General features: G+C 61.4%; 104 protein-coding genes and 3 pseudogenes (1 of these 107 only partly in view). 49 read left to right on the forward strand and 58 right to left on the reverse strand.

Features of this window, described 5'->3' with window-relative positions; translation table 11 throughout:
- Positions 1-159 precede the first annotated feature (159 nt).
- The 3 genes from CIT31_RS32465 to CIT31_RS32475 form a co-directional block, all read right to left on the reverse strand.
- Positions 160-1,161 carry a GlxA family transcriptional regulator gene (locus CIT31_RS32465; RefSeq protein WP_095521905.1) on the reverse strand — a complete coding sequence of 334 codons (1,002 nt, stop codon included), beginning with the start codon at positions 1,159-1,161 and terminating at the stop codon, positions 160-162.
- 290 nt (positions 1,162-1,451) lie between these two features.
- Positions 1,452-1,598, reverse strand: coding sequence for a hypothetical protein (locus CIT31_RS32470; RefSeq protein WP_163602974.1), 147 nt, complete (start codon positions 1,596-1,598; stop codon positions 1,452-1,454).
- A gap of 322 nt (positions 1,599-1,920) precedes the next feature.
- On the reverse strand, positions 1,921-2,109 hold the full coding sequence (locus tag CIT31_RS32475) for a hypothetical protein (RefSeq protein ID WP_029351950.1): 189 nt from the start codon (positions 2,107-2,109) through the stop codon (positions 1,921-1,923).
- A gap of 225 nt (positions 2,110-2,334) precedes the next feature.
- Between CIT31_RS32475 and CIT31_RS32480 the strand changes: the two genes are divergently transcribed.
- Positions 2,335-3,234 (forward strand): LysR substrate-binding domain-containing protein, encoded by a 900-nt coding sequence (locus CIT31_RS32480; RefSeq protein ID WP_029351948.1) that lies wholly within the window; start codon positions 2,335-2,337, stop codon positions 3,232-3,234.
- Position 3,235: 1 nt separating this feature from the next.
- Here the strand turns inward: CIT31_RS32480 and CIT31_RS32485 are convergent, their stop codons facing one another.
- The 10 genes from CIT31_RS32485 to CIT31_RS32530 all read right to left on the reverse strand — a co-directional run bounded on the left by CIT31_RS32485 (position 3,236) and on the right by CIT31_RS32530 (position 11,994).
- A complete protein-coding gene (locus tag CIT31_RS32485) occupies positions 3,236-4,219 on the reverse strand; it encodes an alpha/beta hydrolase fold domain-containing protein (protein ID WP_095521906.1) in 984 nt (327 codons plus the stop codon).
- A gap of 263 nt (positions 4,220-4,482) precedes the next feature.
- Positions 4,483-4,668, reverse strand: coding sequence for a hypothetical protein (locus CIT31_RS32490; RefSeq protein WP_029351944.1), 186 nt, complete (start codon positions 4,666-4,668; stop codon positions 4,483-4,485).
- A 186-nt stretch (positions 4,669-4,854) separates the two neighbouring features.
- Positions 4,855-6,984: an ASKHA domain-containing protein gene (locus CIT31_RS32495; RefSeq protein WP_095521907.1), complete on the reverse strand. Its 2,130-nt coding sequence runs from the start codon at positions 6,982-6,984 to the stop codon at positions 4,855-4,857.
- Positions 6,935-7,909: a methyltetrahydrofolate cobalamin methyltransferase gene (locus CIT31_RS32500; protein ID WP_095521908.1), complete on the reverse strand. Its 975-nt coding sequence runs from the start codon at positions 7,907-7,909 to the stop codon at positions 6,935-6,937. Before CIT31_RS32500 ends, CIT31_RS32495 begins: the two co-directional genes overlap by 50 nt.
- A gap of 79 nt (positions 7,910-7,988) precedes the next feature.
- Positions 7,989-9,080: a methylenetetrahydrofolate reductase gene (locus CIT31_RS32505; RefSeq protein WP_029351936.1), complete on the reverse strand. Its 1,092-nt coding sequence runs from the start codon at positions 9,078-9,080 to the stop codon at positions 7,989-7,991.
- On the reverse strand, positions 9,077-9,688 hold the full coding sequence (locus CIT31_RS32510) for a methylenetetrahydrofolate reductase C-terminal domain-containing protein (RefSeq protein ID WP_095521909.1): 612 nt from the start codon (positions 9,686-9,688) through the stop codon (positions 9,077-9,079). The genes CIT31_RS32505 and CIT31_RS32510 overlap by 4 nt, the downstream gene beginning before the upstream one ends.
- The gene (locus CIT31_RS32515; protein WP_095521910.1) at positions 9,681-9,983 is read right to left on the reverse strand and encodes a virulence factor; all 303 of its coding nucleotides are present in this window, start codon (positions 9,981-9,983) and stop codon (positions 9,681-9,683) included. Before CIT31_RS32515 ends, CIT31_RS32510 begins: the two co-directional genes overlap by 8 nt.
- Positions 9,984-10,226: 243 nt before the next feature.
- Positions 10,227-11,138, reverse strand: a complete 912-nt coding sequence (locus tag CIT31_RS32520) for a fatty acid desaturase (RefSeq protein ID WP_245316545.1) — start codon at positions 11,136-11,138, stop codon at positions 10,227-10,229.
- Entirely contained in the window at positions 11,135-11,398 is a 264-nt protein-coding gene (locus CIT31_RS32525; protein ID WP_095521911.1) for a hypothetical protein, read from the reverse strand. The genes CIT31_RS32520 and CIT31_RS32525 overlap by 4 nt, the downstream gene beginning before the upstream one ends.
- A 23-nt stretch (positions 11,399-11,421) precedes the next feature.
- A complete protein-coding gene (locus CIT31_RS32530; protein WP_095521912.1) occupies positions 11,422-11,994 on the reverse strand; it encodes a DUF4893 domain-containing protein in 573 nt (190 codons plus the stop codon).
- Between the two features lie 123 nt (positions 11,995-12,117).
- Here CIT31_RS32530 and CIT31_RS32535 point away from each other — a divergent pair, with 123 nt between their 5' ends.
- Positions 12,118-13,041 (forward strand): NAD-dependent epimerase/dehydratase family protein, encoded by a 924-nt coding sequence (locus CIT31_RS32535; RefSeq protein ID WP_095521913.1) that lies wholly within the window; start codon positions 12,118-12,120, stop codon positions 13,039-13,041.
- 8 nt (positions 13,042-13,049) lie between these two features.
- Here the strand turns inward: CIT31_RS32535 and CIT31_RS32540 are convergent, their stop codons facing one another.
- Complete coding sequence (locus CIT31_RS32540; RefSeq protein ID WP_029351925.1) at positions 13,050-13,679, reverse strand: DUF1638 domain-containing protein; 630 nt, start codon at positions 13,677-13,679, stop codon at positions 13,050-13,052.
- A gap of 64 nt (positions 13,680-13,743) precedes the next feature.
- Between CIT31_RS32540 and CIT31_RS32545 the strand changes: the two genes are divergently transcribed.
- Complete coding sequence (locus tag CIT31_RS32545) at positions 13,744-13,884, forward strand: entericidin A/B family lipoprotein (RefSeq protein ID WP_023798937.1); 141 nt, start codon at positions 13,744-13,746, stop codon at positions 13,882-13,884.
- Positions 13,885-14,149: 265 nt separating this feature from the next.
- Entirely contained in the window at positions 14,150-14,365 is a 216-nt protein-coding gene (locus CIT31_RS32550) for a hypothetical protein (protein WP_095522015.1), read from the forward strand.
- Between the two features lie 307 nt (positions 14,366-14,672).
- On the opposite strand, the gene CIT31_RS32555 is transcribed toward CIT31_RS32550, so the two are convergent.
- The gene (locus CIT31_RS32555; protein ID WP_029351922.1) at positions 14,673-14,891 is read right to left on the reverse strand and encodes a Flp family type IVb pilin; all 219 of its coding nucleotides are present in this window, start codon (positions 14,889-14,891) and stop codon (positions 14,673-14,675) included.
- 96 nt (positions 14,892-14,987) lie between these two features.
- Complete coding sequence (locus CIT31_RS32560) at positions 14,988-15,200, reverse strand: hypothetical protein (RefSeq protein WP_036267303.1); 213 nt, start codon at positions 15,198-15,200, stop codon at positions 14,988-14,990.
- Between the two features lie 73 nt (positions 15,201-15,273).
- Between CIT31_RS32560 and CIT31_RS34015 the strand changes: the two genes are divergently transcribed.
- Positions 15,274-15,462: a hypothetical protein gene (locus CIT31_RS34015; protein ID WP_133116246.1), complete on the forward strand. Its 189-nt coding sequence runs from the start codon at positions 15,274-15,276 to the stop codon at positions 15,460-15,462.
- Between the two features lie 85 nt (positions 15,463-15,547).
- On the forward strand, positions 15,548-15,712 hold the full coding sequence (locus tag CIT31_RS34550; protein ID WP_156768590.1) for a hypothetical protein: 165 nt from the start codon (positions 15,548-15,550) through the stop codon (positions 15,710-15,712).
- Positions 15,713-16,592: 880 nt separating this feature from the next.
- On the opposite strand, the gene CIT31_RS32565 is transcribed toward CIT31_RS34550, so the two are convergent.
- Complete coding sequence (locus tag CIT31_RS32565) at positions 16,593-17,291, reverse strand: corrinoid protein (protein ID WP_008876431.1); 699 nt, start codon at positions 17,289-17,291, stop codon at positions 16,593-16,595.
- Between the two features lie 271 nt (positions 17,292-17,562).
- Here CIT31_RS32565 and CIT31_RS32570 point away from each other — a divergent pair, with 271 nt between their 5' ends.
- The 3 genes from CIT31_RS32570 to CIT31_RS32580 all read left to right on the forward strand — a co-directional run bounded on the left by CIT31_RS32570 (position 17,563) and on the right by CIT31_RS32580 (position 20,523).
- Positions 17,563-19,137 (forward strand): trimethylamine methyltransferase family protein, encoded by a 1,575-nt coding sequence (locus CIT31_RS32570; RefSeq protein ID WP_095521914.1) that lies wholly within the window; start codon positions 17,563-17,565, stop codon positions 19,135-19,137.
- A gap of 190 nt (positions 19,138-19,327) precedes the next feature.
- Positions 19,328-19,600, forward strand: coding sequence for a helix-turn-helix domain-containing protein (locus CIT31_RS32575; RefSeq protein ID WP_095521915.1), 273 nt, complete (start codon positions 19,328-19,330; stop codon positions 19,598-19,600).
- 173 nt (positions 19,601-19,773) lie between these two features.
- The gene (locus CIT31_RS32580; protein ID WP_095521916.1) at positions 19,774-20,523 is read left to right on the forward strand and encodes a hypothetical protein; all 750 of its coding nucleotides are present in this window, start codon (positions 19,774-19,776) and stop codon (positions 20,521-20,523) included.
- A gap of 36 nt (positions 20,524-20,559) precedes the next feature.
- Here the strand turns inward: CIT31_RS32580 and CIT31_RS32585 are convergent, their stop codons facing one another.
- From CIT31_RS32585 to CIT31_RS32600, 4 genes are read right to left on the reverse strand one after another with little or no spacing between them, the layout of a single operon-like run.
- Positions 20,560-20,892: a hypothetical protein gene (locus CIT31_RS32585; RefSeq protein WP_095521917.1), complete on the reverse strand. Its 333-nt coding sequence runs from the start codon at positions 20,890-20,892 to the stop codon at positions 20,560-20,562.
- Positions 20,889-21,245, reverse strand: a complete 357-nt coding sequence (locus CIT31_RS32590; protein ID WP_095521918.1) for a hypothetical protein — start codon at positions 21,243-21,245, stop codon at positions 20,889-20,891. The genes CIT31_RS32585 and CIT31_RS32590 overlap by 4 nt, the downstream gene beginning before the upstream one ends.
- Before the next feature lie 9 nt (positions 21,246-21,254).
- Positions 21,255-22,580 carry a PBSX family phage terminase large subunit gene (locus CIT31_RS32595; RefSeq protein ID WP_095521919.1) on the reverse strand — a complete coding sequence of 442 codons (1,326 nt, stop codon included), beginning with the start codon at positions 22,578-22,580 and terminating at the stop codon, positions 21,255-21,257.
- Positions 22,581-22,594: 14 nt separating this feature from the next.
- The gene (locus CIT31_RS32600; protein ID WP_095521920.1) at positions 22,595-23,215 is read right to left on the reverse strand and encodes a hypothetical protein; all 621 of its coding nucleotides are present in this window, start codon (positions 23,213-23,215) and stop codon (positions 22,595-22,597) included.
- Positions 23,216-23,434: 219 nt separating this feature from the next.
- Here CIT31_RS32600 and CIT31_RS34020 point away from each other — a divergent pair, with 219 nt between their 5' ends.
- The 4 genes from CIT31_RS34020 to CIT31_RS32615 all read left to right on the forward strand — a co-directional run bounded on the left by CIT31_RS34020 (position 23,435) and on the right by CIT31_RS32615 (position 25,035).
- Positions 23,435-23,659 carry a hypothetical protein gene (locus CIT31_RS34020; protein ID WP_133116247.1) on the forward strand — a complete coding sequence of 75 codons (225 nt, stop codon included), beginning with the start codon at positions 23,435-23,437 and terminating at the stop codon, positions 23,657-23,659.
- A gap of 99 nt (positions 23,660-23,758) precedes the next feature.
- Complete coding sequence (locus CIT31_RS32605) at positions 23,759-24,382, forward strand: HK97 family phage prohead protease (protein WP_095521921.1); 624 nt, start codon at positions 23,759-23,761, stop codon at positions 24,380-24,382.
- 15 nt (positions 24,383-24,397) lie between these two features.
- Positions 24,398-24,814, forward strand: coding sequence for a hypothetical protein (locus CIT31_RS32610; protein ID WP_095521922.1), 417 nt, complete (start codon positions 24,398-24,400; stop codon positions 24,812-24,814).
- Positions 24,811-25,035: a hypothetical protein gene (locus CIT31_RS32615; RefSeq protein WP_095521923.1), complete on the forward strand. Its 225-nt coding sequence runs from the start codon at positions 24,811-24,813 to the stop codon at positions 25,033-25,035. Before CIT31_RS32610 ends, CIT31_RS32615 begins: the two co-directional genes overlap by 4 nt.
- A gap of 101 nt (positions 25,036-25,136) precedes the next feature.
- On the opposite strand, the gene CIT31_RS34555 is transcribed toward CIT31_RS32615, so the two are convergent.
- From CIT31_RS34555 to CIT31_RS32635, 4 genes are all read right to left on the reverse strand, one after another.
- Positions 25,137-25,301, reverse strand: coding sequence for a hypothetical protein (locus CIT31_RS34555; RefSeq protein ID WP_165778624.1), 165 nt, complete (start codon positions 25,299-25,301; stop codon positions 25,137-25,139).
- A 67-nt stretch (positions 25,302-25,368) separates the two neighbouring features.
- Positions 25,369-25,752, reverse strand: a complete 384-nt coding sequence (locus CIT31_RS32625; protein WP_095521924.1) for a hypothetical protein — start codon at positions 25,750-25,752, stop codon at positions 25,369-25,371.
- Between the two features lie 53 nt (positions 25,753-25,805).
- A complete protein-coding gene (locus tag CIT31_RS32630) occupies positions 25,806-26,723 on the reverse strand; it encodes a hypothetical protein (protein WP_133116248.1) in 918 nt (305 codons plus the stop codon).
- 62 nt (positions 26,724-26,785) lie between these two features.
- Positions 26,786-27,646 carry an ATP-dependent DNA ligase gene (locus tag CIT31_RS32635; RefSeq protein ID WP_095521926.1) on the reverse strand — a complete coding sequence of 287 codons (861 nt, stop codon included), beginning with the start codon at positions 27,644-27,646 and terminating at the stop codon, positions 26,786-26,788.
- 252 nt (positions 27,647-27,898) lie between these two features.
- Here CIT31_RS32635 and CIT31_RS32640 point away from each other — a divergent pair, with 252 nt between their 5' ends.
- Positions 27,899-28,432, forward strand: a complete 534-nt coding sequence (locus CIT31_RS32640; protein WP_095521927.1) for a hypothetical protein — start codon at positions 27,899-27,901, stop codon at positions 28,430-28,432.
- Here the strand turns inward: CIT31_RS32640 and CIT31_RS32645 are convergent.
- Entirely contained in the window at positions 28,413-29,429 is a 1,017-nt protein-coding gene (locus tag CIT31_RS32645) for a hypothetical protein (RefSeq protein ID WP_095521928.1), read from the reverse strand. The two genes, CIT31_RS32640 and CIT31_RS32645, sit on opposite strands and share 20 nt — an antisense overlap.
- On the reverse strand, positions 29,426-29,998 hold the full coding sequence (locus CIT31_RS32650; protein ID WP_133116249.1) for a hypothetical protein: 573 nt from the start codon (positions 29,996-29,998) through the stop codon (positions 29,426-29,428). The genes CIT31_RS32645 and CIT31_RS32650 overlap by 4 nt, the downstream gene beginning before the upstream one ends.
- Before the next feature lie 960 nt (positions 29,999-30,958).
- On the opposite strand from CIT31_RS32650, the gene CIT31_RS32655 reads away from it, so the two are divergent.
- Together CIT31_RS32655 and CIT31_RS32660 are read left to right on the forward strand one after the other, a co-directional pair.
- Complete coding sequence (locus CIT31_RS32655; RefSeq protein ID WP_133116250.1) at positions 30,959-32,899, forward strand: hypothetical protein; 1,941 nt, start codon at positions 30,959-30,961, stop codon at positions 32,897-32,899.
- 569 nt (positions 32,900-33,468) lie between these two features.
- Positions 33,469-34,434 (forward strand): PIN domain-containing protein, encoded by a 966-nt coding sequence (locus CIT31_RS32660; protein WP_095521931.1) that lies wholly within the window; start codon positions 33,469-33,471, stop codon positions 34,432-34,434.
- Positions 34,435-34,545: 111 nt separating this feature from the next.
- Here the strand turns inward: CIT31_RS32660 and CIT31_RS32665 are convergent, their stop codons facing one another.
- Positions 34,546-35,733: a tyrosine-type recombinase/integrase gene (locus tag CIT31_RS32665; RefSeq protein WP_095521932.1), complete on the reverse strand. Its 1,188-nt coding sequence runs from the start codon at positions 35,731-35,733 to the stop codon at positions 34,546-34,548.
- Between the two features lie 216 nt (positions 35,734-35,949).
- On the opposite strand from CIT31_RS32665, the gene CIT31_RS32670 reads away from it, so the two are divergent.
- From CIT31_RS32670 to CIT31_RS32685, 4 genes and pseudogenes are all read left to right on the forward strand, one after another.
- A complete protein-coding gene (locus CIT31_RS32670; protein ID WP_245316546.1) occupies positions 35,950-36,621 on the forward strand; it encodes a hypothetical protein in 672 nt (223 codons plus the stop codon).
- Between the two features lie 103 nt (positions 36,622-36,724).
- Positions 36,725-37,451: pseudogene (locus CIT31_RS32675) on the forward strand (dienelactone hydrolase family protein).
- Between the two features lie 89 nt (positions 37,452-37,540).
- On the forward strand, positions 37,541-38,101 hold the full coding sequence (locus CIT31_RS32680) for an RNA polymerase sigma factor (protein ID WP_095522016.1): 561 nt from the start codon (positions 37,541-37,543) through the stop codon (positions 38,099-38,101).
- 2 nt (positions 38,102-38,103) lie between these two features.
- Positions 38,104-40,215, forward strand: a complete 2,112-nt coding sequence (locus CIT31_RS32685) for a vWA domain-containing protein (protein WP_095521934.1) — start codon at positions 38,104-38,106, stop codon at positions 40,213-40,215.
- 112 nt (positions 40,216-40,327) lie between these two features.
- On the opposite strand, the gene bmt is transcribed toward CIT31_RS32685, so the two are convergent.
- Together bmt and CIT31_RS32695 are read right to left on the reverse strand one after the other, a co-directional pair.
- On the reverse strand, positions 40,328-41,344 hold the full coding sequence (gene bmt / locus CIT31_RS32690; RefSeq protein WP_095521935.1) for a betaine--homocysteine S-methyltransferase: 1,017 nt from the start codon (positions 41,342-41,344) through the stop codon (positions 40,328-40,330).
- Between the two features lie 89 nt (positions 41,345-41,433).
- Positions 41,434-42,276, reverse strand: coding sequence for a helix-turn-helix domain-containing protein (locus tag CIT31_RS32695; protein WP_095521936.1), 843 nt, complete (start codon positions 42,274-42,276; stop codon positions 41,434-41,436).
- A gap of 237 nt (positions 42,277-42,513) precedes the next feature.
- Here CIT31_RS32695 and CIT31_RS32700 point away from each other — a divergent pair, with 237 nt between their 5' ends.
- Together CIT31_RS32700 and CIT31_RS32705 are read left to right on the forward strand one after the other, a co-directional pair.
- Positions 42,514-43,515, forward strand: coding sequence for a fatty acid desaturase (locus CIT31_RS32700; RefSeq protein WP_425350691.1), 1,002 nt, complete (start codon positions 42,514-42,516; stop codon positions 43,513-43,515).
- Positions 43,516-43,598: 83 nt separating this feature from the next.
- Positions 43,599-44,399, forward strand: coding sequence for a phosphate/phosphite/phosphonate ABC transporter substrate-binding protein (locus CIT31_RS32705; RefSeq protein ID WP_095521937.1), 801 nt, complete (start codon positions 43,599-43,601; stop codon positions 44,397-44,399).
- Positions 44,400-44,405: 6 nt separating this feature from the next.
- On the opposite strand, the gene CIT31_RS32710 is transcribed toward CIT31_RS32705, so the two are convergent.
- The 4 genes from CIT31_RS32710 to CIT31_RS32725 form a co-directional block, all read right to left on the reverse strand.
- The gene (locus CIT31_RS32710) at positions 44,406-45,725 is read right to left on the reverse strand and encodes a M24 family metallopeptidase (protein WP_095521938.1); all 1,320 of its coding nucleotides are present in this window, start codon (positions 45,723-45,725) and stop codon (positions 44,406-44,408) included.
- A 25-nt stretch (positions 45,726-45,750) separates the two neighbouring features.
- Positions 45,751-47,328: an ArnT family glycosyltransferase gene (locus CIT31_RS32715; RefSeq protein WP_133116251.1), complete on the reverse strand. Its 1,578-nt coding sequence runs from the start codon at positions 47,326-47,328 to the stop codon at positions 45,751-45,753.
- A 208-nt stretch (positions 47,329-47,536) separates the two neighbouring features.
- Positions 47,537-50,110 carry a GcvT family protein gene (locus CIT31_RS32720; RefSeq protein ID WP_095521940.1) on the reverse strand — a complete coding sequence of 858 codons (2,574 nt, stop codon included), beginning with the start codon at positions 50,108-50,110 and terminating at the stop codon, positions 47,537-47,539.
- A gap of 178 nt (positions 50,111-50,288) precedes the next feature.
- On the reverse strand, positions 50,289-51,866 hold the full coding sequence (locus tag CIT31_RS32725) for a trimethylamine methyltransferase family protein (RefSeq protein WP_095521941.1): 1,578 nt from the start codon (positions 51,864-51,866) through the stop codon (positions 50,289-50,291).
- 240 nt (positions 51,867-52,106) lie between these two features.
- Here CIT31_RS32725 and CIT31_RS32730 point away from each other — a divergent pair, with 240 nt between their 5' ends.
- The gene (locus tag CIT31_RS32730) at positions 52,107-53,267 is read left to right on the forward strand and encodes an MFS transporter (RefSeq protein WP_095521942.1); all 1,161 of its coding nucleotides are present in this window, start codon (positions 52,107-52,109) and stop codon (positions 53,265-53,267) included.
- On the opposite strand, the gene CIT31_RS32735 is transcribed toward CIT31_RS32730, so the two are convergent.
- Positions 53,264-53,821: a hypothetical protein gene (locus CIT31_RS32735; RefSeq protein ID WP_095521943.1), complete on the reverse strand. Its 558-nt coding sequence runs from the start codon at positions 53,819-53,821 to the stop codon at positions 53,264-53,266. The genes CIT31_RS32730 and CIT31_RS32735 overlap by 4 nt on opposite strands.
- A 155-nt stretch (positions 53,822-53,976) precedes the next feature.
- On the opposite strand from CIT31_RS32735, the gene CIT31_RS32740 reads away from it, so the two are divergent.
- From CIT31_RS32740 to CIT31_RS32750, 3 genes are read left to right on the forward strand one after another with little or no spacing between them, the layout of a single operon-like run.
- A complete protein-coding gene (locus tag CIT31_RS32740) occupies positions 53,977-56,040 on the forward strand; it encodes a prolyl oligopeptidase family serine peptidase (RefSeq protein ID WP_095521944.1) in 2,064 nt (687 codons plus the stop codon).
- 40 nt (positions 56,041-56,080) lie between these two features.
- Positions 56,081-56,194 (forward strand): capsid protein, encoded by a 114-nt coding sequence (locus tag CIT31_RS32745; protein WP_245316547.1) that lies wholly within the window; start codon positions 56,081-56,083, stop codon positions 56,192-56,194.
- Positions 56,195-56,247: 53 nt separating this feature from the next.
- Entirely contained in the window at positions 56,248-57,627 is a 1,380-nt protein-coding gene (locus tag CIT31_RS32750) for an aspartate aminotransferase family protein (protein WP_095521946.1), read from the forward strand.
- A 199-nt stretch (positions 57,628-57,826) separates the two neighbouring features.
- Here the strand turns inward: CIT31_RS32750 and CIT31_RS32755 are convergent, their stop codons facing one another.
- Entirely contained in the window at positions 57,827-58,126 is a 300-nt protein-coding gene (locus tag CIT31_RS32755; protein ID WP_133116252.1) for a hypothetical protein, read from the reverse strand.
- 506 nt (positions 58,127-58,632) lie between these two features.
- Between CIT31_RS32755 and CIT31_RS32760 the strand changes: the two genes are divergently transcribed.
- On the forward strand, positions 58,633-59,508 hold the full coding sequence (locus CIT31_RS32760) for an SMP-30/gluconolactonase/LRE family protein (protein ID WP_133116253.1): 876 nt from the start codon (positions 58,633-58,635) through the stop codon (positions 59,506-59,508).
- Between the two features lie 434 nt (positions 59,509-59,942).
- Here the strand turns inward: CIT31_RS32760 and mmsB are convergent, their stop codons facing one another.
- Entirely contained in the window at positions 59,943-60,827 is an 885-nt protein-coding gene (gene mmsB, locus CIT31_RS32765) for a 3-hydroxyisobutyrate dehydrogenase (protein WP_095521949.1), read from the reverse strand.
- A 21-nt stretch (positions 60,828-60,848) separates the two neighbouring features.
- The gene (locus CIT31_RS32770) at positions 60,849-62,015 is read right to left on the reverse strand and encodes an isobutyryl-CoA dehydrogenase (RefSeq protein ID WP_095521950.1); all 1,167 of its coding nucleotides are present in this window, start codon (positions 62,013-62,015) and stop codon (positions 60,849-60,851) included.
- A gap of 150 nt (positions 62,016-62,165) precedes the next feature.
- Between CIT31_RS32770 and CIT31_RS32775 the strand changes: the two genes are divergently transcribed.
- Positions 62,166-62,780: a dimethylsulfonioproprionate lyase family protein gene (locus CIT31_RS32775; protein WP_095522018.1), complete on the forward strand. Its 615-nt coding sequence runs from the start codon at positions 62,166-62,168 to the stop codon at positions 62,778-62,780.
- The gene (locus CIT31_RS32780; RefSeq protein WP_095521951.1) at positions 62,780-64,249 is read left to right on the forward strand and encodes a cobyric acid synthase; all 1,470 of its coding nucleotides are present in this window, start codon (positions 62,780-62,782) and stop codon (positions 64,247-64,249) included. The genes CIT31_RS32775 and CIT31_RS32780 overlap by 1 nt, the downstream gene beginning before the upstream one ends.
- On the opposite strand, the gene CIT31_RS32785 is transcribed toward CIT31_RS32780, so the two are convergent.
- From CIT31_RS32785 to CIT31_RS32800, 4 genes are all read right to left on the reverse strand, one after another.
- Complete coding sequence (locus CIT31_RS32785; protein WP_095522019.1) at positions 64,246-64,668, reverse strand: VOC family protein; 423 nt, start codon at positions 64,666-64,668, stop codon at positions 64,246-64,248. The genes CIT31_RS32780 and CIT31_RS32785 overlap by 4 nt on opposite strands.
- Positions 64,669-64,785: 117 nt before the next feature.
- Entirely contained in the window at positions 64,786-65,619 is an 834-nt protein-coding gene (locus tag CIT31_RS32790) for a helix-turn-helix domain-containing protein (protein WP_095521952.1), read from the reverse strand.
- Between the two features lie 99 nt (positions 65,620-65,718).
- Positions 65,719-65,889 carry a hypothetical protein gene (locus CIT31_RS32795; protein WP_084831397.1) on the reverse strand — a complete coding sequence of 57 codons (171 nt, stop codon included), beginning with the start codon at positions 65,887-65,889 and terminating at the stop codon, positions 65,719-65,721.
- Positions 65,890-65,941: 52 nt separating this feature from the next.
- On the reverse strand, positions 65,942-66,727 hold the full coding sequence (locus CIT31_RS32800; protein ID WP_095521953.1) for a TSUP family transporter: 786 nt from the start codon (positions 66,725-66,727) through the stop codon (positions 65,942-65,944).
- 205 nt (positions 66,728-66,932) lie between these two features.
- Between CIT31_RS32800 and CIT31_RS32805 the strand changes: the two genes are divergently transcribed.
- Entirely contained in the window at positions 66,933-67,364 is a 432-nt protein-coding gene (locus CIT31_RS32805; RefSeq protein WP_095521954.1) for a TerB family tellurite resistance protein, read from the forward strand.
- A 22-nt stretch (positions 67,365-67,386) separates the two neighbouring features.
- On the opposite strand, the gene CIT31_RS32810 is transcribed toward CIT31_RS32805, so the two are convergent.
- From CIT31_RS32810 to CIT31_RS32830, 5 genes are all read right to left on the reverse strand, one after another.
- Positions 67,387-69,030, reverse strand: a complete 1,644-nt coding sequence (locus tag CIT31_RS32810) for an ABC transporter ATP-binding protein (protein ID WP_095521955.1) — start codon at positions 69,028-69,030, stop codon at positions 67,387-67,389.
- Positions 69,027-69,896 carry an ABC transporter permease gene (locus tag CIT31_RS32815; protein ID WP_095521956.1) on the reverse strand — a complete coding sequence of 290 codons (870 nt, stop codon included), beginning with the start codon at positions 69,894-69,896 and terminating at the stop codon, positions 69,027-69,029. The genes CIT31_RS32810 and CIT31_RS32815 overlap by 4 nt, the downstream gene beginning before the upstream one ends.
- Positions 69,893-70,840: an ABC transporter permease gene (locus CIT31_RS32820; protein ID WP_095521957.1), complete on the reverse strand. Its 948-nt coding sequence runs from the start codon at positions 70,838-70,840 to the stop codon at positions 69,893-69,895. Before CIT31_RS32820 ends, CIT31_RS32815 begins: the two co-directional genes overlap by 4 nt.
- 23 nt (positions 70,841-70,863) lie before the next feature.
- On the reverse strand, positions 70,864-72,345 hold the full coding sequence (locus CIT31_RS32825; protein ID WP_095521958.1) for an ABC transporter substrate-binding protein: 1,482 nt from the start codon (positions 72,343-72,345) through the stop codon (positions 70,864-70,866).
- Between the two features lie 161 nt (positions 72,346-72,506).
- Entirely contained in the window at positions 72,507-73,787 is a 1,281-nt protein-coding gene (locus CIT31_RS32830) for an acetylornithine deacetylase/succinyl-diaminopimelate desuccinylase family protein (RefSeq protein WP_095522020.1), read from the reverse strand.
- 228 nt (positions 73,788-74,015) lie between these two features.
- Between CIT31_RS32830 and CIT31_RS32835 the strand changes: the two genes are divergently transcribed.
- The 4 genes from CIT31_RS32835 to CIT31_RS32850 all read left to right on the forward strand — a co-directional run bounded on the left by CIT31_RS32835 (position 74,016) and on the right by CIT31_RS32850 (position 78,884).
- Entirely contained in the window at positions 74,016-74,444 is a 429-nt protein-coding gene (locus CIT31_RS32835) for a L,D-transpeptidase (protein WP_029351843.1), read from the forward strand.
- A 245-nt stretch (positions 74,445-74,689) separates the two neighbouring features.
- Positions 74,690-75,772 (forward strand): substrate-binding domain-containing protein, encoded by a 1,083-nt coding sequence (locus CIT31_RS32840; RefSeq protein ID WP_095521959.1) that lies wholly within the window; start codon positions 74,690-74,692, stop codon positions 75,770-75,772.
- Between the two features lie 84 nt (positions 75,773-75,856).
- Positions 75,857-78,112, forward strand: coding sequence for an ABC transporter permease (locus CIT31_RS32845; RefSeq protein ID WP_095521960.1), 2,256 nt, complete (start codon positions 75,857-75,859; stop codon positions 78,110-78,112).
- The gene (locus CIT31_RS32850) at positions 78,105-78,884 is read left to right on the forward strand and encodes an ATP-binding cassette domain-containing protein (RefSeq protein WP_095521961.1); all 780 of its coding nucleotides are present in this window, start codon (positions 78,105-78,107) and stop codon (positions 78,882-78,884) included. The genes CIT31_RS32845 and CIT31_RS32850 overlap by 8 nt, the downstream gene beginning before the upstream one ends.
- Positions 78,885-78,969: 85 nt before the next feature.
- Here the strand turns inward: CIT31_RS32850 and CIT31_RS32855 are convergent, their stop codons facing one another.
- From CIT31_RS32855 to CIT31_RS32880, 6 genes are all read right to left on the reverse strand, one after another.
- Positions 78,970-83,580 carry an nSTAND1 domain-containing NTPase gene (locus tag CIT31_RS32855; protein ID WP_165778625.1) on the reverse strand — a complete coding sequence of 1,537 codons (4,611 nt, stop codon included), beginning with the start codon at positions 83,578-83,580 and terminating at the stop codon, positions 78,970-78,972.
- Between the two features lie 533 nt (positions 83,581-84,113).
- Positions 84,114-85,109, reverse strand: a complete 996-nt coding sequence (locus CIT31_RS32860) for a lipid A biosynthesis lauroyl acyltransferase (RefSeq protein WP_095521962.1) — start codon at positions 85,107-85,109, stop codon at positions 84,114-84,116.
- 37 nt (positions 85,110-85,146) lie between these two features.
- Positions 85,147-86,175 (reverse strand): zinc-binding dehydrogenase, encoded by a 1,029-nt coding sequence (locus CIT31_RS32865; RefSeq protein WP_095521963.1) that lies wholly within the window; start codon positions 86,173-86,175, stop codon positions 85,147-85,149.
- Between the two features lie 37 nt (positions 86,176-86,212).
- Positions 86,213-87,484, reverse strand: a complete 1,272-nt coding sequence (locus CIT31_RS32870) for a beta-ketoacyl-ACP synthase (RefSeq protein ID WP_095521964.1) — start codon at positions 87,482-87,484, stop codon at positions 86,213-86,215.
- 16 nt (positions 87,485-87,500) lie between these two features.
- Positions 87,501-88,691, reverse strand: a complete 1,191-nt coding sequence (locus tag CIT31_RS32875; protein WP_095521965.1) for a beta-ketoacyl-ACP synthase — start codon at positions 88,689-88,691, stop codon at positions 87,501-87,503.
- 56 nt (positions 88,692-88,747) lie between these two features.
- On the reverse strand, positions 88,748-89,029 hold the full coding sequence (locus CIT31_RS32880) for an acyl carrier protein (RefSeq protein WP_095486660.1): 282 nt from the start codon (positions 89,027-89,029) through the stop codon (positions 88,748-88,750).
- A 216-nt stretch (positions 89,030-89,245) separates the two neighbouring features.
- Between CIT31_RS32880 and CIT31_RS32885 the strand changes: the two genes are divergently transcribed.
- Together CIT31_RS32885 and CIT31_RS32890 are read left to right on the forward strand one after the other, a co-directional pair.
- A complete protein-coding gene (locus tag CIT31_RS32885; RefSeq protein WP_206072797.1) occupies positions 89,246-89,512 on the forward strand; it encodes a hypothetical protein in 267 nt (88 codons plus the stop codon).
- Entirely contained in the window at positions 89,496-89,948 is a 453-nt protein-coding gene (locus tag CIT31_RS32890) for a hypothetical protein (RefSeq protein WP_095521966.1), read from the forward strand. Before CIT31_RS32885 ends, CIT31_RS32890 begins: the two co-directional genes overlap by 17 nt.
- Positions 89,949-90,745: 797 nt before the next feature.
- On the opposite strand, the gene CIT31_RS32895 is transcribed toward CIT31_RS32890, so the two are convergent.
- Complete coding sequence (locus CIT31_RS32895) at positions 90,746-91,294, reverse strand: histidine phosphatase family protein (RefSeq protein ID WP_095522022.1); 549 nt, start codon at positions 91,292-91,294, stop codon at positions 90,746-90,748.
- A 167-nt stretch (positions 91,295-91,461) separates the two neighbouring features.
- On the opposite strand from CIT31_RS32895, the gene CIT31_RS32900 reads away from it, so the two are divergent.
- The 6 genes and pseudogenes from CIT31_RS32900 (at position 91,462) to CIT31_RS35815 (ending at position 99,828) form a co-directional block, all read left to right on the forward strand.
- Positions 91,462-92,409, forward strand: coding sequence for an AEC family transporter (locus tag CIT31_RS32900; RefSeq protein WP_095521967.1), 948 nt, complete (start codon positions 91,462-91,464; stop codon positions 92,407-92,409).
- A 327-nt stretch (positions 92,410-92,736) separates the two neighbouring features.
- Positions 92,737-94,194, forward strand: a complete 1,458-nt coding sequence (locus tag CIT31_RS32905) for an NAD-dependent succinate-semialdehyde dehydrogenase (protein ID WP_095521968.1) — start codon at positions 92,737-92,739, stop codon at positions 94,192-94,194.
- An 84-nt stretch (positions 94,195-94,278) separates the two neighbouring features.
- Positions 94,279-95,310, forward strand: coding sequence for an aldose epimerase family protein (locus CIT31_RS32910; protein ID WP_095521969.1), 1,032 nt, complete (start codon positions 94,279-94,281; stop codon positions 95,308-95,310).
- A 478-nt stretch (positions 95,311-95,788) separates the two neighbouring features.
- Positions 95,789-96,886: a branched-chain amino acid ABC transporter substrate-binding protein gene (locus CIT31_RS32915; RefSeq protein ID WP_095521970.1), complete on the forward strand. Its 1,098-nt coding sequence runs from the start codon at positions 95,789-95,791 to the stop codon at positions 96,884-96,886.
- Between the two features lie 83 nt (positions 96,887-96,969).
- A pseudogene (locus CIT31_RS32920) lies at positions 96,970-99,437 on the forward strand (adenylate/guanylate cyclase domain-containing protein).
- 16 nt (positions 99,438-99,453) lie between these two features.
- On the forward strand, positions 99,454-99,828 hold the full coding sequence (locus CIT31_RS35815; RefSeq protein ID WP_280950425.1) for an aldose epimerase family protein: 375 nt from the start codon (positions 99,454-99,456) through the stop codon (positions 99,826-99,828).
- Here CIT31_RS35815 and CIT31_RS32930 read toward each other — a convergent pair.
- Positions 99,802-100,098 (reverse strand): hypothetical protein, encoded by a 297-nt coding sequence (locus tag CIT31_RS32930; protein ID WP_133116254.1) that lies wholly within the window; start codon positions 100,096-100,098, stop codon positions 99,802-99,804. The genes CIT31_RS35815 and CIT31_RS32930 overlap by 27 nt on opposite strands.
- Positions 100,099-100,278: 180 nt before the next feature.
- Between CIT31_RS32930 and CIT31_RS36245 the strand changes: the two are divergent.
- The 3 genes and pseudogenes from CIT31_RS36245 to CIT31_RS32940 all read left to right on the forward strand — a co-directional run.
- A pseudogene (locus tag CIT31_RS36245) lies at positions 100,279-100,482 on the forward strand (winged helix-turn-helix domain-containing protein); the annotation flags it as partial.
- A gap of 112 nt (positions 100,483-100,594) precedes the next feature.
- Positions 100,595-100,978 (forward strand): tetratricopeptide repeat protein, encoded by a 384-nt coding sequence (locus CIT31_RS36250; protein WP_425350693.1) that lies wholly within the window; start codon positions 100,595-100,597, stop codon positions 100,976-100,978.
- Positions 100,979-101,544: 566 nt separating this feature from the next.
- Complete coding sequence (locus CIT31_RS32940; protein WP_095522023.1) at positions 101,545-102,333, forward strand: DUF899 domain-containing protein; 789 nt, start codon at positions 101,545-101,547, stop codon at positions 102,331-102,333.
- Between the two features lie 121 nt (positions 102,334-102,454).
- On the opposite strand, the gene CIT31_RS32945 is transcribed toward CIT31_RS32940, so the two are convergent.
- Complete coding sequence (locus CIT31_RS32945) at positions 102,455-104,494, reverse strand: putative bifunctional diguanylate cyclase/phosphodiesterase (RefSeq protein ID WP_425350692.1); 2,040 nt, start codon at positions 104,492-104,494, stop codon at positions 102,455-102,457.
- A 269-nt stretch (positions 104,495-104,763) separates the two neighbouring features.
- Between CIT31_RS32945 and CIT31_RS32950 the strand changes: the two genes are divergently transcribed.
- A complete protein-coding gene (locus CIT31_RS32950; RefSeq protein WP_065007694.1) occupies positions 104,764-105,798 on the forward strand; it encodes a class I SAM-dependent methyltransferase in 1,035 nt (344 codons plus the stop codon).
- Positions 105,799-105,964: 166 nt separating this feature from the next.
- Here the strand turns inward: CIT31_RS32950 and CIT31_RS32955 are convergent, their stop codons facing one another.
- Complete coding sequence (locus CIT31_RS32955) at positions 105,965-106,885, reverse strand: sugar kinase (protein ID WP_095521973.1); 921 nt, start codon at positions 106,883-106,885, stop codon at positions 105,965-105,967.
- A gap of 207 nt (positions 106,886-107,092) precedes the next feature.
- Between CIT31_RS32955 and CIT31_RS32960 the strand changes: the two genes are divergently transcribed.
- Both CIT31_RS32960 and CIT31_RS32965 read left to right on the forward strand, forming a co-directional pair.
- Positions 107,093-107,533, forward strand: a complete 441-nt coding sequence (locus CIT31_RS32960) for a FixH family protein (protein ID WP_095521974.1) — start codon at positions 107,093-107,095, stop codon at positions 107,531-107,533.
- 13 nt (positions 107,534-107,546) lie between these two features.
- The gene (locus tag CIT31_RS32965; protein ID WP_095521975.1) at positions 107,547-108,749 is read left to right on the forward strand and encodes a cytochrome-c peroxidase; all 1,203 of its coding nucleotides are present in this window, start codon (positions 107,547-107,549) and stop codon (positions 108,747-108,749) included.
- A gap of 226 nt (positions 108,750-108,975) precedes the next feature.
- On the opposite strand, the gene CIT31_RS32970 is transcribed toward CIT31_RS32965, so the two are convergent.
- Positions 108,976-109,428, reverse strand: coding sequence for an Lrp/AsnC family transcriptional regulator (locus tag CIT31_RS32970; RefSeq protein ID WP_095522024.1), 453 nt, complete (start codon positions 109,426-109,428; stop codon positions 108,976-108,978).
- Positions 109,429-109,590: 162 nt separating this feature from the next.
- Between CIT31_RS32970 and putA the strand changes: the two genes are divergently transcribed.
- Positions 109,591-112,836 carry the 5' portion of a bifunctional proline dehydrogenase/L-glutamate gamma-semialdehyde dehydrogenase PutA gene (gene putA / locus CIT31_RS32975; protein WP_095521976.1) on the forward strand. Its footprint extends 366 nt past the window's final position, so 3,246 of the gene's 3,612 nt are visible here — the first part of the coding sequence; its start codon is at positions 109,591-109,593; the stop codon falls past the right edge of the window.

Raw genomic sequence — 112,836 nt, forward strand, 5'->3', positions numbered from 1 at the left:
CCAATCCAGCCAGCATCTTGAATCACAAATCAGACCAATCCGGAATCCCTTTCGATTCCGTCAAAGCGTGACCCGCTCTAGAGCACTGGACGTTCTAGACTTGGCGAACACTCCACTCCGGGAGGCAATGGCGTCTACACCATCCAGGTGTTGCCTTTTTTACGCGACCAGCAACTGCTTGCGATCGACGCGCTCCTGCTGCGGCGAGCGCGCATAGAGCTCGCGGTAGCATTTGGAGAAATGCGAGGCGGAGACGAACCCGCAAGCGACCGCCACTTCGACCACCGGCATCGATGATTGGATCAGCAAGTGCCGGGCCCGGTCGAGGCGGATTTCCAGATAGTAGCGGGCAGGGGATCGTCCCATTTCGGTGCGGAACAGGCGCTCTATCTGGCGGCGCGACAAGTCGACATGATCGGCAATCTCGATCAGCGACAGCGGCTCGGACAGGTTTGCTTCCATCAATTCGATGATGGTCAGCACTTTGGAATTCTGCACGCCAAGGCGCGCACGCAGCGGCAGGCGCTGGCGATCGGTCGGGCTGCGTACGCGGTCGGTCAAAACCTGCTCGCAGACCCGGTTGACGAGGTTGTCGTCGAAATCGTCGCCGATCAGCTTCAGCATCATGTCGAGCGCCGCGGTGCCGCCGGCGCAGGTGTAGATGTTCTGGTCAATCTCGAAGAGGTCGGCAAAGACATTGGCCTTCGGGAACGCCTCGGAAAAACCCGGCAGGTTCTCCCAATGAATGGCGCAGCGCTTGTTGGACAACAGGCCGGCGGCGGCCAGTATATGTGCGCCAGTACACAAGCCGCCGATGGCGACGCCGCGGTTGTATTCCTCGCGCAGCCAGGCGAAGGCCGATCTGTTCTGGTAGCGCTCCACATTGATGCCGCTGCAAACGACCGCCATGTTCGGCCGTTCGGGGCCGGACATCTTCTTGCGTTCGTCCTCCAGCGAGGTGTTGACGGCGCATTCGACGCCGTTCGAGGCGCGCACCGGCTTGCCGTCGATGCTGGCGAGCCGCCAACGATAGGCCTCGTAGCCGAGCATCCGGTTGGCCGAGCGCAACGGATCGAGCGCCGTTGCAAAGGCGATCATGGTGAAATCGGGGACCAGGAAGAATACAAACGACCGCCTGATCGAATGATTTACGACGTTCACAGGGTAACCCTCACGCTGCAATGGCGCGAACAGGATGTCGCGATCAGCATAGCGACATCAGGAAAAACCTTTCCTGTCAATTGGCTAGGCGGCGAAAGACAGACTTTATTTGCGACATGGGTCGCAAATGGGCAATCGCTATGCGGCGACGGTCCCAACATGCCGCCGGTTTGAGCAAATATGCGGCATGTGGTCGGCACATACAAAACGCGCCGCCTCGGCAGAACCGAAGCGGCGCTGTGATCAACTTCGAAGCAGCAGCAGATAGCGCCGCTTGCGAGCTTGTCAGATCAGGCGACGAAGCCGAGGCGTGCGGCGGCCACGGCGCCGGTCTGGCCGGGCATGGTGTTGGCAAGGCGCTGGCGCTCGAGCGCGGTCGTCAGGTTCATTTCTCGGCGAGAAAAAAGGCGGGCAAAAAGCTTCATCATCATCTCCATTCGGTTGCTCAGACGGGTCGCCTTCGCTTGATGGAGTGGGGCAGCTCGTTGGCTGGCGCTGATATAGGCTTACGTGAGGGGAAACTAAATCGCAAAAGCGAAGCACTTGATAGGAAAAGCGACACGGAATGCGACAACTTTGGGCATTCCGCCCAATATTTATGATCACTTACAAGGCGTAGTTCGAAATGTGAGCTGCTATGCAACCCGCTCATATGCGCCATGCAGCGGCGACATGGCTTCAAAAAGCATTTGACCGCAAACAAAAAGGCCTGCCGGGCATGATCTGCGCGACAGGCCGTCAGCTTTGAATACACACGATCTATTTTGCTCCGCCAGCCCAGGATCCAACCCCATAGCGAGTGCCGGTCTTGGTGTCGGCGGCTTCAGGCCAGCCGATGTCCTTCTGCAGTTCGATCGGCAGTGAGCGGATGGCGCGTTCAGTCTGGTAGCGGGCGCGAGCCGCGCTGAATTCGGTCGCGATGCGGCCGATGGATGACAGGATGGACATTTTCATTCTCCTTTTGCATTGGGTCGGGAGCTCGCCGATTGCTCGGCATACGAAGCGCGGTTTGTTTCAGCTTCATTTCGTGTCGATTGCAGATCGATGTCGTGGGCGTTCAAGGCCGCTTTCGATACATCTGCCTTCGATGGAGTTGACTATCCCACCAAAGTGATGTTCAATCAAACGAAATGGAATGATAGTTTGCATCAGAAAAATTGAAGGCTGCTTCCCATGAACGCCCCACTCAATCATCCGTTGCCGCTGCTTGATCTCGACGTCTTGCGCACCTTCGTGGCAATCGCCGAGACCGGCAGTTTCACAACCGCGGCCAATGCCGTCTTCCGCACGCCGTCGGCCGTTTCCATGCAGATCAAGAAGCTTGAGGACATTCTCGGCCGCTCCGTGTTTGCGCGCGACGCGCGCTCGGTGACGCTGACCACGGATGGCGAGATGCTGCTCGGCTACGCCCGCCGGCTGTTGTCTATCAACCGCGAGGTGGTGTCGAAATTCATCATCCCCGACATTGTCGGGGTGGTGCGGCTCGGCTCGCCGGACGATTATGGCGAGCGCGTGCTGCCACATGTCTTGAAGCGTTTTGCGCAGTCGCATCCCTCTATCGCAGTCGATGTCACCATCGACCAGAGCAGCAATCTGCGCCGGCGCATGGACGACCGGGCGCTCGACATCACGCTGCTCACCAATTCCTATAAGACCAGCGCGCTCGGCGCCGAAGTGCTGCTCACCGAACCGATCGTCTGGGCCGGCGCCAAGGGCGGCTGCGCGCATCTGCGCGAACCGCTGCCGGTGTCATTGTGGGAAGAGGGCTGTGCCTGGCGGGCCGGGGCGCTCGAAGCGCTCGGCCGCGAAGGCCGCAACTATCGCGTGGCCTATATGAGCGCGCATACGGCCGGCCAGCGCGCTGCAATCATGTCCGACCTCGCGGTAGCGCCGCTGCCGAAATCGTTCCTCGGCAGCGACATGGTCGAGCTTTGCCCGAAGGACGGCATGCCCGATATCGGCACCTACAATCTGGCCATGGTCGTGGCGCCGGACGCCAGCGCGCCGGTGAAGGCGGTCGCCGACCACATCCGTGCGACCTTCGAAGTGTTCAGGGAAACCGGGAAATTTTGATTCAGGACCTCAACGGCGTAGCCAGGTTGTGAGCGGTGACGCCGCGATCTGTCTTTTGCAGTGACAATTTGTCGGCTTTGGCGTGATAGCTCTCGGTTTCGCTGGTCAAAAACGCCACGATGCTATCGCGCGCACGCCGCGCCTCGGGCATGTCGATGAGCGGCCATGCATGGAACATGCCTTGCTCGAGAACAACCTCAATTTCGACACCGGCGGCACGGGCCTTTTGCGCGAAGATCAGGTTGTCCGGGGTCAGCATGTCGCGCGAACCGGTCAGAAGCAGCGTTTTCGGCAACACCGAGAGGTCACCGTAAAGCGGGCTGATGCGCCAGTCGCTGGGATTTATGCCGGCACTGTAGAGCCGGACCGCCTCCAGCCCGCCCGGAATTCCCAGCCACGGATCGTAGCGTTCCGCCTCGAACACTTCGGGGTTGGCGAGCGACACGTCGAGGCCGGGCGAGATCAGCACATGGCGTGACGGCAAGGGCAGGGCGTCTTCCGCGGCCATCATGGTCAGCACCACGGCCATGTTGCCGCCGGCGGAATCGCCCATAAAGACGATGTCCTGCGCTTCCGTCTCATCGAGCATCTGCCGGTAGACCTTGCCGACCATGCCGAACATGGAGTGGAAATCGTGTTCGGGAGCAATCGGGTAGATCGGCACGGTGATGCCGAAGCCCAACCGACGGGCCATATCGCCGATCAACCGCCAATGATACGGCGTGATTTCAAAGACGTAGGCGCCGCCATGCAAGTAGAGGATACGCTTCCGTTCGCCAGCCTTTGGCGCGATTTCATAGACGGGAAAGCCGTCCACGCTGCGCGTCGTGATGTCGAAACGTGATCGGAGCAAGGCAGGCGGCTGATGGTTCTCCGTCTTGCGCGCATAGGCGATCCAGCGCTGCAGGTTTTCCGGACTGGAAAAGGCTTTCTTGCGGCTATACCTGAGGACAAAGGAAACGACGTGGCTTTTGAGGCTGGGCATGCGGACACACGGACTTCGGTTGAGCCGACTAAGAGAACCCCCGCTATCGAAGATCGTGCCTTCGCCCAGAATGTCAAGATTTGCGCTGAGACAACACGGCGGTGTGATCTGGCTGGCAATCAAAGGCCAGCAGCTAGTCATGGCTCGCTGCAATGCTCAGCGCCGGTGCAGCAGTGCGGCGCGCAACCGAGGGTCGCTTGCCGCCGGAGCCGTATGACGGCTCCGGCGCTTGGCCAGCAGCTTGCATTTGTCGGCGAACGTCATCAGCGCGCCGAACCCAGAAGCAGGGCCGAGAAGGTGACCTGCGGGTCTTCGCGCGGCGACACTGGCCAGCCGATGTCCCTCTGAATTTCGGGCGGTAGGCTGTTCAGGGCCCGGACGGACTTGTTCCTGTTGTGCGCATGCTTGATGGCCGTACCAAAGCGGCCGAGGCTTTCGAACATCGACATCTTCATCTCCCTTGGAGTGCTGCGGCGGCTGGAAGTTATTTCCTGCCTGCCGTTCGATGCCGGTTAAATGCGCCGCGCATGTATCTGGTGGATTTCACGAAAACAGCGCCTTGTTTCAGGGCTGATCCGGAAACATTTGCATGCAAACGAGAATGAGGGCGAAGTGCTGCTTTCGCCGGCGGGATATCACCCCCGGCCGCGCCGGGCCGCGTGGCCTTCGCGCGAACGCCGCCGCGGGGCGGCGTCGCCGGCAATGCCGTCTTCGCTGACCGTCTTGCGCGGTGGCAGTTTCACCGCCGCCGAAAGTTTCGGGAACGGGTCGACCTTGTTCGGCAGCGCCATCGCGTAGACGAAGTGCTCCTGGAATTTCGGCTCCAGCGCGGTCTCGATCTTCTCGATCCGGCTCACCGTTTCCTCGATCTCGCGGCGATAGCCGCGGTTCAAAAGTGCCATGCGCGCGCCGGCACCGGCGGCATTGCCGACGGCCGAGACCTTGTCGAGATCGCAGTCGGGGATCAGTCCCAGCACCATGGCGTATTTCGGATCGATGAAGGAGCCGAAGGCGCCGGCGAAGTGGATGCGGTCGACATGATCGGTGTGCTGCTTTTCCATCAACAGCTTGGTGCCGGCATAAAGTGCAGCCTTGGCGAGTTGGATGGCGCGCACGTCGGTCTGGGTGATGGTGATCCTGGGCTCGCCCTCCTTCAGCACGTAAGAGAAGGTGCGGCCATTCGCGGTGACCCGCGGCGAGCGGGCGGAGAGCCCGCCATCGACGACGCCGTCCTCGGAGATGATGCCGGCCAGATACATTTCGGCGACCACCTCGATGATGCCGGAGCCGCAGATGCCGGTGACGCCGGTTGCCTGGACGCTGTCGAGGAAGCCGGGCTCGTCGGACCACAGTTCCGAGCCGATGACGCGGTATTTCGGCTCTAGCGTATCGGGATCGATGCGCACGCGCTCGATGGCGCCGGGCGCGGCGCGCTGGCCGCCGGAGATTTCCGCGCCCTCAAAGGCCGGACCGGTGGGCGAGGAGGCCGCCACGACCCGCTGGCGATTGCCGAGCACGATCTCGGCATTGGTGCCGACATCGACGATCAGCATCATCTCGTCCTGGCGGTGCGGGCCTTCCGACAGCGTCACCGCAGCCGCGTCGGCGCCGACATGGCCGGCGATGCAAGGTAACATGTAGAGCCTGGCACCCTGGTTGAGCTTCAGGCCGATATCCGACGCCTTGATGTGCACGGCGCCCGAGACGGCCAGCGCGAAGGGCGCGCCGCCGAGCTCGGTCGGGTCGATGCCGAGGAACAGATGGTGCATGATCGGATTGCCGACGAAGACGGAATCCAGGATGTCGTTGCGCTGGACGTTGCCTTCCGCACAAACCTTATCGACGAGACCAGAGATCGCCTCGCGCACCGCGACCGTCATGCCTTCGCGACCGTCCGGGTTCATCATCACATAGGAAACGCGGCTCATCAGATCCTCGCCGAAGCGGATCTGCGGGTTCGACGTGCCCGACGAGGCGGCGACGCGGCCCGACAGAAGCGAGACCAGATGCATGGCGATGGTGGTCGAGCCGATATCGCAGGCAAGCCCGTAGGCCTCGTTCTTGAGGCCGGGCCACAAAGAGATGACCCGCGCGGTCTCACTTTCGGCATCCTTGTGGATGGCGGCGGTCGCGGTCCAGTTGCCTTTGCGCAAGATGCCTTGCACCTGCGGCAGCAGATGGACGTCGAAATCGAGGCTCTTGAGTCCCCAGTCCTTCATCAGCGCGATCTTCAGGCGATCGAGATCGCCTAGCGGCTTGTGCATGTCGGGCTCTTCGATCTCGACATAGCACATGTGGATTGCCGAATCGCGGGCGATGACCCTGGTGTCGGCGTCCTTGCGGATGGTCTGCGCGTTGATGACCGTGTCCTGCGGCACGTCGACGACGAGATCGCCGAGGATCTGCGCCGAGCAGGACAGGCGGCGTCGTTCGGGAAGGCCGCGCACGCGTTCGTAGCGCTCCTCCTTGGCACCCTTGGGCGAGATGTGGTCGTTGGAAGAGACGATCTTATGCTTGGCGAAATTGCCTTCCTGCACCTCGACCTGGCAGCGCCCGCAAGTGGCGCGTCCGCCGCACACGCTCTCGACATAGACGCCGAGCTGGCGTGCGGCATCGAGCACCGGCGTGCCGACCGGAAACCGCCCGCGCTTGCCGGACGGCATGAACAGCACGAGCGGATCGGTGATGTTGGCAGGAGAGTTCACGATTGCGCGCTTATCCCCGGGCCATACGGGCTTCACGGCCGCCGCGCCGGCGGCCGCCATTGCCATTGCCTTCACCCGGCGTATTGACTTGCGTGGGCGCCGCGATCGCCTGGCCGCCTTCGGCCGGCTTGTAGTCCTTGTATGTCCTGATCCAGTTGGTGCAGTTCTCGTCGGTGCCGTTCAGCACATTGGCGCCGCGCACAGCTTCCATCTCCTGCGGCCGCACCGGGTTCATGATCGCCGAGGTCATGCCGGCGCCGATCACCATCGGGATGAAGGCGGCGTTGATGCCGTGGCGGTGCGGCAGGCCGAACGAGATGTTGGACAGGCCGCAGGTGGTGTTGACCTTGAGCTCTTCACGCAGCCGGCGCAGGAGGGCAAAGACCTGGCGGCCGGCATCGCCCAGCGCGCCGATCGGCATGACCAGCGGATCGACGACCACGTCATGCGCCGGAATGCCGAAATCGGCGCAGCGCTCGACGATCTTCTTGGCGACGGCGAAGCGCACGTCCGGATCCATCGAAATGCCTGTCTCGTCGTTGGAGATGGCAACCACCGGAACGTTGTATTTCTTGACCAGCGGCAGGATGGCTTCGAGCTTCTCTTCCTCGCCGGTGACGGAATTGACCAGCGGCCTGCCCTTGGCGACCTTGAGCGCCGCCTCGATCGCCGAGGTCACCGAACTGTCGATCGACAGCGGCAGGTCGACCAGGCCCTGCACGATCTCCAGCGTCTGCACCAGCAGCGCTGGTTCGGTTGCGTTGGGGTCGACGGCGGTAACGCCGGCATTGACGTCGAGCATGGTCGCGCCGCAGGCGGCCTGTTCCAGCGCATCCCTGATGACGGTGTCGAAATTACCCGCGATCATTTCAGCGGCGAGCTTCTTGCGCCCGGTCGGATTGATGCGTTCGCCGATCACGCAGAAGGGCTGGTCGAAGCCGATGATGATTTCTCGTGTCGCTGAGGCGACGATCGTCCGGGTCATGAAGTCTCTCCCTCGTGATATAAAGACTTCTTTATATCGTTTCTGATTTCGATCAAGCGAATGGTGACCGTCCGCGCCATCAATGCGCGGTCTTGACCATATCCACTTGGGTTTCGGTGATCTCGTCGTGCAATATGTGGTCGAGCCTGTCGGCGACGAGCTGGTCGTCGCGGCGGATTTCGCGTTTCCAGGGCTGGCGGCCCTTCAGCACGCCCGATTCATCGACGATCTCGGCCACGTATTCCTCCTGACGATAGGCCATCACATGGACGCCGGAGACGCCGGGAATTTCCTTCACCTCGTTGATGATGTCGATGCAGAGCTGCTTGCCTTCCTTCTTCTGGTCCTGGGCGCCTTCCAGCCGCTTGACGATCGAATCGGGGATATGAATGCCCGGCACGTTGGAGCGGATCCATTTGGCCGTCTTGGCCGAGGCCAGCGGCCCGACGCCACACAGGATGAAGCATTTTTCCGTGAAACCGAGATCGCGGACCTGCTGCATGTAGGTGCGGAACATCGGCACGTCGAAGCAGTACTGGCTCTGCACGAATTGCGCGCCGGCGGCGATCTTCTTGCCCAGCCGGTAGGGGCGGAAATCGATCGGCGGCGCGAAAGGGTTGATCGCCGCGCCGAGGAAAAGCTGCGGCGGCGTCGTCAGCTTGCGGCCGGACAAGAACTTGCCGTTGTCGCGCATGATGCGGCAGGTTTCCAGGAGCGACATGCAGTCGAGATCGAACACCGGCTTGGCGCCGGGCTGGTCGCCGGCCTGCACGCCGTCGCCGGTCAGGCACAACATATTGGCGACGCCCATCGCCGCCCCGCCCAGCACGTCGCCCTGGATGGCGATGCGATTCCTGTCGCGGCAGGCGATCTGCATGATCGGGGCATAGCCCATGCGGGTCAGCAGCGCACAGATGCCAACCGACGACATGTGGCAGTTGGCGCCCGACGCGTCGACGGCGTTGATGGCGTCGACCCAGCCGTCGAAGATTTTCGCGCGGTTGTAGACGTCCTCCGGATCGGCGCTGTCGGGCGGGTTGAGTTCGGTGGTCACCGCGAACTCGCCGCGCCTCAGAACGCGCTCAAGCCGGCCGCGCGAGGTGTGGCCGGGCAGGGGATCGAGCGGCAGGTGGATGCCGGCCGGGTTCTCGTCGCGCTGGCGGCCGATCATGCCGATGCCCCGGTGTTCGTGGTATTCTGGGCCGCATTGCGGGCGGCTTCGCGCGCGGCGGCGGCCTGTGCGGTCACTCGCAGCCATGCCGAGGTCTCGCGCAGCGATTGGTCGACCGGCTTCTGCACGTCGAGGATCTTGTCGCCATGCTTCATGTTGCGCGAGCCTTCCCAGGCCTTGACCCAGACGCAGGGCATATCAGGCTCGACCTCGCAATTGCCGTTGGCGCGCACACCGCCGCAAGGGCCATTGCGCAATTGCTTGGGGCAATTCATCGGGCACGACATGCCGGTAGAAGAAAGGATGCACTGGCCGCACATGCGGCAGTCGAACATAAAACCCTTGACGCGTTTTTCGACAAATTTGATCGGACCTTCGACGCGGCCGTAACCGATGCGCTTCCACAGCGGATGGAGGAGCAAAAACATGTCGGAGAACTTGGCGTAGAACCATTCGAGGAGTCGCGAGTGGCGGACGGACCACAGCCTGACCGCGAAGGAGCGCTGCACGCGCCGCTGCGGCGACACGTCGGCCGGCTTGTAGTCGGATTTCGGCGCTGCCTTCTTGACCAGAGTGGCCTGGGTAATCGCCGGGGTCGTTTCAGACATCTTCTTTCCCGCCCGCTTTAACCAGAGCGACCAGCCGTTCGCGGTCGTATTTCGCGTCGATGTCCTGAAGGGCTTTTTCGGCCTCGCCTTCAAGATCATCGCTGACCGGCACGGGGTCGGCCTTGCGCCATTCGGCCAGGTAGTCGTCGGTGCCGCCGGCGCCGGTGCGCATCGCACACATGTCGATCGCCTCGGTGAAACGCAGCGGCAATTCGCGCTTGGCGTTCTGCCGGCCTTTCTTGACGATGACCTGGGCGGGGATGTCGCGCCAGTAGACGACGATCAGATCGGCCATGAATTCCTACTCCCGTAGAGCGCCGTGCGTCCAATCGGAAAGGACGCTCTACTACTTTGGCTCAGTTGCATCGTACTTTTCCGGAGATCGATTCCGATCTTCGGGCGGATGCAGTGGTTCGGAGCATTGCCGGAAGCGCTGTTGGGCTGCTTGTTATGGGACGACGCGCGCGCATTCAAAAGCGACGCAATTGGAGGCCGCAAAAGGAAAGGTGAGAGTTTTCGATATTTGGCTTGGTTTGGATCAGCCGGTGCGACGATCGAAGCTGCCGACAAGCTTCCTGTGGAAGCGGATATAGCCTCGCTCGGTCGTGCGCAGGTGTTCGGCGACGATCTGATGGAAACGCGGCAGGCGGTGAAAGGGAACGGCCGGATAGGAATGGTGCTCGGAGTGGTACGGCATGTTCCACGCCACGAAGCGCACCAGCCGCGTGGTAAAGGTGGTGCGGGTGTTTTCGAGCATGTTGGCGACATGCGGGCAAAGCGCGTGCTCGGCCAACAAATAGGCCCGCAAGAAGGGCTGGCCGACGAGCACCGGCACAATCCAAACCCACAGCAGCAGCGACGACTGCACGGCCAGTGAGATCATCAGCAGCACCGCATAGGCGGTCAGGAATAAGCGTGCTTCCGAAATCACCTTGTCGCGGCCCTTTTCCGGCACGAAGCCGTCGCGGTTCCGGCCGGCCGCGTTGACGACGATCACGCGCGCCATGCTGGTCCAGTAGGGGACGCCGGAGAGATAACGCAGGTACTGGACTATGGTCTCCGGTTTCGGCGCCATCAGTTCGGGGTCGTTGTCCGGATCATGCGTGTGGCGGTGGTGCGCGAAATGGAAATAGCGGAACCAGGCCGGCGGCAGCAGGATCAGGAAGCCTGTCACGGTGGCGACGGTCCGATTGAGCCACGCCGTCCTGAAGGCCGTTTCGTGGATGGTCTCGTGCAACAGCGTGAAGAAGAAGACGATCAGGACCCCCTGCGGCAGCATGAGAATGGGCCAGAACGGAATCCGGGCGGCGATCAGCACGCCCAGCACGACAACCAGGCCGCCGTGAACGGTCAGCCGGACAATGCCGGGCCTGTCCAGTTTGGCGGTGAGGTCGCGACGATCCTCGACCGAAAGGCTGGCGATGATGGTGCGGTGGTCGATTTCGCTCATACCGGCAAGCTTATCGCCGGGGCGCCGTCCGGTAAATCGGCGCTCGGTAACAGACGCAGGTTTTTACGCCGGTCCAGAAATAGAACCAGATCGTCGGATGACCACTGTTTCGCGGGCAGGCCCGGGATATGATATGGCAAGCTTGCCGGCTGCGCATCCCTGACCGCCTCGATGCTATCGGGTGAGAATGCCGCCTGCCGCAGCGCGTAGCTTGAAATCATATCGCCTGCCTCAGGCTTGCCGCGCACCTGCCGCAGCACGCCGCAAGCCAGGGATCGCGCGCTCAGCGCTTGAATTCAAGGATGTCGAGCTTCGATTCGTAATAGGGCGCCGGGAACTCGATGCGCCATTCGTTGGCGCTGTTGCGAAAGGTATAGCCGACCTGATCGCTTTGCGGGCCGCCGCCATAGGGTTTTGCAGGATCGTCGTTGACAGAAAGGGAGCCGAGATAGATCGAGCGCTTTTCGCCGTCGTCGAAGAAACGCCCCTTGGTGCGCTGCGAACCGGTGATTTTTTCCAGCATCCAGCCCGAACCGTCGTCGCTCACCTTGCACTTGAACCAGCCATAGATGACGAGCGGGCTCAGCCCGCCGGCCTTGATCGTAGGGCACTGCCAGTTGCCGGTCAGGTCCTTGTCGGAAAACGAGACCAACGGCTTTGCCAGCAAGGCGTCGAGCTGCTTGACATCGGCGGCGTCGCCAGCCCTGGCTTCGTCAAGGGCTGCCTTGCGCGTCTCGTCATATTTGTCGAGCCGCACCTTGTCGGCGGGCGTGATCAGCTTCTGCACCTCACCATCGGCGAGCGCGGGCAGGGCGAAGCAGCCAACGCCTGCGGCAATCAGGAGGCGAGCGATCATCGGTGCGTTTCCTGGTCGAAAGCTGGAACAGCCTGTTTTCTCGTTTGGCATACAACTTACCCGTTCGCGGTGACATGTCATCCGTGCTTAACAGCGATCAGCTTAAAAATCGTGGTTTCGCCGATGCGGATCTTGCTTACGGGATCGTCAGGGTGGCTGGGCAGCGCGCTAGCGCCGCGCCTGCGGGCTCTTGGCCATGGCGTCATCGGTCTCGATCCGGCCCCGTCGGCGCAAACGCAGGTGATCGGCTCGGTCGCCGACCGTGATCTGGTCATGCGGACGATCAGGGAAAACCGCATCGAGGCGATCATCCACAGCGGCGCGCTGCACAAGCCTGACATCGAACACCAACGTAACGAGGATTTCATCGAGACGAATGTGCGCGGCACGCTCAACCTGCTCGACGCGGCGGTGGTATCAGGCGTTCAGCGCTTCGTCTTCACGTCGACGACCTCGCTGATGATCTCGAAAGCCATACGCGCAGGCTTGACCGGCGGTACGCGCAAGGCCGCCTGGCTGACGGAAGACCTGTCGGCCGAGCCGCGCAACATCTACGGCGTAACCAAGCTTTCGGCCGAGCATCTTTGCCGCCTCTATCACGCCCAGTCCGGACTGCCGGTGATCGTGCTGCGCACTGCGCGGTTCTTTCCTGAGGCAGACGACATGGCGCATGCGATCGAGCAGTCGGACGCCAACACCAAGGCCAATGAGCTGTTGTTCCGCCGGCTGACCGTCGAAGATGCCGCCGAGGCCCATGTCGCGGCGCTGGAGAAGGCGCCACGACTGGGCTTCGACATCTTCATCGTCTCGGCGCCAACGCCGTTCCGGCCCGATGATTGCGAGGCATTGATTGCCGATGCATCGTCCGTCGTCGCGCACTATTTTCCAGAATTTCCGGCGCTCTATGCGCGAAAGGGCTGGACGATGTTTTCCTCGATCGACCGTGTCTACGACGCCTCGCGGGCGCGGGACAGGCTGGGCTTCGTCTGCAAGACAAGCTTTGCCGATGTGATTGCCGCGCTCGCAGCGGACGAAGGGGCCGCCTGATCGAACCGTCAGGCTTGTGCCGCCGCGCTGGCCAGCTCCGTCGTCAGGTCGCCATAGCCGGTCGAGCGGCGCTCATAGGCGAGGCCGAGCATTCTTGCGGCCTTCTCGGCGACCTTGTCGAGTTCCGGGTCGTCGGTCTGGGCGATATAGACCAGCTTCTCGTAATTCCCGAAATAGTCCTTGATCAGCTCCGGATGCCTGTCGAGGCCGAGCGGCTTCATGAAGAAGGCGTCGAACTGCCGGCACAGGAAATCAGTCATGTAGAACGACATCATGTCGTCGTCGGCGACCTTCGCATAGGCATCCATGCCCTGATAGAAGGCAAAGCAATGCGGCCCGGCCATGCGCTCGACCCCATGCTTCTCGCAGACACGGTCAAGCAGGCCGCCGGTGCCGCAATCGGCGTAGCCGACGAAGATGTTACTGTAGCCGTCTGCCTTGGCCTTTTCGATTGCCTTGTCCATGGCTGGCGCGATGCGGTCCGGGTAGAAATGGAATTCCGCCGGCAAACAGGTCAGGTCGAGATGGTCGAGCCCCAGCTGCTCCTTGACGGCCAGAACTTCGCGCGCAATCATCCCGCAGGCGATGACAAGCAGCCTGTCGCGTTGATCGGGTTTTAGCTTTCGCGCAATGCTCATGGAACCAGTTTAACCGATTTTCGTTGCTGTCCCACGAATCTATCTGTTGAGGGAGATACCATTCATGAAACCGCTACGCATTGCTCCGATCGCCATTCTCGCTTGCGCCCTGGCACTTTCGGCCTGCGCCAACACCGTCCGTGGCGTCGGCAGGGACGTCAAATCGACAGCCAACGCGGTTGAGGACACGGTCGAGAACCCCTGATCCGCAGTCTCGCCAAAGCGCATTGCTCTCAAGATAGTTCAAGCGATGCGTATTAAGTCCTTGTAACATCTGGGAACGAGAAACTCGTGCTGCAAGGCGCGGATCGGTTTATGGTCCATTCGCCCAGACGAGGCCGAAGCGCGGAATCGTGTCCGCCTATTGCAATCATTTTCGTTGGGGCGGGCACGAAAAGTTGACTTTTCGAGCGGGGGACATGCCGTTAATCTTTCCCTGTACTCTCAACAACGAAGCTAGGAGCCATAGGATGAAGACCGCTCTCTTAGTTGTCGCCGCTCTGGGCCTTTCGGTGTCCGGCGCCGCAGCGGAATGTGTTGGCCACACTAAAACGACGGCTTCCGTAGATCAGCAAACCAAAGCTGCAAGCGTAGATCACCAGACCAAAGTCGCAAGCGTCGCGAATACGCCGACAACTGCCGAAACGCCGATCCTGAAAAAGGAAGAGGCGAAAGAATCAGAATAGGCGCTTCAACCCGCCCGATCCTACCATAGCACTCTAGCCGCTAGCGCCGGAGGCTGTCATCGCGGCAGCCAGCGAGGTTAAGCCGTCTACTAACGGTGTCGTTCTTTGGCGTGACACTGGATGCCGAAGGCCAGTCGAGTGGCTGGCAGCATGCGCAATGGTTGCGGCCATGCAACTGGCGTTAATGCAACAAACACCTAACAGAGTACAGGCCTGGGTGGCGGTGTCGTACAGAAATTCGTAAAAGGGGGCCGGCGCGACGAACGCCGACCCTTCTCAGGCAGTAAGAGCGCTGGGTTTTAGCGTGTCAGGTTCCGACGCCCGTTCCCTCGTTGCAGGTGCCGAGCGGCGAGGCTTCCAACGCGGCGCACAGGCCGGTAAAACGCCCGGTGACCCAGCCACCAATCGCCAGGATCGCAAGTATCGCTGCTGCGGCAATGATGCCGACAAGGATCGAATATTCGACCATGGCAGCGCCTGAATCGTCTTGGCAAAACTGCCGGGCCGTCGTCATGAGTGTGTCCATGGAGTTCCCCTTTTAGACCCGACGTGTCGACGTCGGTCCAGCAAAATGCGCGGGAGCTAATGCAATAGCATCATTCGAACGAGGGACTAGAGCCGCCTAGAACCCAATTCTGATAAACTGCGGGCAGCCAGTCACCGCATAGCTTGGCGTCGTGAATGTCCCCACGCCCGTGAAATAATGGCAGATGAACCCGTCCGTTGGATCCTTTTCGTCGTGGTAGAGAACTGCGGTCGACGTAATCAGCAACCCGCCAATCGCCCCCGCCGCCAGAACTGTCAGCACCCCCAGAGAGACGACTGCTTTCCGCATTTTTTAGCCCGTGACTCGCCTTCAACGCGTTTGTTGCCGATTGGAGTCCAGACGCGGCCAAGGTCGGCTTTAGGTGGCGCGCGCCAAGCCAACGGCTATTTTAAAGCCGATCCGCCCGCGCCTCATGGCGGGAGTGCAGGTTTTAACCTCACCGATCGAAGCCGACTTCATCACAATGAACGGCGACAATTCCAAAGAGTCAGGGCATGACCGGCGCATCGGAATTCTGCTGGATCGAATAGATGTGTTGGCTGGGAAATAGCACAATTAGGCGCTCCGCGAAGGTAATCGCTGAGGCCGAGTGCGCCGAACGCGCCGCAAAGACGGCAAGATTGAAATCGCTTCGTATGGCAACTCAGGGTGACCTGAAGGTTTCGTTTCCGGAGGAGCTCGATTGCTCGCTGCTTGTCGCGGCACTGACTCAAGGCGAATCATCGGGCCAGCCTTTCAACCGTCTCAATGATGGCTTTGGCAAGGGCTTCGCCTTCATGGACAGGCTCGGAACCGAATAGCACAAACTGCTTCCTCGCTCGGCAACACCCCGGCTGGGCGGGTTTGTTCAATAGTTATGCGAACCAGTTTGAGGGCGGCCCAGGCGCTGCGGATGTTCTCTTGGACTCTATGCTGGCCACCAAGTCACGCAGCGGCTTGTTGCGCTTCTGGGGCCGGTATTTCTCCACCCGCCTGGTTCTCGCGGACCCGCTTTCGCATTGTAGTGGTGATCGCCTCCACGTCACCAATACCCCTATGCCCCGCGCCATGAAATTTGAGTCTGAGCGCGCTAGGGCTTGGTCAAGATGTTGCTAATGTGCGGGACAACGCTCTTCGCACTAGCGGGGCCGGCCCAGCGGCTTGGTTGCGAGGGGGACTGGCAGCTGGAGGCCGCTGGGCCTTGACCACCAGCGAGCTTAAGAGGAGGCGCTGTGCTGGCTGACCAAAACTTGCGCTCAAGGCAACGGAATAGCATCATTCGAACGAACACTGTTCGTCAGTATGTTCCTCATGCCGGACATTGGGGGCGCTCAATCTGCTCAACGGCAGGCCAGCGGACGATGAGCAGCCGCATTTTGCCGCCATGTCGAGAGGCTGACGGAATCTATTGTTCGATCGGCAGCGGCTCATGGTCGAGGAGCAGCACCTCGCAGATTGCCTTGTAGGGCGCCGGCCGGGCGGCGTTGGGGGTCTGACGCACGAATTAGCTGACAGAGGTTGGGACCGTGGGCATGGCGTGATCGCGGAAGTACCGTGCGTCCAATAGCTAGCCGGCCGGCGCCATGCCGACGGCAATGCCTATGCCGATCGAGAAATCCAGTGGCGAGCTTGCCGCCGAGGTCAATCGGACAAAGGCGCCGAGGGCACCGCGCCAGTCCCTCGGGAAATTGGCTAAAAAGCTCAGGCCGACGCGCGGACGTTGTGCTTGCGTTTCATGAAGTCCTTGGCGGTTTCGACCGCCACGGCCGCGTCGCGGCAATACGCGTCGGCGCCGACGGCTTTGCCGAATTCCTCGTTGAGTGGCGCGCCGCCGACCAGCACGACATAGTCGTCGCGGATGCCCTTTTCCTTCATCGTGTCGATGACGACCTTCATATAGGGCATGGTCGTCGTCAGCAGCGCCGACATGCCGATGATATCAGGCTGGTGCTGTTCGATGGCGTCGAGATATTTTTCCACCGCGTTGTTGATGCCGAGGTCGATGACGTCGAAGCCGGCGCCTTCCATCATCATGCCGACGAGGTTCTTGCCAATGTCGTGGATGTCGCCCTTGACGGTGCCGATCACCATCTTGCCCTGCTTCGGTGCGCCGGTGGCGGCGAGCAGCGGACGCAGGATGAACATGCCCGCCTTCATTGCATTGGCGGACAACAGCACTTCCGGCACGAACAGGATGCCGTCGCGAAAATCCTCGCCGACGATGCGCATGCCCTCGACCAGCGCCTCGGTTAGCACCTTGTAGGGCGCCCAGCCGCGCTCGAGCAGGATTTGCGTCCCTTCCTCGATTTCTTCCTTCAGTCCGTCATAAAGGTCGTCGTGCATCTGCTGCACGAGCTCGTCGTCGGAAAGCTCGGAAAGGATGATCTCGTCGTCGGCCATTTTTAATCCAGCTCCTTGCCGCACGGATACAGTTGCGGGGCCCCAATATCACGTCAATACCTAACCCGCTACAGGCTTGCGTCCATAGCTGATTTGCGACTTCCCGCAAAAGGAAAGCGACTGCAAATCTATTGGAATTCTTGTCGATTTTGCGACAGGCGTTGGCGCTGGCGGGCCGTTTCGAATAGGGTGCATGGCTACGATCCGGCCAGAAGCCGCGATATGCGGCCGTAATAATTCAGGCCAGAACAAAAGTCAGGGAAGGACGATCATGAGTGAGAACGCGCCGGTCGACCAGGAAGCGTCAAACCCGCGGCGCGGACGCGCCGCCAGCGGTGGTGCCGCTGCCCGCCGGGCAGCGCGCTCGGGTGGCGGCCCCGGCACCCAGCTCACCTACATCAAGCGCAAGATCAACGTTTATGAGGTGCTGGACGAGGAAGGGCTGGCGCTGATCGAGAAGAACACCGACACGGTACTCGAAGAGATCGGCATCATCTTTCGCGACGACGCCGAGGCGCTGCAGCTGTGGAAAGAGGCCGGCGCCGACGTCAAGGGCGAGCGCGTGCATTTCCCGAAGGGGCTCTGCCGCTCGCTTTTGAAAACCGCGCCATCCGTCTATACCCAGCATGCCCGCAATGCCGAACGTTCGGTGCAGATCGGCGGCAACGCCACCGTCTTCGCGCCGGTCTACGGCCCGCCCTTCGTGCGCGACCTCGATGGCGTCAGGCGCTATGCGACGATCGAGGATTTCCGGAATTTCGTGAAGCTCGCCTATATGGCGCCGTCGATCCATCATTCGGGCGGCACGGTGTGCGAGCCAGTCGACGTGCCGGTCAACAAGCGCCATCTGGACATGATCTACAGCCACATCAAATATTCGGACAAGCCGTTTATGGGCTCGGTCACCGCGCCCGAGCGCGCCGAAGACACGGTGGCGATGGCCAAGATCGTGTTCGGCGACGATTTCGTCGAAAACAACACGGTTCTAACCAGCCTGATCAACGCCAATTCGCCGATGGTGTTCGACGAGACCATGCTGGGTGCGCTGAAAGTCTATTCGCGTCACAACCAGGCCTGCATCGTCACGCCGTTCATTCTCGCCGGCGCAATGAGCCCGGTGACGGTCGCCGGCACGCTGACCCAGGTTCTGGCCGAAGTGCTGGCCGGCGCGTCGTTCACGCAGCTGATCCGGCCGGGCGCGCCGGTGCTGTTCGGCACCTTCGCCTCGTCGATTTCGATGCAGTCGGGCGCGCCGACCTTCGGCACGCCGGAGCCGTCGCTGGTTTCCTATGGCGCGGCGCAGCTCGCCCGCCGGCTCGGCCTGCCGTTCCGCACCGGCGGCTCGCTTTGCGCTTCGAAGATACCGGACGCGCAGGCGGCCTATGAGAGCGCCAACACGCTGAACTCAACGATTCTCGCCGGCACCAATTTCGTGCTGCATTCGGCCGGCTGGCTCGAAGGCGGACTCGCCTCCTGCTACGAAAAATTCATGATGGACATCGACCAGCTCGGCATGACGCAGAAATTCTCCGAAGGCGTCGACCTGTCGGAGAACGGCCAGGCGATGGACGCCATCCGCCAGGTCGGCCCGGGCAGCCACTATCTCGGCTGTGACCACACCCAGGCCAATTTCCAGACCGCCTTCTACCGTTCCAACATTGCCGACAACAATTCGTACGAGCAGTGGCTGGCCGAGGGCGAAAAAACCGCACCGCAGCGCGCCAACGAACTCGCCCGCCGCTGGCTGGAAAGCTACGAGGCGCCGCATCTCGATCAAGGTATCGACGATGGGCTGAAGGAGTTCATCGCCACGAAGAAAGCGTCGATGGCCGACGCCTTCACTTGAAAGGAGCCCGAGTCAGGCGGGGCTAAAGTCGCCAACATCATCCATAAGGAAATGTGGCGGACGGGCCTAAGGGATTGATTTGCCTGCAGAAAATAGTAGGCGCTAACCCCGGTTCCCAGTTGCTTCCCCAGTTTGATCAAACCCCGTGACCACCTTGATCGGAAATACCTAGGTGCCGCATAATCGCGTCATGGAACCGAAGAAACCGAAAAGCCAACTTCCAGAACCAAGGCAGCTCAACATCACCCAGCTAGCCGCATACCTTGGCTATTCCCGCGAGCACGTCAGTCGGAACCTAGGGGCTTGGGGCTTCGAGCGGACGCCGAAGAGTAGCGCCGCCCGACCGAAGTTCCTTGTCGAGGACGCCGACCACTACCTTAAGCACGGAACGGCGAGGCCGCCCATCTTCACGGCACCGAGCGACCACATGCTCAAGCATGGCGAGCCCGAAGGCGGCTGGTAATCACGAATTATATCCAAACGCAATAATAAGGCCGTTTTGCGTGTGGTCGAGTGTGACTTTGTGTGATCTCGTGTGATCGGCTGTGAGCAGGCGTGATCGCCAATCGTGCAATGACTTCAATGGCTTACCTGGCTTATTCAATCCCTGCGCATCACGCGCATGGAGAGTAAGTCATGAGGATAAGACGCAACCGAAACTACCGCGCTGCCAAGAAGGCGAAGCTTCTGTCTGATAAGTGGCGCGAGAAGCTCAGCCCGAAGGTGGCCGAGATCCACCTCCTGCTTGGTCGGGAGTCAAAGGGCAGGGTGGAGATCGGCGAGATCCTGATCGACATCAAAGCGGGGCTGCACGATGGTCAGTGGCTTGAGTGGCTTAAGGAAGAGCTTCGCGTTCTATCTATTCCGACAGTCGAAAACTACATGCGCATAGCCCATTTTTGCGCAGGCAGAGGAATCGTAGATTTTACGAATCTACCACTGTCTTCGCTTATCGATCTATCGCGCAAGCAGAACACGCACGAGCAGATAGAGGCGGCTCTGGCAGAAGCTGAGAAAGGTCCGGTCCCGCACAAACGAATGAAGGAGCTACTTAAGCGACCGAAGCCGAAACCGGAGCCGGAACCTGAGCGTAAGCCGGAACCCGAGCCTGAGCCGAAACCTTCCGGCAAGCCGGTGATGACCAAGGATGACATAGGGGTTCTTCGCGACCTGCTGCGACAACATCTAATGGACAATCCTGACTTGTACGAGAAGGTCATGACCGCAGTAAAGGAACGAGGCGTGCGCCTGCAGCTCGTCGGCAAATCGGGTCCCTTGAACATCCTTGAGATCGATGAACTGCTTGCGCCTTTCGATCCAGCAAGCCCCCCGGTGCCTGATTGGGTGAAAGCTCAGGGGCAGTCGGTGCCTGCGTACGCCGCTTAGCTGACTTATCGCGAGGGGTGGCGGTGCTGCCCCTTGCTAAGCTCGAAGCCGGCCTAGAATCTCGTTGCCCTTCGAGCGCCAATCCCATTTCTTTTCGCCGGTCATTTCGGCATGGACTGCCTTTGCCTCGTCCCCGTGGAGGACAGTTAGGGCCACCATCAGCGCATCTTCGTTGCGGTCGCGACCATCCCGACGCCTGAGGCCAGCCGCAACCCGTTCGGCTTCCTCGCGCTCGCCACGTTCCCACTTCGCAACGACCACCCTAGCCAGGTTGCCGAAGACCCGCTTGTCACGTTGGGCAAGCCACGGGTGCCACGACGATTCGGGTTCGAGGCCCAGTATCCAATTCCGGAAAAGTTCAAACATCATTCCAATCCCAGATAGCGGCGCATGATTAGGTCGGGCCTGACAGGCTCGCCGGTCATCTTGGCTGTGTGTTCTTCGATTGCGGCCAATTCCGCTTTCAGACCTTCAGCGGAAGCAAGCGAGACGTCACCCAAATCCGTGTCCACTTCGACGGCCGAACCATCAACAACCACTCGCTCGATCACGGGCGGCTCTGGCGCTGGAACGAAGCGAAGTTCTTCGGAATTGCCGTCAACGAACTGGCCGGTGCTGCAAACCACAATCGTCACCTCTTGCCCGTCGAACTCGTCCCCTGATAAGCGCTCGGGACAGCCCACTTCTAGGCCATCGGTGTCGACTAGTTTGACTATGGCCATTTATCTACCTCACCATCCCGGTAAGCGCAGGACGCCGATCCCATCGTCCTGCGCGACAAGCTCGCGGCCCATGACCGCATACCGAATGCTGTCCCAACAGTGATCGTGGCCTTTGCGCGGGATCGACAGCCGGTTCCCCTGTCGGTCGACACGCCACTTGTAGTGCTTCGTCTCTTCGATGGTTTCGGTGCAGTCGGGATGGATGAACTTGTTCGGGAAACCGTTGATATGCCGGATGCCGTCGACCACGCCCTTGCCGTCAACGTTCTTGCGGGTCGTATCGATCAGCCAGCCCATAGCTTTCAGATCGTCGGTCGTGCGCTTTTCTGAATTGTCGGAGATGATCGTCAGCGACTTGTCGCCTCCGGTGACGTGCATCAGCAGATCATTGATGCCTTCGACGTCCTCGCCGTACCCAACGGCTTCCTTCTCGATGAAGATCAAGCCGAACTTCTCGTTGACCCACGACTTGGTGGCAACAGTCGGGTCATCGACGTAGCCAAGGTCGAGGCCAACGCAGCAAGTCGCGCCCTCCAGATAGCGCTCTGGCACGGCGGCGACCTTGAAAGCCGTATAGATGCGCTCGCCCTTGTAGATGTCATATCCGCCGCTGTAGACGTGCCGCCACATGGCTTCGTCTTCTTCCTTGAGACGCCAATATTCGTCGGCAGCTGGCGATGCGAAAAAGAGGGGATTGTCGTCCTGGGTCGTCTCAAGCAGCAGTGTGCGCTGCGGCGGGTTCCCGGCTCTGTAAAGCTTCTCAACCGGGTCTTCGGGATCGAGCGGGTTCCACGAGCAAATCAGTTCCGCGCCACGTTCCCGGATGACGCGGACGACGTTCATCAGATCTTTGTGGGCGACGTTCCGGGCCTCATCCAGCCAGAAAATATCGACGCCATCCAGCCCGCGCGTACCTTCGTCGCTGTCGTGCTCAAGGCCTTGGAAGAACGCGAACGAGCCGTTGACCCTGTTCCTGATCTCGTTCTGTACCACCTCGAAGCGGTTCCACAGACCGAGCATTCGGATGGCTTTTACCAGCGCCTGTCTGCTGGTGTGCTTGATCGAAACATGACGCTTTCGCAGGCCGGCGACGACGGTGTAAGCCGCGTCCATTCGCAGGATGATGTAGAGCGCAATCGAGGTCGTCTTTGCCGTGACGCGGCCACCCCAAACGGCCTTATGCGTGAAGCCCGGACGAAAGAGCTGGAGATAGTTTTCCGACAGGACTAGGCGACCGTCCCAGCTTCCACCGCCGCCTGTCGTCTCGCGCAACACCCGTAGCGCCCGGTTCGTCGCCGTCTCGCTCGTGAGGGTATTCCAACCGGCGATGCTCATAGCCCCGTGCCCACTTAGACCACTTTCCCAGACGGCGGCTTACCAATCGGGTTGCCGACCTTATCGGCCGACCGTTTGGCCCCTGCCTGTTCGAGGCGAAGGCCGTTCACCTTTGCGCCCAGCAGGCCGAGCAGCGTCTTGACGAAATGCTCATCGCATTCGCCCTTGGCGTAGGCCTGCAGAACCGTGTCGATTGCTTCGGTCGGCGCGAGTTCGGTCAGCTCCTTGGCTGCGGTGATCGAGTTAGGCACGGCGGCAGGCCCGACAGCGCGCTTGATGATCTCGTTGGCGACATCGAGGCGATCCGCGACCTTTCCGGTGTGGAGAGTTTCCTCGAACACCTCGAACGCCATTCGCAGGGAAGCGGCGGCACGAGCGCGGACATATTTCTTGGCCGATGCAACCGACATGGCGCTGTTCTTCGCGCCGGCATCATTCAGGAAATATTCGTGGCGCTTTTTGAGGAAATCGGCTCGGGCCTGATCCTCGGCCTCGCGCTGAGCCTTGCGCGCGCGGTACTCTTCATCGACCGACAGGTTGCGGATGATGATCTGCCACTTGAATTCCGCCTGCTCGTCGGTGAGTTCGGCGATAGGTTTGATGCCGCGAACGTCAAGGTTTAGTGTAAAAGGCATGGGATATACCCCGTGACCACGTTGATACCGTAACAAATACATGAGGCGCGCAAATAAAACAAGGGATATATACAGTATTCGTGCAGAATGATATTGACACATGATTGTGTCACCTGCGATTGTACGGTGTCCCACCTTGATCGAGGGGCATCCCGTGCCCTTGTGGCGAAGGCCTGATCCGCCGAGGGGTGCCCCTTTGGTGGAGACGAAAGGGACGCAATGAACGCCACACCCGCCATTCCCCTAGACGAGCGATTGAACCCGCCAGACAGCGAGCGCCTGAATCCGCCTGACGTCGGGCGACCGAGCGCTGAAATGCTCCTGACCCTGCCGAAGTTCATCGTCGGCGAGCTCATGTTCGGCGCGCCGGTTCCGATCACCTACTACGTCGAAGAAGACGGCGAACTGAAACTGAACGCCGCGAGCATCAAGGTCGAGCCATGAGCGCCTTCGTAAATCCATTTCTCAAGGCCGAACTTCAAGGCCTCTTGATGCGGTCCCTGACCAATCGCCTCATTGCCCTTACACCACGGCAATGCCGAGTTGGCCTCCAAGTGCGAGCAGATTGAAGCAGGTTTTAGGAACCAACTTGTCGAACTCGACGCGCTTGGCACCCAGCGCAAGTTCACGCGCGGCATGCATGTTGAACTTGCGCAGGACGGCAACGGCATAATCTCCGGCTGGGCCAGTACGCCGGACCGTGACGCCTACGGCCACGAGGTCGTCAACGGGGCCTTTGCCGCAGCCATCACACGCCGCGGGCTGACCGGGCCGAAAGCCATCAAGCTCCTGCTCGATCACGACTGGACCCGGCCAGCCGGTCTGATCACGACGCTCGAATACCGCAGCAAGGGGCTGTGGATTGAGGCGCAGCTTGACCTTGATGTCGGCTACGTCGCCGACAGGTACTCGATCATCCGCAAGCTTAACGGCTTCAATTTCTCCGTCGGCTTCATGCTCGAGGACTACGAGATAAAGACCGACCGGAACAAGCAGGAGTACCTGCAAGTCAACCGCGGCGATCTGTTCGAGGTCAGCGCGGTCTGCTTCCCGGCGAACGAAGAAGCCACGCTCGACCACGTCAAAGGCGTGCCCTTTGACGACGCAGTTTCAAAGCTGCGCGCCCAATTCGCCGAAATGAAACGTACCATCCAACGCCCCCTGTAACAAAGGAACCAAACAATGATCGATGCCAAGAAGACCCTCGAACTCATGGTCAAGGCGGAATGGACCGCCCCACTGTTCAAAGAATCCATCAACTCGGCCATCCACATGGAGAACTCGCTGCGCCCCAAGAATGCGCACGCCCTTTTGACGAGCGAGCAGGCCGATGACTTCTTCAAGACGGGCCGGCTCGATGGCGACTTCGCCGACTGGTTCGAGAAGTGGGCCGGGCGGCGGCAAGGCGGCAATGGCGTGTCCACCACCACGTTCCCGAAACCCGAGCCCATGACAAAGCTCAACATGGTCAGCGCGCCATTGTTGCTGCCCGCCGAAACCGAACTGGCGCAGGACGGCCCAGAGATCAGGCTCAACGATATCACCAACCAGAAGGCGCGGGCCAAGATGCTAGCCGACGCCCGCGACACGGTCAGATGATCAAGCTGCATTTCACGCCGCCGCAGCGCAACCCGGAACGGCCCGCTGACGGCCACCTGATCTCGTCGCCCCTCGACATGAAGACCATGGCGCTCGATGCCACCGCTGGGGCCGATCCCAAATATGCGGCCGGTATCGATCACACGGCGACGGACTGGATGAAGAACGGCTTGCCGGACGAAACCCCCCTGTCCACGCCGACCAAGGACGAAGGTGGGTGAGGCGTGACCTGTCAGGCTTCTACGGGCCCGAGCCGATCCACGAAGGCGAGGCATTGGCGAAGGCGATCATTGAGACGGTCGAGCGTCTTAGCCGTTGATGCTTACCATGAGCGCCAAAGTGCGATGATCGAAAGTGCCAGGGCTACCACTGAGATGCCGATGCCGATGTTGGCGCGCCACTCGTCAGAACGTCTTTGGCGCTTAGCTTCCACACGGTCCCTATGAGCCCTCACCTTCTTCATTGGATCGAAATTCTGATCGCTCATCCAACCCTCCGAACGCGAAATATGGGCTTTGTGCAAGCAAGTGGCGGCGAGTAGCATCCCTGCCTCTTCATCCGTTTGTCTTCTGCCACGCCTTCCAATCCTCGCGCAGATCGGAGTCGTCGGCTATCGCCTCGACCTGATTACGGGCGGCCCGCACGTCTCGCAAGGCTCCGTCAATCTGCTTGGCGACGGCCTGTATTAGCTGCGTCGGATGATCGAGATTTGCATTGCGCAGTTGATAAATCGCCTCGTCAATTTCCAACCGAGGTTCAGATGTCGCGACACGCTCATGCCGTTTGAGATCAGGTGGCATCGGCGTCCGTTCAGGCAACGGGTGCTTGTCGGTAAACACCTTGATCGTTGCGGTCAGCTTGGCCACTTCCGACTTCAACAGCCGCATCTCTCGCACGACTTTGGCGAGGTCATCTTTAATGCTTTCGACGGCGGACATTGGCGATTCTCTCATTCGCCATGTTGTAACACGGGGACACCACTCGCGTGCGATCAGTTGCTCATCATCTTATTCCAGCCACTGGCTAGGCGCGCTTTGTCGTACGCGGCAGCGTCAGAGGTGATTTTCTCGTCCTCTTGCGCAACCTGCTGGAGACCGGCGACCAGCTCGTTATAGTTTTTGAGGGCATTCTGGTCAGCAAATATAATTTGGCCCCTATCATTTATAGATATCTCTCCCATGTCCAAGAGAAGCTTTGTCGCTGACGCGGCAATCTCAAACATGCGCTGATAATTCGCAGCCCTACGCTCCACGAAATTTCGCTCTTCAGCCCGCACTTTGGAAAATCCCATAATGAATGGATCTCGTGACCCTTCAGGCAAGCGGCTCGCTAAAACGACGATTTTTTGCTGCTCGTCGGCCAGCAACACGTCAACCGCAGGCATAACAAGCCGGACTTGTGCCAGCTTGGCGTTGGCCGCTTGATACGAAGCCAATAGTACACTGCGGTCCTTTACTTTCGCAGGCTCTAAAAACCCATCAAGGGCGTGGTCATCAAATTGAGTGAAAAGTTGTCCAATGTTATTGTTCGTCTGGATAGCTACATCTCGGCCGTCGCGGGCTACAGACCCTATCACGGTCTGAGATGTGCTTAACGTCTTCTCAAAGTTCTCCGCGCCACCCGCCTCAAGGTCGCGTTGGAAGTGCCTTGCATCGATATAACCAAATATCCTTGCTTGGTTGGTTAAAACTAGAACAGCAGCCGTCACCAGAAAGAGGACATCGCGGCGGAAATCAATGCGAACGGATTTTGCGAGGAAATAGTAGACTAGGCTGAGCATTAGAAAGATGCCGATTGCCTGGCCGAACACATAGGCCAACCCGCCAGCGGTAGACCCGGTCGTGAAATAGCTTACTGCTGCTATTGTTATGACAAGAACAGCAAGCCCCATCAAATCAGAACGTTTCATCGCGCTCCCCCAAACAGCATATCAGTCGTTGTTGGAGGCGCTCCTGTCAATTCATGGAATCCTTATTCCTCGCGAATGCCCCTAAGCGTCGCATGGCGTAGCTTGGCCTCGCGTTTGAGGGTTTTGACCCTGCCGACAAGGCCCGGTTTGATCCACTCGCCCTCGACCTTGTCGGCGCCCTTTGGTGGTGTACCTTTGCCGGCTTGAACGCGCTGGTACAGGCGTTCGCGCATGGCCTTGGTCAGGGCGATGTTTGCCGAACCGACATAGCGGCGTTCCGCATCGCGCGTGACCATCAACGCCAAGGGCGCCGAACCGGGTTTACGCTGTACCCCTGCAACCTCGTAGTCGTGTTCTTCGTAGCATTTGATCTTAAGCCACGCTTCGGTCTTGCCGCTGCGATAGGCGCTACCCGGACGCTTCGACACCATGCCCTCTAGGCCCAAGCGATCAACCGCCGCGTAGAAGTCTGCGCCACCGCCGACGACATGGTGGCTGTACTGGATCATGCCATCGCCCGCGCCAATCAGTTCGAGCAAATGTTCTCGACGTTCCAACAGCGGTAGGCGTCGCAGATCGACCCCGTTCAGATGCAGCAGGTCGAAGGCGACGAAGATGATCCGACCGGGCGACCATCGCATTGCGCTTCGCAGGGAGCGGAAATCCGACACGCCGGCTTCATTGAGGACAATTGCCTCGCCGTCGATGATCGCCGACTCTGCGAGATCGTTTGCGGCCCCTACGATCTGTTTGTACGTCGATGACCAGTTTATGCCCGTGCTGGTGAACGCCCGCGCTGTGCCGCGCTCGATGGCGACCTGCGTCCGGTAGCCGTCATATTTGACTTCGTGAATCCAGTTCGGCCCCGTGGGAGGCACCTCGACCAATGTCGGCGACATCGGTTTGATGAACCGCAAACTCATTCACGCACCCGCAACACGGCGACTCAATTAGCTTGCGCTGAAATGGTTCCGAAATGACAAAGGGTCGGCGTGACGCGTTTCGCGCGTCGGGGTATGTCGTTGCACGTTGAGGGTGACTGAACGACCTCACGGGTTCCCTCTGGTGAGTACGCGCCCTATCACACGTCGAGGAGACCCCTGACGCGGCTGTCCTTCTTTTAGTGCCTGACTCCGCCCAGCGTTGTCGCTATCGTTGTCCTTGGGGGTGCCGACATGCCTAAGCCTAATACACCATCCGAGTTCTATGAAGCGATCGGCCTCGCAGTTACGCAATGGAGCCGGGTTGAAGATGCCTTCTGTGATCTGTTTTGCCGTCTCGTTCTCTGCGCGATCTCGGGCGGCGGCATAGGGAAACCCACGGGCGAAGGGTACTTTATCCTTGGCAACGTATTCTACTCTTCGACCAACTTTCGCGGACGCATGGATCTTCTAGACCACATGGTTGGGCGTCTCGTTTTGAATGACGCGGCCCTCCTCGCAGAATGGAACGCAATCAAGAACAAGGGTGGTATACTGTACAGCCGACGGAACGTCCTCGCCCATGGCACCGTATGGGCGGGCGAAAAATCAGGTCCCCAAACTATCCGGTATTCGATCTTCGATTCAAAAGCCCGGCAAGAGATGGACTATCAGCGGGTTTGCGCTGCAACCCCGTCATTCTCTCGCTACGCTGAACGGATTACCGAATTTGCGATGGCTGTGAACCGCCACTTAGCGGATCGGCGTGTCATGGGTGACGGGGTTTGACCAAGGTCGCATCGAATGCCCTCAATGCCTTGTCAGCTTCCTCAAGCGCTCGCGCCTTTTCGGCATTCACCTCGGCGCGAGTGAGCTTAGGTATGACCATCCCCGTGTCCACAGCGTAACCGGCCCGCATTTTCTGAACCGCGCCGACAGCTTTGCCGAACGCCTTCGCCACATACCGTTCAGCGTGCTGGTTCTTGTACTCCGCCTTCTTGGGATCGCCCCCGCCCTTGAACTCGATCGCTGCGAGGCCGGTCATGCGGTGCAGTGCCATGAAGATATCAACGTCATACGTGATGACGGCGACGGCCTGCGCAAACGCCATGTCCGCCGCGTGACGACTACCACAGCGACGGTACAGCGCCTGCCCTGCCTCGGGTGTGAAGATGTCGCGCTCGGCCTCGTACCTGCTCGCCGCGTACTTGCGGGCGACGCGAGCCTTGATTTCTTCAAGGCCGCTTAGGTCTGACTGGAAGGTGTACACTGTGGACACGGGCGTCGCATTGGCCACCCATTCGTCGGGCCATTCAAGATCGGCGATCGGTCGCGGGTCAGGAGCATTCCCCGTCATTCGGAAGTATCCGACCGTCGCGAAAATCTCGATGCAACCGAGCAGGCCCTGCACCTTCGTGAACGGCTTGTCCCGCACCTTGAAGATGAAGTGGAAGCCCTTGCCGGACGGCGAGTATTGCCAATAGGTGGTGCGCTTGCAGCGCTCAACGATGTCGGTCACGCGGGCGTAGTTTGGGTGATCGGGCGTGAGCTTATAGAGATCGACGTCGATCCCGATGAAAGGGTGATCCGCCGAGAACACGAAGCCGGCTCCACTATGGACGGTCGGCCAGCCCTTCACGCGGCTCATCGCTTCATCGACGGACAGGTGATTGTCAGGATCGTTGCCGTCCACCTCGTAGCCCTTGAAGTGTCGCGGGATGCCGTCGCGGTGAGTGATCCATGTGCGGATCGCGTACAGCGGCGCGAGGTGCGGCTGGTAGATCATGCGACTGTCAGCGTCCGGCTGCTGCGAACCTGCTTGCGCCAAGCGGTGTATTGATCGCGCAGATCGGTCCGGTAGTACATCAGTTTTGTGAGAACCCAGAGCGCGTCGGCGCGAGATATCCCGGCGTCGATAGCATCTAGAAGGTTGACGCATTCGCCGTTTCGCCAGAGCCGGCCAAGGATACGGTCAACGGCCTGAAAGCGATTGCATGGACGGCCCTGCAGAACAGCCGAGCGCGTCATGCAGCACTCAGCCGCAAACGGTGCTGAGCGTAGTTCGAGAAGCGTCGGGTCAGCAGCGACGGGATGACGTTCTGGTACGTCGGCCCACAAGATGCCTAAATCGTTCCACCGGTTCGGCGTGGAACGGTTCACGGCGCGCTGTATGTCGCGGACCTGATCCGTCGTTCGCTTTTCCTGCTCGGCACGGGAGAGGATCGCCGCGAGTTCGGGCGGGGCCGATGCCGGCAAACCCGGCTCGCCGATCCAGCCGAAATACCTTGTGGGTAGGCTGCTGCCGTATTTCGGCGGCACGGCAAACCATGAAATCGGCAAGCCGGTGAACGGCACGTTCGGCATGTCGCGGAGCATGCGATGACAGACGACAGCCCGCGGAAATGTCTTCGATCCTTGTGGAGCTGTTGCCCTAATGAGAGGAACAAGCCGCGTCCGTGCGAATAGTTTGTTTGGGTTATTGTATAGATGCAGGATTAACGCCTGCGCGAAACTATACTTCTGTCGAAACGTGGTCATTCGCGGGGGCACCTGATGATTAATGCAGTTATCGTATGTCATTACGATTGCAAATGTCAATGTGTTCGCGTATCGTTGCGCGTATAAATTCGACAAACCGAGGTGATAAACAATGACCTGTGTAAGCAAAGAGGTAATACAGTGGATGAAAGCTTCTAGAAACCCTGACGAATTACAGGATCGAGTTCGAACTGTTGCCGGACGATTGCCGTCCGAATGCAAGGTTGAGCTTTGCGAAGCCACCGGCATCCCGATGGCAACGTTAGTCGCGTTCTATACGGGACGGACACGTAGGGCAGGATTGGGCATCCTTAGCGCATGGGTAGGGTGGATGGCTCCTGGGTATCGCGTCGCTATGGTGGAGGGCAGCGACGAGCCAGCAACCTGCGATCCGCGCCCGCCGACCGACACGAAGATGCCGACCGTTCAAATCACTATGGTTGACGGCCATGAGTGCCGGCAGCATAGTCCGCCCATCGCCCTTGTCGGCGATTCCACAATCCTGCGATCTTCGAACCCCTTGGGTGGTCACTCGCGCTGATACCGAACAGCAGCGAGGAACGCCCTGTGATGTCCGACGCAGCCATTAAGCCGTGCCCTAATTGCGGGAACAGGCATCCCGATCCAGCCTTGTTCGAACCAGACCCGAGAATTCCCGGCTTCTGTCGGCCGTTGAAAGCTCCGGCTCCTCCGCCAGCGCCCGAACCCGTGCTCACGCCGCCCGCTGACAGACCGTTAGGACCGGCGACGCCCGATCCCGATGACTGGGACCAGTATGTGACGGGTTTGCCGGCGTGGACGCCACCGCCTGCACCGGAGACCAAGAAGGTTCAGCCGCAGCCGATTGCCGCAATCGAGCAGGCGGCGCGCGAGGCTGCAGAACAGCACGACCCGCTGAAAACCGATGACGCGGTCCACGGTGATGTGGTCAACGGTTTTTCCGTCGAACCGCCTAAGAAGGCGTCAGGCGATGCGCGCTTCGCGATCAAGTACAACCCGAACCGGCACCAGTCGATTGCCGAGCGCATAGAAAAACTGCTTGCCCTAAGTCCCGAAGTGAAAGGTTTTCTCCGTGCCGGAAAGCCAATGCAGATCGGGCGTGTCGCCGACATTCACGACCACGCCAGCTATGAACGAACCGGCACAATCGAACTCAGCGAGCCCATGCTATATCGCGAGATCGAGGTCGGCTTTGTCTTCTTCGTGCTGAAGGAAATCACTGAGGGCAGGGGGGCTGCAAAGCATGTGGTCGGATATGAATGGCAGCAGATGCCGCGTCCACCAAAATCAGTCGCCGAGACGATCATCCAAGAGCGTGTAGGCAAGTGGAATTTCCGGCCGCTGGCTGGGGTTCTTTCTGCTCCATCGGTGAAGCGCGGAACGGATGGCCGCCCGATAAGCGTGACCGCGCCGGGGTATGATCCCGATACCGGTGTCTACTCGGAATTTAGTGCTGCCGAGTTCGTGACAATCGGGGCGATACCCGACGGTGTTGACTTTGCAGCGGCACAAAGCGCGCTGCATGATTTGCGGGAACTGATCGCCCCGACACCGTACTATGATCCCGACGACCCGGAACGGATCGGCGACACGTTCTCGCATTCCGTAGGCATATCGAAGATCATGACGACCACGCTTCGCTCCGGCTTTGGCAACGCCCCGATGCACGCCACCTCGGGCGCAAGCGGCGCAGGAAAGTCCATCGCCGACGGTACAGCGATCATGGTGGCGAACGGTGAGCCGATGTCGCCCATGGACTGGGCGACCCGCGCCGACAAGCAGGAGCTAATCATAGACAGCGCCCTCATAAGTTCGCGCAATATCTGGTCGTTCAACAACGTGAAGCAGGGCGTGAAGATCGGCAATGAGCCAGATCTCAACACAGTGATCACCGAACCGAGCAAGGAGGTTCGGGTATTCTACGCCCAAGGGTTCAAGGGCTGCGCCACAGGACTGGTGACTATTCTTATGAATGGCGTCGGGCTCCAGATCGTCGGCGAGGTCGCCCGGCGGACGCTATTCGCCCACATTCGCCAGCGCCATTCTGGCTCTTGGTATGATCCCCGGGCATTGGCAAAACGGGATCGCCCGAGGTTTGTTCGCGCCTGCCACGTCATCACCCGTGCCTACGCAAATGCCCGGGCTATCAGGAAGGCGTATGAAGCCGGTGAGGCATGGGCGACAGCCGAGCGGCTTGAGCGCTTCGGCGCAGCAGATGCAGCGTGGACACGGGTTGCGATGCTGCGCGGGTATGAAGGTTTTGGCGGTTGGGTGATAATGGTTCGAGAACCTATCGTCTGGCTCGGAATGCCGGACCCGTGCGAGACAACTTTCCGCCTTCGAACAGGAAACTCCGAGGTAACGACCGTCGGCGGCGCTCTGATCATGATCCATGACGTTTTCGGTGATGACGGTTTCACAACCGGGCAGCTGATCGAGCGGATGCAGCTTATGACCAATGGCGGCACAATGGCTGGCGACTCTTTTCCGCCGAAAAGCGTGGCCGCACACCCGGCTCTGATCGACGCGATTCTGGCATGGGTACCTCATGAAAATCGCCGATCGCTGCATCACTATAAGCAGAGTCTTGGTATGCGCCTCGGTGTCCTGGGGGCTGATCGTTCTGAGATGCGCGAGCTTGAAGTCATCAGAATCGGCGAGACGCGCGATAAGAGCGCAATCTTTCGCGTTCAACGGAGGACGGCAGGAATAGGATGAATGGGGGGACTGGGGGGACGCGGGGACCTGTTTTCCCTCACGCGACATTGACGTGAACAGGCAGACCCCCTTTTCTACTATTTCACATTTGCATTCAAAAAGTCCCCGCAGTCCCCGCAAATGAAGGCGACCCGTTGGCAACCATGACTTTGCGGTGCGGGGACCATGCCTAGGACATTCCCCACAAAGTCCCCGCAGTCCCCGCAAGATTTCGATGCCTAAAAAAGTCGGTGGGCGGTGGCATCAATGCGCCTACCAGACCAGCGTCAAATGTTCCGCCTTTCGCAGCCGCCAGTGGCGCATGACATGCCCGTGTCCACTTAGACCAATGAACCGAGCCGCCGCGCCATCAACTGGGCACTAAACTGGGAACCGCGCCGGACGCCTAAGCGCAAATCGTTTCGCCACAACGCCTTGCGCCGTGGACGCAATCATTGATGACGAATTGCGGAGGGCTCGACAGCACACTGTTTATTATATGCGAAAACAGTTGGGGGATAACCGGGGTAGGACTTTCACCATGGCAGAAAGTAGCCGAGACTGTCTTCGGAAACAGTCGGTGGCGCTAGATGACCGAGATTAACCTTTTTATCGATACAAACGTCCTTCTCAGTTTTTATCACCTGACGGATGAGGATATAAAAGAGCTTCATAAGCTGGTTGATGCTTTGAAGGACGGTACGGTCATTCTTTGGACCACCAGTCAGCTGCGGGATGAATTCGCACGGAACCGTGAGATTAAAATCAAGGATGCTCTGAAAGACTTTTACCAGCCGAATTGGCGCGGTAAACCCCCGGCGTTCGTGCGCGAGTATGACGAATTTAAGCAACTCAAATCGGCGCTGAAAGAGGCAGGAAATCTTCACAATGATCTCCTGGAGAAGGTCGAGAACGACGCTAAAAACAGGGATTTGCCTGCAGACAAACTGATAAAAGAGCTCTTTGAAATAGCAAAGAACTATGATGCCGGGCAAGAAATTTATGCGCTTGCGATAGAACGTATGCGCCGGGGGAATCCTCCGGGCAAAAGCTCCGTCACTATCGGGGACCAAATTAATTGGGAATGCCTTCTCAAGGCTGTGCCTGACAAGGGGGATTTACATCTTGTATCAGCCGATGGCGATTTTGCTTCGCCCCTTTACCCCGACGGACCACACTATTTTCTATCTTACGAGTGGGAGACGAAGAAAAATGGAAAGCTATTTTCTTATCCAAAACTATCAACATTCTTTGGTGTTCATTTAAAAAACATTCAATTGGTTAAAGAACAGGAGCGCAAGACTGAGATACAAAGGCTAGGCTTAAGTGGAAGTTTTTATTCAACGCACATGGCCATAGCCAAACTTTCCCAATTCGAGTTGTTTACGCCTGAAGAATTCGAGGATTTGATTAATATTGCCTGCAATAATGGCCAGGTGGGTATGATAATGGCGGATAACGATGTCAAATCGTTCTACGGAAAGTTGCTCGAAAAGCTAGGAGATTCGATCCCCAAACTTAGCCGAGAGGCTCTTGAGGCAATGCTGAATCCATAGACAGGCGCCGCCGGCAATTGAACGAAGCATTGTGCGTTTGTCGGGAAGGGTAATCGTTGCACGTTGCGACGAGGAAACCGCGTCACGCCGACCCTGTGATCGAGTGTGCCCCTAGTGGGCAGCGACCGTCTGGCAGTCTATTGCTGTCAGGTAGTCGGCCCATGCCTTCATAAGCGCCCCTCGACGCTCAAGGGCTGTGCTCCGACGGTAAGCTAGCTCGGTGGCGTTGCCGACACGGTGAGCCAGGCACATCTCGGCCACGTCGCGCGGAAACTCGGTGCAGTCGCCGGCCCAGTCGCGGAACGAGGATCGGGCCGTCGCGTGGACTGTGAAGGGCTTCGCCAACAGCCGGTTGATGTTGGAGCCTTCGTAGGGCTGTGTCGGAATGAAATCGGACGGGAATATCAGGTCGGTCGAGTTCGAACGCTTGGCAAGCTGCGCCTTGAGAATGTCGAGGGCAGGGCGGGTCAACGGGACGACGTGAGCAAGCCCTCCCTTCATGCGGGAAGCCGGAATGGTCAGCGTGCAGGCTTTGAAGTCTACCTCGTTCCACGTGGCTTCGGCGATCTCGTTCTTGCGGCATGCCGTCAGCAGAATCATTTGAAGGACGCGGGCCGATGTCATGCCCTTGGCCGTCAAAGACTGGTAGAAAGCCGGAACATCGGCGAAGGGCATAGCGGCCCAATTTCCCCCACGCTTCGGCGCAGCCAGCAGGTGTCGGAGGACGCCACGCCAATCGGCAGGGTTGGCCTTGTCGGCGTCGCGGTGCCCATGAGCCATCGCCCAACTAAGGACGCGCTCGATCATTCCCCGCCAGAACTTGGCCGTCGTCGGCTTGGTCTGCCAGACAGGTTTCAGCGCGGCCAGCACGTCCTGAACGCCGACTGTGCCCACGTCGATCCCCGACAGGGTCTTCGCGTAAGGCTCGGCCAGGATTTGCTCCCAGCGAGTCTTGAGGCGATCATTCTTCCAGCCCTTGGCCAGTTCGGTAAGACATTCCTTGGCGACCTCACCGAACGTCGTCCCGGCTTCCCCTCGATATGAAAGTGGGTCGGCTCCCTTAGCTACCAAGGCCTTGATCGTGTCGCGAATCTCCCTAGCCCGAGCTAAGGTGACGTCAGCCGACGAGCCGATCCCGATATCCCGTTCCCGGCCCTGCACCTTTATACGGACGACCCATGATCTCGATCCCGGCCCGCCCACGTTCAGATACAGATTCCCGCCATCGGCGACTAAGCCTCGTTTCAACGTCGCGGAGGCTACCTGCTTGGCTGTCAGAAGGTTTTGTGGTCGTGCCATTCCCCAGTTCCTTTCCCAGTTCAAAACGTCACACGTTCAAGCACGCGATATCACGCAATCTCACCCTTGAATAGGCAACGCCTTGCGCTATAAGGGTTTCAGGACGAAGCGACCTCACGTCAAATCACGCATGATCACGCGCAACACACATCATAAGGAAGTCTGGCGGAGCGCCTTCTCCGACCCGGACAGGAAGGGATGATCCTTGAGCGCAGCATGATCGAAACCATCGCGGCAGCGCTTTCCGCTCACGGCCTCACCTTGCGCGGCGGTTTCAATTTTGCAGGCGGCGAGGAAACGCCTTCCGGCCTCTCTGGCGGTGCCGCCAGATCCGTGCTGCTGGTGGGGCAGGCGGGCGCCGCGCCATGGCCGCATTTCCTGCGCTGGAAAGAAAGCCAATCACAGGCCGTCGCCAATCCGCTCGATACATGGTCTCGCGAAGTGATCGGCGGGGTGGCGAACGACTTCGGCGCGCGTGCCGTGTCTCCGTCCGACAGACCGTATCTGCCGTTCCAGCAATGGGCGATGCGGGCGGAGGGGTTGCGGCCGTCGCCGCTCGGCATCCTCATGCATCCGCAATACGGACTCTGGCACGCCTATCGCGGCGCGCTGCTGTTCGAGGTCGAAATAGCGCTTCACGAACCCCGCGGCGTGATTCACCTTTGCGACACATGTGTCGACAAACCTTGCCTGAAATCCTGTCCGGTCGACGCTTATTCTGCGGATGGTTTCGCGCACGAAACCTGTCTGGCGCATGTGCGTGGGCAAAACGGCGCGCCTTGCCGAACCGGCGGCTGCCTCGACCGCAACGCCTGTCCCTACGGGGCGGCTTACTGTTATCCACCACAGGTTCAGGCCTTCCACATGGCCGCGTTCGCGGGTCTGTAGCGTCGCCGAATGCCGCACGAAATTTTGCATGAGGTTGCCTCATTGCGACTTGCCTGTTGGCCTGCGTGGATATGTATCGCACGACAATCGGAAGGAGTGGGTGATGGCGAAGCGGGACATTCAGATCAAAACCAGCGACGGCTTGGCAAAAGCCGGTTTATTCCGCTCGGCAGCCCCGGCCAAGGCCGCTCCTCTATATGGACGCTTTTGGCCCGCGGCCGGCGCTCGACCAGATGGCGGAACGGCTTGCAGGCAACAATTACGCGGTATTGGTCCCGGACCTTTTCTACCGCAACGCGCCCTACGGCCCTTTCGAGGCCAAGACCGCATTCAGTGACGAGAAGCGCAAGGCTGCCATCACAGGTCTCCTCAGCGGCACGACACAGGACATGACCATCCGCGACAGCGGCGCTTTCCTCGATGCGCTCGATGCCGAAGGCGTGACCGGACCGGTCGGCGCCGTCGGCTATTGCATGGGCGGAGCGCGGGCGCTGAACGCCGCTGCGGCCTATCCCGACCGCATCATTGCCGCGGCCAGTTTCCATGGCGGCAATCTGGCGAGCGATGCCGCCGACAGCCCGCACCGGAAGGCTGCGTCGATCAAGGCGCGGGTCTATGTCGGCACTGCGGGCGTGGACAGAAATTTCCCGCCGGAGCAGTCGGCACGGCTGGCCGAAGCGCTGCGCACGGCTGAAGTCGACCATGTCATCGAGAACTATGCCGGTATGGCGCATGACTGGTGCGTGCCGGACCACAGCGCCTTCGATGCAACCGGCGCCGAGCGCCACTGGAAGCGGCTGACGACGCTGTTCACGGAGACGCTAGGGTAGGGCGCAGATGGTCGTCATGTGACCGCCTGCCAAAAATTTCTTCCATCATCCCAAGGAATCGCCATTAGCCTTCGTCCAACAGGCAAATGATGGCGCTGATGCTGGATGAAAGCGAAGCCTCCGACGCCGAGTTGATCGGGCGGGCGAAGGGCGGAGACAGGGGGGCTTTCGGCACATTGCTCGAAAGGCACTATGATTTCGTCTATCGCGCCGCCTATCGCTGGTGCGGGAAAAAGGCCGATGCCGAGGATATCGCCCAGGAAGTTTGCGTCCGGCTTGGCCGGGCGATCCGCGATTATCGTGGCAACGGCGCCTTCACCACCTGGCTCTACACCATGACGCTGAATGCAGCGCGCGACATGATGCGCAAGACCGTCCGCGAGACGACCAAGACCGAAGCCTACGGCGCTTACGAGCGGATCTCGGGAGAAGCTCCGGTCGAGCCCGAAGATCCGGCCGAGGCGCTTTGGGCGGCGGTGCGGATGCTCCCGGACAAGCAGCGCGACGCGGTGCTGCTCGTCTATGGCGAAGGGCTGAGCCACGCAGCCGCCGCCGAAGCGATGGGCATCTCGGAGACGACGGTTTCCTGGCACATCCATGAAGCGAAGAAACGGTTGAAGACGCTCATGCTTTCAGCCGGGGAAGTGTAATCATGGTCGACGACAACGAACTCAACAGGCTGCGCGACATCGCAACGCCGGCACCGGGCACCGACGCCAAGACGCGTGCCTTCGAGGCCGCCATGCGGGCCTACGACCTGGACGAAAAAACTTCACCTGCAGCCCAAGGATCGGCGAACGGGCTTCGTCTCACAGAGCGAGCACAAAAGCTCGGGAGCGAAATCATGCAAAAGAAACTCTTTGCTACCCCGGCCATTGCCGGGCTCGTCGCCCTGCCGATCGCCGGATACGCCACCATCTATCTGCTGCAGGAGCAGCCGTTCTATTCCGGTGGGGACGAGAAGATCACGGAAACGCTGGCCGACAAACCGGTGGCCAATGCGCCGCCAACAGTGAGACCGCTCACCGTAGCCGAGGCCGACAACCGGAAGAAAGCCGACGCCGAAAGCCGCGACGCAGCCGAGGCGCTTGTCGCGCCGGCATCGCCGCCGAAGCCCGAATCGAACGCGATGGGTGGCCTGGTGCAGCAGGATATGCTGGCTCGCAATGCGCCCGAGCCCTCGCCTCGCGAGGCGCTGGCTGGCGGTTCAAGTACCGCGGCTCCTGCAGCCGATGGCGCCGCGCGGGTTGGCCGTGTGCCCGGTACTGTGGCCCAATCCAAGTTGATGGCTCAGCCTTCGACCGGACCGGCTGATCAGGTGCCGCTGCCGGAGCAAAACCGCGACCGCATCGAGGATTTCAAGACCAATCCGGTGCGTGCCGCGCTCGAAGACCCGGTCTCGACCTTCTCGATCGATGTCGACACGGCCTCCTATTCCTTCGTGCGGCGTTCGCTGAAGGAAGGTTTCCTGCCGCAGGCCGACACGGTCCGCGTCGAGGAGATGATCAACTACTTCCCCTATGATTGGAAAGGTCCTGAGACCGCCTCGACGCCGTTCAACTCGACCGTTAGCGTCATGCCAACGCCATGGAATGGGCACACCAGGCTGATGCATGTCGCCATCAAAGGTTTCGACGCGAAGCCGGCCGAGCAGCCCAAGGCCAATCTGGTCTTCCTGATCGACGTGTCGGGCTCGATGAACGAGCAGGATAAGTTGCCGCTCTTGCAGTCCGCCTTCCGGCTTCTGGTCAACAAATTGAAGCCCGACGACACGGTTTCGATCGTCACCTATGCGGGCGATGCCGGCACTGTCCTGGAGCCGACGAAGGTTTCGGAGAAGGACAAGATTCTCAATGCCATCGACACGTTGGCGCCCGGCGGCAGCACGGCCGGCGAGGCGGGTATCAAGGAAGCCTACAGGCTGGCGCAGAAATCCTTTGTCGACGACGGGATCAATCGCGTGATGCTCGCCACGGACGGCGACTTCAATGTCGGCCAGACCGACGACGACGATCTGAAGCGATTGATCGAAAAGGAGCGTAAGACCGGCGTGTTCCTGTCGGTGTTCGGTTTCGGTCGCGGCAATCTGAACGATCAGATGATGCAGACCATCGCCCAGAACGGCAACGGCACCGCCGCCTATATCGACACTTTGGCCGAGGCGGAGAAGGTGCTGGTCGAGGATGCGTCCTCGACGCTGTTCACCATCGCCAAGGACGTGAAGATCCAGGTCGAGTTCAACCCGCAAAAAGTCTCGGAATACCGGCTGATCGGCTACGAGACCCGCGCCTTGAATCGCGAGGATTTCAACAACGACCGCGTCGATGCCGGCGAGATCGGCTCCGGCCATTCGGTCACTGCGATCTACGAGATCACGCCGAAAGGCAACGGCGGCGAGCAAATCGATCCGCTGCGCTACGGCCAGGCTGCAGTGAACAATGGCGGCGTCGCCAATGCCGACGAATATGCCTTCGTGAAAATCCGCTACAAACTGCCGAACGAGGATGCCTCGAAGCTGATCACTACGCCGGTGACATCAGCCAACGAAGTGGCTGATTTCGACCTGGCCAGCACCGACCAGCGCTTCTCCATTGCCGTAGCGGCCTTCGGCCAGAAGCTGCGCGACGAGGATGCGACCGCGAAATTCGGCTATGACAAGATCATGGAGATTGCCACTGCCGCTCGGGGAGCCGACCCGTTTGGGTACCGGTCCGAGTTCCTCTCGCTAATGCGCCTTGCCTCGGCGCTCGGCGGTAACCGGTAATGGTGATGACGGCCGGTTTCCTCAGATGGAATCGTCCTGATACGGGTAACCGACACACGGGCGGGTGAGACAGGCCGGCGAGGAAAACCTTGCCGGCCTTTTTCAACATTTGTCAGGCGCGGCTACGCCGGCGCTCGCGGCGGGCTTCGCTGGTCTCGACGGTGTTGACTGTCGCCTGCTTGTTGCGCATCGGGCCGATGCGCTCGACGATTTTTTCGATGCTCGGGCGATCCGACCGGGTATGCGCATCGAGCGCCTTGCGCATTGCGGCGAGGTGGGCGAACGAGGTGCCGCAGCAACCGCCGACGATCTTTGCGCCGGCATCGACGGCCAGCCTGACATAGTCGGCCATCAGTTCGGGCGTGCCGGAATAATGGATCTCGGCGCCGCGAAATTCCGGAATGCCGCAATTGCCCTTGACGATCACTGTGGCCTCCGGCTTCGCCTCGGTCATGTCGAGCAGCGAAGCGAGGATGTCGGAGGCGCCGACGCCGCAGTTGGCGCCGACACCGAGCGGAGCCTGCGACAAGCCATCGGCGACGCCGTGGATGTCCTTCGGCAACAGCCCCATCATGGTGCGGCCGGCGGTGTCGAAGGAGCCGGTGTAGGTATAGGGCAAGCCGACGCGGATCGCGGCTTCGGCTGCGGCGCGGATTTCGTCCGGCGCAGACATGGTCTCGATCCAGGCGACTTCGGCGCCGCCGGCTTTCAGGCCCTCGATCTGTTCGGCAAAGGCCTCGACCGCCTCGTCATAGGTCATCGCGCCGAGCGGCACCAGCAACTCGCCGGTCGGGCCGACCGAGCCCGCCACGATGACCTTGCGGCCGGCTTTATCGGCGACAGCGCGGGCGATCTCGGCGGCGCGCTTGTTCAGAGCAAGCACGCGGCCTTGCGCATGGTGCATCTTCAGCCGGTGGCGGGTGCCGCCGAAGGAGTTGGTCAGGATGATGTCAGCGCCAGCATCGACGAAGTTCTGGTGCAGACTGGTGATGGTGTCCGGCGCCGTCTCGTTCAGTAACTCTGGAGCCTCGCCGGCCTCTAGCCCCATGGCGAACAGATTGGTGCCGGTGGCGCCATCGGCAAGCAGAACGCCCTTCTCAGCAAGCAGCGCGTCAATTGGATTGGTCATTGGAAATACGCCTTCCGGGGATTCTTTGTCAAGATAAGGATATAAAGAAATCTTTATATGGCGTCAATGCCGGCGCGATAGACAAGCCGTCAAAATCGCATCTCCGCCAGCCTTTGCATGAAGCTGGCCGCCTCATGCGCGTTGATGTCGGCGGCGCGGATCAGATTGTCGAAATGGCTGGTCAGCGTGCGAACTGGCTGGGTCGCGTTCAGCACCAGATACATGTCGCCGACATAGATGGCGGCACGATAGGGCCCGAATATGGTGTAGGGAATCGAGTAGCGCATCCGTCCGTCATAGAGAAACAGGCGGAAGGTGGGATAAAGGTCGTCGAGCAGCGTCGCCATGTGAAGAAGCTGCTGGTGGCGGTCGGCCTCAGGAAAACGGTCCCAGACGCCCAGTCCGCGCGCAAAGATCTCCAGCGTGTGGCGCGGCATGCAAACTTCCATGTCGGTTTCCGGCCGCCGGTTGTAGTCGATGCGGTACTGCGTCTCACCGGCCTGGGCCTCGCGGCTCTTGTTGGCGATACCAGCCTCGTATTCGACGAGCGCCTCGGTGCGCAGAAGGTCGGGAATGCCGGCCGGCACGTAACGGATTTTCGTACCGGCGGCCTCGGCATGCCATCTGGCCAGCAGCGTGCGGTCGAAACCGTCGGGCGCTTCCTCGATCTCCAGGCTCTCGCGGATTTCACCGGTGACGCCTTCGTCCTGGCTGAGGCCGAGCAGCCAGTCGAGCGACACTTTGAATTCGGCGGCAATGTTGAGCAGCGTTTCGGCGCGGGGAAGGCGTGTCGAGGCGCCGGACAGCAGCTGCGAAAGCGCCGAACGATCGATGCCCACCGCCGTCGCGAAAGCGGACTGGTTCAAGTCGGATCGTGTCAGGAGCATTTTCAGGCGCTCCCGGAAGATCGTCGATAGGTCGCGTTTGTCCATATCGTCATTCCGGCCGTTGGGAGGAAAAAAATCCGCCAAATCCGATAAAGTGGCAGTTTAGGCGTAAATGAATCCTCCAGTTCGTTTACAATATATAACGCCTGCGGCTAAAAATGCGCAATCGCAACATTTTGTGCGCCTTGTCGCGTTGCGGCATCTCGATGCTCCTGACAGAATGCTGTCAGGAATCAAAACGATTCCGGCGACTGGAAGGGCAGTGGTCGATCCATGACGAGCATGAATAACAGACGACGCAATGCACCGGCCATCGAATGGCCGACCGTGTTTCTCGCGTTTTTCTGTTACGGCACCTGGCTTGCAGCCGGCCTATTCCTGTGGCCGTCCTATCCGCTGCTGGCGCTCGTCGTTCTGGCCTTGATGGCCGCGCTGCAATCCTCGCTGGCGCACGAAGTCCTGCACGGCCATCCGACTCGCAATGCGCAGCTCAACGAAGCTTTCGTCTTCCTGCCGATCGGTCTCGTCTGGCCGTTCCGTCGGTTCAAGACCATTCATCTGCGCCATCATGCCGACGAACGGCTGACCGATCCGCTTGACGATCCTGAAAGCTACTACAAGGCGCTGTGGCACCATGACGAATTGCCGCCGGCGATGAAGTTCCTGCTGAAGATCAACAACACTATGATCGGCCGTCTCATTCTCGGCCCATGGCTGTCGTGCATCGGCTTCTTCATCGACGATGCCAAGCAGGTGCTCGCCGGCGACAAGATGATCCGAAAGGCATGGCTGCTGCACGCCGTCGGCCTCGCCGTGGTGCTGCCGGTCGTGCAGTTCGGCTTCGGCATCCCGCTATGGCTCTACATCCTGGTTCCGGTGTGGCTGGGCCAATCGCTGATCTCGATCCGCACCTTCGCAGAGCACCAATGGTCGGAGCATCCGGAAGGCCGCACGGTGATCGTCGAGCGTTCGCCGCTGTCGTTCCTGTTCCTCAACAACAATCTGCATTTCGTCCATCACAAGAGCCCGACGGTGGCTTGGTACCGGCTGCCGAAGCTGTTTCGCGAGCGCCGTGACGAGTGGCTGCGGATGAACAATGGCTACGCTTATCCGAACTATTTGGCGCTTCTCAAGGCTTATGCGTTCAAGGCGAAGGAGCCGATCGTCCACCCGGTGCTGCGGCGCACGCCGGAACCGGGCCGGGCGTTCAAGCCGCGCGTCAGAGCGCGCAGCCTCAATGGGCTTGGCAGTGCGCCGGTGCCCGCCGAGCCGCCGAAAGAATGAATTTTGTGGCATCTCCGGCGGCGATGCCCAGGTGCGCGTCAATGGTCTCGTCAGTTTCTCAGCGTAACGATCAAAATCCCGGCATGAGCGATTTCGTTGCCGCCTTGCCGATGTACGACTGGCCCGAAATGCGGAGCGAGGTCGATGCCCAATGGGCGCGGCTGCGTGATGCCTTCCGGCAAAAAGGCATCGACGCGCCGCAGACCATCGCTCGCTTCAATGCCGATCTACGGCCTGTGGAAGGCGGCATCCGCGACGCCGCCGGAAAGGTCATCGCGCCCGATCCGGCGACGCTGCCGCCGGGCGAACTGGATTTTCATGGCCTCTGGCTGCATCCGGCGCTGCTGTTCGCACAGACCTGCTGGGGCCCGATGGAGACCGGCCTGTCGGAGCATGTCCAGGTGATCGGCCAGCCGAGCTACGATGCTTTCGAAGGCGGGCAGGGCGAACTCTATTCGAGCGCCATCGTGATGCGGGCAGGTGAAGCGCCATCGATTGGCTCACCGGCCGACGGCAGCCCTCTCATCCCGCTCGATATCCTGCGTGGCAAGCACTTTACCTTCAACAGCCTCGATTCCATGTCGGGCATCGTCGGGCTGACGCGTGACCTGGAGGCGCTGGGCGAAAGCCTCGAAATCTTCTCTGAGCGCAGCGAAAGCGGTGGCCACCGTGCCTCGATCGTCGCAATTGCCGAGGGCAGGGCCGATATCGCCGCCATCGATTGCCTGAGCTTGGCGCTGGCGCAGCGCTTCGAGCCTGCAGCGGAAGCGGTGGCGGTGGTCGGCTGGACAAGGCGGCGCAAGGGCCTGCCGTTCATCACCGCCAGATCGACACCGGAGAAAATCGTGGTGGCGTTGCGCGAGGCTGTCGCGGCGCTCGCATAAAAACAATCAGCCGCCGAGCAGCCGCTCGTCGAGCGGATAGTTCGAAAGCTGCTCGTTGCCGGTTTCGGTGATCAGGATCTGTTCCTCGATCTTGACACCCTCGTGACCGCCAAGCCGGCCGATATAGCTCTCGACGCAAAGCACCATGCCTGACACAAGCACGCCGTCGGGCGTGTCTTCAGTCCAGTCGATCGCATGCGGCAGCGTCGGGTATTCGTCGGCCAGGCCGACGCCGTGATAGAGCACGCCGTAGCGCGTCGGGAAACAATCTCCGGGCGGCACCGCCGAGCGTTCGACAAGGTCGCGGAAGGACATTCCCGGCTGCATCAGGCGGGTGTTGTGGGCGATCTGGTCGGCGGCGATGCGAAACAGGTCGCGTTGTTCGTTAGACGGCTCGGTGTCGCCGCAGAGCCAGGTGCGCGACAGGTCGGCGCAGAAACCATAAGGGCCGATCAGGTCGGTATCGAAAGCGACGAGATCGCCGGCTTCGATCGTTCTCGACGAGCATTCCTGGAACCACGGATTGGTGCGCGGGCCTGACGTCAAAAGCCGGGTTTCGACCCATTCCCCACCACGCGCAATGTTGCCGCGGTGGAGTTCGGCCCACAATTCGTTTTCGGAAATGCCTGGCCGCAATGCTGCTTCCATCTCGCCCATCGCCGCCTCGCAAGCGACGATCGACCGGTGCATGGCCAGGATTTCGTCGGGCGATTTGATCAGACGAGCGTTTTCCATCAGCGCCTCGCCATTGCCGATCGAGATGCCGAGGCGGGCGAGTTCTTCGACGCCTTCGGTATTGATGTGATCGACGGCGATACGACTGATACCGCCGGCATGCTCTTTCACCAGATCGGCGATGCCGGCAGCCCAGCGGCGGACCTTTTGCTTGGTCAACTCGCCGCTGTAGAGATACATCCACGACACTGCCGGCCGCACCTCGTCGACCACGCCGGAGTGGTCGGAAAGGTGCTCGCACGAAAAATAGTCGAACAGCACCACCGGGCCTTCGGTGGCAACGAAACAATGCCTTGTCGGGTTGTGCGCGACCCAGAGCTGCATGTTGGTCGAGTCGGTCGCATAGCGGATGTTAATCGGATCGTAGAGCAGGGCTCCTGCATAGTCGCGGCGCTTCAGCTCGGCGCGGATGCGGTCGAGCCGGTATTGACGCATGGCAGGCAGGTTGGGGGCAGCAATGCCGGCGGCGTGCCACTCGGCTTCCGCCAGTGCGCCATAGCCAAGCACATGCTGGTTGAGCTCAGCGGCCTTCTGCCGCGACTTCAGGCGCAACACCTCGGTGGAGCCCGCTTCGTCCGGCTCGAACGGCATGATCTTGCGATGACGAGGAGGTCGATCAGTCGGGTTCCTGTCCACCCTCGGCTCCTTTGCTAACGCCTCCGTCGGGCGCTGTGGCTTTTTCCGCAGCCGTTTTCTTCAATCTTATGTAGGCGCCGGGCCGGGCAGGCCTGTCCGTGCTAGGCAATAGCGGAACCATGATTTGCCTTGGTTGGCCGTCCGGCTCATAGCCGGCTTTTTTGAGCTGCTCCAAAATGACCGGCAGCGGATCGTCGCGGTCGAGCCAGACGAGTACAGCCGGCTCTTGCACCAGCCTGTCGAAATTCGGCACTTCCTGGTCAAGCGCGACCAATTTTTCGTCGACCAACCGCAGATTTCCGACCCATGCACCGTCGGATATTGCGGTTTTCACCGGCCCGTCGGCAGTCAGCTGGCGATAGAGGGCCGGGTAATCCACCCGGATCATCCGCGAGAGACCACTGGTCCCGTTGATCTGGAAGTACCAAGTGGCGGGCGCGAGCAGAACGGCGATGACCGCTCCGGCCGCGATCACCAGGAGCTGGGCGTCCCTGCCGCGTGGTGAAAGCCGTTCCATATAGGCGGCCATCGCCAGCGGCAAGATGATCAGGACCGGCACCAGCCAACGGGCCTTGACCTCGGTCACGCCGGTGGCCAGCACTAGTGTCGCCAGCATGGCCAAGCCGAGCGCCAAGGTACGCCACAAGAGAACTTCCCTGGCCGGAGCTTTGGGGTGACGCTCGAAGAAACGAAACCCCGTCAGCGCGAAAGCCAGCGCGGAAACGAACACCGGCAAGACAGCGAAATTGAAGGTCCCCATGATAAACTTGCCGGCGCCGGTGGCCGCGGCCGTCATGCGCGGCTGCTGTAGGTCTATTCCGAACTTCTCGCCTCTCGCCAGCAAATCGGCAGGATGCATGAGGCTCCAATATGTGGTTGGCGCCAGCACCAATATCGCGACGGCAACGCTGATTGCGAATTTCGGATCGAGGATCGCGCCGCGCAACTCGCGCAGCGACAACACCGCCGCAACAAGGGCTAACACCAGGAATACGTCGTTGTATTTGGCAAGAATTGCCGCAGCCGTTGCCAAGCCAAACACCGCATAGGCGATCACGCTTCGCCGCTCGATCAGATTAGCCATCGCGAGCAGGAGCAGTGCGCAAAAGCCGACAACGGCGACCGAATGCGACAAGGCCCGCTGCGATTCCCAGGCGATTTGCGGGATTGTGAAAAGTCCGAGCATGGCCGCCGCTGCCGTCGCTTTCGTGTAGCCGAACCGCCGCATGGCGGCGAACACACTGCAGGCGGCGAGGAACAGCACGGAGTATTTGACGAGCTTCAGCGTGAAAATATTGGTGCCGAAAATTTGCGCGGCCAGCCAGTTGATCCATGTATAGAGAGGCGGTTGCGAGCCGCCATATCCGGCCCAAAGATATGGAAGATAAATCAGTTGCTCCGCGTCATCGACGCCGACGCCAGTTCCTGCCCAAGTGGCCAGAATGGACAATATGACGGTTTGCAAGGCCAAATAAGCGGCGACCATGACGATCGCCGCCGGGAAGGGGCCGATCCTGCTCTCGGCAAGCCATTCGTCCCATTTCATCGAATACTTCAACGAGTTCTCATCGCCCGTGCCAATTGCCGCCGGCTCCGCTAGCACGAAGACCGTGCCCCGCACAATGTGGCAGCCCTGATCGCTTCCGGGGCGGCGGGCTTCAAGTCGAATCGTACCGCCGTTCTAGCTTTTTGGTTAAGCATCGGGCTTCTCCAAAATCGGTCGCACCCCGGGCCGGGCCGGAGGGCAGGCCTTTGGGTGCGGTGCTCTAGGTCCGCATCTTCTCGCCGCTCGGGTCGAAAGGCGGCTCGACATTGATGCGGGCCGGACGCCGGCTTCCGAGGATTTCGATCTCGAACAGTCCGGCGCTCTCTTCCCCGGCTAACGCCGCTGGCACATAGCCTTGCGCCATCGATTTCTGGACGTAATGGGCATAGCCGCCGGAGGTGACCCAGCCGACCACGCGCCAGTCGCCATCGACGATGCCGCGCACGGCCGAAGCGCCTTCCGCGGCCCTGGAGCCGCGCACTTCCTTGCCGTCCGTATCGAAACGCGGCGCACCATAGCCGTGCGGCTTTTCCACTGTGCCGTAGTCCTTGCCGCCGACCTTGGCCCAGATCGGTTCGTCGCCCATGACATCGGCGTCCGCGGCATCGACGATGAAAGAGACACGGCGCAGTTTTGGCCCTTCTGCCTGCTCCCTGGCTGCCGCTTCGCGTCCGATGAAGTCGTTCTTCTCCAGCTTGACGAAGCGGTCCATCGCGCCTTCGAACGGCCCGTAGATCGGGCGCAGTTCGCGGAACCAGGTCGGGAAATTCTTCTCCAGTCGCATCGAGAGCAGGGCGCGCATGCCGAAATCGACGAGGCCAAACTCTTCGCCGGCATCCTTGATCGCCTTGTAGACGAGGCGCTGGTATGCCGGCGCCATCCAGATCTCGTAACCGAGGTCGCCGGTATAGGTAATGCGATTGACCATGCAGGGCGCGCCGCCGACCGCCATCTCGCGGAAGTCCATGAAGCGGAAAGCCTTGGTCGAGATGTCGACATCGACCAGCTTCTGCAGCAGGTCGCGTGATTTCGGCCCGGCGATCGACAAGCCGACCAGCGTCTGGTCGAAGCGGTGAATGCGGACGCTACCATCCTTCGGCAGGTGCTTCTCGAACCAGCGCATATGGTACTTCTGCGCCGCCGACGAGCTCCAGATCATGTAGCGCTCTTCACCCGCCTTGGCGATGGTGAAGTCGCCGATCAGCCTGCCAAATTCGTTGAGCATTGGGGTCAGCACGATGCGGCCGGTCTTCGGCATGCGGTTGGTCATCAGCCGGTTGAGGAAATCCTCGGCTGCCGGCCCGGAGACTTCGTATTTGGCGAAGTTGGCGATCTCGGTGACGCCGACCTTCTCGCGGGTCGCACGCACTTCCTCGCCGATCGGCCCGAAATCGTTGGAGCGATGGAAGGAAACGATGTCCTTCGGCTCCGTGCCTTTCGGTGCGAACCAGAGCGGGGTTTCGAGGCCCCAGCTATCGCCCATGACGGCGTTTTTGGCCAGCATCGTGTCGTAGAGTGGCGTCGTTTGCGCCGGGCGCGCGGCCGGCAATTCCTCGTTGGGAAAGCGGATGGAGAAACGGCGCGAATAGTTTTCGCGCACCTTGGCATTGGTGTAGCGCAGCGTCGCCCATTCGCCGAAGCGCGCCACGTCCATGCCCCAGACGTCGAAGCCGGGATCGCCATGAACCATCCAGTTCGACAATGCCAGCCCGACGCCGCCACCCTGCGAGAAACCGGCCATTACGGCGCAGGCGCACCAGAAATTGGTCAGGCCCTGCACCGGGCCGACCAGCGGGTTGCCATCCAGTGCGAAGGTGAAGGGACCGTTGATGATCTGCTTGATACCGGCCTTCTCGATGCCGGGAAAATGCTTGAAGCCGATCTCGAGCGACGGCGCGATGCGGTCGATGTCGGGCTGCAGCAGCTCATGGCCGAAATCCCACGGCGTGTTGATCGGCGACCACGGCTGGCAGGCCTTTTCATAGGTGCCGAGCAGGATGCCGTTGCGTTCCTGGCGGGTGTAGATTTCGCCCTTGAAGTCCATCACGCCGATCATCTCGCGGCCGGTCGACCTGTTGAATTCCTCGACCTCCGGCATCGGCTCGGTCAAGAGGTACATGTGCTCCATGGCCAGCAGCGGCAGCTCGACACCGACCATGCGGCCGATCTCGCGCGCCCACAGGCCGCCGCAGTTGACGACATGCTCGGCCTGGACCGTGCCTTGTTCGGTGACGACGTTCCAAGTGCCGTCGACTTCCTGCGTCAGCTCGATGACGCGGTTGCGCAGCACGATCTCGGCGCCGAGCTTTCTGGCCGCCTTGGCGTAGGCGTGGGTGGTGCCGGAAGGGTCGAGATGGCCTTCGACCGGATCCCACATGGCGCCGACGAAATTCGTCTCGTCCATCAGCGGGAACATCGCCTTGGCCTCTGACGGCGTGATCAGCTCGGTGTCCATGCCGAGATAGCGGCCCTTAGCGTGGGCAAGGCGCAGGAAGTCCATGCGCTCGGGCGTGTCGGCCATCATCACGCCGCCGGTCAGGTGCAGCGAACAGGACTGGCCGGAAAGTTCTTCGATCTCCTTGTAGAGCTGCACCGTATAGGCCTGCAGCTTGGCGACGTTGGGATCGCCGTTGAGCGTGTGGAAGCCGCCCGCCGCATGCCACGACGAGCCGGAGGTGAGCTCCGAGCGCTCGATCAGCATGATGTCGGTCCAGCCGGCCTTGGCCAGATGGTAGAGCACCGAGCAGCCGACGACGCCGCCGCCGATGACAACCGCTTTTGCATGAGATTTCATGAAGATAGTTCCGTTTTTGAAGAGATTGAATCGAGCGAGCGGGGGGTGAACACAAAGCGGAGAAGGGCGCCGGCTGGAATGATCTCACGCCCTCCCTCTACCCTGTCGACCGGGGGAGAGGTGTCGGGTGACGCTCGACGGAGTGGCGGTCGACTGTTCATCAAACCAATACAGATATTTAAAAATCGGTCGGCGCGCCGCCTTCGGACCGGCGTTTGTCGACGAAGGCGTTGAGCTCCTCGCGGATAGCCGGGTCCATATACGGCTCTTCATAGGAGGCCAACCGCTCCTTCCAGACTCGATTGGCCTTTTCGAGAGCCGTCGGCGATCCGGCTTCCGCCCAGGTCTCGAAATTGCGCCAGTCGGAGATGATAGGCGAATAGAAAGCGGTCTTGTAGCGGTCCTGGGTATGCTGGGTGCCGAAGAAATGGCCGCCCGGACCGACGGACTGGATGGCGTCGAAGCCAAGGGCCTCCTCGGAGAGGTCGAGCGGGGTCAGGAACTCGGCCACCATCTGCAGCAGATCGATGTCCAGAATGGTCTTCTCGTAGGAGCAGCGCAGGCCGCCTTCCAGCCAGCCGGCCGCATGCATCATCAGATTGCCGCCGCCTTGGATGGCGCCCCACAGCGAGAACACGCTTTCATAGGCCGCCTGCGCGTCGACCGTGTTGGCGGCGCAGGTGTTGGAGGTGCGGTAAGGGATGTTGTAGCGGCGGGCGAGCTGGCCGCCGACCAATTGCGCCTTCATATATTCCGGCGTGCCGAAGGCCGGCGCGCCGGACTTCATGTCGACGTTGGAGGTGAAACCGCCATAGCCGACTGGCGCGCCCTTGCGCACCATCTGGGCGAAGGCAATGCCGGACAGCGCTTCGGCATTCTGCTGCACCAGCGCGCCGGCGATGGTCACCGGCGCCATGGCGCCCGACAGGGTGAACGGCGTCACGATGACGACCTGGCCCTTGCTCGACATCTGGATGATGCCTTCCATCATCGGCACGTCGAGCTTGAGCGGCGAATTGGTGTTGATGATGGTGAACACCGATGGCTCATCGAGAAGCTGTTGGTCGCTGATGCCGCGCGCGATCCTGGTGATCTCGATGCCGTCGACATTGCGCTCCTTGCCGAGCGAATAGATGTGGAACACCTTGTCGGTTAGCACGCTCAGATCGCGGATGCATTCGAGGTGCCGGACGGACGGATGGATGTCGATCGGCTCGACCGGATAGCCGCCCGTGCAGTTTAGGATGTTGTGCATCTGCGCAAGCTTGAGGAAGTTGCGGTAGTCCTGCTGATTGCCCGGCCGGCGGCCGCGGTCGATGTCGGAACAATTGGGCGCCGACGCCATCATCGAGATGATCAGATTGTCGCCGCCGAAGTGGACATTGTGCGCCGGATTGCGGGCATGGATGGTGAATTCCGACGGGCAGTGGGAAACCAGCTCGAGGATCATGTCGCTGTCGAAGCGCACCCGCTCGCTGCCTTCGCGGACATCCGCGCCGTGCGCCTTCATGATGCGCCTTGCCTCGTCGTGCAGCACGTCGACGCCGATTTCCCGCAGCACGCGCAGCGAGGCGAGGTGGATCGATTCCAGCTCGTCGTCCGAGACCAGCTTCGTCGGCGTCAGCGGGATTTTCAGTTGGCGGAACGGCGGCTGCTCGAACGCCGCTGATCCGCCGGCGCGCTTTCCCGCGCGGCCGCCGCGACGGGCGCGGTCGTTTGCCAGTGCCGGTTCGGCGGGATGAAGGGCGGCGGTCATGATAGTTCCTCGTACGCTGCGATAAGTGCGGCGGCATAATGGACCGCCGGCTGTCCCGCCATTGCGGAGGCGACGACCACTAGGACGAGGGAAGCGACATGACAGCTCCCGGGCTGAAGGCAACCGACTGGATCACCGGGCTTTTGATCTTCTCAGGCTGGCGCAAGCGGTTTTCGTCACCGGTGCTTCCCGGCGCGCTGCTGAAACGCTAATCGTGCAGGTTCCCTGTTGGTGCGGATCATGGACCTGGCGGAAGAGAACAGCGGCGAGACAATGCAGTGGGCGGCGATCACCGGCGTGATCGCCACCGTTTCGGTGTTCGCCATCGCGCAAGGGCTGAGCTATCCGCTGTTGAGCTTCATCCTGCAGCGCCAGGGCGTCTCGCCGGCCATGATCGGCCTCTCGGCGGCAATGACGCCGGTCGGCTTTATCGTCTCGTCGCCGCTGATCCCGGCGCTGGCGCGCCGGTTCGGGGCGGGGCGCACGGCGCTCACCTGCGCAGCTCTTTCCGCGATCATGCTGGCGCTGATCGGCTGGACGCAAAATGTCTATCTTTGGTTCCCGCTGCGCTTCCTGATCGGCGTGGTGACCAATCCACTCTATGTGCTGAGCGAGATCTGGGTCATCGCGCTGGCGCCGCCGTTGCGCCGCGGCCGCGTGATGGGGGTCTATTCCACAGTCATTTCGGCTGGTTTCGCCGCCGGCCCGCTGTGCCTGCTTGCCGTCGGCACCGAAGGCTGGCCGCCGTTTCTCGTCGGCATCGCCGCATTCGTTTTTTGCGGCTCCTGCCTGGCGCTGGTGCTGCGACGGCTGCCGAAGGTCGATGAGGCCGGGCACCGGGTTTCGGTCATGGGGTTCATGCCGATGGCATGGCTGCTGTTGTCGGCGGTTGTCGTGGCCGCTGGTTTCGAACAGGCGGTACTGGCACTGCTGCCGGTCTACGGAGCGCATTACAGCATTGAGGAAACACGCATGTCGGCGCTGCTGTCGATGATGATCGCCGGCAATATCGCCATGCAGGTGCCGCTCGGCCTGCTGGCGGAACGGCTGACGGCGCGTCTGGTCCGATTTATCTGTGTATCGCTAACGCTGCTCGGATGCGTGCTGTTGCCGGTTCTCATCGAGACGCCGCTGATCTGGCCATGCGTATTTATCTGGGGTGCAGTCTCCTACGGCATCTACACGATGTCGATTATCGAGCTTGGCGAGCGGTTCACCGGGTCGGCACTGGTCGCCGGCAACGCCGCCTTCTCGCTGATGTGGGGCGTCGGCGGCATCGCCGTGCCGCCGCTGGCGGGCGGCGCTATGGATATTCTCGGTGCGGACGGCCTGCCGATCACGCTTGGCGCCATTTGCCTGGCGCTGGCGGTCACAACCGTATTGCGGGGGCGAGCAGTCTAATACAATTGCGGCGTGCCTTCATTTCCTTGCCATCTGGAAATCGCCCATAAATCACAATTGGCGTGGTATTCAGAGGGATGCATCCCGCGTAGACCGTCTCGAATTTCAACGGCACGATCAAAGTCGGGTATCAATCCAACGTCAGACAGCTCCGTGTTCGCAAACACGTCAGGAAATCCTCCGCAGTTGGTCAAAGCGCTTATGGAGACGTCTTGATCCAACAAGTCGTAGCCCAGGAAGGTAAATCCGTTCCAGTCGAGTGAACGGACGTCAACCGATGGTCTTCGGATCACATTGAGGACATTCAAGTCGCCCGGATCCGCCAACTCCGAAAGGAGGAAGTCCAGGTCCACGAAGAAATCGAGCATGTAGTCCTCGTTAACAATATGGGGCCAGTAGCTGTCCTTTATCTCTCCCAGAGCGACCGGCCCGAGCATTCCATCGAGTGAAACGAGCTCGCTTAATTGGGTCAGGCCGGACCAGTTGATGTACATGGTCCACGCAGTGCCGCTGAAAGGACCGAACTTCTCTTTCGCAATGTACAGATGTTGCATGAGTTCCCTCGTGGCCTGCGGGCGGCAGGAGGCCCCACCTTAGAGCGGCCAACAGCGCAACGGCTCGTTTTGCGCGTTCCAAGTTGAATATAGGTCGTCGCAAGACGATGTTTGCAACACCGAGCCTTGATGAGTTTATCGGAGACCATTTGACGATGTCGAACACAAAGACGCAGGCGAATTCGGCGGACGAAGATCCCTTTCTCTGGCTGGAGGACAGGACAGGCAAGCAAGCGCTCGACTGGGTTCACCGTCAGAACGAGGCTACAACAGGTGAATTGCAGGGTAATCCGTCCTACCAGGCCTACTTCCAAACCGCACTCGACCTGATGACGGCCGAAGACAACATTGCGGTCGGCTCTGCGCTCAGCGGCCACGTCTACAATTTCTGGCAGGACAAGACCAACGTGCTTGGCCTCTGGCGGCGCACGCCGGTCGCTTCCTACAAGACCGAGAAGCCGGATTGGGACACGATCATCGACTTCGACCGTCTTTCGGCCAAAGAGGGCGTGAAATGGGTGTTCAGCGGCGCCAGCCGGCTTTACCCCGACTTCAGCCGCTGCCTGCTCAGCCTGTCGCCGGATGGCGGCGACGCCAGTGAGATGCGCGAATTCGACATCGACACCAAGTCCTTTGTCGAGGGCGGCTTTCGTGCTCCAGCCTCGAAGTCGGGCTTCCGCTGGATGGACAAGGACACGGTCATCGTCTCGGCTGCCTTCGAAGAGGACGAAAAAACCCAGTCCGGTTATCCGCGCGTGGTTAAGCTTTGGCAGCGCGGCACCAGGCTGGAGGATGCGACGCCGATCTTCGAGGCGCAGAAGCAGGATCTCGCCGCCGGCGGTTCCCTCGAGTTCGATGGCGACAAGCGGCATCTGTTCCTGACCCGGACGCTCGATTTCTTCGCCTCGCACAGCTTTCTGCGTCTGCCTTCCGGCGAAAACAGGCGTATCCCGCTGCCGGACGACGTCACCGACACGATGCTGTTCAGGGATCAGCTCGTCTTCGGGGTGCGCAGCCCATGGTCGGCGCCGGACGGCACGCGATGCCGACCCGACGGCCTCTATTCGCTGGACTTCGCCCGCTGGATCGAGACCAATGCGCTCGGACCCGTCGATACCGTCCTCGAGCCGGCGGATCGTGTCTCGATCGCCGGCATCGCCCGTACGCAGGACCGGTTGTTCATCAATCTGATGGACAATGTGCGCGGCAGGGTCGTCGCCTGCCAACGCGGCGGCAGCGGCTGGTCGCTGCAGCCCGTGGCGCTGCCGAAAGACGGCAGTGTCGGCATCAGCCACGCCGAGCGTTTCGGCTCCAGCGTCTCCTTCTCGTTCACCGACTTCCTGACGCCGAGCTCGATCATCTGGTCGGACGACAATGCTGCGACGCTGACAACTGTGAAATCGCAGCCGGCGCGTTTCGATGCGTCGTCGCTTGTCTCGGAACAGTTCGAGGCGCGCTCGAAAGACGGCACCATGATCCCTTACTTCGTCGTCAGGCGACGTGATCAGAACGGGCCGGTGCCGACGCTGCTTTACGGCTATGGCGGCTTCGAAGTGCCGCTGTTGCCAGGCTATGCCGGCGTGCGCGGCCGGCTGTGGCTGGAAAAAGGCAATGCCTATGTGCAGGCCAATATTCGCGGCGGCGGCGAGTTCGGCCCGAACTGGCACCAGGCCGCGCTCAAGGCCAATCGCCAGAATGCCTTCGACGATTTTATAGCGGTTGCGCAAGACCTGGTGAAACGCGGCATCGCCACGCCGGCGACGCTCGGCATCCAGGGCGGCTCGAATGGAGGCCTGCTGACCGGCGTTTCGCTGACCCAGCATCCGGAGCTTTTCGGTGCGGTGATCATCGATATGCCGCTGCTCGACATGCTGCGCTATACCGAGCTGCCGCCTGGGGCATCCTGGATGGCCGAGTATGGCGATCCAGCGAAGCCTGAAGAAGCCGAGTGGCTTGCGGCTTATTCGCCTTATCAGCATGTCGAGACCGATGCCGCCTATCCGCCGGTGTTGCTGACTACATCGACGGCCGACGACCGCGTCCATCCCGGCCATGCGCGCAAGATGGCCGGGCGGCTGCAGGCTGCCGGCCACACCAAGACACTATTCTTCGAAGAAACCGAAGGTGGCCATGGCGGGCGCGGTGATCGCCGGCCGCAAGCGGCACAGGCGGCGATGAAGTATGTCTTCCTGCAACGGGCGCTGAACGGAACGGCTTGAACTGATCGCATCAGACCGCCTAAGGTGCTGCATGGCTCGGATGAAGACATTTCGCGCATTTGGGATGGCGGTGACGCCGTCGCCGCGCACGCTTCGCGCCGAGCTTTTGCGGCTTTGCGCCCGCATCGGCTATTCGCCGCCCACTTTCCCCTAGCGAATCCGCCCCGGCAACAAATTGCCGGATTGGTTCAAGAGGAAAGATCCGACATGACGTATCAGAATTATTCGCTGAAGCAGCTTCAGCAGATCGATGCTGCGCATCACCTTCATCCGTTCACCGATCACAAGGAGATGCGCGAGGCCGGCTCACGCATCATCACCCACGCCAACGGGCCGTTCATCTACGATTCCGAAGGGACGGAAATCCTCGACGGCATGGCCGGGCTGTGGTGCGTTAATGTCGGTTACGGCCGCGATGAACTGGCCGACGCAGCTTACGCCCAGATGAAGGAACTTCCCTACTACAATTCCTTCTTCAAATGCTCGACCCCGACGCCGGTGCTGCTGGCCAAAAAGCTGGCGGAACTGGCGCCGAAGCACGTCAATCAGGTCATCTACGGCTCGTCCGGCTCGGAGGCCAATGATACGGCACTGCGGCTGGTCCGCCACTATTGGGCGCTGGAAGGCAAGCCGGAGAAGAACTGCATCATCTCGCGCAAGACGGCCTATCACGGCTCGACCATCGCCGGCACCTCGCTGGGCGGCATGGAGCCGATGCACAAACAGCTCAATGGCGCGGTTCCAAACATCGTCCATGTGATGATGCCTTATGCTTATGAGCTGGCTCTGCCCGGCGAAAGCGACCATGATTTCGGCCTGCGCGCGGCCAAGGCCGTCGAGGATGCCATCCTCGAAGCCGGCGCCGACAAGGTCGCCGCCTTTATCGGCGAGCCGGTGATGGGGGCAGGTGGCGTGAAGATACCGCCGATGAGCTATTGGCCGGAAGTGCAGCGCATCTGCCGCAAATACGATCTCCTCCTGATGCTGGACGAAGTCATCACCGGCTATGGTCGAACGGGCGAGTGGTTCGCAGCTCAGACCTTCGACATCGAGCCAGATACCATCACCACCGCCAAGGCGCTGACCTCCGGCTATCAGCCGCTGTCGGCGCTCCTGGTCGGTGACCGCATCGCCGCGACGCTGGTCGAGAAGGGCGGCGAATTCAATCACGGCTACACTTATGCGGGGCACCCTGTGGCCTGCGCCGTGGCACTGAAGAACCTCGAGATCATGGAGCGTGAAGGTCTGGTCGATCGGGTCAAGAACGACACCGGACCATATTTCGCCAAGGCGCTGCAGGAGCACATTGGCGGTCACGATCTGGTCGGCGAAGTGCGCTCGATCGGGCTGATGGGGGGAATCGAAATCGTTAGGGACAAGGCGACCAAGGAGCGCTTCCTGCCGGCCGGAAGCGCGGCCGTGCTTGTCCGCGACCACGCAATTGCCCAGGGCATGATGCTGCGCGCCACCGGCGATACGATGATCCTGTCTCCGCCGCTGATCTGGACGCGTGAGACGATCGACATGGCCTGTGACCGCATCGCCAAGGCGCTTGATCTGGCGCAAGCGGATTTGCGCGAGCGGTAAGATAGAACGATTGCCGGGCGTCCTGCAGTCGAACGCCCGGTGTTTGAATTCTGCATTCTGCCGAAGATCTCGCCAGGGCGAGGATCGGTCGTGAGCGCGGCAGGTCTCCTACACCTTGGAGGAGCCGCTCACCAAGGGCTGCCACGGGGCGATCGCTTCGTCCGTCGCCGCGATTTACCTTGTCCGTCAGGACCTGTGTTTACCTGCCATCGGCCGTAGCGTTGGTGCTGCTACGCTGGGCGTTAGCGCCGTCGCTCTGTTGCTCGGCCCACCCACCCGGACCGGTCGGAAAGCTCGGCTCTCCTTCCGCCTCTAGGCTCTCGTGGAACTCAGTGGCAGGTCTTCCTGGGTATTGGCGGCCGCTCGACAGGTGCCCTTGATGGCCGGGATGGAGGCTTGCGTCATCGTTGCGGGCATGATCCGGCGGTTCGGCATAGGCTGCCGTGGCAAACAGCGATCCGGCGCCGATGAAGAGCGCAAATGCGAGAACGTGCTTCATTGTGCTGTCCTCCGGTATTGAAATCAAGATGCAGATAGAGCCCATCCAGGCTGTGTGAAGGGCAGCGTGGAATGAAATTGATTAAGGGCCAGCACCTGCACATCCCCGGCCGTACGGTATGGCTTGCCCGATTTCGGCAATATCGACGATCCGAGCCTCGAGCCGATGATGCCTTCGGCGAACCGCATCGGCCGTCCGCGCAAGGCGACAGGCTGCGTTTCGATTAGGCGTCGCTTTCGAACACCAGCCTCTCGCGCGCCGCCCGAGTACAGCGTCACCGGATGTGCGGAGTGCTTTTCATCCGCAGTACGGCTCCAAGAACAGTTGACGTTGGAACTGCCATTCATCTGGGGAATTGTAAGGTTGGCGAGACTAAGCAGAAATTGCTTTGCAAACGAACCTGTCAGAGCAATCGAAGCGTCAACCGTAAGCTTTTCAAGATCGCCTGTGCAATTTTCGGTTGCGCCTTACATAATAGGTCAAAAAAACAACATAGGGAGGCTATCATGATCAGGATTCAGTTAGTTCTATTTTCTATTCTCCTACTAGGAGTAGCAGGGTCACCCGCGACAGCGGAGGAGGTCTGGTCGCTTGACGGCTTAAAGGCCCCCGAGAGCGTACTTTTCGACACCAAGCGGAACGTCTTCTACGTTTCCAACATTGTTGGCGAGCCCGCCGGCAAGGATGGGGTCGGATACCTTTCGAAAGTTTCGCCTGACGGAAAGTTGCAGACAGCCGAATGGGTGACCGGGTTTAATGCGCCCAAGGGATTGGTGATGCAAGGCGATACGCTTTTCGTCACCGACATCGATCGGCTTATGGCCGTCAACGTCGAGAGCGGTCAGATCACCGGAACGTGGCCCGCAGAAGGCGCTCAGTTCCTCAATGACCCCGCCGTCGACGAGGCGGGTCGCGTCTTTGCTTCCGACATGCTGGCGAACAGGATTTATGTTCTGGACAATGATGCTCTCACCGTCTGGCTGGAGAGCGAGGATCTCCTGCATCCGAACGGTCTGCGCGTCGAAGACGGTCGCCTCCTCGTCGCCGGCTGGGGTCGCGATATCCAGCCGGATTTTTCGTCCAAGACACCCGGCCATCTGATCGCGATCGACCTGAACACGAAGGCTATCTCTGACATCGGGTCCGGCGAGCCTGTTGGAAATCTAGATGGTCTAGAACCGGACGGAGCAGGAAATTGGCTTGTTACGGATTGGGTCGCAGGGGCGCTCTTTCGCATTCATCCGGATGGAAAAGTCGAGCAGCTGATGGACCTCAATCAAGGCAGCGCCGATCTGGAATTCCTGGAAGAAAAGAAGCTGGCAATCATCCCGATGATGATGGACGGCAAACTGGTCGCAACTCGATTGGGTGGAGCAACTTGAGAAGAGGCTCGCATAGTCCTCTCCCCAATTGGCCGTACAGGGTCATGACTTGCACTATCGAAGGGCCGGATCAGCGGCCCTTTCCACATCTGTGCCAGCTCTTGCGCGGTGCCGTTCCGAAACGCAAAAACCGCGCTCCATCGGGAACGCGGCTTTGCCAGATACGCATGGCGCTTCGCCAACAGAACACTTGCGAAACTTACGGGCTCCGGTACGCGAGACCTGATCCGGAGCGCCGGGCGGATGCGATATGCCGCCTCGCACTCCGTTCTACAGGGACATCGTTACCGGGTGGTTATCGATAGTTTAAGTAAATCTAAATTTCCGAAGTTTCTCTTTGCCCGGGAACGGAAAAGCCCGTCGAGTTCGAGGCTTAAGCGCGTCGCGTCTGAAGGGACGGTCAAGCCCGAGCGCAAGCTCTTGGGCGACATGCGTTACGCCGGGTTACCGCGCAGGAAATTTATGATGCCGGAAAAATCGGCACCGGCATGTCCCTGGGCGTTGAACAGCGCATAAAGCTGGGCGGCCTCGGCGCCCAGCGGCGTCACCGCACCGGCGCTTTGCGCGGCTTCCTGCGACAGTTTCAGGTCCTTCAGCATCAGTGCTGCGGCAAATCCCGGCCTGTAGCCATTGTTGGCCGGCGATGTCGGCACCGGACCGGGCACCGGGCAATAGGTGGTCAGCGACCAGCACTGGCCCGACGAGTTCGAGGCGACGTCGAACAGCGCCTGATGCGACAGGCCGAGCTTTTCCGCCAGAACGAAGGCTTCGGCGACGCCGATCATCGAAATGCCGAGGATCATGTTGTTGCAGATCTTTGCCGCCTGTCCGGCGCCGTCATCGCCGCAATGGACGATGCGGCCGGCCATCGGCTTCAGGATGGGTTCGGCCTTGGCGAATGCGTTCTTCGAGCCACCGGCCATGAAGGTCAGCGTGCCGGCTGCGGCGCCGCCGGTGCCGCCGGAAACCGGCGCGTCGATCGACAGCAGCTTATGTTTGGCGGCAATGGCGTGGGCTTTTCGTGCCGATTCGACGTCGATGGTCGAGGAATCGATGAACAGCGCGCCTTTTTTCGCCTTGGGCGCGATGTCCTCATAGACCGACAGGACATGCCTGCCGGCCGGCAGCATGGTGATGACCACATCGGCCTCTTTCACTGCGGCAACGGCATTGGCCATGACGACGACGCCATGCTCCTTGGCGATGACGAGATTCTCCGGCATCAGGTCGAAGCCGTGCACGGCATATCCAGCCTTGACGAGATTGGCGGCCATCGGGTTGCCCATATTGCCGAGGCCGATGAAGGCGATGGTGGTCATCGTTTTCTCCCGGTTTTGCCGTCAGCGGCCGATCAGGGCGCGTGCGATGATGACGCGCATGATCTCGTTGGTGCCTTCGAGAATCTGGTGAACGCGCAAATCGCGGACCAGCTTCTCGATGCCGTAGTCGTGCAAATAGCCGTAGCCGCCATGCAGTTGCAGCGCGTCGTTGGCGACATTGAAGCTGATGTCGGTGACGAAGCGCTTGGCCATCGCCGACCATTTCGAGGCATCGGGAGCTTTGCGGTCGAGCTTCGAGGCGGCGGCGTAGAGGAAGATCCGTGCCGCCTGCAGCTCGGTCTCCATGTCGGCGAGCTTGAACTGCAGCGCCTGGAACTGGTTGATCTTGGAGCCGAAGGCCTTACGCTCCGCGGTGTAGGCCAGTGCCTTGTCGAGCGCCGATTGCGCGCCGCCCAGCGAACAGGCGGCGATGTTGAGCCGGCCGCCGTCGAGTCCGGCCATGGCGATGCCGAAGCCGGCGCCTTCGACTGAGAGCAGGTTTTGCGCCGGCACCTTGCAGTCCTCGAAAATGACCTGGCGCGTCGACTGCATGTGCCAGCCCATCTTGTGCTCGTTGGCGCCAAAAGACAGGCCGGACGCATCCTTCGGCACGACGAAGGTGGAAATGCCCTTCGGCCCGTCGGCGCCGGTGCGCGCCATGACGATATAGAGGTCGCTGTCGCCGGCGCCTGAGATGAACTGCTTGACCCCGTTCAGCACATAGTCGCCGCCGCTTTTCACCGCGCGCGTCTTCAGCGCCGCAGCATCCGATCCCGAGTCTGGCTCGGTCAGGCAATAGCTGGCCAGCCATTCCATCGAAGTCAGCTTCGGCAGGAAGCGTTGGCGCTGCTCGTCACTGCCGAAGCGGTCGATCATCGAGGCCACCATGTTGTGGATCGAGATGAAGGAGGAAAAAACCGGATCGGCGCGCGAAAGCGCCTCGAAGATCAGCACGGCGTCGAGCCGACCGAGCGCCGAGCCGCCGACATCGTCGCTGATATAGATGCCGCCGAGGCCGAGCGGGCCTGTCTCGCGGATCACGTCTGCCGGAAAATGCTTGTTGCGGTCCCAGTCGAGCGCGTTCGGCGCGACGCGGTCGGCGGCGAAGGCCTCGGCCATCTCTTGGATGGCGCGCTGGTCCTGGTTGAGTTCGAACTGGCTGGTGCCCTCATCGACAGCGGCCTCCATGGCGTGCTCCCTGATGTTGTCGGCCGGCTGGCCTGTCGTTTTTGGCTTTGCGCGCGGTTCAATCTAGACCAATGATGCCGCCGCGCAAGCTGACCGTCTGCATCCAACCATCTGGGAGCGCCGTGCGCGAATGCGTGTGTGGAGCAAGGCGTGACGACAGATTTCGATGAACTGCTCGAGTGTTTCCATGCCTATCTCGAAAGGTTCGATGATACGCTGGTGCGCGATGCCGTGGCCCGGATCGGCTGGGTCATGCCGGCGCGTCGGCTCAAGCCGCATCCGCTCGCCTGCCTGCGCCAGCTCGACCGTATCGCCGAGCTCGCTCCGGCAAACGCCAAGCCGCTGGCGCGGCTGCTCGCGGAGCGTCGCGGCGAACTGCGCTGGGGGCAGACCTACAGCGAGGCGGATTTCGGCAAGACTTTCATCGACAATTACGGCTGGCTGGAGGTATTCGGGACGCGCGGCCATTTCGTCAACGACGAGGTCGCGGCCGGTCTGCTGATCCTTGGACCTGATGTCGTCTATCCCGACCATCATCATGTCGCCGAGGAGATCTACATTCCGTTGACCGGCGGCACCGAATGGCGCATGGGCGAAGGCGGTTTTCGCACGCGCGAGGCGGGTGAGGTGATCCACCACGCCTCTGATGTCAGCCACGCCATGCGCACCGGCAAGGAGCCGCTACTGGCGCTCTACATCTGGCGTGGCGGGCCGCTGGCGGCAAAATCCACGATCACCGGAACGACGGTACAGGGCAAGGACTGATGGCCAAGGCGATCATGCTGCAAGGCACGGGCTCCGATGTCGGCAAAACAGTGCTGGTCGCGGGCCTCTGCCGCGCGGCCAGGAAACGCGGGCTGCAGGTGCGGCCGTTCAAACCGCAGAACATGTCGAACAACGCCGCCGTTGCCGATATTCCGGGCGACAAACTCGGCGGTGAGATCGGCCGCGCCCAATGGCTGCAGGCGATCGCCTGTGGCGTTGCGCCCTCCATCCACATGAACCCGGTGCTGCTCAAGCCGCAGACCGATATCGGTGCGCAGGTAGTGGTGCAGGGCAAGGTGTTCGGGGAGGCGAGGGCACGCGACTACCAGGCGCTGAAGGGCCGGCTGATGGATGCCGTGCTGGACTCCTGGGCAAAGGTCGGCGACGGCGCCGATCTGGTCATCGTCGAGGGCGCCGGCTCGCCGGCCGAGGTCAATCTCAGGAGCCGAGACATTGCCAATATGGGCTTTGCGACGCGCGCCAATGTGCCGGTGATTCTGGTCGGCGACATCGATCGCGGCGGCGTCATTGCCTCGGTCGCGGGCACGCATCTGATCCTGCCGGAAGAGGACCGGCGCATGATCGTCGGCTATCTCATCAACAAGTTCCGCGGCGATGTCTCGCTGTTCGATGACGGCATCAAGGCGATCGAGACATTCACCGGCTGGCGCTGCTTCGGGGTCGTGCCGTGGCTGAAGGCGGCGGCGCGGTTGCCATCTGAAGATTCCGTGGTACTCGAACGCCTGGCGTCCGGAGAGAAACGCGCGCTGAAGGTCACCGTGCCGATGCTTTCGCGCATCGCCAATTTCGACGACCTCGACCCGCTCAAGGCCGAACCGCAGGTCGAGGTGGTATTCGTGCCGCCTGGTCAGCACCTCCCAGAAGATGCCGGGCTGGTGATCATTCCCGGCTCGAAGTCGACGATCGGCGATCTCCTAAGATTCCGCGAGAACGGCTGGGACCGCGACCTTGCCGCCCACCGCAAGCGCGGCGGCCACGTCGTCGGCATTTGCGGCGGGTTCCAGATGCTCGGCCACGTCGTGCGCGATCCCGACGGCATCGAGGGCAGCGTGACCGAGACCACAGGGCTTGGCCTGCTCGATGTTGAAACGGTGATGGAGCCGGAAAAGACCGTCCGCAATGTCAGCGCGCGCTCGGTGCAGTTCGACCTGCCGCTCGAGGGCTATGAAATCCATCTCGGCCGCACCACCGGTCCGGATACGCTGCGGCCGTCCGCCGTCATCAACGGCGTCGATGACGGCGCCATCTCCGCCGACGGCAAGGTATCGGGCACCTATCTGCACGGGCTGTTTTCCGCCGACGCTTTTCGGGCGAAATTCCTGGAAAACCTTGGCGTGGAAGGCGGCGGCGTCGACTATCGCGCCGAGGTCGAACGGGCGCTGGACGAGGTCGCAGCCGAGTTGGAAACTCACCTCGACTGCGACGCCATCTTTGGCCTGGCACGTTAGCTGGCGGGTTCGGTGGCCTTGGGCCAATAGGTGCCAAACGACCAGACATTGCCTTCCGGATCGCGGCAGATGAATTCGCGGCTGCCGTAATCGCGGTCCGTCAGTTCTTCCAGTATTTCGGCGCCGGCCTTTTTGGCTCTGGCATAAGCAGCATCGGCATCGTCGACGGCAACATAGATCGATCTGCCGCCACCCGGGCCCGGTGCACCGATCATCTGGCCAAACTTGTCGTCGCGTGCAGTGCCCAGCATGACCATCGAGGAGCCAAAAGTCAGTTCGGCGTGATGGACAATGTCGCCTTCGCCGTAGCGGGCATGAACGGCAAAGCCGAAGGCTTCGCCCAGCCAGTCGATCATGTTGACTGCATTGCGGTAGCGCAACGTGGGATAGAGCCTGGGCGGTTCGACATTTATTGTCATGGCGATCTCCTTCAATTGGATTGTCGATAACCCAGTCTGGGCGAAGGCTGTTCGCACGTCTTGAAGAAATGTTACCACGCGCGCGCCCGTCGGACGTCGCAAGAGGCGTTCCAGAACCTATGCCTGGGCGGCAAGCGTCGTCGGCGTTTCGCCGGCAAGGTCGCGGAATTCGCGAACAAGATGCGCCTGGTCGGCATAGCCGCAATCGGCGGCGATATCAGCCCAATCGGATTTGTCCTGCCTTGACAGCCCGAGCGCCCGATTGAAGCGGACGATGCGCGACAGCGTCTTAGGGCCGACGCCGATCGCGTTGGAGAATTTTCCTGCGAGATGCTTGCGGCTCCAGCCCAGCCTGTCGGCGAGCGATGAGACGCGAATGCGGCCGCCCGAGACGATGATCCGGTCATAGGCCCAGGCGATTTCGGCCTGCGTTTCCCGGGCTTTGTCCAGCCGTGCTGCGACGAACGTCTCGACGATGGCAAATCGTGCGCTCCAACCGTGCGCATTGCCAAGTCTTTCCCGCAGCGCGATGCCCTCAAGTCCGAGCACATCGTCGAGGCCGACCATGCGGTCGGTGAGTTCGCTCATCGCAAGGCCGAAGAAGCGGCGGGCGCCGAGCGGGGTGAAATTGACCTGGACGCAGCAGGCGCCACCGAAGGATTCGATCACCACCGGACCGGCAAAAAGGCCGGCGGCGAAACTGGCGAAGCGGTCGTTGTCGCCCGGATCCTTGCCGAGTCCGATGGCGAAGGGTTCGGCAAAGCTGATGACCAGCGGCACGGTCAGCGATGCATATTCGACGTTGCGGAAACGGCCCGGTGCCGTTTCGCGATAGCCGCAGATGTCGGTGACCGCGCCCCGGAGGCAAGGGCCGGACGTACGCCACACCATCTCGAACCGGTCGAGACCGGGATTTTCATGTCGGCTGCCGTCTTCGCTCTCGGCGGGCATGAGCTTTCCTTCCGCCCAAGGAGTCTAACAGACCAGCCCTCAAAATCAAAAGCGCCCGGCTTGTGGCCGGGCGCTTCGAGTTGCCTGAGATTTGAATACTTAAGCGCCGCGAACCAAGCAGCCGCCAGCAAGCACAATATAAGCGATGAGCACGATCCACACCGCGGCCAAGGGAATGAACGCAAAAACGCCGAGAGCGGCGAGAAGGCCGATAATGGCGATAACAAGGGATATGATGAAAACAAGCTGCGTAGGCGCACTGAGATTCATGTGTGGCTCCTCCGACATGATTCGTACAACCGCATAGTATCAGGCGCGCCGTTCACACACCAATCAGCGTGCGCAGCGGCTTCGCCGGATCGGCCAGCAGCTTGATGGCCAGCGCCAGACAGACCATCACCAGCAGCGGCTTGATCAGTTTTGCGCCATTGCGGATGGCGAGGCTGGCGCCGACGCGGGCGCCGAGGAACTGGGCGACACCCATCATCAAGCCGATCTTCCAGTAGACGACCCCGGCAGCAGCGAAGACGATGAAGCCGCCGATGTTGGAGGCGAAGTTGAGCAGCTTGGTGTGCGCCGTCGCCTTGAGCACGCCGTAGCCGGCTAGGGTGACGAAGGCCAGCATGTAGAAGGAACCGGCCCCCGGCCCAAACAGGCCGTCATAGAAGCCGACAATCGGCACCAGGATCAGCCCGAACAGGAACGGCGACAGGCGCCGGGCGCGGTCGACGTCACCCATGTTTGGCTTCAGGGCGAAGTAAAGGGCGATGCCGATCAGCAGGACCGGCAGAAGCGCGCGCAACAGGTCGCCCGGCACGAATGTCGCCAGCAAGGCGCCGAGAGCACTGCCGGCAAGCGCCAACAGGGCCGAAGGCAATTGCCGGCGCAAATCGACATGGCCCTTCGCGGCGTAGTGGATGGTCGCCGAGCCTGAGCCGAACATGCCCTGCAGCTTGTTGGTTCCCAGCGCCTCGACCGGCGAGAAGCCGGCGAGCAGCAGTGCTGGAATGGTGATCAAGCCGCCGCCGCCGGCAATCGAATCGAGGAAGCCGGCAGCGAAGGCGGCGGCGCCGAGAATGACGACGGTCTGGGTGAAAAAATCGAACATCGGATGGTTGCGGGAGGGGTTCCGGCCAGCGGGAAAATATGGCGCGTTCGAACCACAGGCGACCCGTTTGCGCAAGACCGATTCCGCGCTACCTATGCCAAGCGCGCGGCGACGCGCTTGGCTCTTTTGTTTATGCATGTCGTTATCTCAAAATCGCTGCGCACTTTTGAGCGACATGCATTTGACGAATCGGAAAGGGACGCTGATGGCATTCGCATTGCTTGACCAGATACGCTCGATCTTCGATGGCGACCCCGGCGTGCGCAAGGTTGCGGACGATCCTGTGCTGTCGGCGGAACTGCTGATGCTGTTTCGCATGATCCTGGCCGACGGCACGGTGAGCGAGAGCGAAATGGCCGCCTTTAGGCGCATCTGCCGGGAAGCCTTCGGCATTCCGGAAGCCAGCATCGACAGCGTCATCGAATATCTCAACGAGATCGGCTACGAGACCAACAGCTCGCAAGCCATCGCGCAGTTCCGTGACCTCGACGTCGAGAGGCGCAGCCTGCTTGCCCGCCATATGGCCGAGATCGCCAAGGCCGATTCGCAACTTGCCGGGACCGAGATGCAGCTTTTGCGCCGCACGCTCGACTTGCTCGACATCAGCCCAGCCGATGTGGTGAAGGCCGAAGAGTAAGCCGTTCTGAACGGTCGGCGGCTCACCCCTGTTCCAGTAACCGCCGAGCAATCGCGCGGTGCAGGTCTGGGGCCGCAGCGACCAGCGCCTTGGCGGCTTCGGACTGCGGATGGTCGAGAACCTCGCTCGTCCTGCCGCGCTCGACGATCCTGCCGTCATACATGACCATCACCTGATCGGTGATGGCGCGAGCGACGGTCAGATCATGAGTGATGAATAGATAGGCAACGCCGAGCTTCTGGTTGAGCTCGGCGAGCAGATCGAGAATCTGGGCACGGATCGAGACGTCGAGCGCCGAGACCGGCTCGTCGGCGACGACCAGTTTGGGGCGGGTGATGATGGCGCGGGCGATCGACAGGCGCTGGCGCTGGCCGCCTGAAAATTCGTGCGGATATTTGTCCATGTCGCGTGGGCTGAGACCGACCTCGTGCAGGACCTTTGCCACCATCTCGCGCCGCTCCGTATTCGTCGGCTTCTTCTCCAGGACATGCAGCGGCTCGGCGACCAGTTTTTCGACTTTCTGGCGCGGGTCGAAAGAGCCATAAGGGTCCTGGAACACCACCTGCATGTCGCGGCGCGCCGGCTTGAGCTCCGCCTCGCTCTTGCCGGTGATGACCTCGCCGCGAAACCGGATCGTTCCCGATGTCGGCCCGTCCAGCGCCAGGATCATGCGGGCAAGCGTGGACTTACCGCAGCCGGAACGCCCGACCAGCGCCACCGACTGGCCGGGATCAATCGAGAACGAGACATCGTCGACGGCGCGGATCGGAGCCGCCCGCTTCAGCAGCGACGGGCGACGTCCCGGATAGTCCCGCGTCACGCTGTCTACCTGAAGAAGAGGTTTGGCACCCTGGAGCAGGGGAGTGTCTTGGCCGACCTCATGTGTCCTGGCGCGCGCCGGCACATGCATCGAGGCCTGCGCCAGTTGTCGGGTGTAGGGATGGAGCTGTTCGGACAAGGTGCGCGCCGTGTCGCCGGCCTCCATCACTTCGCCGTGGCGCAGGATGGTGATGCGATCCGCCATCTCCGTCACCACCGCGAGGTCGTGCGAGATCAGGAGCAGGCCCATGCGATTTTCCGCGACCAGGTCGCGCAGCAGGTCGAGGATCTGCGCCTGCAGCACGACGTCGAGCGCCGTCGTCGGCTCATCGGCGATCAGCAGCTTGGGTTTCAGCGCGCAGGCAATGGCGATGACGACGCGCTGGCGCTGGCCGCCGGAAAGCTCGTGCGGATAGCGCGATAGCGGGAATTTGGTTGAGGGCAGGCCGACCCGGTCGAGCATCTTTCGCGCGCGGTCCTCGGCGTCAGCGCGGCTGGCCTTCGTATGCCAGCGGATGCCTTCGGCGACTTGCTCGCCAATGGTCTTGACCGGGTTCAGCGCCGTCATCGGCTCCTGGAACACCATGCCGATGTCGTCGCCCCGCAGCGCGCACATCTGGTCTTCGCTGGCCGCCAGGATGTCGATGCCGTCCAAGACGACGCGCCCGGTGGCGCGCGCCGACCAGGGGAGAAGCCGCATCACCGTCAGCGCCGTGATCGATTTGCCCGAGCCGGATTCGCCGACCAGCCCCATCACCTCGCCGGGCGCGACGAAGAGCTCGACATCCCTGAGGATCGGCGTGTCGCCGATGCTCAGCGAAAGGTTCTCGATTTCGAGCAGGCTCATCGCTGACGCCGTGACCGGGGATCGAGGATGTCGGCAATACCGTCGCCGAGCAGGTTCAGGCCAAGCACGGTGACGACGATCGCCATGCCTGGAAAGATCGCCATCCAGGGCGCCGCCACCATGCGGGTCTGCGCATCGAACAGCATCCGGCCCCAACTCGGCATCGGGGGCTGTGTGCCGAGCCCGACATAGGAAAGCCCGGCTTCGGCCAGGATGCCGAGCGCGAACTGGATGGTGCCTTGCACCAGAAGCAAGGTGACGATGTTGGGCAACACATGTTCCAGTGTGATCAGTGTTTTGCCTTTGCCGGCGGCGCGCGCGGCGAGGATGAAGTCGCGCGGCCAGATAGCCAGCGCGCCGGCCCGGGCGACGCGGGCGAAGACCGGAATGTTGAAAATGCCGATGGCGATGATGGCGTTGAGCGCGCCCGGCCCGAAGATCGCGGTGATCATGATCGCCGACAGCAGGGCAGGGAAGGCGAAGACGAGATCGTTCAGCCGCATCACCGCTTCGTCGGCGATGCCGCCGCGCGCCGCAGCGAAGGCACCGAGCGGCACGCCGATGCCCATGCCGATGCCGACCGCCACCAGCGCCACGGCGATCGAATTGCGGGCGCCGACCATGATCATCGACAGGATGTCGCGGCCGAAATGGTCGGTGCCGAACCAGTGCGCCGGCGAGGGTGCCTGGGTCTTGTCGGCGATGATCAGCTTGGTGACGTCAAAAGGCGTCCAGAAGAACGAGACGATGGCGACCGCTGCCACCAGCGCGGTGATGACGAAGCCAGCGAGGAACGAGCGGTTGGTGAAGGCCTTGACGAGGATGTCGGCAAAATTTTCCTCTGGAATGTCGAAGCGCAGCGTCATTGGCGGCTTCTCAGGCGCGGATCGACGACCGCATAGGAGAGATCGACAAGCAGGTTGACCGCGATGACGGCGGCCACCAGCAGCATGACGACGCTTTCGACGACGATCAGGTCGCGCTGGGTGATCGCCTGGAACACCAGCCGGCCAAGGCCGGGCAGGTAAAAGACGTTCTCGATGATGATGGTGCCGGCGAGCAGGAAGGCGAACTGCAGGCCGAGAATGGTGAGCACCGGGATCATGGCGTTGCGCAGCGCGTGCCGCCACAGCACCGCGCGATAAGGCAGGCCCTTGGCGCGGGCGGTGCGGATATAGTCCTCGTTCAGCACTTCGATCAGCGCCGAGCGGGTGACGCGGGCGAGGATCGCCGCTTGCGGCAGAGCGAGCGCGATCGCCGGCAGGACCAGCGATTTCAGCGCCGGCCAGACGCCGGCGCTCCAACCCGGAAAACCGCCGGCCGGCACCAGCCGCAGCCAGACGGCAAAGAGGTAGATCAGCATCAGCGCAAACCAGAAGTTCGGCACGGCGACGCCAAGCTGTGCGGCGCCCGTCGCAATCGTATCGCCGGCCCGTCCGTGCCTGCCGGCGGAAAACAGCCCGACCGGAATGGCAATGATGGTGGACAGCGCCAGCGCGATCAGCGCCAGCGGCAGCGAGACGACGACGCGCTCGCGGACCAGGTCGATGACCGGCACCGAATAGGTGTAGGAACGGCCGAAATCGAGGCTCAGCAAGCCGCCGGCCCAGTGCAGATAGCGCAGAGCGAGGGGCGCGTTGAGGCCCATCTGGTTGCGCAACAGCTCGACCTGGTCGGCGTTGGCGTTCATGCCAAGCATCAGCCGCGCCGGGTCACCGGGAATGATCTCCAGCACGGCGAAGACCACCATCGAGGCCAGAACCAGCGTGATGACGGCGATGGCAAGACGATTGAGAAGATAGGTGGTCATGGGAGGAGGACCGCTGCGCTGCCTCACTCCGTCCACTTCACCTTGGTCAGGTCGTTGGCCTGGATCGGGGCGTTTTCCCAAAAACCCTCGAGCTTGGCGTCCCAGACGCCGGCTTTCGGCAGTTCGTATAGGAAGCCGACCACGGCATCGTCGGCCAGTATCTTCTGCGCCTCGCCGAGCAGCGTCATGCGCTTGGCCTCATCGGAGGTGAGGTTCAGATCGGCGATGATCTTGTCGAAGGTCGGGTTGTCGTAGTTGAAGTAGTAATCCTTGCGCGAATAGATATCGATGTCGTTGGGCTCGGTGTGGGAGACGATGGTCAGGTCGTAATCCTTCTTGGTGAAGACCTGGTCCAGCCACTGCGCCCATTCCACGGGCACGATCTGCAGATCGATGCCGACATCGCGAAGCTGCGACGCGATGATCTCGCCGCCAAGCCGCGCATAGGGGGGCGGCGGCAGTTTCAGCGTCGCCTTGAAGCCGTTCTCCAGACCGGCTTCCTTCAGCAGTTCCCTGGCCCTCTCGACATTGTGCGGATAGAGGCCGGTGAGGTCGACATAGGCCTTGTTGGCGGGCGACATGTGCGAGCCGATCGGCACGCCAAGGCCGGCCGAGGCGCCGTCGATGATCGCCTTGCGGTCGAGCGCAAACGAAATCGCCTGCCTGACCTGCAGTCTGTCGAAAGGCGGTTTCTTGTTGTTGATCGAGAGAATGGTTTCACCCTCGGTCGCGCCGATCACCACCTTGAAGCGCGGGTCGTCCTTGACCTGCGCGACACTGTCGGGATCGGGGAAGAAGGGAAAGGCCTGGACGTCGCCGGAAAGCAGCGCCGGTATCGCGGCGGCGGCATCGGGAACGATGCGGAACTCCGCCTTGTCGAGGGACACCGGGGCGCCCCAGTAAGTGTCGGACTTGATCAGCGTGATCGACGAGCCCTTGGCCCAGCTCTGGAACCTGAACGGGCCGGTGCCGACAGGCTTTTCCTTGTTGGTGTCGGCTGTCTCCGGCGCGACGATGACCGCGTCGCCCCAGCCCATATTGTAGAGGAACGAACTTTGCGGGTTCTTCAGCGTGATCTTGACCGTCCCCGGATCGGCGACCTCGACCGTATCGATGGCGGCGAACAGGCCCTTTTGTGCGTTGACGGAGTTGTCGGCACGGGCGCGGTCGAGCGAGAATTTCACGTCGTCGGCGTTGAAGTCGGTGCCGTCGTGAAACTTGACGCCGGTATGCAGCTTGAAGGTGTAGACCTTGCCGTCGTCGGAAACGGTCCAGCTTTCGGCGAGATCCGGCAGCACCTCGCCGTTCGGACCGATGCGGGTCAGCCCCTCGAACACATTGGCGTAAAGCACTTCGTCGATCGCCGCCGCAGCACCCGCAGTCGGGTCGAGATGCGGAGGTTCGAGCGTGATGCCGATGACCAGATCGGTCCGCACGGCGAACGCCGAGGTCCCAGTGGCCACCACCAGGCCCGCAGCGGTGAGAATGGTTTTCCACAATTTCATCGTGCAGCTCCCGATATGCTCAAAAAATGCTCAAACCCCGGTGGATAGAAGCGTGATTTCGCCAAGGAGTAAATTGCGTTTCGTGCTTTCCGGCAGCGCCGGCGGGAATGTTTTCCGTTAGCCGCCGGCTCAAGCGATCGAAGCTTTCCGTCGCAGCCGGGTTACCGTGCGCCGGCGCCCCTGAGCAATATGTTCAGCCCGATCGCCATCACCTTGGCAGATTCGACTATGTCGGAGATCCCTACCCATTCGTCGGGCCTGTGGGCGAGGTCGAGAATGCCCGGGCCATAGGCGATGCAGTCGTAGATGTGGCCGATGCGGGCAATGTGCTTCTGGTCGTAGGTGCCGGGTGAAATCACGTAGTCGGGCTCGCGGTCGAATATCTCCATGATGCCTTGCGCCACCGCCTTGACCACTGGCGCATCGCGCTCGGTCATCAGCGGCAGCACCTCCATGAGATCGCGGATCTCGTAGTCGAATTTCTTGCGCTCGCGCTTCAGCCGGTCGAGGATATCAGTCACCTCGCTCTTGACCGTGCCGAGGTCCTCCTCCAGCAGGAAGCGGCGGTCTATGGTCAGCCGGCAGGAATCGGGCACGTTGGGCGAGGGCAGGCCGGGCCGGAAATCCTCGGCCTGGCCGCCGTGGATCGAGTTGATGTTCATGGTCGAGCGCTTTGCCCCATCGGGCACGACCGGCATGCGCGTCATCTTGCGGTCGAGTGCCGGGAACAGCTCGTCCTCAAAAGCCCTAAGCACGGCGCCCATATGGCGCACCGCGTTGTCGCCGAGGAACGGCATCGAGCCGTGGGCGATCTCGCCCTTGGTCTCGATCTCCGCCCACCACACGCCGCGATGGCCAAGGCAGATGCGGTCCTTGTTCAACGGCTCGGGGATGATGACGTGGTCGACCTTCGGCTTGGAGAAATAGCCGAGTTTTGCCAGATGGGCGACGCCGCCAAAGCCGCCGGACTCCTCGTCGACCGTGCCCGATATTTCGATGGCGCCCGGAAAATCGGGGAAGACCTCCATGAAGGCCTCGGCGGCGATGATCGAGGAGGCCAAGCCGCCCTTCATGTCGCAGGCGCCGCGGCCATAGACCTTGCCATCCCTGACAACGCCGGCGAAGGGATCGAGGCTCCAGCCGTCGCCGGCTTCGACCACGTCGATATGCGAGTTGAAATGTACGCAGGCGCCGGGCGAGCGGCCATCGAAGCGGGCGACGACATTGACGCGCGGGTAGCGGTCGGTGTCGCCGGGCGTGTCTTCGGCGCGGATGAATTCGACTTCGAAACCGCGTTTCTTCAGCCGCGCTCCGACGTATTCGGCGCATGGCCGATAGGCTTCGCCTGGCGGATTGATTGTCGGAAAGCGGATCAGATCCGCGGTCAGCGCGACCAGGTCGTCGACCCGATCATCGACCGCTTTCAGGAGCCGTTCGTTCATTTCGTTCATTCGGCGAATTGAGCAGCCATCGGTGCGCTTTGGCAAGCCTGTTAGCGGACCGCGCCGCTGCTGCGTGTTGGTGCGGCAACTATCGCGGGAATTCGTTCAAATTCGCTGCTTTGGATTGGCGAATTCGTCAAGGAGTATGTGGTTACCTCACTTGCCATTTAAAAAATCAAGAATAGCGTGAAGGCAGGCAGGCAAGTGCAATCAAAGGGGTTTGATCGCATGAAAAAGACCGTTCTCATGGCAGCGTTACTGGTAACGATGCTGTTCGGTTCTTCGGTCGAGGGCTGGGCAGCCAAGCTGGTTGCAAGGATCGACGTGTCATCGCAGACGATGACTGTAAGATACGGTCAGGCGGTTTACCGATGGCGCGTATCGACGGCGCGCAAGGGGTATATCACGCCGCGCGGCAGCTACCGGCCGCAACGAACGGCACGGATGTGGTATTCGCGCAAATACGACATGTCGCCCATGCCTCATTCGGTGTTCTACCGCGGCGGCTATGCCATCCACGGCACCGGCGCGGTGAAGTCTCTCGGGCGCCCCGCGTCGCATGGCTGCGTGCGGCTGCACCCCGCCAATGCCGCCGCCTTCTATTCGATGGTGCGGCAAGCCGGCTTCCGCAACACGCGGATCGTCGTGACCAACTAGGTGTAGCTGGCTGCAAGCGGCGGAAGCGGTAATGCCCAGGGTTCGCGGCTCCTACAAGAAGTCAGAACGTGCGCTTGTGAAGCGACGCCGGCTTTCCGCTCTGAACCAATTCGTCGGCGAAAGTGGGAGCACTATTTACGTGGGCAGGCTTTGGGCAGAATATACGGGGTGGGAGGAAGCATTCGGAATCCCTGAATAAATGCGCCTGAACGGCTTCCGACCGTTGGTTGCAAGGGAGGATAATCATGAAACGTATTTTCTCGCTCGCGGCGTGTGCCGCGGCGTTATCGCTCGGCGTATCGAACGCCTACGCACAATCGGGCGGCGTCGATAAGGCGGTCGGCGGCTACAGCTTCGAAGAAGCCGCAAAGGAGGCCCCCGGTACCAAGGACTTCCATTCGGCCGATGGTCACCTCACTTTCGCTATCGTGACACACACTGCCGGCAATGGTTTCTTCGATCCGGTCTACGTCGGCGCGACCGTCGCCGGCAACCTGATCGGCGCCAAGGTCCTGCTGCTCGGCTCGGAATCGCCGACCGACGACCCTGCCCGCGAGATCGAAATCCTGAACCAGATCGTGCAGGATCCGACGATCGACGGGCTGATCATGACAACGCCCCAGGTCGGCGCCTATAACGACATCGTCAAGGCCGCCGAGGCTAAGGGCATACCGGTCGCTACGACCAATTCCTTTGACGGCACGCTCCTCAACCGCAGCGGCATTGGCCACACCGGCCAGGACGCCTCCGCTGCCGCAATCGCCGGCGAGGCGCTCGTCAAGTGCCTCGCGGACAAGGGTATCGAAAAGGGTTCGATCGTCCTGCCGTCGTCGACCGCAATGGGCAACATCGAGGTGAACAATCGCGTCACTTCGGCTTTCAACGCCATCGTCAAGGGCTTGAAGGATGCCGGCAAGCTTGATGCCTTCAAGGTCGACGCGGGTCCGGAGAACACCGGTATCGACACCAATCCGAATGATCCGGTGAACGGCATCGTGACGCTGTTCGAATCGCGAGGTGACGTCGTTGGCGCGTTCGCCGGCAATAACGTGTTCACGCCGGCGCTTGCCAAGGCCGTCGCTCAGACCGGACTGACCGGCAAGATCTGCGCCTACGGTTTCGACCTCGGCCCGGCCCAGCAGGATGCGATGAAGAGCGGCGATCTGACCGGCGCGCTCGGGCAGCAGCCCTTCTTGCAGGGCTTCTGGCCGGTCATGCAGCTCTATCTGGAGATCGATCGCGGTATCGCGGCATCCAACCTCGACACACGTGCCCAACTGGTGACGAAGGAGACCGTCGAGGATGTCGGCAAGCGCTTCGAGAACTGAGTCCGCTCGGAAGGTCTGAAATCATTGCGGGAGGGCGCAAGCTCTCCCGCAATGCGGCAGCAGGGAAATCGACCAGAAGAGACCATGGCGCTTACCGCGACCACATCACTCGGCCGTGCGCCGTCCCAGATTGTCGGCGGCTGGGAGGTGGGGCTCGTTGCCTTGCTTTTGCTGCTCTATCTCGGCGGCGCTCTCGTCAATCCCGCGTTCTTCGGGTCGACAGGAGCGTTTCACTCGCTGCTCCGCGACACCTCGCGGGTTGCCATCATCGCGGTCGGAGTGACCTTCGTCATCGTCAACAAGGACCTCGATCTTTCGGTCGGTTCAACTTACGGCCTAGTCGCCGTCGTCTTCGCCAGGCTGTTCGCGCCGAGCTTCCTTGACCTCGGCGTCGTCACGTCGGTGATCCTCTGCATGCTTCTCGGTGTGTTGATCGGTCTCGTCAATGGCGTGCTCGTTACCATCCTGAAAGTGCCTGCATTCATCGCCACCCTGACGATACTTTTCATCGGCCGCGGCTTCGTGCTGGCGCTCACTCACGGGCAGGCGATCTACTATCCTGCCAAGGCGACCGGCTATCCGCTTTTTTTTCACCTCGGCGAGACTAACCTCCTCGGTTTCAACAACCAGGTCGTGATCTTCGTTGTTGTCGCAGTGATCGGCGCCTATGTGCTCGCCAAGACGCGCTGGGGCTACGAGACCTTCGCCACCGGCGGCAACGAGCAGGCGGCGTCCTATGCCGGCATCCCGACCAACTGGGTGCGCATTCGAGCTTACCTGATCTCCTCGCTCTGCGCGGCGCTTGCCGGCCTGATGTCAGCTGCCCAGGACAAGGGCGTGACGCCCCTCTACGGCGTCAGTGGTGAGCTGACCGTCATTGCCGCCGTGATCATCGGCGGCGCCTCGATCCTCGGCGGCCGCGGCCGGGTCGCCGGATCCTGCCTTGGCGCCCTGCTGGTGGTGCTGCTCGACAAGGTGTTGCGCGAGGGCTGGCCGATCACGCGCACCATCAAGATCGGCGACGAGGAGATCACGGTCAATGCCGTTTTCTCGCTGCCGGTCGGCGCGGTGCCGGTGTTCCTCGGACTGCTGCTCGTCGTGGCGGTGCTCATCGAGCCCTATCTCATCCGCCGCCAGGTGGCAGGGCGCCTCTGGGCCTGGCTCCGCGGCCGGCCACCGCCACCGGCCTACGAGATCGGTGGCATCGCGATCGAGGGAGTGCAGACCAAGGGGGCAATGGCGACCGACACGGCGCTGTCGGCCACCGGGTTCGGCAAGTTCCTCGCCCGGCGCGACGCGCTCGCCATCATCTTGACCGTGCTCCTGTGGCTGACCGGCCTCGCGCTCCGGCCGGACTACTGGTGGAACCTGTCCAACAGCTTCGCGATCCTGCTCAACTATACCGAGCTTGCGCTGATCACCATCGGGCTCACCTACGTCATCGCCGCCGGCGATATCGATCTCTCCGTCGGGGCGGTGCTCGCCCTCGCCGGCAGCACCGCCGCCTATTTTCTCAAGGTTCTCGGCGCCGACCCCGTGACCGCGGTGGCGATGGGCCTGCTCGCGGGCATGTGTGCCGGCCTCGTCAACGCGATCGTCACCGTCGGCTTCAAGCTGCCGGCCTTCATCGCCACGCTCGGCATGTTCTACATCGCCCGCGGCCTCGCCGCCTGGTTCGTCGCCGGGCAGCAGCTCACCGGCTGGCCCGAGGGCTACAACCTGCTTGGCCGCAAGGTGAACGACATCCTGCTGCACTACCGCATCTCGCTGCCGGACGGGCTGCTGCGCTCGATCGCCGAGGTGGTGAGCGTCCAGACCATCTGGATGCTGTTCGTCGCCGTCATTGCCGGCGTCGTGCTCGCCTATATGCCGTTCGGGCAGAAGGTCTATGCGACCGGCGGCAACATTCGCGCCGCCGCCTATGCCGGGATCAACACCAACCGGGTGCGGTTCCTCGCGCTAATGCTGGCGGCGCTCTGCGCGACAATGGCCGGGATCATCAACGTCGCCTACTTCCGCAGCTTCAACCCGGTGGCCGGCCAGTTCCGCGAGCTCGACGCCATCGCTTCGGTGATCATCGGCGGCGGTTCGATCTTCGGCGGCTACGGCACCGTGATCGGGGCGCTCGCCGGGGCGGCGGTGATCACCCTGATCCGGGCGCTGCTGCAGCTCAACGTCCAGGGCTTCACCATGCCGCAGCACTGGATTAACGTCTTCATCGGCGGCATCCTGATCGTGGCGGTGCTGATCGACATCTGGGTGCGCCAGGCCAATCTCTTCGGCCGCCTGCGGGCGCGCCTCGCACGGCGCACAAGAACGGCGGAGACCACCCATGCGTGACCCGACCACGCCTGCACCGATCGTAGAAATGCGGGGCATCGAAAAAGCCTTCGGTGCAGTGCAGGCGCTCCGCAACGTCGACCTCGTGCTCTATCCCGGCGAGATCCTGGGCCTCGTCGGCGACAACTCGGCCGGCAAATCGACGCTGATGAAGATCCTGACCGGCGCCTACCAGCGCGACGCCGGCGAGGTTTTCGTCGCCGGGCAGCCGGTGCACTTCAAGAGCCCGCACGAAAGCCGCGATGCGGGCATCGAGATGATCTACCAGGATTTCGCTCTTTGCGGGAATATGGATGTCGGTCAGAACATCTTTCTTGGCCGTTGGCCGCGCAAGGGCCTTTTTGTCAATCGGCGGAAAATGTACGCGGAAGCCGACAGCGTGCTCAAGCGGCTCAAGGTCGACGTGAACTCCGTCTATCAAAAGGTCGAGAGCCTGTCAGGCGGACGCCAGCAATCTGTGGCGATTGCCCGCGCTATCTCCTTCCAGCCGCGCGTGGTGATCCTCGACGAGCCGACCGCCAATCTCTCGGTGATGGCGACCGAGCGGCTGCTCGAGACTATGCTGGAACTGAAAAAGCAGGGCGTTGCCCAGATCATCATCTCCCACCGCCTCGTTGACATATTCGCTGTGGGCGATCGCGTGATGGTGCTGAAGCGCGGCGAGAACGTCGGCGATCGCTACGTCAGGAACACCGGCGAGCATGAGGTCCTGGAGATCATCGTCTCCGGCACGCGAGAGCACGCACTTACGGCCGATGAGGCGAGGCTTTGACCGATCAGGTTCACTTTTCTCCAGGCGTGGCAGAAATGCGGCTAAAACCACCGCGTGGTGACGTCGACAGCGCATTGGAGCGATATCAGCTTGGACAGTCGCCAACTTCACGTTCGACAGGAAGGAAGAAACGTCGCCGTTCGCATGCGGTCAGTTCGCGTGGAACAATCCCACGTGCGTAGTCAATGAGGTCCAGGGGTGTTTGGAACGCGCGAATTATTCGGACGCTATCATCACCGGACACGATTGCGATCCTCGTTCCATCGGAATTGAAAGCCGCCCGCATCAGCGCCGGCCGGTTGGCCTCGTCCTCCCGGCTGGCAAGCACTGCGATCTCGCGCCCCGACTGCGCCGCCCAGAGCCTGACCGTGCGATCCTGAGACGACGTCGTCACGACATACAAACCGTTAGGACTGATTTGCGCGCTGTCCACTGCGCCGCTGTGACCCCTGAGAACGACCTTTTCTGTTCCTACCGGAACGCTCCAGATTCGAACGGTCCCATCGCGTGAGGCAGTTAGGAGAGACTGACCGTCCTGGCTGAACGCGACTGCTGTCAGCTCGTCGCCGTGGCCCTTCAGCGTCGCGACACTGTTTCCGTCCTTGATCGACCAAATCCGCGCGGTGCGGTCGAGTGAACCCGTGACAACCAGTTGGCCGTCTGGACTGAAAGCGGCCGCGGTGATTCGGTTCTGATGCCCGATGAGAACCTTGAATTCAGTTCCGTCCGTCTTCAAAAGGTGGGCAGCGTTGTCGTCCGTCGCGGTAAGGACGAGATCCCCGTCCCGGCCGAAAATCGCCTGTGGCAGCTTCCCGCTTGTCTTGATGGTGGCCAGTTCGGCGCCGCTTGCCGCGTCCCACAACTGTGCGGTACCGTGAGCCGAACCCGCCGCTAACAGGTCTCCCTTGGGACTAAACTGAATTTGAAGTAGCCCGTCACGAGATTTGAGCTGCGCGACCTCGCGTCTGCTTGCAACGTCCCAAACAAGAACTCGGCCCCCAAGAGATGCGGTTGCAACGCGACTTCCATCAGGGCTGAACGTCGCACTTTGGACAGTTTCGAGTGTGTCAAGCTCGGCTATCTGACGTCCGCTTACAACCTCCCACAGGTGCGCTGCGCTATCCCCACCTCCAGTCAAAAGGTGCACATTATCGGGACTAAAGACCGCAAAGGTCGGCGGATATTCATGGGACAGCGCAGTTGTCAGAACCCCGTCGATATCCCAGAGCCGAGCGGTGCGATCGTGCGATGCAGTGAGAAGAATGCTGTTGTTAACTGGGCTGAATTCCACGTGCTCGACCAAGGCGTCATGGCCGACGATGGTGGTGAGCAGCGACGTGCGCTCGACATCCCAAATACGAACCGTGCCGTTGAGGGAAGCGGCAGCCAAGAACCGATCGTCTTGGCTGAAGACGCTGTTCATCTCCTGATCGCGCTCATCCGGGCCCATGTAACTTAGTTTGAGCCCCGAGGACTCCTGGCCGAGCACGCCAAGCAAACTACCCGAGATTCCGTCCCAGAGTCGTGCGCTACCATCGAGTGATACCGTCGCAATTCGACGGCCGTCGTGACTGAACATTACGCCTTGTAATTGTGTGTCGCTCTTGTGACCGGCCAATGTCGCAATTTCCATGCCTTTCGACACGTCCCAAAGATGCGAAAGGAAAGGGTATGAAATTGGGCCCCACGAGCTTATCAGGATCCGGCTTCCGTCCGGGCTGAATGCGACGCTGTACGGCCAAGCGTTAACCCGCAGAGTCCGGTTCAGTTTGCCATCTTCCGCATTCCAGATAAGAACGGAGCGTTGATCGCGTTGTGCGATTGCGAAGCTCTGGCCATCGGGACTAAAGCTAGCCAGGGAGCTTCCACGTCTCTCTACACTTAGGATTTTCCTTCCGGTTTGAGCGTCCCAGAGTGATGCATCGCTGTTCTCCCCCGCTGTCAGCACGCGGGTGCCGTTTGGGCTGAAAATCGCCGTAGGAAAATTGCCGACCGGCTGAAGTAAAAAGAGCTGCTCCCCTGAGGTGGCGTTCCAGATGCGCGCGGTGCCATCTCTAGCAACTGTAATGACGCGGCTTCCGTCCGGGCTGAACTCGGCTCTCTCAACGGCGCCTTGGTGGCCCTTCAGAACCGCAGTCTCGGTACCATTCAGGGCGTCCCAAATGCGTGCCGTCGCGTCATGCGATGAGGTGACAATGCGGTCGCCGGTCCGATTGAAAGCTGCATGTGTCACACTGGCGTGTTGGTGGAAGATCCTCGTTTGACGATGCGCTAACAAAGCCTTGTAAAGCGCGGCCTCCGCTTCAACGATGTACGGGCGTCTGTGTTCAGATGTGCCCGTCGGCAGCGCTTCGAGCGCCAGCAAAACCGCGGCTTCAGTATTACCGCTCGTTGCGGTTTGCTGCGAAAGAAACGCAAGCGAAAGAGACTGGTTGCGCAGCGCCTGGTCGCGCGCCTCAAGGGCCTTCCTCTCGGCCGACCTGGCCTTGTCCGCGCTCATTTGCGCCAGCACCGCCTGCCGCATTGCTTCCTGCTGTCCTCTGAACCCGATGAATGCGCCTGCTCCAGCCAAGAGAGCCAACACCGTCGCGACAATGGCCGCATAGCGCGTACGTCGTGCCAGCTGTATCGCAGCAGTTGCTGCCAGATCCCGACGCTCAGCTTCTCCCGCGAGCCGGTCGGCCTCGCGCTCCAAGCGTTCGCGTCTTGCTACTTCAGCAGCCTCGATCAGTGCCCGCTCTGCTTGCCGGTCCTTCTCCTCTCTCTCCTTCTGGGCACGTGAGGACGCCTCGATGTATTCAACGACTTGATCGTCGACTTCCTGGCGTCTCGACAGCAGCAATTCCTCGCCCTCGGCGAGACGCTTGCCGGACGGCAGCAAAAGATCGCGGTTCTTGTTGTCCGAGTGCCATCGATGGGCGTCAGCCTTGAGCCGAGCCCGCGTCTCGAGGAAGCTCCTATTCGCGTTGACAATGTCGCTGGCGCGCGGCCAGCGGCTGAGCAGCGCTTCATGGGCCACGCGGACGAAGACATGGCCCGCGGCATCTTCATCACTGACGAGGAGCCGGGCGGCGATCAGCGCGTCGACGAGAGCCAATCGTGCCGGCTTTCCAGCCGCTTCGCTGAGCAGGACTGGACTTGCCGTAACAGTTTCATCGCCCGGACGCACCGTGGTGAGAGCGCGCAGCACCGCCGGCAATTCCTCCTGGATGTCGGGCGGGAGCGCGTCTACGACTTCATCGGCGCGGCGCGCGATCGCCCCTTCGAGGCCGCCAAGCGCACGATACGCAGCAAAGGTGAGGATCCGGCGCTCCCGGCCCACCTCGTACAGCGCATCGAGAACGAATTCGAGAAGCGGCAACGATCCGGGATCGGCGGCTGCCGCGTCCTGCAGCACATCATCGAGCCGCCCCAGATCGGCACGCTCCTCGAAGCGGAGCCCGGCAGCACGAGCCGGCTCGCGAATGATCTGGGCGATCTCAGGGCTCGTCGGCGGCAAGAGTTCATAGCTGCTGAGGCCGTCCTTCAGCGCCGAGAAGCCTCGGACTTCGCCGCAGCGGTGAAAGAAATCCGACCGGATCGTCGCAATCACCCAGACCAGTCCGCTGCCGGCGAACGCCGCCAAGAGCCGCACAAGCCCTTCGCGCGACGCCGGTTCCTTCTCCGTCGTGAACAGCTCCTCTGTCTGATCGATGGCGATCAGCAATCGTATTTGCGAAGGGACCGAGCCAGCGGCGGTGGCTGCTTTGCCGAGTGCCTGGCGGATCAGAGTCAGCGCGCGATCGGGAGCGCTTCGACAAAGTTGAGTCAGCTCTGCCGCTGTCAGTTCGAGAGCCAACTCGGGCAAAGCACCTTCGCGAAGCAGTCCCGCGGTCAACGAGGCGACAGCATCAGGTCCTTCGGACGGGCGGATCAGGCAACGGCGCCACAAACTGATGCCTACCACTGCGCCAGGTCGGGTGATTGAAGGCATCAGCCCTGCGCGCAGAAGAGAAGACTTGCCGGAGCCGCTCATCCCGTAGATGAGCAAAAATGCTTTGCCGTTGGCTGCCAGCTGCTCCAGTCTTTCGGTGCAAGCAGTGATCGCCCGCGCTCTGCCGAAAAAGAGGTCGGCGTTTTCAAATTCGAAGACGTCGAGACCGCGAAAAGGCGACCTGACCTGTTCCTCCGAAGCGAGGGGTACACGATAGACGTGCACAGGTCGGGCGATATTCTTCACCTTGTGCTCGCCAAGATCTATGAAGTCGAGCGAAAGCCGATCGCGAGCCTGCGCATAGATTGCCTCGGAGACACATATTCCGCCCGGCCGTGATAACGGTTCCAAACGCGCGGCGACGTTGACGCCGTCGCCCATGAGGTTGTCACCCTCTACGACGACATCGCCGAGGTTGATGCCGATGCGAAATCGCAGGCGGCCTGGCTCGGGGAGGTCGGCGTTCTGCCTATCGATTTCCAACTGGATTTCGGTGGCACACCGCAGCGCCTCGACAGGGCTTGCGAACTCCGCGATGACACTGTCTCCGGCGCTGCCGAACACCCGTCCCTCATGGTGCACAATCAGCCGGTCAATGATCTGGCGATAGGCTCTCAGGGTCGCAAGAGTACCTTCCTCATCCCTGCCTATCAGCCGGCTGTAGCCGACCACATCGGCTGCAAGGATGGCAGCCATTCTGCGCTGAACGCGATCCACGGCCATAGCCAGCTCCCGCAATCCTGAAGCATCCTAAAGGAAATGGCGGCCGATGAGGAGGGAGGCACCAAGCTTACCCGAAGGACGGCGTTGGCAATTATTCCTTTTGACCTCAACGCACAGTTTCAGCCTTTGTGCGGGGAAATCAAATCCCAGGCGGTTCTGCCACTACCAGCATAATTCTAGTTTTATTGATCGTCCATTGGACCTCCATCCCGTGGCGCACTTGCGACAACGGGACACCGGCATAAGTCCCGCCTATCGACCGAAGATCGCGTTTTCGCACACGGCTTCAAAATTGCCATTCGCAAACGACCGGGTTTGACCTGACCCGGACTTCCAAGGTGGTTCCACGGAACGGCAGCTAGGGATCAACTTATTCCGTAGCGCGAGCGAGTCTGGACGACTGGAACGGATCGTGAGCCGAAATTCAAACTGAGACACTACCGAAACTTGAGACGAGGCGTCAGGCGGCAATCGAGCGGCCGATTACCAAACAAAAACCCGCCTCGGCGGGCGGGTCGTTGGCGCAAATCTGCTCAGGCGGCTTCGCCGCGCTGTCTCGCCCGGCGATGCTTTCCGCGCGGGCCGCTGATCTCCCACCTTTTGTGGAACCACATCCACTGGCCGGGATCCTCGCGCACCCAGCGCTCGACCACGTCGTTGAGCAGCTGGGTGGTGCCGTGGACGTCGACACTGCCGCCGGCGGTGCGCGGCAAGGTCAGTCTGTCCTCGATCTCGAGCCGGAAGCGGTTGCTGGGCAAGCGCACGCAGCGCGCCGGATAGACATCGCAGTCATAGTGCCGCGCCAGGGTGCCCAGAACCCGATTGCTTTCGCATGGGCGGCCGAAGAATGTCGTTTCGAGTCCGCTCGAGAATTTCTGGTCGACGAGCACGCCGATATTGCCGCCTTTCTCCAGGATTGCCGCCAGCGCGAACGAAGCGCCGGTGGAGGAGGGCAGAAGCGAGCCCATGGTCGAGCGGCGAGTCGAGAGGATGTAGTCGGCAAGATAGGGGTTGTTGGGCGGGCGAAACAGCGCCGTGATGTTCATGCCGAAAGTGGCTGCCGCCACCGGAAGCAGTTCGAAATTGCCGAGATGCCCGGTGAAGATGATATGCGGTTTTTGCTCGCCGGCGATATGCACGAAGTGCTCGATCCCCTTGACCTCGATGCGGCCCGGTTTCGTCGCGGCGGGATCGTAGTCGAACAGGGCGTCGAGAAAGATGTATTCCGCGGCGAGCCGAGCCATGTTGCCCCACATGTCGGACGCGATGGCCTGGATCTCGCGGTCGCTCTTTTCCGGATAGGCGTTGTGCAGATTGGCGATGGCGACGTTGTGGCGCCCCACCCACGGGCCAATGCGACGGGCGGCGCGGTCGGCGAAATTGAGCGCGCTGTCGACCGGCAGCAGACGCAGCAGCCAGATTATCGTCATCGCGGCGCGCGCAAGCAGCCAGTAGTTGAACTGGCGCAGCCGCCTGCCGTGGCGGAACGCCAAGTCCCTGCGGAGCTTCTTGAATGCGTTGCCGACCATTCCTAGCCCATAATGTTTTTAGACAGCAACATCATGGTCAGCCGACGCGCAGGATGATCTTGCCGAACACGTCGCGGCCTTCCATGCGCTTCAGCGCGGCGTCGATGCCGTCGAAGCCGACTTCGGTGTCGATAACCGGAGAAACCACCCCCGCCGCCATTTTCTGCATGGCGTCGGCCATGTTTTGTATACGGCAGCCGAAGGAGCCGAGCAGCTTCAGCTGCTGCTGGAACAATTGCATCAGATTGATCTGCGTCGAGACGCCCGAGGTCGAGCCGCAGGTCACCAGGCGACCGCCGCGTTTCAGGCACAGCATCGAGGCGGCAAAGGTGTCGGCGCCGACATGCTCGAAGACGACATCGACGCCCTTCTTCTTCGTCAGTTTGCGCACGATGCCTTCGAAACGGTCCTCGCGATAGTTGATGACGTGGTCGGCGCCAAGCGCCTTCGCCTTGTCGATCTTGTCGCTCGAGCCGACCGTTGTGATCACAGTGCAGCCCATTTTCTTTGCCAGCTGGATCGCGGCGGAGCCGATGCCCGAGCCGCCGGCATGGATGAGGATGGTTTCGCCGGGCTGCAACCTGGCATTGTCGAACAGCATGTGTTCGACCGTGCCGAAGGTGACGGGCGCGACGGCCGCGCCGATGTCCGTCACGCCGGGCGGGGCGGGGACCAGCAGGCGCGCCGGCAGGTTGATCTTCTCTTGCGCAAAGCCATCGAGATGGAAGCCGTGAACGCCCGAGACATTATCGCAGAGATTGTCGCGGCCTTCGCGGCAGGCGCGGCAAAGCCCGCAGGTGCGCGCGCCGTAGATCGACACAAGCTGTCCGGGTACAAGGCTGGAGACGCCGGGGCCGACCGCCTCGACCTCGCCGGAAGCTTCGGCGCCGACGACCAGCGGCAGCTTGCGCTTGGCGAAGGCCATGCCGCGCCAGCCCCAGACGTCGATATGATTGAGCGCCACGGCTTTGATGCGCAGCGTCACTTCGCCCAGCGCAGGCTGCGGCGGAGGCGGCAGGTCCACCGTTTCAAGGCGGCGGTCCTCGATAAGTTGCAATGCGCGCATTGAGCCTGTCGGTTCTGTTAAGCGGGAAAAGGCTCGCTTAGACTGGTTCCCGCGCCATGACAAGGCAGGTGTTCTGGCCGCCGAAGCCGAAGGAGTTCGACAGCACCGTGCCGACCTTGGCGTTGCGCTTCTTGTTCGGTACCACGTCGAGCACGATCGCCGGATCGGGATTGTCGTAATTGATGGTCGGCGGGATCACGCTCTCGCGCATGGTCATCAGCGAAAACGCGGCCTCGACGGCGCCGGCGGCCGACAGCGTGTGGCCGATCATCGACTTGTTCGACGAGATCGGCATCGAGCCGATCCGCTCGCCGAACACGGTCGACAGCGAGAGATGCTCCATCTTGTCGTTTTCCGGCGTCGAGGTGCCATGAGCATTGACATAATCGATCTCGTCCTCGCCCAAGCCGGCATCGGCGAGGGCGGCGCGAACGGCGGCGATCGCCGGCGAACCGTCCGGCTTCGAGCGGGTGCGGTGGAAATCGTCGGCCTTCTCGCCGCAGCCGCGCAGGATGCCGAGGATGGTCGCGCCGCGGGCCAGTGCGGCCTGCAGCGACTCCAGCACAAGCGCGCCCGAGCCCTCGGCCAGCACGAAGCCGTCGCGATCCTTGGAGAACGGCTTGGACGCCCTTTCGGGGATGTCGTTATGCGTGGAGAGCGCCGAAAGCAGCGAGAAACGGATCAGCGCCTCGGCCGTCGCCGAGCCGTCGGCGCCGATCGACAGCGCCCTGTCGCATTCGCCGCGGCGGATCGCCTCGACGCCGAGCTGGATCGAGGTGGCGCCCGAGGCGCAGGCCGTCGACAGCGTGATCGGCAGGCCGCGCGTGCCAAAACGGTCGGCGAGCCGGTCGGCGATCGAACCGAACTGGGTGGTTTCGAAGACATCGAGTTCCTTCAAGCCGCGCGCCACGCGAAGCAGCCGTTCGGCGCCGATGTCGTGCTTGTCGGAATTGTAGAGCGAAAAGCGCTCGCTCCAGTCGAGTTCGACCGGCGGCGAGGCGAGGAAAAGCGGCCCGCCGAAATCGCCCGAATCAAGGCCGGCTTCGGCCACGGCTTCCTGCGCGGCGATCTCGGCGAGATCGTAGGTAAGAAGACTGGCGCCCTTGGAGCTCGACGGCAGGAAATCGACCATGCCGGAGATGCGGGTGTTCAGATGGTCAACCGGAAAGCGGGTGATCGGATGGATGCCGGACTTGCCCGCGGTGAGCGCTGCCCAATTGTCGGCCTTGCCGACGCCCAGCGAAGTCACCACGCCGATACCGGTGACGGCGACGATCGGCCTGCCCATGTGGTCGTTCAGATTGGCCATGACTTGTCCCGGATCTTTAATCGGCGGCGTTGACCAACGCCAAGCCCTCGAATTGGTGATAGCCGACCGCCGTTGCAAGGACGGTCCTGGGAATGCCGTTGAACGGCTTCTCGGTGGCGGGGTCAAAAGCCGGGTAGGCGGCCTTACGTTCGACAGCCAGTGCCGCCAGCGCCACGGCGAAGGGAAACTGTGCTTCCTTCATGTGGCCGGTCAGCGTCGAAAAGCCGCGTGCGGCAATCGCCGGATTGGCGTCGAGCGCCGATTTCTCGGCAGCAGTAGCGGTATGAGCACCCGAAGCGCCCGAAATCGTCAGCAACTCGCCGTTCGGCAATGCCGCCTGCCTGAGCAGGGCGGCAATCTCGGCATCGAGTTCGCCCTGCCGGCGTTTTGCGCGTCCGGATATGACCGGGCCGAGTTCGGCATAGATCTTTCGCCCGCGGCTGATCGCATGTTCGCGCTGTTCCAGGACAAGAAACGCGCCGCCTGATCCAGTCACCACGCCACCGCCTTGCAGGCCTTGTCTCTGCCAGACCGGCCTCCAGGGGCCGCGATGCAGATAGCCGGCCAGTTCATAGCCAAGCAGCATGTCCGAATGCTCGGTCTGGAAGGCGCCGCCGACCAGGATATGCGTCGACTGGCCGGAGCGGATACGTGCGGCGGCCGTCTCGACGGCAGCGACGCCGGCGCCTTCCTCGCCCATGAAGGTGCGCGACGAGCCGGTCACCTTGTGAACGATCGAGATGTTGCCGGCGAGCAGGTTGGAAAGCTGCGCCAGAAACAGCGTCGGCCGCAACTCGGTGGTTAGTTTCTCGTTGAGCAGGACGTCACGGTCGTTGCGGCTTTCCGAAGCGGCGAGAATGTCGGCGTCGACGGTTTCGTCGCGCTCGCCGCCGCCGGCAGCCACCACCATGTCCATGGTCGTGCAAAGTTCGTCATTGCCCTTGATGCCGGCGTCGTCGAGCGCCATGCCGGCGGCGTACGTGCCGAGCCTTTGCCAGGTTTCCATCTGCCGCTGGTCGCCGCGCTTGGCGATCTGCAGGTTCCAGTCGATCTCCGGCAGCGGGTGGACGGTGTAGGGCGAGAAGCGCGATGCTTCGAGCACGGGTTCCAGGCCGGGCTGGGCGAGTTTGCGCCAATGCGCATCCGGACCTTCGCCCAGCGAAGAGACAAGGCCGATGCCTGATATGACGACGTGGTGGGGACTCATGGGCGGTTGTTGTGGGTCAGGTTTGAAGGCGCATCAAGATCGCGGGCTGAACCATTTCAGGCGTTCTTGGCCGCGACCAGAGCGTCGATCTTGGCGCACAGGTTCTTCATGACGAAGTAATCGTCGGTCGAGGCCTTGCCGTCATTGACCTCTTGCGTCCACTTTTCCAGCGGCACCTTGATGCCGAATTCCTTGTCGATGGCAAAGACGATGTCGAGGAAGTCGAGGCTGTCGATGCCGAGATCGTCGATAGTGTGGCTTTCAGGGGTGATCGTGTCGATATCGATCTCACTGGTGTCGGCGATGATCTTGGCGACTTTGGCGAACGTGGTGGACAAGGGCTTTTCCTTCGGTTGCGGGCGGAATCTGTCCGCATGTGTTTGCGCGCTGTCTAATTGGTTTTTCCGGGCAGGAAAAGGCCTGAACGCCGGGCGCAGATGGGATACCCACTTCGTAAACGCAAGAAAGAGCCGTTGGAGACCCTCCCGGCGATATGCCGCAACCATCCCATCTCTGGTCGTTGCATGTACCAATGTACCATGGTACGGAAATCTATGACCATAGAACGCGTGCAGACCGGGGTGCGCCTGGAAAAACGATTGGTGAAGGTGCTCAAGGCCTTGGCCGAGCATCGCGACATGAGCCTGGGTGACCTCATCGAGGGCATCGTGCTGCATGCCTTCGAAGGCCAGACACCGTTTTCCCCGACGACCCTGGAAACAATCGGCCAATTGAAGCGCATCTACGGAATGGAGCTTGGCGCAGCGGACAGCCACCGTCTGGTGGAAATCGACGGGGAGGGGGATGACGAACCATCTTGAGCGCAGCCACAGCATCGTGCTTTCGGGGCCGATCGACCGCGTCTTTCCGCTGTTCACGCCGATCGGAGAGACCCTTTGGGTGGACGGCTGGGATCCGGAGTTTCTGCATCCACAAGACGGGGAGATCCGCCAGGGCATGGTCTTCCGGACCACCCACGGTGATGAGACCACGCTCTGGGCCTGCACGGGCTGGGAACCGCTGACGCATTGTGTTCGCTATGTCCGGGTGACGCCGGATTCGCGTTTCGGATTCGTCGAAGTGGCCTGCCGCCCGACCGCTGACGGAGCCACCGAGGCGTCGATTGCCTACACGCTCACTGCCCTGAACGCGGCAGGAAGATCGTATCTGTCCGAGCTGACGGAGGATGCATTCGCGCACATGATTGAGGGATGGAAGCACCGTATCGATGCGTGGCTGCTAGCGGCGAAAATCTAACGCAAGGTGGCGGGCAGTTAGCCGTCATCCGCATTGGTTGCTGGAACGAGCCAGGTGCGACAGGACCGGACGATCCGCTATCGGATGCTTTCCCGTGTAGCGAACGGGAACGTCCGTTCAGGGAGGCGAGCGGCGCGACCGAATTTGCCACAGCTGCGCACCTTGCCGATTTCGATTCCGGGCTACGACGCGCAGTATCTACCTTAACGTGGGAGAAGTAGAGAGACATTGACACGAGGTGCGAAAAAGCAACGCCAATACAGCTGATTAGTTACGACGTATGTATTCTCGCAGATGTGGTATTGGCCGTCCGGGGATTCCTGTACACGGTCCCGTGGGATGGTGAAATTATGCGGCAAATAGGTGTAACCACCATCTATCCTGGACCGCACCGAAGACCGAGGTATGGCGCGGCAATCAGAACCACCGCAACACTTGAATTTCGTCTGTGGGTCAATCCTGTCTTCGTACCAATCATGGGCGTTAGCGGCTGTTGCGGTGGCGATACACATTGCCGTGAAGATTAATCTTCGCATGGCATTCCTCAAGCATTTGGCAGGCGCTGCTCATTCGAGCGTCCATGTATATTAGCGTTCCATTAAAAATACCATTAGCCTCCGACTGGCTAACGCAGCTCCAGCAGCGACGCTCGCAACTGAAAGCCGTTCGCGAGTCGTGAAAATCTAGCGCTGGTACCCTAAGCGGAATACCGGGTTCGACCCTTCTTCGCCATTGCTTCGGAGAAAATTGAAGGGCAAGCCGTGACCCCAATGCGCTTCAACCGGCTCCAGCGCTGATTAGAAGGTGACTCGGCCGAGCACGCGCAGGCCGTCGCCTTGCGGCTCGACGATCACGGCTTCACCTTCGCGCGGCGAGATGCCGGTGAGCGCCATTATGTTTTCCAGATGGGTGACCATGACCACATTGTCGGAGCCGGAATAGGCGCGGATCTCGTTCATGATCGCCTCGAGCTGGGCGGCTTTCTCGCTGGCGTCGGTCTTCAGCAGGTCAAGCGGGGCGAACGGTTTGGGCTCTTCTCTGAAAGCCGTGCGGGCCGTGTCGAGGCTGCGGCAATAGCGGCTGGACAGCACGCGCTCGACCGGCGCCGCGCGGGCGTCGAAAAGCGCGCCGATCTTGCGCGCCTGCTGCTTGCCGCGCACCGAGAGATTGACCTGGGTGGCGCATTTCTCGATGTCGAAATTCGCCGGATCGGTGGTGCCTGTGACCATGGCATGGCGAAGCAGCACGACATGTCCGCCGTCGCGCAACAGCGCCCAGCCGGCTTCGGTCGCATGGGCCGCGGCGGGAATGACGAGCAGCAATAGAGCCAGCACAGATCGAAGCATCAGGCGTCCTTTTCCGGTCACCGGAGGTGGGTTCCGGTGACCGCATATAGGGACGGCAAAGCCGGCTGAAAAACAAGGCACGACCAATCCCGGTTGTTGGCGAGAACGGACCGCTTCGCAAGGCGGGACGATTGCGCTGCAATCCCGGCTCGCCTATCAGGAGAAAAATGTCTCCACTCATCGAAACCGTCCTTTTTGTCTTCGGCCTTGTCGCGCTCGGCTATCTGGCCGGGCTCACCGGCTATCTGAAGGCCGAGGCGGGAGAGGCCATCGCCGAATTCGCCGTCGGGGTGGCGATGCCGCTGCTTCTGTTCCGCACCATGGTCAACGCCGATTTCCATGGCACCGCGCCCTGGTTGTTCTGGGGAGCCTATTTCGCGGCCGCCGCAGTGACGTGGGCGGCAGGCCACCTGATCATCACGCGGGTGTTCGGGCGCGACGCGCGTGCGGGGGTCGTTGGCGGCGTGTCGTCGGCTTTTTCCAATCTCGTCCTGCTCGGCATCCCGTTCGTCCTCGGCACATTCGGGCCAAGTGGGTTCGAAGTGCTGTCGCTGCTGATTTCCGTGCATCTGCCGACGATGATCATGGCGTCGATCATCCTGTTTGAAATCTTTGGCCGCGGTGACGAGCATGTGCATCCGCTGCGCATCATCCGGCGCTTCTTTCGAAAGCTGCTCTCCAATCCGCTGATCATCGGCATCCTGGCCGGATGGGTATGGCGTATCACTGGCCTGCCACTGCCGGCGCTGGCCGTCCGGCTGGTCGATGCGCTGGCCAACATCGCCGGACCGGTCGCGCTGTTTGCCATGGGGCTTGGCCTGTGCCGTTTCGGCATCTCCGGCAATGTGCGGCCGGCGCTGGCGCTGTCGGCGCTGAAGCTGATGCTGATGCCGGCCGTCGCGCTCGGCCTGGTCTGGCTGTTCGGCCTGCCGCCACTGTCAGCGAAGGTGGCAGTCGTGGCCGCCGCGCTGCCATCCGGGGTCAATTCCTACCTGATCGCCACGCAGTTCAACACCGGCCAGGCACTGGCATCGAACCAGATAACCATCGCCACCGCCTGTGCGGTCGTCACCACGGCTTTTTGGCTGACGGTGGTGGTCCACGTGTTTGGATAGGCATGTCGATACATAGTAATGCCGGCGAACGGCCTGGTACTTCCGGTACTCATTTACCCAAACGTTACGCTCCGTTCCGATTCTCGGAACGCACCCTTCTCGGCGCGGCCTGACCTGAACCTCAACACACCCTCAAGCAACATCAGAAGCGCAACTTGGCCTCGCCTTGGCTGGCCCAAACCCTATATGCCATCTTGCGATTGATTGCGGGGCTTGCCCTAGGTAAAGAGCAGTGGCTCCAGGACGTGCCGGCATCGATGCCATTGCGCACGCCCACCAAAGAAATCCAGATAGCGGCCCGTCAGCGCGCCGAACGGAGGCTAGACCATGCTTCAGAAAACCAGCCATTTCATGCGCCAGGCCAATCTCATCAATGGCGAGTGGGTGCAGGCCGACAGCGGCCAGACGGTCGACGTCAATAATCCGGCCACCGGCCTCAAGATCGGCACCGTGCCGAAGTCGGGCAAGGTCGAGACGCGCCGCGCCATCGAAGCCGCCGACGCCGCGTTCCAGACATGGCGCAAGACCACCGCGCTCGAGCGTTCGAAGTTGTTGCGTAAGCTGCATGACGCGATGATGGACAATCAGGATGTGCTGGCCGAGCTGCTGACCATCGAACAGGGCAAGTCGCTGTTCGAATCGAAGGGCGAGATCGGTTCGGCGGCGTCCTACATCCTGTGGTTCGCCGAAGAAGGCCGCCGCACCTATGGCGATGTCGTGCCGTCGCCCTGGGCGGATCGCCGCATCCTGGTGACCAAGGAGCCGGTCGGCGTCATCGCCGCCATCACGCCGTGGAATTTCCCGTCCTCGATGCTGGCCCGCAAACTCGGCCCGGCGCTTGCCGCCGGCTGCACCGCGGTCGTCAAACCGGCGTCGCAGACGCCTTATTCCGGCCTCGCCTGGGGCGCACTCGCCGAGGAAGTCGGCTTCCCCAAAGGCGTCATCAACATCCTGACGGGTGCTGCCGGCGAGATCGGCGACGAGATCTGCGCCAACCCGCTGGTCAAGAAGATCACCTTCACCGGCTCGACCGAGGTCGGCAAGATCCTGATCCAGAAGTCGTCCGTCACCGTCAAGAAAGTGTCGATGGAGCTCGGCGGCAACGCCCCGTTCCTCGTCTTCGACGACGCCGACATCGAGCGTGCCGTCGCCGGCGCCATCACCGCCAAATACCGCAATTCCGGCCAGACCTGCGTCTGTACCAACCGCTTCCTGGTTCAGGCCGGCGTCTACGACAAGTTCGTCGAAAAGCTCGCCGCCGCCAGCAACGAGCTGAAGGTCGGCTCCGGCCTCGATGATGGCGTGCAGCAGGGGCCGCTGATCGACGAGAAGGCAGTGGAAAAGGTTGAGGAACTGATCGCCGACGCCACCGCCAAGGGCGGCAAGGTCGTCGCCGGCGGCAAGCGTCACGCGCTCGGCGGTTCGTTCTTCCAGCCGACGGTGATCGCCGATGCGACGCCGAAGATGCGCTTCATGAAGGAAGAGATTTTTGGCCCGGTCGCGCCGGTGTTCAAGTTCGAAACCGAAGAGGAAGCCGTAGCACTCGCCAACGACACCGAATTCGGCCTCGCCTGCTATTTCTACACCGGCGATCTCGGCCGCGCCTTCCGGGTCATGGAAGGGCTGAAATACGGCATGGTCGGCGTCAATGAAGGCCTCATCACCACACCTGAGGCGCCGTTCGGCGGCGTCAAGGAATCGGGCCTCGGCAAGGAAGGCGGACATCAGGGCATCGAGGACTATCTCGACACCAAATATGTCTGCATCGGCGGCCTCGGCCTCTGATCGGCTTGGGCCTGTCGACTATCAACAGACCCAAGCCGGTCCAAGCGGCCAGCCGGGATCGATCAACCAACTGGCGTTTCGGACATGGCGATGAAGGACGGCGAGGTTTTTGGCACGACGCAGGCGGGCGACGCCGTCCGCCGCTTCACCATCCGCGGCGGCGGCCTCACCGCCAACATCATCGGGCTGGGCGCCATCATCCAGGATCTCCGCCTGGCCGGGCACGATGCGCCGCTGGTGCTCGGCTATGGCAATTTCGAATCTTATGAAACGGATACGGCCTTCTTCGGCGCCGTCGTCGGACGCTACGCCAACCGCATCCGCGATGGCCGCTTCACTATCGCCGGCCAGCGTTACCAGACCGAGCGCAACTTCCTCGACAAGCACACGCTGCATGGCGGCTCGCAAGGTTTTTCCCACCGGCCATGGGAGGTTTCGTTGCATGGCAGGGATTTTGTCACGCTGACGCTGCATGATCCCGACGGCACGATGGGCTTTCCCGGCGCGCTCGACGTGACCTGCACCTACAGGTTGAAAATCCCCGGCACGCTCAGCGTCGAGATGACCGCCACCTGCGAGGAGCCGACGCTGTGCAACCTCACGCAGCATTCCTATTTCAACCTGGATGACGGCGGCGCCGGCGATATCCTCGACCACCGGCTGATGCTGAACGCCGGCGCCTATCTTCCGGTCGATGGCGACCTGATCCCGACCGGCGTCGTGAAGCCGGTCGATGGCACGCCGTTCGATTTCCGCCAGGCGCGGCCGCTGCGCATGGAGAGCGAGGGCAAGCAGCTCGCCTACGACCAGAATTTCTGCCTGGCCTCGACGCGTGGGCCGCTCAAGCTGGCATCATGGGCGCAAGGCGCAAATTCCGGCGTCGAGATGGAGCTCTGGACCACCGAGCCGGGCGTTCAGCTCTACACCGGCCAGTATCTGGCGCCACCTTCGCCGGGGCTCGAAGGACGTCGTTACAAGGCTTTTTCGGGCTTTTGCCTGGAGCCGCAGGTCTGGCCGGACGCGCCGAACCGGCCGTATTTCCCGCAGGCCACGCTATGGCCGGGCCAGATCTACCACCATGTCACGGAATACCGGTTCCGACTGCCTGGCGCCTGACACGGAAGTCGGGTGGTACCGGTCCTTGCTGCGCTACCTCCGGTTCGGACAGGATCGTGCGCAAGTTCAAAGGCCGTCGTTTGCGTTCCGATTGGACGGGCGACGCTCTCGGATCGGAACCCAATCACTGTCAGCGATCGAGTTCGGACCCTTCTCGAACATTTGAAGCCGATGGCCGGGACGAGGCAAGTTGACCCGAAAGCGACCTTCGTAGGTCGGGCCGGAACGTCTGCAAAAGGGACAATCAATTTGTAGCACCCGATGGCAACAACCACTTAGCGCCCAATTTGTTGAGAACTCGGCAAGCGCGAGCGCTCTAGCCATCAACTAACCCGCGCAGGGATATGGCAAATCCCGGTAGAAGCCTAATCAACGACGAGACGAGTGCGCTGTATGACCAGCCAAGATATCTACGCTCGCGGAAAGGACTGTCGGCGTTGACGGGATTGGCGTAAACTACTCGCTTGGGGTGTCATCCATGCACCGTATCATCACAGTGGCTTTTGTGGCGCTCGCGGTCGCGCTTAACTGTCCTGCGCAGGCGGAGGTGCTGATCGGGGTCGCAGGCCCGATGACCGGAAAGCTTGAGTGGACTGGCACGCAATTGAAGCGCGGCGCAGAGGTAGCTGTGGCCGACATCAATGCAGCGGACGGCGTTCTAGGCCAACAGGTGCGGCTCATCACGGTCGACGATTTCTGCGATCCCGAGCAAGCAGTGGCTGCTGCCCAAAAGCTGGTGGCTGACGGTGTAGTGTTCGTCGTCGGACACTACTGCTCTGGAGCCTCGATCCCAGCTTCGAAGGTGTACGAGGCGGCGGGAATTCTGCAGATTTCGCCATCCTCGACCAATCCGATGTTGACCGAGCAAGGTCGCGCCAACGTTTTCCGCGTCTGCAGTCGCGACGATGCGCAGGGCTTCGAGGCCGGCAACTACTTGGCCGATCATTGGAGCGACAAGAAGATCGCGATCCTTCACGACAACACGACCTATGGGAAGGGTCTCGCCGATGAGACAAGAAAGCAGTTGAACAAGCGGGGCGTGACCGAAACAATCTATGATGGCTACGCTCCCGGGAAAGACGACTACTCGGCCGAGATCAGTAGGCTACAGGGGGCGGATATCGCCGTGCTTTATATGGGAGGGTATCATACCGAGGCTGCGCTTATGGTCCGTGCGGCGCGCGACCGGGGCTACTCGCTTCAGCTGATCTCGGGTGACGATACGGCGACCGAAGCGTTTGGGCTCATTGCCGGCCCTGCCGCCGAGGGCACGCTCTTCACCTTTGTCCCCGACCCACGTCGAAATGCCGAAGCGGCGCAAGTCGTCGAACGATTCCGTGCCGAGAACTTCGAACCCGATTCCTGGACGCTGCATAGTTACGGTGCCGCCCAGACTTGGGCGCAGGCGGTCGAGAAGGCAGGCTCATTAGAACTCCAAGCCGTGATTGCGTCGCTGCGGAGCAATCAATTTGATACTGTGCTGGGCCGTATGGACTTTGATGACAAGGGCGACCTCACTGTTCAGAGTTGGGTATGGTATGTTTGGAAGGGCGGCGAATACGTGCCGTTGGAGTAACGGACCACCGAGCTGGCGGATCGCATTGAGCCAATCTGTGCAGATCTTATTGGCCGCGCCAGCTGAATCAACGCGTCGCCGCGATGCTTAAGCGTCTCGGCATACGCGGCCGCCTGTTGCTCGCTTTTTTCGGTATCAGCACCTTCGCGGTGCTCGCGACAGCAGCCGCTCTTTATGCCTTTCTCGAGGTGGGGGAGGTTCTCGACCGCATCACTAAGGACCGAGTGCCATCGGCGCTCGCATCCCTCCAGCTGTCGCGGCAGGCCGAGCGGGTCGCCGCCACTGCGCCCGCCGTACTTGCTTCGACCAGCAAGGCTCAGCATAACGAGGTGTCGGCTGCGATCGCGGCCGAGATGACGCGCCTAGAGGAACTGCTTGCCGCTCTCAAAGGCGCCAAGCCTGGCGCGGCGGTGGTGGCTGAGATCGAGGCTGCGGTGCTTGGTCTGCGCCGCAATCTCAATGCCCTCGATGACCTTGTCGCCGCCCGCCTCTCCGTGGTGGCGCACAAAGAGGAACTGTTACGCCGCCTATCGGCTACACAAATGCAAGCCAGCGCCTTGTAGCGCCCGGTATGCTCGTGATGAATTCCAAACTCCAGCAATGGCGGGCGGTCACAGCCGGCACGTCGCTTGCGTCGGACCGAGGCACGGAGGCGACGGCCAACCTGGTTCAAGCGATCGCGGCCTACATCCCGCAGCAGAAGGCGCAGCAGCAGATCTCGGCGGTCAATGACGCGCTGGTCAACACGGCGGACGCGCCTACGCCAGGCGATCTGGCGTTGATCATGTTTCCGCTGCGCCGGTCGTTCGCCGTTCTAGATACGATTTCCGACGAGATCGACGAGAGGCTGCGAACCCGTTTCCAGCAGCGGGTCAACGAGTTCAAGGCATTGATCGACGGTGGAAACAGCATCCCGAAGACGCGGCAGGACGAGTTCGCCGTCCTTGCGCAGGGCGAAAAGCTTCTGGCCGAAAACCATCAGCTGTCGCGCAGTCTTACCGCTGCCGTCGATCGCCTGGTCGCCGCGGCAGACCGCGAGATCGCGGCGTCCGGTCTCGAAGCCGCGGTCGTCCAGCGCTACGGGACCGGAGTTGTCCTTGGCTCCGCCGTTCTCAGCCTCTTGAGTTCCGTTCTGTTTGTGTGGCTCTATGTCGACCGTAGCCTCCTCGCGCGGCTGGGAGGGTTGAGCCAAAGCATGCTCGCGATCGCCGGCGGCGATCTTCGTGCGCCATTGCCTGCCGCGGGCCACGACGAAATCGGCCGCATGGCCGAGGCGCTCAGGCTCTTCCGGGATACCGCAGTCGAGGTGGAGGAGAAGAACCTGCGCGAGGTCGCCGAAGCGCGTCAGCGGCTCATTGATGCCATCGAAAGCATCTCCGAGGGATTCGCTCTCTACGACGCGGAGGACCGGCTCGCCCTTAGCAATAGCCGCTACCGCGAACTGCTCTACAGCGACCTTGCGATCGAACTGACGCCCGGCACGGCCTTCGAGTACATCATTCGCCGATCCGCTGAGCGCGGCTATATCAGGGATGCTGAGGGACGGTTAGAGGAATGGGTCGCCGAGCGCCTCTCCCGGCACCGCAACCCTGGCGAACCGTGGCTGCAGCGGCGAGGCGACGGGCGATGGATTATGATTAGCGAGCGGCGGATCACCGGCGGCGGCACAGTCGCGGTCTACTCGGACATCACCGAGCTGAAGCAACGGGAGGAGAACCTCGCCGAGAAATCCGCGGCTCTCGAGGCGCTTTCCAGCAAGCTGGCGAAGTACCTTGCGCCGCAGGTCTACAACTCGATATTCACTGGCCGTCAGGACGTCAGGATCGCCAGCCAGCGGAAGAAGCTGACGATATGCTTCTCGGATATCGCCGGCTTTACCGAGACCACTGACAAAATGGAGTCCGAAGTTCTCACCCAGCTCCTCAATCACTATCTGACGGAAATGTCGAAAATTGCTTCGGATCACGGCGCGACGATCGACAAGTATGTCGGTGACGCGATCCTGATGTTTTTCGGCGATCCGGAGACTCGCGGCGTCAAGGAGGACGCGTTCGCCTGCGTGCAGATGGCTCTCGCCATGCAGAAGCGGATGAGCGAACTTGCCGAAATCTGGCGCGACATTGGAATTGAAACACCGCTGCGCTGCCGCATCGGCATCCACACCGACTACTGCACTGTCGGCAACTTCGGCAGCGAGGACCGGATGGATTACACGATAATCGGCGGCGCTGTGAATCTCGCCTCACGTCTCGAGCAGGAGGCGCAGCCAGGGACGGTGCTCATTTCTTATGAGACGTTTGCGCAAGTGAGGGACATGATCGACTGCGACGAACTGGGGCACATCCACGTCAAGGGGATCGCCTATCCGGTCGCCACCTATCGCGTCATCGATCTGAAGGCCAATCTTGTCGCTGCCCATCGCTCCGTTCGAACCGAACTGCCGCATCTCAGACTAGAAGCTGAGCCCGAGCTGATGTCTGCTGACGAGCGTGACCAAGCCGCCACTGCGCTTCGAGACGCGCTCGATCAACTTTGTCACAAGCCTAGGTAGTAGGGCCCGTACCTGAATTCTCCAGCGCTCACCTCGTCGACCAGCCCACAGCCAGGCATGCCAGTCGGCCACGTGTTCTTTGGGATCGAGACACGACGGCACGATGGGCTTTCCCAGGGCGCTCGACGTGACCTGCACCTATAGGTTGAAAATCCCCGGCACGCTCAGCGTCGAGTTGACCGCCACCTGCGAGGAGCCGACGCTGTGCAACCTCACCCAGCATTCCTATTTCAACCTGGATGACGGCGGCGCTGGCGATATCCTCGACCACCGGCTGATGCTGAACGCCGGCGCCTATCTTCCGGTTGATGGCGACCTGATCCCGACCGGCGTCGCACTCCACAGGCCTCACCGCGTCAGAACCTCACCACTCGCGCACGAGCACGAATGACCAAAGCCCATCTCTCTGCACGCCGAGCAGCGGCCGGTACGCGATCGTGTCCCTCTCGGCGTCGCCCGTGACGGGACCGATGTTGCGGGCTGGACCGATGAAAGCGATCGGGCGATCGCTTTTAGTCTTCACCAAATAGGCGAACGTCTCGTCCTCGGGGTCCGCCGCCCGATCCCCGATGTATGTAGGACCTGAGGAATCGGCTACGGCAACGCCGCAAAGCGCGGTCACGCCGGCCAGCACACCCATCGCCAATGTTAGTTTCGCCATATCATTAACTCCCTTGGTGCTTTGCTAGCTACGGACCGATTTCGTTCAGGTTGGTCCGAGGTGGAGAGCATGGGCGATTTCGCGGCGCCAATCCTGAAGAAGCTCCGAATTGATCCCAAAATTTTTCCGAAGGTCGTATGATAGGCCATGGCGCCTCAGCGCTTCACATTCGGTCCCTTTATGCTCGATGCTGACAGCAGCGCACTATTCGAGCACGGCCTGCCTGTTGCGATTGGAAGCAAACCCCTCGCGCTGCTGCAGGCCTTGGTGGAGGCGCGCGGTCAAGTGGTGCCCAAGGCGGCTTTGATGGACGCTGCCTGGCCAAATACCAACGTGGAAGAAAGCAATCTGACGGTCCAGATCGCCGCCCTTCGCAGGCGGCTGCGGGTCTCGCCCGACGGGGAAGAGTGGATCGCAACTTTTCCGCGGGTGGGCTATCGGTTCGCAGGCTCGCTCACCATCGCTGCGGATCAACCCGAACCATGCCGACACTCTGGTGAACATGGCGGGCTTGAGGGTCCTGCAAGGTCAGCCCCACGATGCCATCGAACTGGCCGAGCATGCTCTCCGCCTCAACCCCTATCCGCCGGGTTGGTACTACTGGGACCTCGGCTTCGCGTACTATGCCGCCGGCCATTATACCCAGGCGGTCAGGGTTCTCCGCAAGGAGGAGGTTGGCCGGCTACCGGCAAAGCGCATCCTTGCAGCGAGCTTGGCGCAGCTCGGTCAGCTCACCGATGCTCACGAGGAAGCCTGTCGGTTCCTTGAGATAAATCCCGGCTTCCTCGCATCTCGTTGGGCAGCTACGCAGCCTTTTAGACGCGAAAAGGACCGGCAGCATTTCGTTGACGGCTATATCAAGGCGGGTTTGCCGCTGTAGGCCTGGCCGTCTGCGATGCTTTCTCCGCGCAGGCTCGGAATTAATCTAGCCGCTCCGCAACCGGTTGTCCCGATCTTCCATCGCCGCGGCCTCCTGCTCTCGCCACGCCTGTCGTCATGGAGATCACTGCCCCCGACAATCACGTTACCCAGGTCGATACCGATGCGCAGCGCGATGCGCGAGACGCGACCTTCGCGGCATCGCTTGCAAAGGTCCGGAGGTGGCGCAACATTCCTGTTCGAAGATTGAACGCATTGACCCATGCGGACCTGGGCGTTCACTGCCCCGGAAAGCGGCCGTGGTGTACCATCGCGATACCCTGAAGCGCGAGCGGAGGAGCGTCGTCGGGCAACGCACGCGATTTAAAAGCGCCAAAGGATCACGCGCTTGGGCGCACCCGCCGCGGCTGTAATCGGCGTTTCCATCGGAATAGCGCCACACTTGTTACTCCCACTGTTTGCTCTCCGGTGCCAAACTATCTCACGCCAACGAGCGATGAGTAGCGAATGGAACCGCGCTTCAGCCATGAGGCGCGGGAATTCGCCCAAATCAGGAGGTATCAAGCCATGACTTCATCAGCCGAGAGCGGACGGAAAAGCGGACAGCCTGCCACGCGCACACCACCGGTGGTGTCGCCTGAGGCGTGGGAGGCGGCTCGCGAGCGGCTGCTCGTGAAGGAAAAGGCCCAGACCCGCGCCCGTGACGCGCTGGCCGCCGAGCGGCGGCGGATGCCGTGGATGGCCGTGGAGAAGACGTATGCGTTTGAGGGGCCTGACGGAAAGGCCAGCCTGCTCGACCTGTTCGACGGCCGGCGTCAGCTGATCGTCTACCGCGCCTTCTTCGAGCCGGGAGTGTTCGGCTGGCCCGACCACGCCTGCCGCGGCTGCTCCCTGGTAGCCGACCAGGTCGCCGACGTCGCCCACCTGAACGCCCGTGACACCACACTTGTGTTCGTCTCGCGTGCGCCTCAGGCTGATATCGCGCGGCTGAAGGCGCGGATGGGCTGGGAGATGCCGTGGTACACGCTCACCGACAGCTTCGACGCCGACTTCGGCGTGGACGAGTGGCACGGCCACAACGTGTTCATCCGCGACGGCGATCGCGTGTTCCGCACCTACTTCATCAACAACCGCGGCGACGAGCAGATGGGGAGCACCTGGAATTATCTCGACATCACCCCGCTTGGCCGGCAGGAGGTCTGGGAGGACTCGCCCGAGGGCTATCCCCAGACCCCGACCTACAAGTGGTGGAACTGGCATGACAGCTACGCCGCGGATCCAGCGGCCGACAAGAAGTGGGCCGAGGTGTCGGACGCCGGAGAGGCGGCGTTCCGGGAGGCGAGCACGAAGCAATGAGCCCGGCCTGGTCCGGTGGAGATCGACGGCGGCGACGGTCGGTCGGCTAAGACAAAGCCGCTGGACTATTGCAGAGGGAGCGCGGGGCGACTTGCAGGAGCGCAGATCGCTCCGCCGCTATTTATGCGGACTTGACGACCGAAAATTGGCGTTTGTAGGTGACTGGTCTCGCCCGGAAACTGGCGGCGGGAGCAGGGCGGCCGACGTGGAAGCCCTGGATTTTATCTATGTCAAATTCGCGTACAATGGCCATCTGCTCGTCGGTTTCGACCCCTTCGACCAGGATTTTATGGCCGCGATTTCGGACCAGGGCAATAATGTCTTGCAGCATCGCCTTGCCCCTCGGGGTGCCGCAGTCATGCAGAAACGAGCGGTCGATCTTCACCGTATCGAAATCGATTAGACGAAGCCATGAGAGGCCGGCGAAGCCCGTCCCGAAGTCATCGAGCCATATCCTGATCCCTAGCAGCTTCAGGTCGCTGATGCAGCGGAGAACGTCGGAGTGCATCTCCATCTCCAGCCCTTCGGTGATTTCGAGGGCCAGCCTGCTGCCGGCTACGCCAGTCTCGCTCAGAATGGCCGCAACAGAGGTTGCGAAGCCGGGCGTCTTGAGCTGAATCGGAGAGACGTTGACGCTGACGACACGGACGTGATCGTCCGCCAGAAGCTCAGTGCACACTGTCCTTATTGCCCAGCGCCCAAGCGCCAGGACCGCGCCAGTTCGTTCCGCGACGGGAATGAACAAGCTCGGCGGAACCGATGTACCGTCCAGCATTTTGAGGCGCATCAGAGCCTCGACGGCTTCAACTCGGCCGGACGTGACATTCTGGATAGGCTGATAGACGAGTGAAACGAGATCCTGGCCGATCGCGATCTTCAGCAAAGCCGCAATATTCTCGCTCTCGTCGCTGCTCTGGGGATCGTTTGGATCGAACAGCCAGGTACAATTTCGACCGCCTGCTTTTGCCAGATAGAGTGCGCGATCGGCCTCATGGATGATTTTTTCCAGCTTGGCGCCAGTCTGCGGCCTGGTGAATGCAGCACCAACGCTCACCGTCACAACCGAGATACCGTCTCTGCGCTGCTCGTGGGGAAGCGCGAGGTTCTCCACCGTGCTTCGAATGGCTTCGGCAATATCTGCGACCTGTTCTCTTTTCTCCATGCGAGCCAGAACAATGAATTCCTCACCGCCATAACGGCCGATTGAGCCATTGTGCTGCTTAATCATTTCGGCAAGGGCATTGGCGACGAGAATCAGGCAGCGGTCGCCTTCTTGATGTCCGTAATAGTCATTGAACCTTTTGAAGAAGTCCACGTCGATGAGGATCGCCACAAAACTGCTGCCAGACCTTTGCCAGTCGCTCCAGTAGTCCCGCAGCTTCTCATCAATCGCCCGCCGATTCTCCAGACCCGTAAGCGGATCGGTTCTCGACAGATTCAACAGCGCCTGTCCGCGCTCGGTGGCTTCCTTGTGCTGGATTTTGGCTTCGAGGGCATTCAGGAAGACGTTGTAGCGCTCCTCGTTCAGCTTCCAGTTAACGTAAGACGTAAATGTGAAGCATGAAATGTAAAAAGTTCCAAAAACCAGTTTGTACATCAATGTGGAAGGCACAAAGTAGTTTACGGCATACAATATTACTAAAATTATTGCAGACGTTACAATAGACAGGCTGAACTTAAACGTGAAGAAGAGATTGGCGCTCATCATGAAGATGGTGCCGAACACCATGTAATAAGAGACGCTTTCCTTGTCTGCACCCATGACCGCTGGGCACAGCCAGCCAACATAGCCAAAGATGATGGCTCCGGCGCAAGTGACGTCAATCCATTCCGTTCCGACGCCCCGGCGAAGTTGTGCCTCCAAGATCAGGAGTGCAGTCACTCCGACCGCGAAGCGTGCCATGATCGTATAGAGTGCCACATCCGGAATCAGCAGCAGATCCGTTGCCGAAAACAGCAGATAGATGGCAACAGCGATCCAAAGCCCTGGCCTGGCGTCCATTCTTCGCTTCGCTTGGCCTTCCTCTCGGTAGAGGTGGCGGAGCTCGTCGGACCGCGGCTCGTAGCGTGGTTCGAACGGTTCCGCATGGGCTATATCGGCCAATGCAGATGACGCGCATTCGTTCGTCACCACAAACCCCATCTGAACGGGACTTTGCATTCCGAACTCATTTCTAGCTTCTGCCCCCAATGCCGGCCGACTCCTCAGGCGCGACAGCGATTGCGGCGCCTCGCAATCAATATGCAGTCGCGCAAATAGGTTTTCGTTAACTCGTATCCGGAATCCCACCCACAAGGCGTCCAAAGAACCAGCATGGTTGGCGGGAAATTAACGACACCGCTAAAATGCCGGGGATGTGGCTTGGCAAAGGTAAAATTTTACGCAATATCTAAATAATATCTAGCTAATTGTAACTATGGGGTTATGTGGTGGCAACCATCCTTGATGGCAAAAGTCTGATCACTGCCGAGATGATCGCCGCCAGTCTCCCTCGAGGAAAGCTCGGGCCCCATAGCGAAGCGTTCGAAACTGCTCGCGTAGAGCTTGCGCTCATTCTCCACACGACACACCAGCAAATCGAGCAACGAAAGGATCCCGCGGAGATCATTCGTCGTCTGATGGCGCATCTCGAAGCAACCCGTTCCAAGGTTCATCCAGACGTTTGGCAAGCATTGATACCGGTGGTGCAGAACCACCCGGTCCTGGAGTACTTTCTTGAGGATCCGCTCACGCGGTGGTCCCATGACAAGCCCAGAGGTTATTCTGGCGACGCGCAGTTGCTCGACTATATCTATTGTGACCCGCACGTGGCCGAGAGCGTGGCAAACGCCTCGGAAATCGGCAAGGCGCTCTATAGCCATACCAAGGATGTCCCATCGTGCATCGCGGCACGGGAACGACGCGATCTTTTAACCCGATATGTCGATGAGATTGCGACCAAGAATGGACCGGAGGCCGAGATCCTGGCGATCGCGGCCGGCCATTTAAGGGAGGCCAATCGCTCGACCGCCTTACGGGAGGGCCGTCTCAAGCGCTGGGTTGCGCTCGATCAGGATCCTCAGAGCGTTGGATTGATCACGCGCGACTTCCAGGGCACCGCGGTAGAGGCGATCGACGGTTCGGTACGAACCATGCTCACGCGGGGCCACAAGCTTGGCAAGTTCGACTTCATCTACGCCTCTGGCCTTTACGACTACCTTGCGCACAACGTCGCCGTGAAGCTCACGAAAACCTGCCTGCAGATGTTGAAGCCGAACGGGACATTCCTCTTCGCGAACTACGCAGAGGGCAACCCTGACGCCGGCTACCGGGAGACGTTCATGAACTGGGTGTTGCTGCTGCGGTCGGAGGCCGATATGTGGAACATCATCAACGCCAGCGTCGACCGCAACACCGTCGAGGCGCAGGTGTTCTTTGGCGAGAACCGCAACGTCCTATATGGCGTCATCGAAAAGCGCGGATAGCGACCGCCTTGGGCTGCAAGGTTGTCGCCCATTGGCGGCAGCCAGTCCGATTGCGTTTTGACCCTAAAGCGCGTCGCGTTTGAATGGATTCATGCAACGCGCCTTAAGCTCTTGTTTTATGCATGTCGTCATCGCAAAACCGCTGCGCACTTTTGCGCGACATGCATTAATCTTCGAACGCCGCCCTTAACGTTTCGAATGGCGCCAGCGCGCCGCGCACCTGCACGACGGCCGCGGCGACGCGATGCGCGCGCAGCACGGCCTCAGTCGGAGCGTGCCCGGCGAGCCGGGCGGCGAGATAGGCGCCATTGAAGGAATCGCCAGCGCCGGTCGTGTCGACGGGGACGGCGACATGCACGGCCGGAACGGGTTGCAGGGTTCCGTTTGCGGCGATCAGCGCCGGCTCCTCGCCGTTCTTGACGACGACTTCGCCGACCAGCTTTCGCAGCCGTTCCGCGGTTGCCTGCGGCGCCGCGTCGCCGAACAGCATCTGCTCGTCGGGAAAGGTCGGTAGCGCTAGGTCGGTGACTGCGAGCGCATCGAGTATCGCGGCCTGCGCTTCCTCGCGCCGGCGCCATAACCGCGGCCGGTAGTTGGGATCGAAGGCGACAAGCGAGCCGGCGGCGCGTGCCTTGGCCACCGCTGCCAGCAATGTCTTGCGCGCAGCGCCATCCAGAATTGCCAAAGTGATTCCGGAAAAGTAAACAAGCGCCTGATTTTCAAGGCTTTTCGCCAAAGCAGCCAGGTCGGAGGCAAGCTGCCTTGCAGCCGCATCGCCGCGCCAGTAGGTGAAGGAGCGTTCGGCTCCGGTCAGCGTGATCGCATAGAGGCCGGGCCGGGCGCCTGATATGATCGGGCTGGCGCCGACGCCGATGCCGTTTTGCGCGAAGAAACCGATCTGGTCGCGCGAGAACGGGTCGTCGCCGAAGGCCGACACATAGGTCGCCGGCCGATCGCCGCTCAGCGCATGCAGCGCCCACAGCGTATTGAACGTGTCGCCGGCAAAACCCATGCGCCAGTTCGGCCCCGCCTGGCCTGAAAGTTCGAGCATGCATTCACCGATCGAGGCGACGCCGTTTCCTGTCATGAATCTCTCTCCTGGTCATGTCGCCCAAACCTTGCGCAGCGGTTTTGGGATAACGACATGCACAAAACCAAGACCCGGTGCTGTAGCTTTTTGCGAGCGGCAGCGCCATGCTTGGCCATGGCGGATTTTGCGCCAACGGCGTTTTCTCACGCGGAAGGCGGGACGCAATCTGCCCAGCGAGACGTTATCTCCGGAAGAGGAAACGGTTTGGCATCGTTATGGCGTTATGTTCTGGCAGGTCTTGGTCTGGCTGCCTTGCTGGCCGGCATTCTCGCTGCCGTCTATCTGACCGCGCCTCGGCTTGCGAGCCCCGAAGTCGCCCGCTCGAAGAAGACGACGAACGGGCTGTTTGTGGCCAGTTTCGAGCCGGAGCGGGGTGTCATCAGGCAAGGCGAGCTGCAATCCTGGCTGCTGACCCTGAAGACAGGTGCGGGAACCCCGGTGGAGGGCGCCGGGATCACGATTTCCGGGGGCATGCCGCGGCACAGGCACGGTCTACCGACCAGCCCGCAGGCGACCGACTATCTGGGCGACGGCTGCTATCGCATCGATGGGGTGAAATTCACGATGAGCGGATTGTGGCAATTGCATTTCGCCATTTCCGCGGCGGCCGGATCCGATACGGTGGTCTTCAATGTGTTGCTCTGAGCGCTGGAGCAAGATGAACCGCTTTTCGCGTCTTTTCGGGCTGCTGGCGATGGGCGTGCTTGCCGGCTGCGGCAAGCCGGAGTTTTCCGATGCCGAAAAGAAGACCATCGCCTCACTGGCTCTGTCGGCGCTACCGCCGCCGAAAACCGACACCACCAACCGCTTCGCCGACGTGCCGGCCGCCGCCGGCCTCGGCGCGACGCTGTTTTTCGACGTCGGGATGAGCGGCGACGGCAAGGTTTCCTGCTCGACCTGCCACAAGATCGACCGGCAATTCCAGGACGACCTGCCGCAAGCGGTCGGCGTCGGCCGCACCAACCGGCGCACCATGCCGCTGGCCGGCGTCGCGCATGACCCATTCTTCTTCTGGGACGGGCGGCGCGACAGCCTTTGGTCGCAAGCGCTGGCGCCGCTGGAGAATCCGCTGGAGCAGGCCGGCAATCGCGCCGCCTACGCGCATTATATCAAGGCGCGATTCGGCGAGCGTTATGAGCGCATCTTCGGGCCGCTGCCCGACCTTTCGACTGTGCCGGCCAATGCCAGCCCGCTCGGCAGCGATGCCGAGAAGGCGGCGTGGAGCACGATGACCAAAGCTCAGGCCGAGGGCGTCAATCGCGTCTTCGCCAATATCGGCAAGGCGATCGCCGCCTTCGAGCGGTCGATAGCGCCGCCGCAGACGCGCTTCGACCGGTTCGCTGCCGCCCTGGCTACCGGTATACAGTTGCCGCAAGGCGACGTTGCTTTTTCGCCCGAGGAAATCCTCGGGCTAAAGCTGTTCATCGGCAAGGCCAATTGCGTGACGTGCCACACCGGGGCGCGTTTCACCGACGGCAGCTTTCACAACACCGGCGTGCCGCCGGTTGCAAATCTGCCTGCGGATCGCGGCCGCATAGATGCGGTGGCGCAGGTCGAGGCCGACCCGTTCAACTGTTTCGGCGCGTTTCGCGATGGCGACGCCAGCGCCTGCGGCGAGCTGCGCTTCATGGTCAAGGCCGGACCGGAACTCGCCCGCGCCTACAAGACGCCGTCGCTGCGCGGTGCCGCCACCCGTCCCCCCTACATGCATGCCGGGCAGTTCTCGTCGCTCGAAGAAGTGGTGGCGCATTATTCGACAGCGCCGGCGAGTGTCGAGGGCATATCCGAGATCCATCCGCTGCAGCTTTCCGACCGCGAGCGCGCCGCGCTGGTGGCGTTTTTGAAGACATTGGCGGAGTGAAGGACTCGGAATAAAGGCCGGTCGGTAGCGATCCTTCGCGCCCCCTCTGTCCTGCCGGACGTCCCCCCACGAGGGCCCCACGCGGGGGAGATTGGCTGTCCCCTCGGCTTTCGCCAATTTTCAACGTTGAAGAAAAGGCCGCTGTCGTCGAAGCCGTCGTTCTGGGAGATGTCCGGCAGGACAAAGGGGGCGCTGTCCCGCCGACGTTCACCGCAGCAGCGCTCTACTACCGATCCTTGACCGTCTCCATCGCCACAAAGGTCGAAGTCTGGGCGACGTGGGGCAGGGCGGAGATGCGCTCGCCGAGCACGCGGCGATAGGTGGCGATGTCGGTGGTGCGGACTTTCAGGAGGTAATCGAAGCTCGACGCCATCATGTGGCATTGCTCGATCTCCGGCACCGCCTGCACGGCGCGGTTGAAGGCGTCGAGCGCGGCCGAGCGGGTGTCGGACAATTTCACCTGGACGAAGGCGACATGGCCTTCGCCCATGCGCTCACGGGCGATGATCGCCTGGTAGCCGCGGATGATGCCGTCCTTCTCCAGCCGCTTGACCCGCGCCTGCACCGGCGTCTTCGACAGGCCGACCTTGACCGCGAGTTCCGACATGGAAAGCCGGCCATTGCTGCCCAGCGCCGACAGGATGTTCCTGTCGATGCGGTCTAATTGGTCTTCTGTCATCGAATTTTTGGTCAAATTGGAGAAAATCAGGCCACACGATAATCCAATCGGCCTCTCCTGTCGATTTCTTTGGACCGATCGAAACCAAGCTTTGTGTTAGCTTGCGCCATTCGGTCCGGTGACCGCCGGACCGCTCCCTGATGCTTGCTCTCTAGGACCGTCATGCCAGCGCTCGATGCCATCCGCCAGCAGATCCGTGCCAATTACTTGCCCGATGAAGACGAGGCCGTGAAGCGGCTGGCCGAGGCGACAGGGCTTTCGACGAAAGAGCGGAAGGCAATCTCGGCCCGCGCCGCCGACCTGGTGCGGGCGGTGCGCGGCTCGTCCGATCCGCGGCTGATGGAAGTCTTTCTGTCCGCTTATGGCCTTTCCACCAAGGAGGGCGTCGCGCTGATGTGCCTGGCCGAAGCGCTGCTGCGGGTGCCCGACACCGAAACGATGGACGACCTCATCGCCGACAAGATCGCGCCGCACGACTGGTCGGCGCATTCAGGGGGCTCGAGCTCGATCTTCGTCAATGCGTCGACCTGGGCGCTGATGCTGACCGGCCGGGTGCTTGACGAGGGCGAGGGCGGCATCGAAGGGACGCTGCGCGCCATGGTGCGCCGGCTGGGCGAGCCGGTCATCCGCAAGGCGGTCGCCGCCGCCATGCGCGAGATGGGCGAGCAGTTCGTGCTCGGCCGCACGATTGCCGAGGCCGTCAAGCGCGGCCGGCCGATGACCCAGAAAGGCTATTTCTATTCCTTCGATATGCTGGGCGAAGCGGCCCGCACCGAGGCGGACGCGTTGCGCTATCTCAAGGCCTATGCCGACGCCATCTCATCGCTCGATGCCGGCGCCAATGGTCCCGACATCCGCCAGAACCACGGCATCTCGGTCAAGCTCTCGGCGCTGCACCCGCGCTATGAAGTGACGCAAAAGGAAAAGATGCTGCCTGTGATGGCCGAGCGGCTTTTGTCGCTGGCGCTGGCGGCGCGCCATTCGCGCATGGGCCTCAACATCGACGCCGAGGAGGCCGACCGCCTCGACCTGTCGCTCGAAATCATCGAGCGGGTGCTGGCCGAGCCGGAGCTTGCCGGCTGGAACGGTTTTGGCGTCGTCGTCCAGGCCTATGGTCCGCGCGCCGCCTTCGTCATCGATTGGCTCTATGCGCTGGCGAAGAAGTACGACCGCACCATCATGGTGCGGCTGGTCAAGGGCGCCTATTGGGACACCGAGATCAAGCGGGCGCAGACGCTCGGGCTCGACGGATATCCGGTCTTCACCCGCAAGGCCAACACCGACGTTTCCTACCTCGCCTGCGCGAAGAAGCTGCTGTCGATGACCGACCGCATCTATCCGCAATTCGCCACCCACAACGCCCACACCGTCGCCGCCATCCTGTCGATGGCTGGGGATCGTGACTCATTCGAGTTCCAGCGCCTGCACGGCATGGGCGAGGCGTTACATGAGACGGTGCGGCGGGCCGAGGGTACGAGCTGCCGCATCTATGCGCCGGTCGGCGCGCATTCCGACCTGCTTGCCTATCTGGTCCGCCGGCTGCTCGAAAACGGCGCAAACTCCTCCTTCGTCCACCAGCTCACCGACGAGGAGGTCGAGCCGGAGGATATCGCTCGAGATCCACTCGAAACCGTCGAGAAACAGGGTCCGGCCAGCAATCCGGCGATCCCCAGCCCGTCGGCGATCTTCGGTGCTGGCCGCCGCAATTCGAAGGGGTTCGACATCACCGATCCGGTGATGCTGGCCGCGATCGACAAGGCGAAGGCCGAGTTTGCTGGGCCGGACCGCTGGCACGCCAAGCCGATCACCCGGGCCGCCGGCTACGGCAAGCAGCGTCCGGTGGTCAATCCGGCAAAGCCGGACGAAGTGGTCGGCACGGTCAGCGAGGCCACCGCCAAGCAGGTCGCGACCGCCGTGCGCATCGCGGTGGAGGCGCAGCCGGCATGGGCGAGGCGCGCCGTCGCCGAGCGTGCCACCATGCTCAACCGCGCCGCCGACCTCTATGAGGCCAATGCCGTCGAATTCTTCGCGCTCGCCGCCCGCGAGGCCGGCAAATCACTGGCCGACGGCGTCGCCGAAGTGCGCGAGGCGGTCGATTTCCTGCGCTATTACGCAACCGAGGCGGCCAATGCCGAACCTGGAACCGAGGCGCGCGGCGTGATCGCGTGTATCTCGCCATGGAATTTTCCGCTCGCCATCTTCACCGGCCAGATTGCGGCAGCTCTCGTCACCGGCAATTCGGTCATCGCCAAGCCGGCCGAGCAGACGCCGCTGATCGCCTTCCGCGCCGTCGAATTGCTGCGCGAAGCCGGCGTGCCGGAAGACGTCATCCAGCTTCTGCCCGGCGATGGCCCCTCGGTCGGCGGCCCACTGACATCAGATCCGCGCATTGCCGGCGTCTGCTTCACCGGCTCGACCGAGGTCGCCAAGCTGATCGAAAAGCAGTTGGCCGAGACCGCCGCGCCCGACGCCATGCTGATCGCCGAGACCGGCGGGTTGAATGCCATGATCGTCGATTCCACCGCGCTTCCCGAACAAGCAGTACGCGACATCCTAGCCTCGGCCTTCCAGAGTGCCGGCCAGCGCTGCTCGGCGCTGCGCGTGCTCTATGTGCAGAAGGACGTCGAGAAGAAGATGCTGGAGATGCTGAAGGGCGCGATGGAAACGCTCAGCCTCGGCGATCCCTGGTGGATTTCGACCGATGTCGGCCCGGTCATCGACGAGGAGGCACAAAAATCGATCCGCGACTATTGCACTGACATGGGCCTGCAGGGCCGGCTGATCGCCAAGCTCGAAGCGCCGAAGGATGGCCGCTTCGTCGCGCCGCATGTCTTTCGGGTCAAGGGCATCGAGGACATCGAGCGCGAGGTGTTCGGACCGGTGCTGCACGTCGCCACTTTCGACGCCGACGATATCGACGGGGTCATCGCCGCGATCAACCGCAAGGGTTATGGCCTGACTTTCGGCCTGCACACCCGCATCGAAGGCCGCGCCCAGCATTTCGTCGACGGCATCCATGCCGGCAACATCTATGTCAACCGCAACCAGATCGGCGCCGTGGTCGGGTCGCAGCCGTTCGGCGGCGAAGGGCTTTCCGGTACCGGGCCGAAGGCCGGCGGACCGCAATATCTCAGGCGGTTCCGCAAGGGGCCGGAGGCGGGCACGCCTATTCTTGACGGCCGCAAGGTGACGGCGACCGAACTCGCCGACAATCTGCCGGACCCGGCGCTGGGCGGCTGGTCGACGCGGGCGGACCGGGTGGCGGTGCTGAGGAAGCATTTGCGCGGCAAGGGTGCTGCGGCCATCGGTGCCGCCGCCGGCATCGATTTCGGCCAGGTCGATCTGCCGGGCCCGACCGGCGAGGCCAACACGCTGTCGCTGTCGCCGCGCGGCCGTGTGCTCTGTCTG

Source organism: Mesorhizobium wenxiniae, assembly GCF_002284535.1.
GTDB classification, from domain to species: Bacteria; Pseudomonadota; Alphaproteobacteria; order Rhizobiales; family Rhizobiaceae; genus Mesorhizobium; species Mesorhizobium wenxiniae.

What these genes read in the sequence shown, in the direction of transcription:
- CIT31_RS32470 (WP_163602974.1), bottom strand. Translation starts at nt 1,598, where the DNA reads ATGGAGATGATGATGAAGCTTTTTGCCCGCCTTTTTTCTCGCCGAGAA.
- CIT31_RS32475 (WP_029351950.1), bottom strand. Translation starts at nt 2,109, where the DNA reads ATGTCCATCCTGTCATCCATCGGCCGCATCGCGACCGAATTCAGCGCG.
- CIT31_RS32480 (WP_029351948.1), top strand. Translation starts at nt 2,335, where the DNA reads ATGAACGCCCCACTCAATCATCCGTTGCCGCTGCTTGATCTCGACGTC.
- CIT31_RS32485 (WP_095521906.1), bottom strand. Translation starts at nt 4,219, where the DNA reads ATGCCCAGCCTCAAAAGCCACGTCGTTTCCTTTGTCCTCAGGTATAGC.
- CIT31_RS32490 (WP_029351944.1), bottom strand. Translation starts at nt 4,668, where the DNA reads ATGTCGATGTTCGAAAGCCTCGGCCGCTTTGGTACGGCCATCAAGCAT.
- CIT31_RS32495 (WP_095521907.1), bottom strand. Translation starts at nt 6,984, where the DNA reads ATGGCGGCCGCCGGCGCGGCGGCCGTGAAGCCCGTATGGCCCGGGGAT.
- CIT31_RS32500 (WP_095521908.1), bottom strand. Translation starts at nt 7,909, where the DNA reads ATGACCCGGACGATCGTCGCCTCAGCGACACGAGAAATCATCATCGGC.
- CIT31_RS32505 (WP_029351936.1), bottom strand. Translation starts at nt 9,080, where the DNA reads ATGATCGGCCGCCAGCGCGACGAGAACCCGGCCGGCATCCACCTGCCG.
- CIT31_RS32510 (WP_095521909.1), bottom strand. Translation starts at nt 9,688, where the DNA reads ATGTCTGAAACGACCCCGGCGATTACCCAGGCCACTCTGGTCAAGAAG.
- CIT31_RS32515 (WP_095521910.1), bottom strand. Translation starts at nt 9,983, where the DNA reads ATGGCCGATCTGATCGTCGTCTACTGGCGCGACATCCCCGCCCAGGTC.
- CIT31_RS32520 (WP_245316545.1), bottom strand. Translation starts at nt 11,138, where the DNA reads ATGAGCGAAATCGACCACCGCACCATCATCGCCAGCCTTTCGGTCGAG.
- CIT31_RS32530 (WP_095521912.1), bottom strand. Translation starts at nt 11,994, where the DNA reads ATGATCGCTCGCCTCCTGATTGCCGCAGGCGTTGGCTGCTTCGCCCTG.
- CIT31_RS32535 (WP_095521913.1), top strand. Translation starts at nt 12,118, where the DNA reads ATGCGGATCTTGCTTACGGGATCGTCAGGGTGGCTGGGCAGCGCGCTA.
- CIT31_RS32540 (WP_029351925.1), bottom strand. Translation starts at nt 13,679, where the DNA reads ATGAGCATTGCGCGAAAGCTAAAACCCGATCAACGCGACAGGCTGCTT.
- CIT31_RS32545 (WP_023798937.1), top strand. Translation starts at nt 13,744, where the DNA reads ATGAAACCGCTACGCATTGCTCCGATCGCCATTCTCGCTTGCGCCCTG.
- CIT31_RS32550 (WP_095522015.1), top strand. Translation starts at nt 14,150, where the DNA reads ATGAAGACCGCTCTCTTAGTTGTCGCCGCTCTGGGCCTTTCGGTGTCC.
- CIT31_RS32555 (WP_029351922.1), bottom strand. Translation starts at nt 14,891, where the DNA reads ATGGACACACTCATGACGACGGCCCGGCAGTTTTGCCAAGACGATTCA.
- CIT31_RS32560 (WP_036267303.1), bottom strand. Translation starts at nt 15,200, where the DNA reads ATGCGGAAAGCAGTCGTCTCTCTGGGGGTGCTGACAGTTCTGGCGGCG.
- CIT31_RS34550 (WP_156768590.1), top strand. Translation starts at nt 15,548, where the DNA reads ATGGCAACTCAGGGTGACCTGAAGGTTTCGTTTCCGGAGGAGCTCGAT.
- CIT31_RS32565 (WP_008876431.1), bottom strand. Translation starts at nt 17,291, where the DNA reads ATGGCCGACGACGAGATCATCCTTTCCGAGCTTTCCGACGACGAGCTC.
- CIT31_RS32570 (WP_095521914.1), top strand. Translation starts at nt 17,563, where the DNA reads ATGAGTGAGAACGCGCCGGTCGACCAGGAAGCGTCAAACCCGCGGCGC.
- CIT31_RS32575 (WP_095521915.1), top strand. Translation starts at nt 19,328, where the DNA reads ATGGAACCGAAGAAACCGAAAAGCCAACTTCCAGAACCAAGGCAGCTC.
- CIT31_RS32580 (WP_095521916.1), top strand. Translation starts at nt 19,774, where the DNA reads ATGAGGATAAGACGCAACCGAAACTACCGCGCTGCCAAGAAGGCGAAG.
- CIT31_RS32585 (WP_095521917.1), bottom strand. Translation starts at nt 20,892, where the DNA reads ATGATGTTTGAACTTTTCCGGAATTGGATACTGGGCCTCGAACCCGAA.
- CIT31_RS32590 (WP_095521918.1), bottom strand. Translation starts at nt 21,245, where the DNA reads ATGGCCATAGTCAAACTAGTCGACACCGATGGCCTAGAAGTGGGCTGT.
- CIT31_RS32595 (WP_095521919.1), bottom strand. Translation starts at nt 22,580, where the DNA reads ATGAGCATCGCCGGTTGGAATACCCTCACGAGCGAGACGGCGACGAAC.
- CIT31_RS32600 (WP_095521920.1), bottom strand. Translation starts at nt 23,215, where the DNA reads ATGCCTTTTACACTAAACCTTGACGTTCGCGGCATCAAACCTATCGCC.
- CIT31_RS34020 (WP_133116247.1), top strand. Translation starts at nt 23,435, where the DNA reads ATGAACGCCACACCCGCCATTCCCCTAGACGAGCGATTGAACCCGCCA.
- CIT31_RS32610 (WP_095521922.1), top strand. Translation starts at nt 24,398, where the DNA reads ATGATCGATGCCAAGAAGACCCTCGAACTCATGGTCAAGGCGGAATGG.
- CIT31_RS32615 (WP_095521923.1), top strand. Translation starts at nt 24,811, where the DNA reads ATGATCAAGCTGCATTTCACGCCGCCGCAGCGCAACCCGGAACGGCCC.
- CIT31_RS34555 (WP_165778624.1), bottom strand. Translation starts at nt 25,301, where the DNA reads ATGAGCGATCAGAATTTCGATCCAATGAAGAAGGTGAGGGCTCATAGG.
- CIT31_RS32625 (WP_095521924.1), bottom strand. Translation starts at nt 25,752, where the DNA reads ATGTCCGCCGTCGAAAGCATTAAAGATGACCTCGCCAAAGTCGTGCGA.
- CIT31_RS32630 (WP_133116248.1), bottom strand. Translation starts at nt 26,723, where the DNA reads ATGAAACGTTCTGATTTGATGGGGCTTGCTGTTCTTGTCATAACAATA.
- CIT31_RS32635 (WP_095521926.1), bottom strand. Translation starts at nt 27,646, where the DNA reads ATGAGTTTGCGGTTCATCAAACCGATGTCGCCGACATTGGTCGAGGTG.
- CIT31_RS32640 (WP_095521927.1), top strand. Translation starts at nt 27,899, where the DNA reads ATGCCTAAGCCTAATACACCATCCGAGTTCTATGAAGCGATCGGCCTC.
- CIT31_RS32645 (WP_095521928.1), bottom strand. Translation starts at nt 29,429, where the DNA reads ATGATCTACCAGCCGCACCTCGCGCCGCTGTACGCGATCCGCACATGG.
- CIT31_RS32660 (WP_095521931.1), top strand. Translation starts at nt 33,469, where the DNA reads ATGACCGAGATTAACCTTTTTATCGATACAAACGTCCTTCTCAGTTTT.
- CIT31_RS32665 (WP_095521932.1), bottom strand. Translation starts at nt 35,733, where the DNA reads ATGGCACGACCACAAAACCTTCTGACAGCCAAGCAGGTAGCCTCCGCG.
- CIT31_RS32670 (WP_245316546.1), top strand. Translation starts at nt 35,950, where the DNA reads ATGATCGAAACCATCGCGGCAGCGCTTTCCGCTCACGGCCTCACCTTG.
- CIT31_RS32680 (WP_095522016.1), top strand. Translation starts at nt 37,541, where the DNA reads ATGGCGCTGATGCTGGATGAAAGCGAAGCCTCCGACGCCGAGTTGATC.
- CIT31_RS32685 (WP_095521934.1), top strand. Translation starts at nt 38,104, where the DNA reads ATGGTCGACGACAACGAACTCAACAGGCTGCGCGACATCGCAACGCCG.
- bmt (WP_095521935.1), bottom strand. Translation starts at nt 41,344, where the DNA reads ATGACCAATCCAATTGACGCGCTGCTTGCTGAGAAGGGCGTTCTGCTT.
- CIT31_RS32695 (WP_095521936.1), bottom strand. Translation starts at nt 42,276, where the DNA reads ATGGACAAACGCGACCTATCGACGATCTTCCGGGAGCGCCTGAAAATG.
- CIT31_RS32700 (WP_425350691.1), top strand. Translation starts at nt 42,514, where the DNA reads ATGAATAACAGACGACGCAATGCACCGGCCATCGAATGGCCGACCGTG.
- CIT31_RS32705 (WP_095521937.1), top strand. Translation starts at nt 43,599, where the DNA reads ATGAGCGATTTCGTTGCCGCCTTGCCGATGTACGACTGGCCCGAAATG.
- CIT31_RS32710 (WP_095521938.1), bottom strand. Translation starts at nt 45,725, where the DNA reads ATGCCGTTCGAGCCGGACGAAGCGGGCTCCACCGAGGTGTTGCGCCTG.
- CIT31_RS32720 (WP_095521940.1), bottom strand. Translation starts at nt 50,110, where the DNA reads ATGAAATCTCATGCAAAAGCGGTTGTCATCGGCGGCGGCGTCGTCGGC.
- CIT31_RS32725 (WP_095521941.1), bottom strand. Translation starts at nt 51,866, where the DNA reads ATGACCGCCGCCCTTCATCCCGCCGAACCGGCACTGGCAAACGACCGC.
- CIT31_RS32730 (WP_095521942.1), top strand. Translation starts at nt 52,107, where the DNA reads ATGGACCTGGCGGAAGAGAACAGCGGCGAGACAATGCAGTGGGCGGCG.
- CIT31_RS32735 (WP_095521943.1), bottom strand. Translation starts at nt 53,821, where the DNA reads ATGCAACATCTGTACATTGCGAAAGAGAAGTTCGGTCCTTTCAGCGGC.
- CIT31_RS32740 (WP_095521944.1), top strand. Translation starts at nt 53,977, where the DNA reads ATGTCGAACACAAAGACGCAGGCGAATTCGGCGGACGAAGATCCCTTT.
- CIT31_RS32745 (WP_245316547.1), top strand. Translation starts at nt 56,081, where the DNA reads ATGAAGACATTTCGCGCATTTGGGATGGCGGTGACGCCGTCGCCGCGC.
- CIT31_RS32750 (WP_095521946.1), top strand. Translation starts at nt 56,248, where the DNA reads ATGACGTATCAGAATTATTCGCTGAAGCAGCTTCAGCAGATCGATGCT.
- CIT31_RS32755 (WP_133116252.1), bottom strand. Translation starts at nt 58,126, where the DNA reads ATGAAGCACGTTCTCGCATTTGCGCTCTTCATCGGCGCCGGATCGCTG.
- CIT31_RS32760 (WP_133116253.1), top strand. Translation starts at nt 58,633, where the DNA reads ATGATCAGGATTCAGTTAGTTCTATTTTCTATTCTCCTACTAGGAGTA.
- mmsB (WP_095521949.1), bottom strand. Translation starts at nt 60,827, where the DNA reads ATGACCACCATCGCCTTCATCGGCCTCGGCAATATGGGCAACCCGATG.
- CIT31_RS32770 (WP_095521950.1), bottom strand. Translation starts at nt 62,015, where the DNA reads ATGGAGGCCGCTGTCGATGAGGGCACCAGCCAGTTCGAACTCAACCAG.
- CIT31_RS32780 (WP_095521951.1), top strand. Translation starts at nt 62,780, where the DNA reads ATGGCCAAGGCGATCATGCTGCAAGGCACGGGCTCCGATGTCGGCAAA.
- CIT31_RS32785 (WP_095522019.1), bottom strand. Translation starts at nt 64,668, where the DNA reads ATGACAATAAATGTCGAACCGCCCAGGCTCTATCCCACGTTGCGCTAC.
- CIT31_RS32790 (WP_095521952.1), bottom strand. Translation starts at nt 65,619, where the DNA reads ATGCCCGCCGAGAGCGAAGACGGCAGCCGACATGAAAATCCCGGTCTC.
- CIT31_RS32795 (WP_084831397.1), bottom strand. Translation starts at nt 65,889, where the DNA reads ATGAATCTCAGTGCGCCTACGCAGCTTGTTTTCATCATATCCCTTGTT.
- CIT31_RS32800 (WP_095521953.1), bottom strand. Translation starts at nt 66,727, where the DNA reads ATGTTCGATTTTTTCACCCAGACCGTCGTCATTCTCGGCGCCGCCGCC.
- CIT31_RS32805 (WP_095521954.1), top strand. Translation starts at nt 66,933, where the DNA reads ATGGCATTCGCATTGCTTGACCAGATACGCTCGATCTTCGATGGCGAC.
- CIT31_RS32810 (WP_095521955.1), bottom strand. Translation starts at nt 69,030, where the DNA reads ATGAGCCTGCTCGAAATCGAGAACCTTTCGCTGAGCATCGGCGACACG.
- CIT31_RS32815 (WP_095521956.1), bottom strand. Translation starts at nt 69,896, where the DNA reads ATGACGCTGCGCTTCGACATTCCAGAGGAAAATTTTGCCGACATCCTC.
- CIT31_RS32820 (WP_095521957.1), bottom strand. Translation starts at nt 70,840, where the DNA reads ATGACCACCTATCTTCTCAATCGTCTTGCCATCGCCGTCATCACGCTG.
- CIT31_RS32825 (WP_095521958.1), bottom strand. Translation starts at nt 72,345, where the DNA reads ATGAAATTGTGGAAAACCATTCTCACCGCTGCGGGCCTGGTGGTGGCC.
- CIT31_RS32830 (WP_095522020.1), bottom strand. Translation starts at nt 73,787, where the DNA reads ATGAACGAACGGCTCCTGAAAGCGGTCGATGATCGGGTCGACGACCTG.
- CIT31_RS32835 (WP_029351843.1), top strand. Translation starts at nt 74,016, where the DNA reads ATGAAAAAGACCGTTCTCATGGCAGCGTTACTGGTAACGATGCTGTTC.
- CIT31_RS32840 (WP_095521959.1), top strand. Translation starts at nt 74,690, where the DNA reads ATGAAACGTATTTTCTCGCTCGCGGCGTGTGCCGCGGCGTTATCGCTC.
- CIT31_RS32845 (WP_095521960.1), top strand. Translation starts at nt 75,857, where the DNA reads ATGGCGCTTACCGCGACCACATCACTCGGCCGTGCGCCGTCCCAGATT.
- CIT31_RS32850 (WP_095521961.1), top strand. Translation starts at nt 78,105, where the DNA reads ATGCGTGACCCGACCACGCCTGCACCGATCGTAGAAATGCGGGGCATC.
- CIT31_RS32855 (WP_165778625.1), bottom strand. Translation starts at nt 83,580, where the DNA reads ATGGCCGTGGATCGCGTTCAGCGCAGAATGGCTGCCATCCTTGCAGCC.
- CIT31_RS32860 (WP_095521962.1), bottom strand. Translation starts at nt 85,109, where the DNA reads ATGGTCGGCAACGCATTCAAGAAGCTCCGCAGGGACTTGGCGTTCCGC.
- CIT31_RS32865 (WP_095521963.1), bottom strand. Translation starts at nt 86,175, where the DNA reads ATGCGCGCATTGCAACTTATCGAGGACCGCCGCCTTGAAACGGTGGAC.
- CIT31_RS32870 (WP_095521964.1), bottom strand. Translation starts at nt 87,484, where the DNA reads ATGGCCAATCTGAACGACCACATGGGCAGGCCGATCGTCGCCGTCACC.
- CIT31_RS32875 (WP_095521965.1), bottom strand. Translation starts at nt 88,691, where the DNA reads ATGAGTCCCCACCACGTCGTCATATCAGGCATCGGCCTTGTCTCTTCG.
- CIT31_RS32885 (WP_206072797.1), top strand. Translation starts at nt 89,246, where the DNA reads ATGACCATAGAACGCGTGCAGACCGGGGTGCGCCTGGAAAAACGATTG.
- CIT31_RS32890 (WP_095521966.1), top strand. Translation starts at nt 89,496, where the DNA reads ATGACGAACCATCTTGAGCGCAGCCACAGCATCGTGCTTTCGGGGCCG.
- CIT31_RS32895 (WP_095522022.1), bottom strand. Translation starts at nt 91,294, where the DNA reads ATGCTTCGATCTGTGCTGGCTCTATTGCTGCTCGTCATTCCCGCCGCG.
- CIT31_RS32900 (WP_095521967.1), top strand. Translation starts at nt 91,462, where the DNA reads ATGTCTCCACTCATCGAAACCGTCCTTTTTGTCTTCGGCCTTGTCGCG.
- CIT31_RS32905 (WP_095521968.1), top strand. Translation starts at nt 92,737, where the DNA reads ATGCTTCAGAAAACCAGCCATTTCATGCGCCAGGCCAATCTCATCAAT.
- CIT31_RS32910 (WP_095521969.1), top strand. Translation starts at nt 94,279, where the DNA reads ATGGCGATGAAGGACGGCGAGGTTTTTGGCACGACGCAGGCGGGCGAC.
- CIT31_RS32915 (WP_095521970.1), top strand. Translation starts at nt 95,789, where the DNA reads ATGCACCGTATCATCACAGTGGCTTTTGTGGCGCTCGCGGTCGCGCTT.
- CIT31_RS32930 (WP_133116254.1), bottom strand. Translation starts at nt 100,098, where the DNA reads ATGGCGAAACTAACATTGGCGATGGGTGTGCTGGCCGGCGTGACCGCG.
- CIT31_RS32940 (WP_095522023.1), top strand. Translation starts at nt 101,545, where the DNA reads ATGACTTCATCAGCCGAGAGCGGACGGAAAAGCGGACAGCCTGCCACG.
- CIT31_RS32945 (WP_425350692.1), bottom strand. Translation starts at nt 104,494, where the DNA reads ATGCAAAGTCCCGTTCAGATGGGGTTTGTGGTGACGAACGAATGCGCG.
- CIT31_RS32955 (WP_095521973.1), bottom strand. Translation starts at nt 106,885, where the DNA reads ATGACAGGAAACGGCGTCGCCTCGATCGGTGAATGCATGCTCGAACTT.
- CIT31_RS32965 (WP_095521975.1), top strand. Translation starts at nt 107,547, where the DNA reads ATGAACCGCTTTTCGCGTCTTTTCGGGCTGCTGGCGATGGGCGTGCTT.
- CIT31_RS32970 (WP_095522024.1), bottom strand. Translation starts at nt 109,428, where the DNA reads ATGACAGAAGACCAATTAGACCGCATCGACAGGAACATCCTGTCGGCG.